Origin of the sequence: Limnobacter sp. 130 (assembly GCF_902506325.1) — a bacterium.
In the GTDB taxonomy this organism is placed as follows: domain Bacteria; phylum Pseudomonadota; class Gammaproteobacteria; order Burkholderiales; family Burkholderiaceae_B; genus Limnobacter.
Genome location: NZ_LR732328.1, coordinates 1 through 115,343, shown reverse-complemented (window position 1 = coordinate 115,343; position 115,343 = coordinate 1). Strand labels below are relative to the sequence as shown.

Sequence of the window (115,343 nt, the reverse complement as noted above, 5' to 3'; positions counted from 1 at the left end):
AGCAACTGGGTCAACGCCAGTGCTTCCTGATCAACCAGGCCAAGGTAATTCAAAGACAGGTGCTCAATTAATTGCCAGCAACTTTGCCCGCCGTACATGGCTGTTTTCGGTCGACTGGGGCCACGTAAAAATCGAATGGACTGTACCGGCAAATTTCCAGGCCAAACCAGATCAGTGGGACCTTGCCCAACCGGCATCAACAATGGCAAATCACGATTGGTGCACAAAGCCTGTACGGCGAGTTGGTCAAGGCCATGTGTTTGGACCAGTTCTCCGGTGGGCAAGGTGAGGCCCAGGTACACATCGCTGCCTGAGTAAGAGGAACGACCGCCCTCCCGTACCTGTTTCTCAGACAGCAGGGTGGGCGCACGCCGATGCATATATCGGGGTGAATCGCGGTGAGCAAGCGCGGCACTGCTCAAATTGGCGTGTAGGGGCGGCACTTCCTGCACCTTGTTGTGTCCGTACCCTTGCACACTCAATACCGAGTGCACTTCAAAGTCGTGAGGCTTGCTTCGATTGGGCTGTACATGCACTTCATGCACACGTTCGTCGAGCAGCACCCTGTCACAACTTTGCTCGAACAGATTGACCACAGGCGTGCAGTTCAAGACCAGTGAATCGACATCGACTGCCCGGTCAAGCTCGGTATTCACATTGTTAAAGCAAAAGGTCAGCTCGAAGGTTGACTGTTCGCACGTGGCCAAAAAACGGCTTAAACCCTGAACCCGAAAAAACAGGAAACGGGCTGGAAAAGCAAAAAACTCCTGCAGCAAACGCATGCCGCTGAACTGGTTTGAATCTGCAGGCAACAAGGCTTGAGACTCATCAAAGCCCATTGCTTTGATACAGGTGGCAGGCAGCCACTGCCAATTACTTTGCGCAGGCGTGCGTAGACCAACCGACACGGTTTGATAGCACAGCCTTTCAAACAAGGTGTACGCATATTCATCGCCACAACTGACATGAAAGTCGAGTTCGTCCAAAGGCAAACCGGAAAGTGCGGATTGTGTGCAATGCGTCAGGGTGACCTGTAATGCCGACCGTGTATGCACGCCGCCTGCCATTTTCGGCGCGGGCCCTTTCAAAGGGCCATGTTCAATTGCCTTGACCACCAAAGGCCACAAGGTGACCGTATGGCCAACCCTGAATTTGCAGGGTGTTTGAATGCCTTTGGCCACCTGGCTTTGCAACACCGTACCCGCTTTAAGTTCAATGCCTTTCTTCAAGGCAATATCACCGTGGTTTGGTGTGAGCTGAACCACACCCATGGCAGGCACCGGCGCGAGAAAATTGGGGCTGATGCGGTTTAACAATTGCTCGGTGAAGCGCGGGAATTCTTCGTTCAACCGAAGTTGCACTCGGGCGGTCAGGAATGCAAACCCCTCAAGCAGCCTTTCTACATACGGGTCTTGAACCTCGGTCGAATCCATCGCAAGGCGCGAGGCGATTTTTGGAAAGCGCGCAGCAAACTCAGCCCCTGTGTCGCGCACATGGGCAAGTTCCTGGGTATAAAACTGAAGTAAGCGCGGGTCCATAGTGCGTTGATACTCGCTGTTCAAAAACCGGACAGCGGCAATAACAAAACCTTGCCCGTTTCAAGGTCAACCTCGGTGCGAAGCATTAACTCAATGGGATAAGGCTGAGCCCACAACAAACCTGAAATTCGCAAACCAATGACGTTGTGCAAATGCATTAAACCTTGTTGGGTTTCTGCGGTGACTTTTAATGAATGACCGTCAATTCGAGGTTCGAATCGCCGGATGAGATTGGCCACGGTGTGTTCGAAATCTCTCACGTCGATCATGGACGCGATTTTCCCGGCAACCGGGGGCATGCCATAGGCCAGCACCGATTCATTCAATCGCGAATGGTGTGCAAGGCTTTCACTGTCGAGTACACGAGTGGCATTCAATAACTGCTCAAGATCGCGCAGCACAAGCTGGCGCAGTGCTTCTTTGGTAATGAATCGACTGTTGGCGGACTCCGTTTCACTTGTGGGTTCATCGTCCTGAAGACGATCCAGCAAAGCGGGCTGCAATGCGTCTCGGGACTTACTCATACACGTCAATGTAAGTGCAGGCACCTGCTTTTAAATTGGCTGCGGACTTGGGGGTGTACAACACCTCGATTTCCTTGAAGGCGATCGAGAATGATTCGCTGACCTGGCGACCATCGCTTGCACTGCCTGCAATTTCATAGTCGCAAATACGTGCTTTGCGCAAGGTAATGCGCAAGTAGTCAATGGTTGCAAGACCACCGGGGTCGCGACAAGTGAGCACCACTTTGCTTAGCAATTCTGCGGACTTCAAAGCGCTCATGATTGCCGTGGTGGAACTGTCAATCGACTTTTGTATGTTCAATGTTCGCACCGAGGCTTTGGATGCCAGTTGCGACGACGAATGGACTTGTTGGGACATGCCCCAAGACCAAGCTGAAATTTCTATTTCACCCACATGACCACTGACCTGGCTTTCCCCCTGGACAGCCCCTTGGCGGGAACCGTCCAGGGCCAGGAACATATCGACTTTCGACATTGTGTTTCCTGGCTTTCCGATTACTTCTCGGAGTTGGTTGCGATATTGAATGTGGCTTCAACCTTGCCTTCTGGGCCACCGTCTTTTTTCTGGGGCACATACACGTAACTGAACTCGGCAAAGTTCAGGGTCACGGTTTCTGTCAAACGGTCTTCTCCGCCAGAGCCACCTTGACTGACGTTGGAGATAATGACGTCTTTCATAGTCAAGACCACATATTCCAATGGCTTTTCACCCGCCTTGCGCACAGTCAACACCGCTTCGTCAAAGTGCTTGCCATTGCAACATGCCTTGATCAGGTTTGGCGTGGACTTGTCGATGTACTTGGTGATGCTGATGTCTTGTACGCTAACTTTGCCCGCGCCACCGCCACGACCCACATGCGTTGTACCTGATTGGGACATGCCCCAGCTCCAGGCAGCAATGTCAATTTCCTTGGCGTGCACGCTGTCTACGGATTCGCCATCTACACCCTTGATTTTCAAAAACATGTCTACTGACATTTGATTCCCTCTGTAATTGGTTGATTAATAATTCAAGTTTTTAAGACGCTTTGGCGGATGGCAACTTGCTGACCAAACGCAAAGACACGGTGAGGCCCTCTAGCTGGTAGTGCGGGCGCAAATAGAATCGGGAGGCATACATGCCGGGGTTGCCTTCGATTTCTTCAACAACCACTTCGGCTGCAGCAAGCGGGCGAGACGCTTTGACCGCCTCGGACGAATTGGCGGGATCGCCATCGACGTACTGCATGATCCAGTCTTGCAACCAGCGCTGCATGTCTGCACGTTCCTTGAACGAGCCCACCTTGTCGCGCACGATGCATTTCAGGTAGTGCGCGAAGCGACAGGTGGCAAACAGGTAGGGCAGGCGCGCAGCCAGCTTGGCATTGGCTGTTGCGTCCGGGTCTTCGTACTCGGCTGGTTTGTGCAAAGACTGCGCACCAATAAAGGCGGCCAAATCGCTGTTCTTTTTGTGAATCAGGGGCAAGAAACCGCTTTTGCTGAGTTCGGCTTCGCGGCGGTCCGAGATTGCAATTTCAGTTGGACACTTCATGTCCACACCGCCATCGTCAGTGGGGAATGTGTGTGTTGGTAGATTGGGCACTGCGCCGCCCGATTCAATGCCACGAATACGAGAGCACCAGCCATATTCCTTGAATGAACGGTTGATGTTCACTGCCATTGCATAGGCAGAGTTCGCCCAGGTGTAGCGGCTGTGATCGGCCAGGCCGGTGTCTTCCTCGAAAGCGAATTCGTCAACCGGATTGGTTTTTGCACCGTAGGGTTGACGGGCCAAAAAGCGTGGCATGCTAAGGCCCAGGTATTTTGAATCGTCGGCATCGCGCAGGCTGCGCCATGCTGCGTAGTCGGGCGTTGAGAAAATCTTGGTGAGGTCGCGCGGGTTGGCCAGTTCTTGCCAGGAGTCCATTTGCAAAGTGGCAGGCGATACCGCAGACAAAAAGGGTGCGTGTGCGGACGCGCTGATTTTTGACAACTCGCCCAACATTTCAACATCGGGTGGCGAATGGTCAAAGTAGTAGTCGCCAATCAGGCAACCGTAAGGCTCGCCGCCAAACTGACCGTATTCATGTTCGTAGATTTTCTTGAACACCGGACTTTGATCCCAAGCCACCCCCTTGTAACGTTTCAAGGTTTTGGCCAACTCGGTTTTAGACACGTTCATGAAACGGATTTTCAGAAACTCGTCGGTTTCGGTGTTGTTAACCAGGTAATTCAGGCCACGCCAGGCACTTTCCATTTGCTGAAAGTCTGCGTGATGAATGATTTCATTGATTTGAACGGAGAGCTTTTGATCAATGGCGGCAATCATTCGTTCGATGGAGTCGACCACATCGTTGCCCACCAACTCGACGCCCTCGATCGCTTGCTGCGCCAGGGTAAGTACCGCTGACTCCACTTCTGACTTGGCTTCGTCGGTTTTCGGTTTGAATTCCTTTTGCAGGAGAAACGAGAGTTCGCTGCCCTCGAGTTCGATCACATCGAGCGCACGGTTTTGCAATTGTTCAGACATGATTACTCACCTTGGGTAGGGGTTGACAGGCTTTTCAGCAAGGCCGGGTCAGCAAGCAGCTTGGCCAACAGTTCTTCAGCGCCGTTTTTGCCGTCCATGTAGGTCAGGAGATTGGACAGTTGCTGACGCGCCTCGAGCAATTTGCGAAGGGGCTCTACCTTGCGGGCAATGGCAGCTGGACTGAAGTCGTCCATGGACTCGAATGTGATGTCGACTGCCACATTGCCTTCACCGGTTAAGTGGTTGGCCGCGTGAAAGGCGACGCGCGGCTTGATGCTTTTCATGCGGGCATCGAAGTTGTCCACGTCCACTTCGAGGAAGTCGCGCTCGGCGACAGGCGCCAGTGGCACTTCGGATTTGCCGGACAGGTCGGACATGACCCCCATGACAAAGGGCAACTGGACTTTTTTTTGTGAACCGTACACTTCAACGTCATATTCGATTTGCACGCGGGGTGCACGATTGCGCCCTACAAATTTTTGTCCGCTCATTGGTTTATCTCGCAAGTAAGAAGAATGGTTAAATGCAGGGCGACTTTAAGCATCTTCCTGCTCGAGAGAATCGGGATTGACTCCCATGATTTTTGCCACCTCGGCCAGGGCTTCCGGTGCAAGGTCTTTCATCAACTGCATGAAGTTTTTATCGATCAGGCGGCGCGCCCTTTTTAAAAGGAGCTGTGCCGGGTTGGTGGGCTCGGCCTGCTCAAGGTAAGTACACACCTGATCAATGGCTGCCAAAGCCTGCGCACGGGATTGAATACCCGCCTGCGCCACCTGGCGACCCGGCTCACTTGACTCGCACAAAGCACTGAGTGGTGTGGGCTCGGAGTTTTGTTCCATTTCAGGCTCAGGCGCAGGGTCAGGCAGGCAGGACAACACATGGGTCAGCAGGCGCTTGAACTCTTGAAGTTGAGGCAAGCGGTCGGAATCCACATACAAAGCCAAAGCAGCCAGAATTTTTTTCAAGGCGGCCTGGCTGCCAAGCAACACGGCACGCAGCACCTCTGAATTACTTTCCGGTGAACGAAAAAATTGCTCGATTTGTTCTCGCGAGACAGGCACCTCAGTACCCGGTGAGTTGCCTGTCAGCGCTTCGAAATCTTTCAGGCGAACATCGCCGATTCGCGGATTTCGCACCACCACGCTGTTGCGCAACGATTGAAAGAATGAACCGCCAAACCCCAAGCTCTCGATGACATTGATTCGTGCATAGGGGTCACCTTCCTCAAGCGGCGGGTTGACTGCAAGCCATGCGCTGTCGAGCAGGTGGGCCAGTGCATTTAAACCGACAGGCAAAGTTTGCAAACCGTGGAGGTTCAAGCGCGACTCTGCCCACAACACCACCAAACGCAGATCTCGACTGCGTTCGAGCAATTGTTGTGTGCCGCTTTCTACGGCGCTCCAGTCAGGTGGCGTGGCAGGTTCAAATTGGGTTTCAGGCTTGCCACGAGCCACTTGTTGCAGTTCAAGAAAAGCATTGTCGTATTCAAGATTGGGGCCGCAATCGCCTTGTGAAAAAGGTGAGGCCCACGACGGCAGCTGCAACGCTTCTGGTTCGGTGGATGCTGTCGAGAGTGATGAGAAATGTAAAGCTGACACGTTGCGCTGAGGCCCTAATGGTAAAACCATGCGGGACTCTAGCAACGGAAGTTGAAGTTGGCGATTGGTCTAACCTGACAGCAATCACCACATCGGGTTAGAGAGGGATGGGTGTTAACCCACCTTGCGACTTAGCTCGCGCAGCAACACCCATTCTTCGGCAGAACTGGGATGAACTGCGATGGTCCGATCAAAATCGGCTTTGGTGGCACCCATGGTGTAAAGCACACCGAGCAGTTGAATCATCTCGGGCGAGTCATCGCCCAGCATGTGAATGCCGACCACACGATCGCTTGCATCGTCAACAAGCAGCTTCATGTAGGTTTTCTGTTCGCCGCCCGAGAACTTGGTTTTCATGGGCGTGAATTCAGTTTCATACACGCGGGTTGGTGCTCGCTTGGCGGCCTGTTCTTCGGTTAAACCCACGCTGCCAATGGGTGGCGAGGTGAAGGTGGCTGTGGGCACACTGGTGTGGTCAACAGTGAGATTTTTCCCGTTGAATTCATTTTCTGCCAAGGCGCGCCCCTCAGCAATTGCGACCGGTGTAAGGTTAACGCGGTTGGTGACATCGCCCACCGCATACACACCCTTGATACCGGTTTGACTGTACTTGTTGACTTCGATTTCACTGGCAGGGCCGGTGCGCAGGCCAATATTCTCAAGCCCCATACCTTGTGTGTTGGGGCTGCGGCCAGTGGCGTTCAAAACGAAATCAAACGCATGGGTATTTGCCGCAGTTTGAAGTTCGAAGGTGCTGCCTTGTTGATTCAATGATTTGAAATCGGTGTCGGGATAAAGCGCAATGCCCTGCAGTTTCATCGCTGTGACCAAACGACTGCGAATGCCTTCATCGAACCCACGCAAGGGCAAATCGCCGCGATAAAACACGGACACTTCAGAACCGAGACCACGCAAGATACAGGCGAATTCGAGCGCAATATAACCCGCACCAATTACGCCGACGCGTTTGGGTAAGGTTGAAAGATCCAGCAATTCGTTGGAGGTTGCCGCCAGTTCAAGACCCGGAAAAGCGCTGCGGTTGGGTGCTGCGCCACTGGCAATCAAAATACGTTGCGTGTTCAAAGTTCGGTCGCCCACCTGTACTTCGGTGGTGGACTTGATGACACCGTGTCCGCGAATGGTTTCCACACCACTGTTTTCAAGCATGCGGGCATAAATGCCCTCAAGCCGGTCAATTTCCTTGCCCTTGGCTTCTTGCCACTGGGCCATGGAAAATTCGGCTTGGGTGACTTGCCAACCCGGCTGCAAACCTTCGCGCAGGGTTTGTCCAAATTGCGCGGCATACATCATGAGTTTTTTAGGCACACAACCACGAATGACACACGTACCACCCAGGCGGCTGGATTCAATGAGCGCCACTTTGGCACCATAACTGGCGGCACGGCGGGCGCTGGCGACTCCGCCTGAACCACCGCCGATGACGACAAGATCGTAAGGTGTGTTGGGTGTACTCATTGAACTCTCCTTGGGTGCTGCGTTGGAGGTTTATTGTACCGCGAGGAAGTTGCCGAGGACTTAAGAGCTAAACTTGAAGGGTCACTGTTGCGGTTATTTGCCTACTCGGCGTGGGTTACTCGTGCCGCACTGAAAACCGCTTGATCCCTCTTTGAATTTATTCTTGCTCACCGAGCTCGGCAAAAGGGCGGGCCGAGTCTCGGTGTCGGCTTGAAGCCGAACGCTGCGACTAAACTCAAACGGGGCGGTTTTCTTGAAGTGCGTCCCAAGCAATCCCACTGCCGAGTTGGCTTAAACCCCCCGTGCGCGACCACTTGCAAGTTCAGCGCTAAGTCACCGCTGGGTTCAACGCCCAATCGGCGGCGGTGTTTCGATCGCCTCGCCTTCAAGAAAACCTGCCCTTGCGGTGCCGAGCAGGGCCGGTGTCGCCCGGCATGGGCGACAGAGAACGCGTCCGACCCGCTTTTTAGGAGGGTCGTTCTCAGGCATCGAAAGGCTCAGCAAGGGAGTTACAGGTTTTCAGGCGAGAGATTGAAATACGCGCCGAGTGGGCTGTTAAAGAGCAGCGCATTTTCGAAACTTAAGCTGATTGAGCCAAACAAACCAGCCGCTGAGTAAGCTTAAATTAGCCCAACCGCCACGCATGGTACTTACCCAGCCACAGCAGCACTTTCTCCGGTGCATGCGCACGCTTCCACTCGCCGGCCGCGTACTTGTTGGCTTCCGCCAGTGTGGGGTAGGTGTGTATGGTGCCCAGAATTTTGTTCAAGCCCAAACCATGTTTCATGGCCAGCACAAACTCGGCGAGCAAATCGCCAGCATGTACACCTGCAATGGTCACGCCCAGAATTTTGTCTTTGCCAGGCACGGTCAGTACCTTCACCACGCCGTGCGCTTCGCTGTCGGCAATGGCGCGGTCGAGATCATCAATGCCATAACGTGTCACCTCAAAAGCAACGCCCTGCTCTTTGGCATCCTGTTCATTCAAACCCACACGAGCTACTTCAGGATCAGTAAAAGTGGTCCATGGAATCACCGAGTAATCGGCCTTGAATTTTTTAAGGTGACCAAACAAGGCATTCACTGATGCGTACCAGGCTTGGTGCGCAGCCACATGCGTGAACTGGTAAGGACCCGCCACATCGCCTGCCGCGAAAATATTCGGGTACAAAGTTTCAAGGTATTCGTTGGTGACCACAGTGCGGTTGGTTTCAATGCCCAGTTTTTCAAGGCCATAGCCAGTCAGGCGCGCTTTGCGGCCCACGGCACAAATCACATCATCAAACTCGATTTCAACGGTGTTGCCGTTGTGTTCAGTCACCAATACTTTTTGCTCGCCACGACGCTCGAATCGAACCGCTTTGTGTTGGGTCAGAATGTTTACACCGTCGGCACGCATGCTGTTTGCGGCCATTTCAGAAATTTCAGGGTCTTCGCGCATCATGATTCGATCAGCCAGTTCAACCTGGGTAACCTGCGAGCCCAAGCGGGCAAAAGCCTGGGCCAGTTCGCTGCCAATTGGGCCACCGCCCAGTACCACCAAGCGCTTGGGTAGTTCATCGCGTTTGGCGAATTCGTCCCACAAGGTGTCGCTGGTCAGGTAACCGCTGGTTTCAATTCCGGGCAAAGGTGGCACCACGGGCTGGGCGCCTGCGGCAATCACAATGCTGCGGGCGGTCAAACGGCTGGTCTCACCGCTGTTGTGTTTGATTTCTACGGTCCAGGGATCAATCAGTGTTGCATAGCCTTGCACCACATCCACGCCCAAGCCGGTGTAGCGTTCAACGCTGTCGTGCGGTTCAATGGCTTTGATAATGTCGTGCACGCGAGCCATAACCGCCTTGAAGCTGAAGCTGGGCGTTGCTGCATGCAAACCGTATTTGTCGGCATGGCGCATTTGGTGAGCCAGTTTGGCACTTTTAATAATGGCTTTGGAAGGCACGCAACCAAAGTTCAGGCAGTCGCCGCCCATTTTGTGGGCCTCTACCAGCGTGACTTTGGCCTTCACTGCGGCGGCAATATACGAGCTGACCAAGCCAGCAGCACCTGCACCAATCACCACCATGTTGCGGTCGAACCTGGCAGGCTTTGTCCACTTGGCGTACACCTTGCGGGCCTTGATTTTGTCGGTGATCTTTTTCGCGATTAGCGGGAATATGCCCAACAACACGAATGAAAGAATGAGGCCCGGCGAAAGAATGCCTGCGAGGCTGTCAATTTTTGCAAGCTCAGTGCCTGCATTTACGTACACCACGGTACCAGCCAACATGCCAAGCTGGCTGACCCAGAAGAAGGTGAAGGCCTTCATGCTGGTCAGCCCCATGAGCAAATTGATCAGGAAAAACGGGAACACGGGCACCAGGCGCAAGGTGAAAAGATAAAACGCGCCTTCTCGCTCAACGCCCTGATTAATCGCTTTCAGGCGGTTGCCAAACTTGGCCTGCACTGAATCACGCAGCAGGTAACGCGCACCGACGAAGGCCAGCGTTGCACCAATGGTGGAGGCGAAAGAAACCAGTATCAAACCCTGCAGCAAACCAAACAAAGCGCCTGCCGCCAATGTCATGACCGCAGCACCGGGAATTGAAAAGGCGGTAACAATGACATACGCTGCGAAAAACACGCCTGCAACCAGCCAGGGCGATTCGGTCTGAAATTCGCGGAACTGTTCCAGGCGACCTTTCAGGCTGTCGAGGGTTAAGAGGCTGTGCAAGTCGAAAGCAAACACGGCCACGACAGCTGCAACGATTAGCAGCAGAACAATTTTTTTCATTTCAATTCCTTGGTTTTTCTACGCAGTGTGTTGCCAATCATGCATGGTCTGGGCAACTTGTACAGATAGTTTCGGCGAGTCGTACAAAAAAGTTACCTCGATATTGAAAGATAGTCGCGTTAATCTAGGGCAATTGCATGACAGACACATTTTGACCATGAGCCAAACCATACATTCAATTTTTATTAGTCACGGTGCCCCCAATTACGCACTGGAACCGGGCTTGCCTGGGCAAGCACTTGAAGCATTGGGCCAGCAACTGATTGCCCAGGGCACCCGTGCGCTGATTGTGCTTAGCCCACATTGGCGAAATGCCAAACTGGCAGTGACCAGCCACGAGGCGCCGGTGATTGTTCACGACTTTTACGGTTTTCCCAAAGCGTTGTATGAACTGAAACCTGAAATTTGTGGCGCACCTGAAGTGGCCGCGATGTTGGCCACCACGTTGACAGAAAAAAATCTGGTGACAGAACTACGCCCCCAACAGGGTTTTGATCACGGTGCCTGGGTGCCTTACATACACTTGTTTCCAAACGGTGGTCCACCCATGATTCAACTGAGCATGCCAGTGGACTGGACCGGCGAAACTGCCTTGAATGTAGGTGCTGTGGTGGGCGAGTTTGCGCGCGAACACAATGCCGTGGTGGTGGGCAGTGGCAGCCTGACCCACAACTTTGACGACATGGACATACACGCCGCCAAAGTGGGCGATGCTACGCAGTCGCTAAACCTGGCCTATGTGAGCGAGTTCAATGCCTGGATTCAGGGACGCCTTCAAGCAGGCGACGGCAAGGCCATTGCACGCGCAGAATTTGATGCCCCGCATTTTGCACGTGCCCACCCAGACGATGACCATTACCTGCCGCTTCCATTTGCCATGGGTGCCGCACCCAAGAACTTCAAGGTGGATGTGTTGCCCGAGGACGTGCGTTACAAAGCCTTGTCGATGCAAAGCTTTGCGTTCACCGGATAATTGACTTGGCTTGTTTTTAGGAAAGCTGCGTGACACTGCAATTGATGGTTTCAGGCAGCACGCCATCTTGAAGCGCTTTTTTCAGTGACTCCACACCGCGATCCCACAGCGGCACCTGTGCAGGCTCACCCTGCACGGTGGGCACAGTCAACGTGCCTTCTGCGGTCTGGTTCAGTGCGCGAATCAAATCAAAGTGCCGCACCCACACCCACTGACTTCGTTCAATGTCGACGCACTGGCGGGTTTGGGCAATTTCGTCGACTGATTTGAACTGCACTTGCGCGGCATATAGGTGAAACGGCACGCCGGGTGAAATTGAAGGGCCTTTGAGCTGATCGATGTCTATCTCGGTACCCGTATATGCGCAATTGGATTCTTCGGTGAATTCACGCAGGGCCGTTTGCGCAGGCGTTTCTCCCTGCTGGGCGCTGCCACCCAATGTGGCCCAACTGCGGCGCGCCGGGTGCGGATCAAACGCCATCAAATGCAGCGCCTCGCCTGCCACACAACTGTAGGCGATCAAGCCGGCTGGCGGCGCATTGGCAGGGGAACACGCAGCAATTACAAACAGTGCAGGCAAAACGAAAAGCAAACGCATTGTTGAGGTGGTCTTGATGAATATTAAGGCCTCATTATCGCTTGCCTGGATGACACCTTGCGCGGTCAGGCACCCATCCAGCCCAATGCGATTGCAGTCAGCACAGTTGATACACCTGCCGCATAAATGGTTTTAAGTTTTCCAGTCATTTTGATGCTCTCCGGAATCATTTCATTGCACACCACAAAGGCCATAGCACCCGCTGCAAAAGCCATGGAAGCGGGGGTTCCCAATGCCCAGGAATCGGCGGTAATTACACCCAAGCCAGCGCCGATTGGCTCGACCAAACCAGTGGCCAGTGCTGCAAGGGCGGCAAGCGCTTTGTGCACACCGATGCTCCACAAGGCAGTGGCCACAATCAAACCTTCAGGAATGTTCTGTAAACCAATTGAGAATGCGGTGCCCGAGGCACCATTCAAGTTGCCCGCACTGGCGCCCACTGCGAACCCTTCAGGCACATTGTGCAAAGCAATGGCAATGGTCATCAACATGGCCATGCGCAGGCGTTCGCGGCCCGCCATTTCAGGCCCCGCCACGGGGTGTTCATGTGGCAAGGTTTGATCCAGCACCGTCATAACCCCGTAGCCTGCGGCAGTGGCCACCAGCACAACCATCAGGGCACCTTCGGTTTGAATGGCCGGAATAAACAGAGACATGACTGCGGCGGCGGCCATCATGCCACCTGCGATCGCAATAAACAGGCCCAAGCCTTTATCATCAATTTTTTTCATGACCAACAAGGCCATACCGCCCAAGCCAGTGGCTGCACCAGCAATGGTCGACAATTCAACTGCCTGTAACTTGGCGGGGCTGGCCGCAATGTATTGGATGGCCGCCCACACAGCCGGGGCACCCTGGGTAAGCGTGATGTACAAGCCCAAAGCTGCGATCAAAAGGCCGACCGCACCGCGCACTGCGCGAAAAACGTCGAGTTGCTGTTGATCGGCGATGTTCAGACCCACAATTTTGGTCATTTGATGAAAACTCATGGCGGGCTCCTGTGCTTCAAAGGCTTGAATACACATTGAGTTTGCCCGACAGGGTTTTATTCGTCTAACGGATAATTTCTTTGAAGTTGATCGGATTTACCGATTAGTGGCGCAGGTGCGAAAGCCAGACAGCACGTCTTGGCGATCGGGTTGAAAGTAATTGCGGTATTTGGGGTGAACCATTTCAGCCGAAGTGGCCCAGCTGGCACCTTTCAAGACCTTTCGGTCGTGAAACCAGGGCTTGGAGTAGTCAACATAGGGATGCATTTCAAACCCGTCGAATGGCAAAAACGTGCAGGAAGTCCATTCCCACACCTGCCCCCATTGCAAATTGGGTTGGGTGTGCGCCGCGTATTCCCATTCAGCTTCCGTGGGCAACCTGCGGCCTGCCCATTGGCAGTAGGCCTGGGCATCCAGCCAACTGATGTTCTCGGCTGGCGCATTCAGGTTTAACGGCGTTTGCCGACCATAGCCAAGGTCGACCCAGCCACCTTTTTCAAGTGCAACAAAGGCTGGCACCGGGTAGTTTTCTGCTTCAACAAATGCCAGGTACTGCGCCCAGCTGACCGGGCGGGAATCGATGGTGAACGCTTGCAACTGAACGACACAGGCTGGCACCTCATTGTCGAATGCAAAACCCCCACCTTGCCAGCCAAGGGTCCACTGGCTTGCAGGCAAATTCAGTTGACCCGATTCGCCGCATTGCTGCACACCGGGGCGGCACGCGTTGTTCTGGCGCAGCGGGATGTTCAGCAACTTGGCCATGAAAACTGCTGCTTCGTTGTGCATTTGTTCATGCAACACACACAGGCGGAAAAAATACAGGTACTGATCGGCTTTGCCGGGGTTAGCCGCACACAAAGCGTCGGCTTGCTCAAGCAATTCCAAGGTGTCTTTCAAACACGCCGCCAGGTAGTTGCGTGTGCCTTGCAGATCGGGCAAACCAATTTCCCAGCGGGTGTCGTGCGCAATGGTGCTTGAATTCAGACGCGCATCGGCATTGAACAGGCGCGAATCCAGCTTGGGTGCATCGGGATTGCACTGCACACCCAAGGCCCAATCGGGGTTGCGAGCCAGCCACCAGTCCTGAAACCAGGCCACGTGGCACAACTCCCAAAGCGGTGGGTTCAATTCTGGGCGGCGGGGCACTTTGCAGTCAGAACCCAGTGCCGCCACGTAGTCTTCAAGCAAACCCAGGGTGCGTTCGCGCGTGCGCAACAAGGCATCGCGAAGAAACGCGGCATTTGCTGTTCGGGCCAACTGGGCTGGATTGGTGCGGCTGTTCACAAGGGGCACTGCGTTGATTGGGATACGATAAGTGTACGACAAATGGATACAATGAAAGCAATCGGAAATGTCGATCAGTAAGGAATGAACACTCTGAACCCACAAGCCACCGCCCTTTCATTGAAGCAGCTTGGCTATTTGCTGGCTGTTGCTGAAACCCTGAACTTTACCCGGGCGGCCGAGTTGTGTTTTGTCACGCAATCAACCTTGTCGGGCGGCATTGCCGAACTGGAACGCACGCTGGGTGTGCAATTGGTGGAACGAGACCGCCAGCGTGTGGCGCTTACACCAGTGGGTGTTGAAGTGGCACAGCGCGCGCAGAGTATTTTGTCTGCCAGCCGCGACCTGGTGACCCGTGCGCAAATGGCTGCTGACCCCGCCAGTGGCGAGTTTCGCCTGGGTGTCATTCCGACCATTGCGCCATTCATCTTGGGCGACCTGTTGGGCTGCGTTAAAAACCAGCTGCCTGACCTTGTACTGCGAGTGCGAGAAAGCCAGACCGCTGCTTTGTTGCAGGAACTGGAACAAGGGGCACTGGATGCGGCAATCATCGCCCTGCCCATTGAGCTGGGCAAACTGCAAGCCTTCACCTTGTTTGAGGAAAAACTGCGGCTGGTGGCTCACAAAAATGACCCAATGTGCAAGGGCGGACCTGTGGCACTGCGCGAGGTGGACACACGCCGAATGCTGCTTCTGGAAAAAGGACACTGCCTGCGTGACCACACCGTGTCGGCCTGTAGTGCCAGCCAACGGGACACTGAAAGCGGTGAAAACAGCCTGGTGGAAGCGAGCAGCCTGAACACCATGGTGCAATTGGTGAATTCGGGCTTGGGCTGCGCACTGTTACCCGACATGGCAATTAAGGCTGGACTGTTGAACAACACGGAGGTTCAGATAGTCGGGCTGCGCTCGCCGGTACCCAGTCGGCAAATTGCGTTGGTCACGCGCCGCAGCCACCCCAAACTGAATTTCATCGACAGGGTTCTGTGCCCAATGTTCAAAGGCGACCACGCCAACTAAACCAAGTAAATTCAACCATTTTCATGCTTCTTTTTAACTGGTATGATCAGTTGACCAGTTAAATAATTTGTTGCTTTTTGAACAGGCAAGTCATGGAAAATATTCAGAAAATCTCGATATCTGAACAGGTTTACACACAACTTCGCGATCGAATTCTTAAAAAGGTATTACCAGTTGGCGCAGAGCTTCCTTCAGAGCGGGAGCTGTCTGAAACCTTGGGCGTGAACCGGGGCGCTGTTCGGGAGGCGATTAAACGGCTGCAACAGGCACGCTTGGTTCGGGTGCGCCATGGTGGTGCCACCCAAGTTGAAAACTTCGAGGCTGAAGGTGGCCTGGAACTGCTACCCAGCCTGATGGTAAATGCCCACGGCCAGGTGAACCTGGAAGTGGCCCGCGGCATTGTCGCCTTGCGCAAGGCACTGGCACCGGTTGTGGCTGGGCAGGCTGCCTTGCAGGGCGGAAAAATACTGGCGGAACAACTGAAACCGTTGATTGCCGAAATGCAGAACACCCAAGAACTGCCAAAACTTCAGCAGCTCGCCTTTGATTTTTGGGCACGGGTGGTGCAAGGCAGCGGCAATGTGGTGTTCAAACTGGCCTTTAACTCAATGAATCAAACCTACTTGGCGGCCTGGAATACGCTAACGCTGGTGATGCAGGACGAATTTCGTGATGTAGAGACCCTTGCCCAGCTTGCGCAGGCCATTGAAACCGGGGAACACAGGCGTTGTGAAGTACTGGCGCGCCAACACGTGGAACTGGGCAGCCGCGCCCTGAATGCCGCACTGGGTCAACACTGACAAACGGAGACAAACATGTTGGGAATTCCCTTGGGCCTTTTGACCGCCAATGCTGTGGAATGGGGCATGCACAAATATGTGCTGCATGGCATGGGCAAAAAGCGTGGCACGTTCTGGGCCTTTCATTTTCATGAGCACCACAAGGAAGTGCGTGAGCACGGTTATTACGATCCGAACTACGAGCGCTTTCCGCTGGGCATGCATGCACAGGGCAAGGAAGCCTGGGCCTTGATTGCAAGCGCGGTGGCAGTGGCCCCGCTGTTTCCGGTGGCGCCATTTTTTGTAGGCACCTTGTGGTACAGCAGCCTGAATTATTACCGGGTTCACAAAAAAAGCCACATGAACCCGGCCTGGGGTGAACAACGCGTGCCTTGGCATTATGACCACCACATGGGCAACAACCCAAGCGCAAACTGGTGTGTAACCCGGCCCTGGTTTGATTACATTATGGGCACCCGTGTGTTTACAGAAGATGGCATGCGCGAGGACAACGTGCTTGGGCTGAAACGGATTCCTGCCAGGATTAACCGACTGCTGCCCAAACCCGAATCACTGGGCACTTTCGCACCAAAACAGGCAGCACGGCGCGCGGCTTAAGCCTGTGACATAATCGGTTCACTACAAAAAGGAGAACTGAATGGGCTTGTTGATATTGGTCGCTGGGTTGGTGCTTTTTCTGGCCATGCATGCGACTCGAATTCCAGATGACCAACGCAGATCAGGGATGATCGCGCGGCTTGGCAAAGGCAAATACCGGGGCATTTACACCGTGGTGTCTATTGTTGGGTTGGTGCTGATTGTGGTGGGTTACGGGCAAGCGCGCCTGGACCCAATTTTTGTATGGAACCCGCCTGCGGCCATGCGCCACATTGCGGCACTGCTGATGCTGGTTTCATTTGTGATGTTGGCGGCCTGCTACGTGCCCAGCAATCACATCAAGGCAAAGCTTCAACACCCCATGACCTTGGCGGTCAAAGTGTGGGCACTGGCCCATTTGCTGGCCAACGGCACACTGGCCGACATCATTTTGTTCGGTTCATTTTTGGTGTGGGCGGTGTTGCTGTTTAAAACAGCGCGCCGACGTGCCATTCCCATGGGTTTTGCAGGCGACGGCCCCACCAAGGTGGGGACGCTGATGACTGTGGTAGTGGGTGTGCTGGCCTGGCTGGTTTTCGCAGCCTGGCTACACGTTCATTTAATCGGCATTAGCCCGTTTAGCCGGTAACTTGGTTACAGGTACCAGAAGCAAATGGCTGCCACCGCCGTGGGCCCCAAAGCCCCGGCGAGCAAACCACCTGCTGACACCGCTTCGCCAGGAAACTGGCGCTTGAGCAGCGACAAACCGGCCGGGTTCGGTGCATTGGCAATCACGGTGAGGCCACCACCTGCAACCGCACCCGCCACCAAGGCGTAACGGAAACTTTCTGAAGTGCCCTCAATCAATGAGCCCAGATAAGTCAGCGCCGCATTGTCGGTAATGGCGGTCAGCGCCATGGCGGCCACGAATAATACGCCATCGTCGAGGTCGCTTACCGCAGGCTGCAACCACCATTGTTGCATGCCGCCCAACACCACCAAACCGGCGAGGAAGAATGCAACCAGCAGCCCCTCTTTCAGGAGAAGTCGCGACTGGAAGGTGCTGTAAGCCGCTGTAAAACCCAGGAAAAACAGGAAAATACCCATAAACACGGCTGGATGGTGCGCAAAAAACACGACTCCACCCAAAAAGGCAAGGTGAACGACCATGGCCCACCAAGGCACCGGGGCCAGTGGTTTGCCGTCTTCACCCAAGGCCTCGGGTGTTTTGACTTCAGCACCCAAATGTTTGGCTGCAAAGAAGATAAATATGGTTGCGTTGATAAACACGCCAATTGCCGCTTTCCAGCCAAAATTAACCATCATGAAGGGGGTATCCCAACCCCATGTGCCTGCCACCATCAACACAGGTGGTGCCGCAAACGAGGTAAGCACGCCACCGATCGAGATGTTCACGAACAACACGCCCAAGCCCCAATAACGAACGAAATTGGGCACGGCCTTTGAGAACAGCACGTCGCGAAGCAACAATGCGGCCAAAGTCATGGCGGCGGGCTCGGTGATGAAGCTGCCCAGCAGCGGCACCATGAACAGCCCCAGCCAAGTGAAAGCAACGCCTTTGTTCACAGGCATGAGTTTCGCCAAACCTTCCACCAGCAGTCGGGATGCATCGAGCACAGGTCGGCTGGCCGCGACCACCATGATCACGAACACAAACAGGGGCTCGGTGTAATGGCGGGTGTCGACGTATTCAACCGCCGAATCCAGATTGACGGAAAACGCCATGGCGACCACCAGGAACAAAGCCCAGATACCGAATACGGCCTCGACTTCACCCAGCAGGTGAAACAAACCGCTGTGGTGTTTGCTGTGGTGAGCCAGGCGTTCAAAGTAGCTGGCTGAAAAAGTGTGAATAAGCGCGCCGGCAAAGAGAAAGGCGGCAATCCATTGAATGGTTGTTGCTGTCATGTCGGTGGTCTTTTTGTAAGTTGGAAAGGACACTGCCCCGGCTTGCTTTGCAATCGGAATCAGTTGGCTTAATAGCAAGAGCCTATCACACCATTAAAGTTCCCCGAATTACGAATATTTCGGGAAAAGTTCCCTAGGCACTGAGCACCCTGTTTTCTACACTTTTATACAACATTAAAACAACGGCAAGAAGAAAGACATGAAAGCATTTCGATTAACAACGGTGGCCTGTTCAGTATTATTTGCTTTGGGGCACGGTGGCCAGGTTTATGCACAAAGCGATGCCTTACCAAGCGTCGAAGTGTCGGGTAATAGTATTTTGCCTTCCAATATTGAGAATTTGCCAGGCTCGTCCACCGTGGTTTCTCGTGAAGAACTGGACAAGCGCGAGCCCTTCTCCATTCTGGAGCTGGTTCGCGAGGTGCCCGGTTTGCATGTGGTGTCTGAAGATGCGGCAGGCACCCACCTGAATATTGGCTTGCGTGGCCTGAACCCTCGGCGCAGCTCGCGAACACTGCTGCTGGAAGACGGTGCACCCACCGTATTTTTTGCACCCTATGGCGACCCCTCTGCACACTACTCCACGCCCCTGGAAAGGCTTGAACGCGTGGAGGTGTTGAAGGGTTCGGGGCAAATTTTGTATGGTCCGCAAACGCTGGGCGGGATGATCAATTTTGTGACTAAACCTGTGCCTCGAGATGGATTTGCAGGATCGGCAAAACTGTCGGTGGGCAATGAAGGTTACCGCGGTGCGCATTTGAACCTAGGCACGGGTTCGGAACAGGGCGGCATCATGATCGACCTGCTAAAGCGCCAAGGCGACGGCATTCGCGCGCAACACGATTTTAATGTGCAGGATGTGACCATCAAAGGCCAGTTGAACATCAACAGCGCACACACACTGACTGCGAAGTACACCCGGTTTGAAGAAGATTCGCTCTTCAGTGAAACCGGACTTACCGCGCAGGAATATTTGCGCGACCCCTACTCGGTGCCTGGCACCGAGGGCGAACGCTATGTGATGGACCGTGACACCATTCAATTGATTCATGGCTGGCAACTGGGTGAACGCGCCCGCCTGACCACGCAGGTTTACCACACCAAAACAGACAGAACTTCCTTGCGCTCGCGAGAATTTGAGTCGGCCTTTGACCCGATGGACCCAAGCACGATTGGATTGGGCGAACTGGAAACCGAATTTGCAACAAGGCCGCGTCAATACGATGTATTTGGAATTGAACCGAAGCTTGAATTCACCCATTCTGCTTTTGGTGTGCCCAGCGAAACCATCATCGGCATGCGCTACCACACGGAAGACATTGACCGAAAGAAATTTGAATTCGACAACTTTGCAGACACGACCCCCGAGGCAGACGAGCGTCTGCTGGCCGATGTGGAGGCGACTGCATTCTTTGCGCAGAATACCTTCCTGATAGGGGACTGGACACTGACACCGGGTGTTCGGGTTGAGCAGATTGATCAAACCAAAACGCTGTTTTCCGGTGTGGCGGGTACCGCCAACTTTCAACAAGTGGACATGCTGACCACCAAGGAAACCGAGACCTTGCCTGGCATTGGTTTTACCTGGAACGGACTGAACAACACCACAGTGTTTGGTGGTGTACACCGGGGCTTTGCCCCGCCGCGCCCCGACCGGGACATTGAAAACGACATGCTTCAGCGGGTGACACCTGAGCTGGCCACAGTGACTGAACTGGGTATTCGAAGCAATGTGCGTGCGGGTGCGTATGAAGCCACGTTCTTCAATTTGGACATTGAAGACATTGTGGTGAATTCGGGCGGCTTTTTCAGAAATGAAGGTGAGGCACAACACACCGGGTTCGAGTTGGCAGGTCGATTCAATCTGGGCGAGCTGATCAATCAGCAACGAAATCCTTTTTTCGTGAGCATGGCCTACACCAATCTGTTCACGGCTGAATTTAAAAATTCGGGTGTGGTGGGTGGTGAAGGCGAAGATGGATACGGCGCTTACCAAGCCGGCAACCGTTTGCCCTATGCCCCCAAGCACACGCTGGCTTTGAACTTGTCGTATGAAACCGAGCAATGGAATGCCAGAGTGGGTGCAACACATGTGAGCAAGCAGTTTGCCAACACAGAAAACTTTGGTGGCACCGAGCCGCTGGGCTTTTGTCCCAATGGTGAAGACCCTGCAAACAACCTGTTCTGTGGCCTGTTCGGAGAAATTGAAGCGGTGACCTTGCTGAATGCATCGATCAGCTTTGCACCGGCTGGCAGCAATGTCAGCTACTTCCTGAATGCAGAGAACCTGACGGACAAGCAGTACATTTCAGCACGTACCAACGGCATTCAACCAGGCAAGCAGCGGCAGGTGGTGGCGGGGATTAATGTGAAGTTTTGACACTACAACCTATTTGCTCGGCTCGCTCAGGTGCACACCCCCTTGCGCCAGAAAACTTGAATGCCCCCTTGTTGGCGATTCGCGGTGAGTAGGCCTCCAGCGCGAGTTCAAGTTTGCAGCGCGTCACTCATTCAGCCGATTCAGATCAAGTCGCCCGGATTGACTCGCAGCGCGGGGCGGTTCCGGCGGGAACCGATGCGAAGACGCTGTGGCGTTTCGCATGCCCCAAGCCAGAATCAAAGACGGGGGATTCGACTTGATCAAGGCTGGATGAGTGACGCGCTGCAAACAAAACTTACTGTCAACGACAAAGTTGCCGCTCACCGCCCCACCGGTCGCTTCGCCAGCTTGCGCTGCAAGGTACGCCGGTGCATGTTCAAGGCACGCGCAGTGGCCGACACGTTGCCATCGTGTTCATTGAGCACACGTTGAATGTGCTCCCACTCCAGGCGAGACACCGACATGGGCTGGAAATCATTCGGATTGGCATCGTCGTCCAAGGCTCGCAACACGGCAGCACTGTCCGCGGGCTTGGCCAGATAATTGTCGGCGCCCAGCTTGATGGCTTGAACTGTGGTCGCAATGCTGGCGTAGCCAGTGAGCACCAACAAGTTGGCTTGGGCTTGAAAACTGCGAAGCTGTGCAATCAATTGCAGGCCCGACTGTTCACCCAAATTCAAATCGAGCGTAATGTCGGTGAACTGTTGCTGGCCAACCGCAGCCAACGCTTGCTCTTTGTTCAAGGCCACGCAGGCTTGAATCCCCTTGCGTTCAAATGACAAAGCCAGCGTGCTGGCAAACACGGCATCGTCATCGACAATCAGAATCGAGCGCGTCATTCGGGCAACACCGGCAAACTCAAACTGGCACACACCCCTGGGTTCAGATTTCGCAAACTGAGTTTTCCGCCCTCGCGCTCAAGCAGGTTGGCCAGCAAAAACAGGCCCATGCCCTGTCCATTGGCCTGAAACAATTGCTGCCCGATTTTTGGCAACAGTTCGGCATCGACTCCGCCCCCGGCATCATTGACAAAAAGGGTCAAACTTTCTTGATCACATTGCATGCCCACTTGAAGTGGCTCGGCCACAGACACGCGCTGCTGACTTTGGGCGGCATTGTCCAGCAAGGTGATCAAACCCAACTCGAGTAATTCTTTGCGTACTTTGAATTCGCCCGCAATGGAGGCGATGCTTGGCATCAACCGCACCTCGTGTTGCGGATTGCGGGTTCGCCAAATGGTCAGCGCCGATTGCAACCAGTCGCTTGGCCGTATGGTTTGTGCATCGGCGTTGTGGCGCGGGCTCACTTCGATTTGGGCTCGAAGCTGGCTCAATGTTTCAGTAATGGACTGAACCTGCGCACTGAGGATTGTCATTTCCCGTGCGTGCGCCTGCATGACGGGGTCACTTTTCCAGTCCGAAACAATGGTGGCAATGGTGGACACGGGCGTACCCAGCTGGTGCGCGATGGATGCGGCCTGATTGCCCAGCGCCGCCAATCGGGATTCACTGGCTAACCTTTGTTGGGCTCGACCCAGTGCCAGGTCCCGGTTGCGGATGGACGAACTCAAACGCGCTACAAAACCCACCAGAATCAACACGCTGACCAGAAAATTAAGCCACATGCCCACCAAGTGAAAGTGCACACCATCATCAGGATTGGCCAACACCAAAGGTATGTAATTACCCATCAACACCGTGTAAGCCACCACGCTGAACAAAGCCAACACTGCAACTTGCGCCCAAGGCAGCAAGGCGGCCGCCAAGCCCAGCAAGGGCAAGTAAAGCGACACAAAAGGATTGGTGACCCCGCCTGTGAAATAAAGCACGAAACTGAAAGCAGCCACGTCGGCAAACAGCTGGGCGGCCACTTCAAAACTGCCCACGGCTTGCCCCTGCCGCAATCGGACAAAGGTAATGACGTTGAGTAAAACCAGCGCGCTCAAAATAATGATCAACACAGACCAAGGCAGGCTGACCTTTAACAACAAACCGACCACGGCAAGCAGCAGCACTTGAGCGCCAAGTGCCAATGCTCGCATCCACATGACAGTGACCATTTGCTGGCGGCGCACCGAGAGATCGCTTTGATCCACCAGGCCTTCGGTCCAAAGGCGCATCAGCAGTTGAGGTTCAGATAAGGTGCTTGTTTTCATGCTCACATTCTAAGTGGCTTCTGGATTTGCTGCCGTGAAATTGTGAGGCTTGCCAGGCGGCTGCGACAATATGACGCATTCTCGCCGGCGTGGGCTTGGCGTATAAACCGGACTGACCTACCTTGCCCGGAATACCCACCATGCACATGCACACCCCGTTCACACTGCAAGCCCTTTCATTGGGTGTACTACTGCTGCTGGCCTTTGGCCTGCATCCAGAACCTGCTTTTGCAAACCCGGCACTGAGTAATGTAGAGGTGCAGGCTCAACGCGAAGCACTGAGCGCAGCCAGCGTTCGGGTGGCTGAAGAAAAACTGGGCCAAACGGCGGGCGGTACTGCAGTGATACGCGCTGAAAGTTTTGAGGCTGGCAAAGCGGTGACCATCAAGGACATGCTGGACTTCACCCCGGGTGTGTTTGCGCAAAGCCGCGTGAACGAGGAAGCCCGGCTGAGTATTCGAGGCTCGGGCTTGTCGCGCACTTTTCACATGCGCGGCATTCGTTTGTTGCAAGACGGCATACCGATTAATCTCGCCGATGGTGGCTCAGACTTTCAAGACATCGACCCCTTGGCCTTGCAACACGTTGAAGTGTACAAAGGTGCCAATGCCCTGCAGTACGGCGCAGCCAGCCTGGGGGGTGCAATCAACTTTGTAACACCCACTGGCTACACCACGCCCAACAGTGTGGTGCGCCTGGACGCGGGCAGCCATGCATTTGCACGCGCGCAATTCAAAACTGGCCATGTGGTGGGCAACTGGGATTATTTTGCATCGTTGTCGCAATTGCGATCCGACGGTTTTCGAGAGTTCAGCGGGCAGAAAAACACCCGCCTGAATGCCAACGCAGGATTAAAAATTTCGCCACAACTTGAAACCCGGTTTTATGTGATTCATGGCGACATGAATCAGGAACTGCCCGGCAACTTGAGCAAGGCGCAGTTGCAAACTGACCCCACTCAGGCCAACGCTGCTTCAGCTGGCAGCAATTCACAGCGCGATTTTTTGATTACCCGCGTGGCCAACAAAACCACCTGGATTTCACCAACCGGGGTGGAGTACAACGCGGGGGTGTATGCCGTGGACAAGAACCTGTACCACCCCTTGAGCTTTGGCTTGATCGATCAACAGACACGCGATGTGGGCACATTCGGAAACCGCAATGCACAAGGTGAATTGTGGGGTCTGCGACATGACACCACGCTGGGTTACAACCTGGTGCACGGCGTGACTGAGGCTCGAATATTCAACCATGTGCGCGGTGATCGAACCAGCCTGCGAAGCTACGAGGACCAAAAAGCCCACAACATGGAGCTGTACGGCGAGAGCCGTTTGCATTTAACCGACGGCTTGCAGTGGATCAATGGTTTGCAATGGACCCACGCCAAACGCACGGCTGACGATCAGTTTTTAAGCGATGGCGATGGCAGTTACCAACGCCGCTATGCGCAGCTCAGCCCGAAAACCGGCTTGTTGTGGCAAGCCACCAATTCCGTTCAGGTGTACGGCAATTTGAGCCGCGCGTTCGAGCCACCCACCTTTTCAGAAACAAGCCCAACACGCTCACTGCAAGCGCAGGAATCGACCACGCTTGAGTTGGGTACTCGCAGCGAGATCAATCAAATCAAGTGGGATATCAGCGCCTACACAAGCCGTTTGAACAATGAATTTGTAAGTTATCAACTGGACCCGTTGGTGCCTGGTTTGAGTGCAATATTGAATGCAGACGACACGGTACACCAAGGTGTTGAAATTGGCTTGGCCGGGCCTTTGGCGCGCAGTGTGGTGGCGACAGCAGATACCTTGCATTGGCAACTTGCCTACACCTTCGGGCGTTTCCGTTTTAACCAAGACCCAGTGTATGGCAACGCTGCAATTCCCGGCATTCCCGAACAGTATGTGCGGGCAAAACTGGATTACTCACACCCAGCGGGTTGGACCGTATCGCCCAATATTGAGTATGTGCCGCAAGGCTACTTTGTGGATTTGGCGAACACACTTTCCACAGACCCCTACCTGTTACTCGGCTTGAATGCCAGTTACAGGTTCAGTGAAACCTTGCGTGTGTTTGTAGACGCCCGCAACTTGACCGACAAAGTGTATGCCGCCACCACTGGGGTGATTGTGAATGCGAACGGGGCTGATTCTGCCCAGTTTGCGCCGGGTGAAGGGCGAGGCGTTTACGCGGGCGTGGAAGTGAAGTGGTGAGGTTTGAGCATTGCGCCAAAACATGCGTAGAATCAGTGTCTTCAATCAAACGCACCGCAGCACATGTTCAACATTACCCGCCTGGCCACCGCCACACTGATTGCACTCACGGTATCGGGCTGCGCCATTGTGAGCGTGGGTTCGGTCAGCTCGGAAGATTACTTGTCTGCCCGCCGCGGCGATGTATTGACCACGGGCAAACTTAGCGCTTCTTCACGCACGGCGCTGCAAGTGGTTGGTACGGATGAGGAAGGCTGCAACCGTGACCTTGCCAATTGTCGCAAAACGCTGATCGCCAACATTGGTTTGAGCGATGAGCAGCGACTTTCAACACTGTCGGAATTGTGGCTGCAAGAAGCCTTGCGGCATGAAGAGGCGCAGATACTTGAGCCCGCCAACGATGCCCTGAAAGCCGCCACCTTGTCGGCCTTTCTGGAAAGTGCCAAACAGGCGTATGCCTATCTGTTTTTTACCAGCCGCACACCCGACCTTCGCGCCATGGAAGATCGACAGGCCCAAGTGCGCGACTACTACAATTTTTCAACCCAGCAAGCTGTGGTGGGTTTGTTCAATCGCTACCGCGATCAGCTGGAGCGATCGGTTTCGCAAGACAAAACCTACCTGCTCGATTTTGATCCATGGCAAGTCAGTGGCAGCACGGCCGGCATTAGCCTGAGCCACAAAGGTCAACTACCCAAAGAACTGGTTGCAGCGTCCTCGCTGACTTTCAAGGGGCTTCGCAACCAGTATCGCCGCGACGGACTGGGTGCCGAACTGGTGGCGGTTTTTGCAGATAGCGTGGTGAAGCAGGAAGATGAGAACAAACCCTGGAGTGAAACACCATTTCCGTCCATCACTGTGATGCTGCGTTTTCCCGGCAACAGCATCGACACGGTGCTGGCTGGCAACCGGGTTGAACTTCAGGGTTTCGACCCCCATCGCAATGTGAGTGTTGATGTGCGCGGCATTCGTGTTCCTCTCGCGGCCAACTTCACATCGGGCTATGGGCTGTGGCTCGCCCGCTCGGGCTTTGCACAAGAAAGTTTATTGTCGCTGATTGGCCGAAGCGAGACCCTGGACAAACCCCGCATTTATTTGATGCAGCCTTTCGACCCGAATCGCCGCGTCATTCTCATGTTGCATGGCTTGGCCAGCAGCCCGGAAGCCTGGGTGAATGTGGCCAACGAGTTGTTGGGTGACGAGGAACTTCGACAGAATTATCAAATTTGGCAGGTGTATTACCCCACCAATTTGCCACTGCCTTTCAACAACCGTGAAATTCGCGAGGCAGTGAATGCCACGCTAAAAAACTTTGACCCGCAAGGCAAGCGCAGGGCATCCAACGACATGGTCTTGATTGGTCACAGCATGGGCGGTGTTCTTGCGCGATTGATGGTGTCGAATTCAGGTGACACGTTGTGGGAAGCGGTGCTGGAGCGTTACAACATTTCGCAAAAACGCGAAACAAAGCTTCGGCAGAAAATTGAGCCCTATGTGATCTTCGATGCCATGCCACAACCCACGCGTGCCATTTTCATTGCAGCACCGCACCGTGGCACACCCTATGCAGAAAACCGGTTTGCCCGTTTTGTATCAGGGCTGATCCGCTTGCCCGCCACGGTATTGAGCCGTGTGACGGAAATTGGCCAGTTGTTGGTGAATCCGGATGAGGCCTCGAATGAGCCCTTGGTCGGATCGATTAACAGCATCAAGAACCTGAGTGACCAAGACCCCTTTGTGCGGGAGTCGTCCAAGTTACCGATCTCGAGCAAAGTGACTTACCACTCGATCATGGGCAATGTGACTCCTGAAGTTATTCTGGAAGCCAGCAGTGACGGGGTGGTGCCCTACGCCAGCGCAAAACTTGAGGGATCTGCCTCGGAACTGGTTGTGAATTCCTGGCACAGCGTGCAGGAAACCCCCGAAGCCATTGTCGAGATTCGCAGAATTCTGCACGAACACTTGAGCCAATTGAGAACAGACCAACGTTAGTGGGTGGCTACCTTGACGGGTAACCAGCGCCCGTCTTGCAGCACCACTTCATAGCGCGCCCAGCGCTTGAAGGCCTCTACATTGCTCAAGCCTGTTTCGTACAAATCAGCGCCAGCCACGTTCTTGAAAATCACTTGCTGCCCTGATTCGCCTTTGTAAGGCGTGGTCAGCGACATGTCCATCAATTCCCGCACACACCAGCGGTACCCCACTTGCCCATTGCTGTAAAACGCACCCACGGTCAGTGTTTGGGGGTGGGTGCTTTGCTCGTCGGCGTGCTTGGTGGCGTATTCAAACAGTTCAGCCAACACGTCTGCACTCACATCCACATACGAATCCATGCGGGCAATGGCAGCAGCGAAATCCTCGTGCGTCAGGCTGGCCCCCGTTTCTGAAAGCGACTCAACAGGTTTTTTCTGCTTGCGCGCGAAGTGGTTGGGGTATCGTCGCCAGGAAAACAGCGCATTGAAACTGACCGCCACCACCAAAATAGCCAAGGTGTTCAGCAGCACCGGGTTGATCATGTACCAGTAACCCAGGTTTGAAATGGACTCGCCGCCCAGCACGGCGGTAAGCGCAGTGGCCCCGCCAGGTGGGTGAATACAATTGGCCCAATACATGACCCCCACAGCCACACCCACCGCCAAAGCCGCAGCCAAATAAGTGTGGGGAATATAACGTGCGCAGGTAACGCCGATCAGTGCAGATACAAAATGCCCACCCATCAAGGCCCAAGGCTGCGACAAGGTGCCATGTGGCACGGCGAACAACAACACCGCTGTGGCGCCCATCGACGCCACCACCAGAATGGCATCGGTGCCCTGCACCACGAAACTGGACACCCAACACACCAACAAAATGCCCAAAAAGGCACCCAAGCCGGAAATGGCTTTTTCGCGAGGGCTGGTTGAATTGGACTCAAAGCCAAGGATAGACCTCGACACCGACAGGGCACGCAGAGCCCGGATGGAGAGTTTCATGTTTGGAATCAACAGGTTTGTATGAAACAAGCCCATGATGATACGCCTGCCAGCCGGGAATGAGCACCAAGTTGGTGCAATTCAAGCCGATCCAATTCAAGCAGCATTTGCTGTGGGAACTCGCTTTATACTGCGCACTGACTTACTTCTGCGGCCTTACTTGTGCGCAACTCCACCATTGATCTGCTGAAAGCGCTGGCATCACAAATTATTGTGATTCACCACTTGTTGCTGTACACGCCCATGTCGCCTGTGTTGCAAGCCAAATGGCCCGACTTACTCGGATTCATCGCCGACGAGGGTCGCTATGTCGTTCAAATTTTTCTGGTGATTGGCGGGTTTTTGGCTGCACAGTCGATGTTCGGTTTACTGAGCAAGGCACGCGATGTGGCTGTGTGGCCGCTGTTTAAAAAGCGCTTTCTGCGCCTGGCCAAACCATTCTGGGTGGCCATTGCGGTGGCTGTGTTGTTGAGCTGGCTGGGCGGTCGAATTGCAATGCACGCAGAGGTGTCTGATCTACCCAGTTTTACACAACTGCTGGCCCATGCGTTTTTGTTGCACGACATTGTGGAAGTAGAAGCCTTGTCGGCTGGTGTTTGGTACGTGGCCATCGACCTACAACTGTATTTGCTGTTGGCGTTGATTACGTGGATCAGCCAGAAAACCGGCGGCTTCAAATTGCTTCAACCAACAAGTGCCCTGTTGCTGCTGGCGGTCGCGGTAACGATTGCTTCGCTGTTGGTGTGGAACAGAAATGCCGAGCACGACGAATGGGCCTGGTACTTTTTTGGCGCTTACGGCTTGGGGATTGCTGCCCATTGGGCGCAGCGCGAGAACAAAGTAGGTTTGGTCAGCTTGCTGATGGTGAGCCTGCTGGGTATTGCCCTGTGGGTTGAGTGGCGCGAACGTTTGCTACTGACGGGTTTAACTGCCTTGCTGTTGATCAACAGTACGCGTATTGAGCGCTTTGTGGCTGTGCTTATTCAAGGTCCTGTTCGCTGGCTGGGCGATATTTCCTATTCCGTTTTCCTGATTCACTACGGCATTGCGGTGTTTGCAAGTTCGGTGGTGATTGCCTTGGGCTTGAGTAGCTTTGCGGAAATTTTGGCGGCGTTTGTAATGACCTGGGTGGTAAGTGTGGCTGCGGGGTGGGTGTTGTATCGGGGGGTTGAGCAAAAGATTTAAGACACCGACCCCCTTCGAATTAACTTGGTTTCTGCGCCTTCAACATGGCCTGCCCCGCCCGCCCAGCCATTTCCGTGCTGAACTGTCCCAGAATCCAGTGAAGGGTCTGAACTGTGACAGCACTACCGCTGATCGGCGCACGCCCCAGAAAATCAAGCATTGAATTCACGATGGTGAACACATCGTCAGCCAGCAGCTTGCTGGCATTGGCGGCCTTTACCAGCACTTCTGAAAGCAGATCTGCCGCAGTAACGGCAAGACTTAAGCCGCCCTGCACTGTGACCAGGTAGGCATACCCCATTGAACGCAACACCTGTTCAGTCAGTTTGCCAACAAGGTCGAGTAGCTTGGCATTGAACATGCCACCGCCACCCAGTTTTGCAAATTCTCTCGATAAATTTGCATACTGCGACAAGCCATGCGGCATCGGTAAAAAGTCGCTCCAACTGCTGCTATGAGCCATTTTGGAATAACCACTGTGCAGCAGGTGCGCATCAACACTCACCTTCTCGCCATGCTGTATTAAAAGTTCAGAAGACCCCCGAGAGGCATGCATGTAGGGAAACAAAGGCACCATGGGAACCGGATCACAGGAGTTGGCGATGCGCCGAATTTGATTGGGTGCAATTTGCTTGGTCATGTCTTGCGCATAGCTGACGATACCCACGCGCGGCGCACCAATGGTGTACAGGCACACATTGAAACCGGCATCGCGCAACATGCACGCATTGAGGTTGGCCAAAGCACCGCCCAGGCTGTGGCCCATGCAGTGAATAGTATTTGGTCGCGTTGCACCACTTTGCGATACAAAGTTCACCAACTGGTTTTGATAGCTTTTGAAGGTTTTCAAAAACCCCCGGTGAAACACATTGCCCCGTGGGCCGATGCCATAACCGATGTTTGCGTTGGTTGCGAGATCGAATTTGTTGTGCTGGAAATTCGTGCCGCGCGTGACGAGTACCAGCTCGTTGGCGCGGGTGCCAGTACCGTGGGCGACGAAGCCGAAACCGCTGAGCAGGTCGATGTTGAAAAGGCCGGATCGGCCGGCGAGTGTACCAAATCCATCTGATTGAATTGGAAGTTTTCGAGACTTGGCCACTTGAATTAGTTCGTCTGAACTTAGGGTAGATACATGCGCTACTGACTTGCCGGGATTCGCCCCTTTTAGATTGCGAAAAACGGAATCGGCTTCGTATGCAAAACCCGAAAGTGCATGAACGTAGTTTGGTTGTAAAAGTAGATTAGTCATATTTAAGGCTTTTCCTTTCTTCGGATTCTTCTACTTCACAGTTAATAATTGGCAACCTACCGTTGAATAACTCCTTGTTTTTCAGATCGCATTTCATACGTATGTAGGGAAGTCCCGTCTCAACGTTGTCCTGATACGAGTTTTTCGATGTGGCGTAGGCCATGTAGTCTTTACCGTCGATTGGAATATAGATTCGAAGACTTATATTGGGTACGTGAAACAGCTTTGCTAAAAAACCGAACTCTGCCGCACCGCGTACTTCGGGAAATTGAAAACGACCATCCTTATCCGTAGAGGTAATTGCTGTACGTGGCTCAGACTCCATATTCCAATGAAGAATTCTTTTCACTTTCACTCCTGCCAAAGGTTTACCGTGATCTAGTAATTGACCCTCTACCGTAGAGGACAGAACGAGGTTGTCTTGCCACATGGCATGAGATCCTTGGGGGAAAGAGAGAAGAAAGGTGGCGCAGGCAGGGAACAGCCATCTACCGAGGTTTGGTCGCATAGGGTTGTGATGCGTTGTGACGGAAAGCAAACACACTATCAGACCTGTATGAGCGCTCAAAAAATCACTAATTCGGATAGCTCTAATTGATTAGACCATTCAACCTTGCAGTCGATGATCGGCAAAACGCCCTCAAACAGTAGGCGATCTTTTAGATCGCAACTCAAATTAGTTTTCTGAGAACCCGCCTCAACTGCTTGGTCATATGAATGTCTTCCACTCGAGAACAGCGAGGTTGAAGACTGCCCCTCAATCAGGTTGACATCAATCAGCACAACTGGAACGTGAAACAATTTGGCCAAAAATCCAAATTCAGCAGCGCCCCTTACTTCGGGAAACTGAAAATGACCGCGCTCACTCGTAAAGGTAATTTCAGTGCGTGGTTCGGCGTCCATATTCCAAGAGAGCACCCGAACCACTTTTGCCCCGACTACGGGCTTCCCTTGATCAAACAATTGACCACTAACCGCCGGGGACAAAATCAGGTTGTCCTGTCGAACCGTTTGAAACAGGCTCAAATCCCAAGTTGTCAGAATTAAGTAGGGAACAGAGAGAAATCCCAAAAGTAAAAAGTAACGTAAACGCATGGATGAGTTGCCTTCAAAGGGAAAGGCAACACAGTAGCAGAGCCAAATTGAGGCTCAAAAAAGCCGCTGACTCAAGTCACTCACAGGGGGTAGAGCCAATGTTTCAATCCGAAATTCACTTCTTATGCCTAAAAAAACAGGTTTTTTAACATGGAACGACTATCATGTTAAAAAAATCCAATACTCTTAACGCGTAATGAGTGTCATGTTAAAAGCAAGCTACCAAATTCCATCACTGCCTCCCACCGGTTTTAATGAGGAAGATCCCGCTATTTTGAAGGCCTTGGCTGTTGCACACAGACACTTGGCAGAGCTAAAGGGGTGCGCCAAAAGTATTCCCAATCAAGCCATATTGATCGACACGTTAACTCTTCAGGAAGCCAAGGCAAGCTCGGAAATTGAAAGTTACGTGACCACGCAAGATGAACTTTTTCAGGCTGATTTACAGCTTGCGGATTGGGTGTCGCCGGCCAGCAAAGAAGTTTCACGCTACAGGGAGGCCTTGAAATACGGGTTTTCGAAAATGCAATTCGACCAAGGGCTTCTCACCAACAGCACATTGATTGCACTGTTTCAATTATTGAAAAACAGTACCGACGGGTTTCGTCACATGCCAGGCACCGTTTTAAAAAATGACCGAACCGGTGCGACGGTTTTTGTTCCCCCACAAAGCGCCAGTGAAATTCAGCAACACATGGACAACCTGGGGCATTTTATTAATACGCCAGACGATCTTGATCCGCTGGTTAAAATGGCGCTTATTCACCATCAATTCGAGAGCATTCATCCTTTTAGCGATGGCAACGGACGCATCGGCAGAATATTGTGTGTGCTTTATCTGACTCAAACCAGCTTGCTGGATATTCCGATTCTTTACCTTTCCAGATACATCAACCAGAACAAATCCGATTACTACCGACTTCTTCAAATTGTAAGAGACCACGGTCAATGGCATGAATGGGTCTTGTTCATGCTGCAAGCTGTAGCAGTTACAGCAAGAAGTACCGTAGACCTTGTAGAAGGTATGCGCGTATTGATGGCTAGTACCAAACAAAGAATAAGAAGAGAGCTTCCAAAACTTTATTCCCAAGACTTGCTCAACAACCTTTTCAGACACCCATACACCCGAATCGAATTTGTTCAAAACGACTTGGGAGTTTCACGTCAGACAGCAGCAAAGTATTTGCGAGAACTTGTCGGCAAAGGCATTGTGCTGGAACATGCGCAAGGCAAACATATTTACTTCATTAATCAGCCGCTTGTGAATTTACTAAGCCAGGATGAAATTCTTTAGAAAGCACTGAGAACAAGCAAATACGATCGCCAAGAATGCCCGCGATCGTATCGAATCAATGCGTTTTCTCCACCCTAGACCAGTAAGGCCTTATACAGGTTGAAAAAACTCACGGCGCTGATCAAGACGCCGACCAGAATCAACAAGGTGCGTGTGTTCAATCGTTTGGTTACCATCGCAGCGAAAGGTGCGGCAAACAAGCCACCAATCACCAAACCCAACACCAGTACCCAAACACCCGTTCCTGCCAGCAACGTGAAAGAAGCTGCGCCAGCAAGCGCGAGGAAAAACTCGGCAAAGTTGACAGAACCAATCGTCGTTCGCGGATCATTGCCCGAACCAACCAGCGATGTGGTCACCACAGGCCCCCAGCCTCCGCCACCGGCGGAATCAACGAAACCACCGAACAAGGCCAGTTTTCCCACGTGCCTGGGTTCGCCCTGATTCGATTTGATGGTTCGCCATGCCTTGCTCAGAATGTAAATACCCATGATCAACAGGTAGGCTGAAATAAAGGGTTTCATGACCGTTGCGTCGATTTGAGTAACCAGTACCGCGCCCAACACTGCGCCGATCATGCCGGGTACCAGCAAGCGTAAAAACAGCTTCTTGTTGACGTTGCCCAACTTGGCATGCGAAACACCTGATACGCCCGTGGTGAAAATTTCTGCGATATGAACACTGGCGCTGGCCATGGCGGGCGTTGCCCCGGCGCTTAACAAGAAGGTGGTTGAGGTAATGCCGTAGGCCATGCCCAGTGCACCGTCGATGGCCTGCGCCAGAAAGCCGACTGCAACTGCACTCCAGAACATTTTGTCTGACAAGGTTTCTTCAATCAGGGAAAGTCCGCTGGCGTAATCGTTGGTCAGCGCAAACCGGCTTATCACGAAGACAGTTAGCGTTAGCAGTACCAAGGAGGTGAAGCCGACGGCCAGGCGAATGGCCATCGGTTGTGCAATGCCAGCAGGCTGTGCCGAGAGCGGGGGCACAACGGGTGTGCCTTTGGCGGGCAGGTTGCGATAAAGCTTCATGTTTTTTCCATTTGACACAGCGTGAGGTGCTGCCGGTGTCAAACAGTATCGAAGAAGCTAAAAATAAAAAAGTATTAATTAGTTCGTTGCTTATTACTGTTAGTCATGTAAAACAATTTAACGAATGTATCCACAACATGACTGCTGCACTCGTCGCCCCAAGGGGAGACATGAACTAGAAAATTCCCAACTTAATTCGTCTTCCAGAACCGATACTCAGCGCTGTATTTCACTTCCGCTTTTTCACCCACATTGTCGACTGTGCACTTTTTGGAAGGTGCAACACCGCCCTTGGTGTTCACACGCTGAACGTAGCTGATCGCGGTCAGCGCGCCAAGCCCGCCAGACACATCGGTCTTCACCAGTTGCAAGGGAATGTTTTTGCTGCTGTTGGGTGACACGGCCACTTGCGAGCCTGTTACAAACGATCCGTCTTTGTGGGTCCATCGCGCAGGCGGGCCAGAGTAATCGCCAATCTTTTCACCGCCTTGGTCGCTCAGGTCGGCCCGTGGACCAACCATGACCCACTTGTAGGTGGTGAGGGGGTCTTGTGCCTTGCTGCATCGGTATTCAATGGTCCCGCTGGCTTTGGTTTCCAGCACAAGGCTGTTGCCGGTGGCCACCTGGATTAGTGCTGGCAAATCTTTTTGTGATGCGCCGGTTTGCGCAAACAGCAAGCCGGGCGCAAAAGCCACAACGATACTCAACCATTTTTGGGGGATCATATAATTCACTCCGCTTTTTCATTCATGGCTTAAAGGGACTCCACCAGTTCATGAAAGTTCTAACGAATGAGCGAATGACAGGGCAGACAAAGTTTCTTAAAACACACCACGCATCATGTTCACCGCGATACCAAACACCACCACAGCAAACACTTTTCGCAGCAATGGCGCTGGCAAAACATGGGCGGCCCTGGCGCCTGAAGGTGCCAACAACACGCTGGCTACGACCGTGAACAGCAAAGCAGGTGTGTACACAAAACCAAGGCTGCCGGTGGGCAGGCCGGGTGCGGTCCAACCATTGAAAATGAAACCGATGGTTCCACCCAGGGCAATGGGAAAACCCATGGCCGATGCAGTGCCAATTGCATTTTTAATCGAAACATTGCACCACACCAAAAACGGTACGGTGAGTGCACCGCCGCCCACCGCCACCAACGAAGACGCAGTGCCAATGAATGTGGCCACGCCCATTTGCCCATTGCGCCCCGGCAACACGCGACCCGGTTTTGGCTTGTATTCAAAAAACATTTGAAAGGAGGCCAACCCCATGAACAGGGCGAAAAATACAATCAGGAAAGTGGTGGACACATGGCGCGCCAGGAATGTGCCAAACAGGGTGCCCAACAATATACCGGGAATGAAGTTTTTAACGACATCCCAACGCACCGCGCGGTGTTGGTGATGCGAGCGCACACTTGAAACCGATGTGAACAAAATGGTCGCCATGGAAGTACCCAGCGCCAAACGAAAGTTCCATTGCCCAGGCAGTGCCGCCAGCTTGAAGGCCCACACCAGTGCAGGCACCAGCACGCTGCCGCCCCCCACACCTAGCAAACCCGCCAGAAAGCCGGCAATAATTCCAATCGCAATGTAAGCCAGAACGGCCTGCACAGTAAAAATTTCAGCAAACAGTTCTGCGCCCAATTCGGCCTCGTGAGGTTAGGAAGTCTGTGAGCGCAACCAGCTCAAAGCGCCATCAAAACTTTGAAATTCGGACAATGAACGTGCTTGAACATTGGAGAATCGCTCGCGCACCATGCGAGTCAAGCTGTTGCCAGGCCCAGTTTCAAAGTACACCGTGGCCCCCATTTCCTGAGCAAGGTCCAGGGTACGTGCCCACTGCAAGGGCTCGGAAATCTGGCGTGCCAGGCAATCAATTGCGCCTGCGCTCGACTCGACCGGGCTGCCATCCAGTGCACTGAGCACGGGACAATCGAACGGCGCCCAACTTGCAGATTCCAGTGTGCGGCGATAAGCCACGGTGGCATCAATTAACCAAGGCGTGTGTGAAGGCACTTGCACATTCAAGTGCACCACATGCGCACCAAGCTCGCGTTCCATGCCCTTGCAAATCGATTTCATCACCGCAGTGGGGCCCGCCAACACGCCATGCTGTTCATCGTTCACAATGGCAACCGCCAGGCCATGTTCTTGTGCAATGGCATGTAATTTCTCAAGGCGAATTCCTTTCACCGCCATCATGCCGTGGGCGGGTGGTGCGGCCTGGTCCATACAGCGCGCACGCTTCACGGCCAAACCAACACTTTCCAATGCCTGCACACTGCCAGCCACCGCATGTGCAGTCAGTTCACCAATGCTGTAGCCCGCACTTAAATTCACATGAATGCCCTGTGCTTTTAACGCTTGCGACACGGCTGCACCCACCGCCACGATCAAAGGTTGCGCATGGGCATTGGCAAAACATTCGGCTGGATTTTGCGACACGGCCATTGCATCGAAAGGCATGGCATGAAGCAACGGTGCAAGCTGCGGCTCGATCAGGGGCTCTGCCAACAAACGCGGCAGCATGTCCAGTGTTTGGCTGCCCTGCCCGGGGCACAGGATACAAAGACTCATTGGCGGGCGGTCATGAAACGTGGCAACTCTGAATTCACCTGAACCAAGGCCTGCACAAACAGGGCCGCCGAAAGCAGGTCGGCACTGCCGCCGGGGCTTAACCACTGGGCCTCGAACTGTTCGCACAGGTGTTCCGCGCGCAGGCGCCAGCCAGGTGCAAACACACCGCCTTCAGCCAGGAACTGATCCACTTTGCCTTGTGCCCACTGCAGGCCTTTCAGGCCACCCCGATGCGCCAGGTTGGTGTCGGGCAATTTGCCAATGGTGCACACCAGGGCATGCAACTGCGCCTGCTCTTGCGAAAGCCCCTCGGACAAAGCCCAACGCAGTTGCGGCACCGTGGTCCAAAACAGCACCGGAAAACCTTCAGCTGCCTGCTCGCGGGCACCCGGCAAACCGAAAGCGTCCCTAACGCGCCGCCCGTGGGTGGGTGTGTCAGCACACAGAACCTGATCCTGTACACCTGCCAGTAGAATATTCACACCCCACTTGGCGGCCACCAAACGGCCCAAGCCAATCGGCTCGAAGCAACCGTATTCACGAAACTGCACCCCGGCAGCACCCGCCAGCAAACCCATCAGGAATATGGCGCCTTTGTGGGTGTTGACACCCGCTGTCGCCTTCAGCATGGCCTGCTCCGCAGACAAGCCCAGGCGTTGAAGTGTTCGAAACTCGGCGCCTTGAACACCCGCGGCGAAGCACTCGCCAAAGTAGCCTTGCAAAGCCTGAATGCTGCGCTTGAAGGTGCTGCAATTCATGTCGGCATGGCTGCCGTTTCGGCTGGGGCAAACCAGGCCAGGCTTGTATTCCAGCGCCACTTCCTGCAAAAGGGCATCACATGCCGCAGCATCAATTCGCGCTACGAGTTCTTTCATGCCGCACTCCCAACCGGGCAGGTGAATCCCGACCGATAATCAGTCAGTGACACCAACTTGACTTCACGACTGGTTTTGCTCAACAGCTGTGCATTGTGTTCAGGCAAGGCCCGACACAATTCGCGCCACGGCACTGCATGCCCACTGGGGCTGAGCACTTCACCGTCAACGTGAAATGCGGGGTGCCGGGTTTGCAAAGAATTCAAGTACACGCACAAATTTTCAGCATGCGACCAGGTCAACGGTTTGAACAACACATCCAGATCTGAATTCTCTGTGACACAGGGCAAACCGGTGAGGTGTTGCACAGCACTTGAGCCGTACACATGGGCAGAAATACCCTGTTCACCTAAAAAGGAATTCAGGGCAAGGGCACCCGCCTGCCAGTGCAGTGGCAATTGCGGCACCACATTGCTTAGGCCAGGCCCCTGCTGGTGTTTTTGAATGTCGCCCCTGTTCACGACAAATGACAATCGCCGCTTGCCCCAAGAGGCAGGTTCAGCCAAACCCACCCGAAGGCCAGTTGACTGAATTTCTTCCTGGCGGGCCACGATCAACGGATAACCGCCCAGCACCCAACGGTGCAACAAAGACAATGCACTGATGGGCTCCATGGGAGCAGGTCCGATGTAGTCGGCCTGCTTCACGGCATTCAGATTCAACCACACAAAATCGTGGCGATTGAACAGACTCATTGCTGACCCCTCATTGCGAGCCCAGCACACGTTCTATCACAACACCCGCCGCCTGTCGGCCACCCCGTTCTACACCACGCGCAATGCGGGAGTCTTTCGCGATCTCGCTACGCGACTTGCCCTGCAAATGTGCAATCGATTCGACCAGTTTTGCTGCGTAGTCACCTTGCCACACTGCATCCAGGTGCCCCATGCGGAAATAATTTTCTACGCCGGGCGAAAACACAGGCGACTGCTTGGCCAGTTCTTGCAAATGATCCAAAGGAATTTTCGTGATGCGCGACATGGCTGGCAGGTTCATGACTTTGATTTCTGCATCGGCCAGGGCATAGCAGGCATCGGCCATCATGCCGGTGCTGATGTAACCGCCGCTGACCGCCTCGCCGTACACCACGCTCACGATCACATGGCCACGCTGGCGTGCCAATTCAACAGCCTTGGCCAAGTGCGCCATGTAACCATTCAGGCCCATCAATTCATCGCGACGGCGAAGGCGTTGGCCTTGCGTATCGAGCAAAAACACAATGGGCTCGCCGGGGCGCTGCTTGATGGTTTCAATCACCACGCGCGCCATGGTCAGGGCCATGTCTGCACCCACCTCGGCTTTCTCGGCAGTGCCAATCACCGTCACTTCCTGGTTGCCGGCCGTTGCACGGCCATAAAAATGATCGGCCTCAAGGTACGCTGCTTTCCAGCCGTCACCGAACAAGGCATTCAAAACCTGGTCTCGATTCATCGCGCACCCCTTGCCACATTGCGGGCATTGGCCGTGGCATTTACAAATTCATCTGCAGGCATCAGGGCCAACTCCTCTGCTGTGGGCAAGCCCAAACGTTGCCAAATTTCTTTGGCATCCCTGCAATCGCCAAACTGCTGCAAGCGCTGGGTCAACATGGCGTGTTCAGCCTCCAGGTTTTCCAGATCAAAATTCACTTTGTCAGAATCGAGCGCAGTCAAGGCCGCGTTGCGAAAAGCGTCGGTGTCATCGGCCACCAAGGCTTGAATGTCGCCCATCACGTAACGGTGTTTGCCACCGCTGACCCGCCACACCAAAGCACGGTCGCGTGAGTCGAATTCTTCCACGCCATACACGGTTTCAATGACCTCCGGGCCCGACATGGCCAAGCGCCCTTCTTCCGACATGATCAGCACATCGCAGCAACGTGCAATCAAACCCGTACCGCCGAAGCAACCCGCCGAACCACCAATCAGGCCAATGAACTGCACACCCTGTGCACGCGCCGAACACACAGCCCGCATAATCTCGGACACCGCGATCAAACCGGCATTGGCCTCGTGCAGGCGCACGCCACCACTTTCGAAAATCAGCAACACGGCACGTGGTTTTTCTTGCACGGCCTTGGCGATCAGCGCAGTAATTTTTGCGCCATGCACTTCGCCAATGGCACCGCCCAAAAACTCACCTTCCTGGGCTGCCACCAGCACAGGTACGCCACCCAAAGTGGCGCGTCCAATGACCACGCCATCATCGAATGCAACAGGTTGTTCAAGCAACGCCATGTGGGGACTGCTGATGCGATCAGACGGCTTCAGGATTTCCTGAAAACTGTCCGCGTCGCACACAGCCTGCACACGGTCGCGTGCGCTGGCTTCCAGAAAACTATTGGCCATGTTTGTTCTCCCATGCCTCGATGGCTTGGTCCAGGCGCAGGCTGACCACAGCCGGTGTTGCGCCCACATCGTGAATTTCAATTTTCAAACCACCTGCGTTTTTGCGTTCAACAAAATCGGTCAACACAGCTTGCCAAATTTGGCCGAAGCCGCGTGCCGAGGTTTGAATGTCCACTGAACAATGTGCGCCATCGCTGCCTTTCTCCAGCAACACTTCGCAATTGCCGCTGGCTGTAACACCCACCAGTACCGCATCACGTTGTGCCTGTTGGGCCTTGCTGGGCAAGTTGTATTTCAGTTGTTCCATACTCATGATGAAAACCCCTTACCAGTTGCGGAAACGGCTGGGCGGGTTGTACAAACCACCTGAAGCACGCACCAAATCTTTGACGGTTTTTGCAGCCAGCAAATCGCGGGTGGCATCGCGCCGGGCAATGCCCAAATCTTCTGCACGCTTGATCACACCACGTGCGCGCAATTCTTCCACCTTTTTCTTGTCGCGGGCCATGCCCACTTCGGTGTAGCCGGCCACGCCACGAATGGCTTGCTCGCGCTCTTCTTCACCACGACACAGCAGCAAATTGGCAATGCCTTCTTCGGTCACAATGTGGGTTACATCGTCACCAAAAATCATCACCGGCGGGTTGTTCAAACCCATGCTGTCGGCCAAATCCCAGGCGTCAAGTCGCTCAACAAAAGCTGGGGCCATGTGCTCGCGGAATGTTTCTACCATTTGCACCACCAGCTTTCGGCCACGCGGCATGTGCTTGGGGTTGGCCTGCGCTTCACGCCCAGCCTTTACCCAGGCTTCGCTTTCATGCCTGCGGCCACGCGCGTCGGCACCCATATTGGGTGCACCGCCAAAGCCGGCGATTCGGCCTTTGGTGGCTGTGCTGCTGTTGCCGTAGGTGTCAATTTGCAAGGTTGAACCAATGAACAGGTCGCAGGCGTAATGCCCTGCCGCCTGGCAAAACGCGCGGTTGCTGCGCATGCTGCCGTCGTTGCCAGTGAAGAACACATCGGGCCTTGCAGCAATGTATTTTTCCATGCCCAATTCACTGCCGAAACTGTGCACACTTTGTACAAAGCCTGCTTCAATCGCGGGGATCAATGCGGGGTGTGGGTTCAGTGCCCAGTTGGTACAAATTTTTCCCTTCAAACCCAATTGCTCACCGTAAGTGGGCAACAGCAATTCAATGGCTGCGGTGTCAAAACCAATTCCGTGGTTCAAACGCTTTACGCCATACTCCGCGTAAATGCCCTTGATCACCATCATGGCCATCAACACTTGTATTTCAGAAATTTGTGCCGGGTCGCGTGTAAACAAAGGCTCAATGTAATTCGGGCGCGGTGCATGAATTACAAAATCAACCCAATCTCCGGGTACATCTACACGCGGCAGTGTGTCGCGTATTTCGTTCACCTGCACAATCACAATGCCGTTTTTGAAAGCCGCGGCTTCCACAATGGCAGGTGTGTCCTCGGTATTAGGCCCTGTGTACAAATTGCCTTGGGCATCTGCAGCCTCGGCTGCAATCAAGGCCACATTGGGCGTTAAATCCACAAAGTAGCGACCAAACAATTCCAGGTAGGTGTGAATGGCATTGATCTTGATTTTCCCGGCGCTGACCAGGTTGGCCAGGCGCGCGCCTTGTGGCCCGGAAAATGAAAAATCAATTTCCTTTGCAATGCCTTTGTCGAACAACGCGGTGTGTTCGGGCAAAGCCACCACCGACTGCAACAGGTGCAAATCATGCACTTGTTGCGGGTTCACTTTGGCCAAACATTGCGCCAAAAAGTCGGCCTGCTTTTGGTTGTTGCCTTCCAGGCAAACTCGGTCGCCGGGCTCAATCACACTTTCAAGCAAGGCCACAGTTTGATCGGCCTTCACCACCTTGCCTGAACTTCCACCGGCAAGGTGGGCAGCGCGGCCCAACCGGGCCGCCTTGGATTGTTGCCCTTGGCGCCATGCAGTGTTGGTTATGCTCATTGTATTTGTCCTGCTTAGTAGTCGTACAACATGTCGGGCAGGAACATCACGATGTCGGGGAACACAGCCAGCAAAGCGATGTAACCCGCAATAATCAGGATGAACGGAATAATGCCCTGGAAAATTTCACCGAACTTGATGTCGGGCGCAATGCCGTTGATCACGAACAGGTTCAAGCCCACAGGCGGAGTAATCAAGCCCAGTTCCATGTTGATGGTCAAAATAATGCCGAACCAGATTGGATCAAAACCAGCAGCCAGAATGGGCGGCAAAATCACCGGCGTGATCATCAGGATAATGGCCACAGGTGGCAGGAAGAAACCCAACACCAGCAACAACATGTTGACCCAGAACAGCAAAGCCCACTTCGACATTTCCAGTGCCACCAGCCATTCAGCCATACTTTGGCTAATACGCAGATAGCTCATCACGTAGGTGAACAGGAAGGACATGGCGATGATCATCATGACCATGCAGCTTTCTTTCGCTGTGCCTGTAAAAATGGCGCGAAGGTCGGTCCACTGGTAGCACTTGTACAGTGCAATCACCAAGATAAGCGCGGCAACTGCACCCACACCGGCCACTTCTGAAGGTGTACCGAAACCGCCGTACATGGCACCCATGATCAGCGCAATCAACAGCAGAAAAGGCAGCAGACGCGGCAGCGACTCCATCTTTTCTTTCCAGGTGAAGTGCTCTTTCTGGGCCACTTTGGCAATTTCTTCGGGGCTTGCAGTTCTCATCCATTCGTGGCGGTCGCGAATGTATTTAATGACCACCCACAGCGAAAACAGCACGGCCAGCAAGAAGCCGGGAACAATACCCGCGACAAACAACTTGCCGATGGACTGCTCGGCCATGACCCCATAAATAATCAAGGTAATGCTGGGTGGAATCAAAATACCCAAAGTACCGCCCGCAGCGATCAAGCCAGATGCCAAGGCACCACTGTAACCACGCTTGCGCATTTCAGGAATTCCCATGCCGCCAATGGCTGCGCAGGTTGCAGGGCTTGAACCACACAGCGCTGCGAAAATGGTACAACCCATTACGTTGGCCACACCCAGGCTGCCTGGCATGCGGTACAACCAGCGGTAGGCCGATTCATACAAATCCACCGCCGCACGGGTTTTGCCAATGGCAGCCCCCATGAGAATAAACAGCGGAATGGTCAACAAGGTGAAGTTTTCAAGTTCACCGAAAATTGTTTCTGCAATCAAATGAATATTGGTCGCAGGCATGAAAAAATACATGATGATCACGGCCGATGAACCCAGCGCAAACGCAATGGGCATGCCCGAGAACAGCAACACCAATGTCAGGGCCGTGTAAATCAGGCCAATTTCGACGACGCCCATATTAGCCCCCTTGTCCGCTTGTGGTTGCGTGCCCGTGCTTTGGCAATTCAGGGGCCTTGCCCATCAAGCCTTCCACGATTTGCACAATGAATTGCAGTGTCAGCAACAGCATGCCAAACGCCATAAAAAAGTAGGGAATCCACAACTTGGGGCCCCAGGTCGAGCTGGTCGCCCAGCCCTGATCCCAGGCCTCATGGCAATACACTGCGGACAAGTAAGCCACCAGGCCACAAAAAAGCATCGACAAAATATCGCCCAACAACAGGCGAATTCGACTTGCTCGCTTTGACATGATTTCGTCAAGAATTTCAATGCCCACATGCCCACGCTCGCGCTGTGTGTGCGCAGCGGCCAGGAAAGTGGCAGCAATCAACATGAAAATGCTGAGTTCGATGACCCAGTCATTTGAAATATTCAGGATGTATCGTGTTACGACTTCGTACACCAGTACGAGTGAACAAATCAAAATCAGAAGTGCGGACAAGTAGGCCATGGCTTGGTTGAAGCCGCGCACCGTGCCGCTGAACAGTCGCCACAATGGGTTGTTCATAGTTTTCTCCGAGTGGAACTTGAACACCAAACCCAAATCTTGTCGAAATAGGTTTGGTGCGCTTTGCTTTGCTTAACTGCTTTATTTAACGGCAGTGGCCATGTCCAACCACTTCTGGCCATCTTTCACTTCTTCAGCGAAATCTTTCCAGGCGGATTTCTCGGCAACAGCACGCCACTTGGCGAAAGTTGCATCGTCCATGGCGTAGGCTTTCTTGCCTGCTTTCTTCCACACTTCAGCAGCCATCTGGTCGTCTTTCTTGGACTCTTCGATAGAGAACTTTTCCAGACTTGCACCCACTTCCATCACCGCTTTCTGTTGAGCGGGTGTCAGGCGGTCAAAGGTTGACTTGGCCATCAAGAGGGGTTCAAACATGAACCAGAAAGAATTCTGGCTGGCGTCGGTCAAGTGGTCGCCCACTTCTTCCAGACGGAAAGAAATGATGGACGTGCTGGATGTGACAGCTGCGTCCAACACGCCGGTTTGCATGGCGCTGTAAACTTCGTTGGAAGGCACGTTGGTGATTGAACCACCAGCACCTTTCAACATCAAATCCATGTGCTTGGAAGCACCGCGAATTTTCACACCCTTCACATCATCGGGGGCCAATACTTTTTTCTTGGAAGCAATACCACCGGCTTGCCAAATCCAGGTGACCACTTTCACGCCTTTGCTTTCCAGCAATTTTTCCAGCTCATTGCCGATAGGCTGGCCTTTCCAGCGGTGGCCTTGTTCGTAGCTGGTGATCATGCCGGGCATCAAGGTGATGTTCACCTGTGGAATTTTTCCGCCTTCGTAGGCCAGTGGGTACAGGGTCATGTCCACAGAACCATTCTGCAAGGCACCAAACTGCGCAAAGGTTTTAACCAGCGAGCTGCCGGGGAAAATTTCAAACTTCAGACTACCATTGGTTTTCTCGGATACTTCACGCGCAAACTTGCGCACCAGGCGATCGCGGAAATCGCCTTTTTCTTCCGTACCGCCTGGGAACTGGTGCGATACCTTGATGGTGGTGGTTTGTGCCGACACTGTGTTGACGAAACCAAATGTGATTGCTGCTGCGGCCATACCGGCCACCAGGGGTTTGATCATGAACTTCATGAGTAAGTCTCCTTTCTGCTTCTAATAATTGGACGCTATTGAATCAGGTGAGTGATTCGCCAACGCTTTCCACATCCGAACGAAATTTCTGAGTTCGTTCAATAATTCCCGGACAACAGTGAGCCGAAGCCCGGGGCATAGGTCTTAAGACCCAATTTCTTTAACATCATGTAAGTGGTTGCAACCGAAGAAGACAATACGGGCATACCCGCGCGGTCTTCGATTTGCTGAATGGAGGCCAGCGATGGCATTTGCACACAGGCCGAGGCCACAATGGCGTCTACATTGGCTGTGTTCAGTTTTTTGGTGTGCTCAACCGGGGCCAGCGGGTTCAACAAACCCACTTCCAAATTATTGGATACTTCCAGTGAAATGCTGTCGAGCACCTCGATGCCCTCATGCTCAATGTAGTCCACCACCAACTGGGTCAGTGGTTTCATGTACGGTGTCAGAATGGCCACCTTCTTGGCACCAATCGCTTTCAAACCATCCACCAGGGCACCCGCACTGGTCACTACTGGCGCAGGGCCACCGGCCTCTACCGTACGGCCATGCAAACGCGCTTCCGATTTTTTGTGATAACCCAAACCCATGCTCATGATCGCAACCAGGCAGGCATAGCCCAGCACATCCACACGGGCATCGGCCAACTCAAGCGCACAACGGTCAGAGTCGGAGTCCATCTTGGCCAACTCTTCTTTGGTCACATGTTGCATGCGCATGCGGCTTGAATGGAAGGTGAAACGCTCGGCTTCCACGGCTTCGCGTGCACGCAGAATCGCTGGAATTTCTGTTTCCATGGTGGTGTTAGAACTTGGCACAATTTGGCCAATGCGGTAAATCTTGCTCATTGAATACTCCGTGTGTGTGGGCCTAAGTTGCCACTAAGTTGCCAATTAGCTCGCCAACTGGCGGGCCAGGTCCACAAAGTCTTGTGCTACAAAATCGAACTCCCCTGCCTCAACAGTGGGCAAAGACACATGCTCGCCAAATTCAAAGGGGCGCATCACATAGGCGGTGCGCATGCCTTGCGCTTTGGCAGCGCGCAAATCGCTGGGGTGTGAAGCACACAACATCACTTGCTCAATGGGCAAGTTCAGCAAGCCGGCCACGCCATGGTAGGTTTCCGGGTCGGGCTTGTAGTGCTTGAACAGTTCGGCCGATACAATGCAGTCCCACGGCAGGTGGGCATTTTTGGCCATGGCAGTGAGCAATGAAAAATTGCCATTTGAAAGCGTTGTGATGGTGAATTGTTTTTTCAGGGCATGCAGGCCAGCCACGGTGTCGGGCCAAGGCGCAAGGCGGTGCCATACCTTGTTCAGGTTTTCGCGTTGTTCATTGCTCAATCGAGTCAAACCAAATTGCTCAACGATGGAGTCGAGAATCATGCGGTGCAGGCTATCGATGTGCATCCAGGGCAATTCACCTTTGCGCACGCGGTCCATGGCAGGCGCGTACCCTGCGCGCCAGGCATCGGCAAACGCCAAAGCATCCACCTGAATGTTCAGGTGCTGGGCGATCAATGCGACTTCGCGTGCAACACTGCCGCGCCAGTCTACAACCGTGCCAAAAACATCAAATGCAAGCGCTTTGACAGCGCTGGCTGCGTGACTCATCCATGTCTCCTCAAGGTTCCCCCGAAACTCATTGTGTTTGGGGCTGTGCTCTCTTATGATTGTATATAGAGCATCGCATTTTGCATGCGTTATTTAATTTCTTGTATACAAGACTAATTCCGCTCGTATACATTGTCAATAACGCTGATTCATTTTTTTTATTACCCCATGAAGAAAAAACTGTCAGAAGACGTACGGGACCAAATCGAAGAGTTGATCGCTTTTGGCAAGCTGCCACCAGGCGACCATCTTGATGAAACCGAGCTGGCAGAACGCTTTGGTGTGTCTAGAACTCCCATTCGTGAAGCCCTGAACCAACTGGCCACAGCTGGTTTGGTCGAACTGCGCGCGCGCCGCGGCGCCGTGGTGGCGCAGTTCAGCGCCCAGCAACTGGTGGAAATGTTCGAGGTGATGGGCGAATTCGAAGGCATGTGCGGCCGCCTTGCGGCCCGCCGCCTGACCGACGAAGAGCAAAAAGAATTGCTGGCCGTGCACGAAGAATGCAAGGCAGCCATTACCAAGGGTGGCGACCCCGACGAGTACTACCAGCTCAATGACAAATTTCACGGTGTCATTTACCGGGGCAGCCACAACGATTTTTTGCGGGATCAGGCGTGGGGGCTTCGCCGCAGGCTGCGCCCTTACCGGCGCTTGCAGTTGCGTGTGCGCGGCAGAATTCCGACTTCATTTGATGAACACGAAGCCATTGTGAAAGCTATTTTGGCTGGCGATGGAGACATCGCCAATGAATTGCTGCGCAGCCATGTCATGGTGCAAGGCCAGCGCTTTGCAGACTTGGTGGCTTCGCTGCCTTTGCTGAAGGCCAAGTCAGCAGCTTAAGGTTGTTCTTGCTTAAACCTTCGGCCTGGCCAAGTCAAAATTGCTGCGGGTGGTGCAATAGCCATCACCCGTCAGCTTGCCCACTGCGTCCAGCAGATCGTTGGCGATTCGGCCTTCCCGCATGGCGGCTTCGCTCACTTCCACGCCCAGTACATCCAGCAGCATCATCGAGCCGCCCATGGGGCCCTCACCAACCAGCTTCACTTCGCGCAAATTGCATTCGAAGCGCACCAGTGCCTCTTCTACACCGGGTGCTGCCACAGCCTTGCTGAGCGATTTTTTCAAGCCTGCTTTTTCGAACTCATCCACTTCAGGCGGAAAATCGCCACAACTGGTGTTCATGGCGTCCACCAACACATGGCTAACTACATTCACCACGCATTCACGCGTGGTTTGTAGATTGGTGAGGGTGTCTTTCTCGGCGCGGTTACGCGGGTTGACTTGCACCACGCACAACACGGGCGGCTTGCAACTGGCCACGGTGAAAAATGAATACGGTGCCAAATTCGCGATGCCGTTTTCACTTAGGGTACTGACCCAGGCAATGGGGCGTGGCACCACAGCACCGGTGAGCAGCTGGTAGTTGTCGCGAGGGCTGATTTCTGAGGTGTTGAAGTACATAGGGTCCCTTCTTTAATCGGATGCATGCTTCAAAGTGACCGGCTGCACCGCAGCCTCTCCCAAATACACCATGCCTTCCTGAATGGTGCAGGCCAAACTCATGTTGCGCTGGGCAAGACCTGCCAGTGTTGCACCGTCTTCAACGCTCAGTTGCAGCACCTGGACTTTGTCCAGTTTGTTCAACCAGTCCTGATTTTGTCTCCACCACACTTCTGCTGAACGGGTGTAACAGTAAATCACCACGCGGTCTGAACGGCCGCAGGCTTTGCGAATTCGGCTTTCGTCGGGCTGGCCCACATCGACCCACACCTTGATTTGCCCCGTGGGGTCGACTTCCCACACCGCAGCCTCTTCTTCAGCCGACAAACCTTTGCCGAATTGAACGTCTTGCCCGGCATGCATGGCAAAGGCCAGCAACCGAACCATCATGCGCTCTTCAGTTTCAGAAGGGTGCAAGGCTAGCGTAAGGGGGTATTGGGCAAAGTGGTTGCGGTCCAGATCGGACACATCCAGTTGAACTTTGTAGACAGTGGCTCGAAGGGCCATGGGGCGACTCGCGGTTTGAAACATTCAAACCGCGATTATCGCTGATTACTGCGTGATTAACGACCCATGCGGCGCAAGGCTGCTGTCGAGAAGTCGGCAGGTGAGTACTTCTTGCCAAACTCGGCAAACTTTTCTTCGTTGGTCAAACCACCCACCAGGTAACGGCGTGACTGTAAGTCGTAGATCACCTCGCCAGATGAAACAAACGCAGGTGCATGGTAAGCCTGGGTGCCAAACACTTCACGAACACGCCACAAGCTATTGCGACTGTCGTACTGGTCAGCATGCAACACGCCCCATGAATCTTCGTCAATGTAGAACACGCGCTTGGCATAAATATGACGTTTGCCGGGCTTCAGCGTGGCCTCCACCACCCAAACACGGTGCAACTCGTAGCGCACCATTTCAGGATTGATGTGGCTTTTCTGAATAATGCTGCTGTACTTCAAGGTTTGATCGGCCAACTTGTAGTTGTTGTAAGGCACGAACATCTCTTTTTTGCCCACCAACTTCCACTCATAGCGATCGGGCGAACCGTTGAAACCGTTCAGGTCGTCGTTGGTACGCAGACCATCTGCACCAATACCTGGGGAATCGTAGGCCAGCTCTGGCGCACGAATAACGCGGCGCTGCCCGGGGTTGTACTGCCAGGCCAGGCGGGGTTCTTCAACCTGGTTAATCGGCTCGTGCACCAAGGCGACTTCACCGGCTGCGTTGGCAGGCGCGGTGATCTGGTTCATGAAGTACAAAATGCGGTTTTCTTCAGGGTTGTCCATGAAGGAAGCCAGCGACACGGTTTCAATACGCTTGCCCACGGTGAATGAGCCATCGGTTTGAACCGGGAAGTCAGCGGAATAGCGCGTAAACGAGCCGCCCAAATCACGGAAGTTGTGATTCCAGATCACTTCCACGCCGCTCTTGGGTAATGGAAACGGGATGTTGGATTTTTTGATGCCCTGCACACCGTTGCCACCGTCCACCAACTTCACATTCGGTGCTTCGGCTTTGGCGTTGTCGTACACGGACTGGCGATAACCCGCTGTGCGATGTGTTTTGTACACATTCATTTTGTAGGTGGGGTAACGCTTCATCATTTCCATTTGACCGGGCGTCAGGTTGGCCTTGTACTGGTCCATGTTGGCGGAACTAACAGTAAACAGTGGCTTTTCATCCGCAAACGGGTTGGTGTAGCCTTTTGCTGGATCAAATCCTGCTGGCGGCTTAACCAAGCCGCCGGTCCAATCAGGGATGGTGCCCGCGGCATTGCCCTTTTTCTCTGCGCCCACGGGCGTCAGGCTTTTGCCCAGTTCAGACAGGTCATTGGCCAGTGCTGCACCACTCCCCAAAACGATTGCTGCAGCCAGCAACCCGTATTTCATCTTTTGCACTGCCATCTCATTGTCTCCTTGTGGATAGTTTTATCGATTGGTGTTTTGGTCTTGCACACACAGGGCGAACACCTCGCCACTGCGGTTGCTTTGTGTAAAAACGTTTGGCTTGCAATATATGCCGACAGGCGCGAAATCTTTCATGGTCTCGCCCAAGGCATTGCCCTTTTCCACGTTCTGAATGGCTTCATCAAACGTGGAATTGTGCAGCATGTGCCGATAGAGTAACAGTTGATCAGGATATGGACCCCATGGCAACCACAAGAACCCGTTCTCGGCAGTTGCATTGGCTGGGCGGTCAGCGGGGTCAGAAATTACCACGGTGAAAAAACCCTGCTCATCCAGCGGCACTTGAAAGTCAGCGGCACAATCGGTGAAGCGCTGGGTTGCAAATTCATTGCCACACAGCGACCAGTAACGCAATTGCTCCTGGCCAAACTCAACGCCGGGCTGGCCCCGGTAAGTAGGCGCCTTGGCGCGCACCATGGCAATATTGCCGTACTGTCGGGCAAACCCGGTGCTGGTGTAAGCATTGTGTACATTGCTTAAAAAGCCGCCCGAGCCGGAATCGATTCGACCACCCACCATGCTGGTGTCTTGCCCGGTTACATTGCCCAAAATTCGAAATGCCGTGTCGCCCAAACTAAAAAACTTCAAGGTGTTGGGCGGGTTGGTGGCCGTGGGGAAAGGCAGGGTCAGTTGATTGGGGTAGTCCAGCCCCAACAACAGTTCATTCAAACCCAAAGGTGGCGCCGTGCCGCCCAAATTGGGCATCAAAGGTTCTACACAATTCGGAAGGGTTCCCAATTCACGGCTGCCGTCGGCCGTTTCAAGTGTCAGGGTGGGCAGGCCCACACCTCCATCGAAAAACTCACCTGTATTCGACACATACACCCGGTAAATGAACACGGCCAAGGCATTGGGAATATTCACAGGCCCCAAGCCAATTTCACCCGTGTAAAAAGTGTTGGGCTTGCGGACTGTGCCCGGGTTTTGTATGGGTGAAGCGCCATATTCCAGGTAAGCCGTGTAGCTGCCACCGGGCTTTGCGCCCTTGCGTGCAAAGGGGTTGCCCGCGCGACCCTTGTCAGTCGGGGCCAGCTCAAAGTCAGCCACTGCATCGGTGGGGCGAAGCGCGGCATCGTAAGCGTTGTAGGAAAAATAGCGTGCGTCGGGGTAACGCCCATCAATTCTCAAACGGGTTTGCGGAGAAACAGGCGCTGCGGCCACCCAGTATTTTGCTTCGCTGTCGGGAAACGCTATATTGGCTTTGTCAGGTTCGCTGGCTGCGATCCAGCCACAGCCCAAGCCCAGCGGCGTTTCACTGCCCATGGCTTGCACCAGCGATTCGCTGCTGAGCACATTGTTGCTGGCCGCAGGCGATGCCGAGGTGTTGGCTGAAGTGCCCAAGTCCTCTGACGAACAAGCACCCAGCAAAGCCAGCGCAGTGCCAGCAATTGCAGTCGTGAATACTTGAGAAAGTTTCACGCATGTCTCCCGAATTTTTAGTTATAGTTCATTTAATCTGTTTAGATTAATACCAAGGTATTAATCGAATCAAGTGGAAATTTACTCACAAAAACAATCACATGAATAAACCTGCCGACGCTGCACCTGTTATTGATACTCGCGAACAGCTGTTACGGATTGCGCTGATTGAATTTGCACACCATGGCATTGAGGCGGTCACGCTTAGCCGAATTCGGCAGTTATCGGGCCAGAACAACCGCTCGGCAGTGCACTACCACTTCAAAACCAAAGAAAAACTGGTAGAGGAAGTGGTTGAATTTGTGAATGCTCAGTTGGATGTGTACTGCAAACAGGCCCACGCAGAATTTGCGCTGGGCTTGCCCGAGCACCGCGAATGGACCAAGTTGAGTGAATTGATTTTTGACCCGTTTCTGAAACTGTTTGCCAGCGGGCAAACCGGGGCTGTTTGCATTCAGTTTTTGTCACGCCTTACCTGGCAAACCGGTGAACAGGGGCAACGTTTCCTGACCAGGTTTTTCAACCCGTATATGGCCGTGTACGCGCCCACCCTGCTGAACATGCTGCCGCAATACTCGGAAACCCAATTGCGATTCAAAATTCATCTGGCAGTGAATACAGCCATTCATGGCCTGGCCGACTTTTCAATGGTGATGCATGACGAAGCTTTGTTGCCCTTGGCCACACAGGCCGATGGTCCCAAAGAAATGCGTCGCTTGTTTCACGACTATGTCAGTGCCGGCCTTCGCGGAAACTTGAATTCATAACCGCGGGTTCTGACGCATGGCATGCAAACGAGCCTTGCCCAGCTTTAAAGATTCTGTGTTATCCACAATCGGCTTCGGGTAGGCGGCTGTGCCATATTCAGGCAACCAGCGCTTCACAAACTCACCCTTTGGGTCTTGCTCGGCCTGCTGTTTTAGGGGGTCGTACACCAGCATTTGAGAAAAATGACTGGTGCCCGATGCAATGCGCACCTGCCCGTAGTGAATGGCGGGCTCGAAATCCAGAAACTGCTGCGCCAAAAACAAGGCCACTGGCTGCCAGGGCAAACCCAACTGCACACAGGCAAACGACACCAGCGTGGCTCGCGCCCGCATGTTCAGCCAACCGGTTTGGTTTAAAAAGCGCTGGCAGGCATCCACATACGCAAAACCGGTATGCCCCTGCCGCCAAGCATTTAAATAGTCATGGTTAATTTCCGCAGGTTCATTGCTGTAAAAGGCATCGGTTTCCAAACCCGTGTGGTTCTCGAACTGCTGCAAGTAACCCTGCCGCCAAATCAGCCTGTCCACATAAAACCGGGCGGCGTCTTCCACTTTTGAAGTCAGCGCCGCATCGCCCTGCCCGTGCACGGTGTTCACCAGCGCATTGAGTTTTTGCAGCACCTCGCGGTCGCTGACCACGCCGTACGCCAAATAAGGCGACAGGCGCGAGCAACCATTCCACGCTTTCAAGGGGCTTGAAATTGAGAAGGGATAACTTTTCAGTTTTGCCGGGGTGAAAAATTGTGCCGCCACAGCCCGGGCCTGCACGCGGCCACCTTTCATGCGCAAGGGTTTGTCCTCGCCTGCTGCGTGCGGTACGGTGGCTCGGTTCAATTCAACAGGGGGTTGGGGTGCGAAAAATACTTTCAAATTTCGCCCAGCTGGGTTCTTGATTTCTTCTTGCGCAGCACGGTCCAGGTAGGTTTGAAAATTCACTTTTTCAGCGAACGGATTGGCCATGAAGGTGGCGCGCTGCACATTGTTCTGTGGCAACTCAGTGAACACAACGCCCACGCTTTTGCACCAAGCAACCACGGCTTTGTCGCGCTGATATTGTGCAAGCTGGGTGGTTTCCTGGTGGGCCCACAGGTGGGTGAATTTGAATTGCGCATGCAGTGCGGCCAACACGTCAACCGCTTCGCCCAGTTCCTCGTGCAGGTAACCACCCACATCGCTGAGCTGTTGCTGCAAATCATCCAGGCATTCATGCACAAACAACTGGTGCTGGCGTGCCGTGTGCGCATCTGCAATTTGGCTGGGTTCGTGAATGTACAGGGGCAGCACCAGGCCATGGTGTTTGGCGTTGCGCATGGCCTCGAACAGCGGCAGGTGGTCGCTTAAACGCAAATCCCGTTTGAACCACAACACCTGCATGCCACTTCCTTGAACAACTTTAAAGGGGTTGTAACACCCCGGCGGCCAACAGCGCCAACACCACAATACCCAGCACCACACGGTACACCACGAATAAGCCGTAGCCACGCGTGCTGACAATTTTCAGAAACCACACAATAACCGCGTAGCCCACAAAAAAGGCAATGAAGGTTGCCAGCGCCGTGTTCGCGGGGCTGACAGGCCCGGCCACGCCCCAGCTTTTGTACAGCTGGTAAAAGCCCGAGGCAAACACCGCAGGCACAGCCAGCAAAAATGAATAGCGGGCAGCAGCTTCGCGGGTGTAGCCCATCAGCAAACCAGCGGTAATGGTGCCGCCTGAACGGCTTACACCGGGGATCAGCGCCAAGGCCTGAGCAAAACCAAACACAATGCCGTCGCGCCAGGTCATCTCGCGCAACTCGGTTTGGCGTTTGCCCACCTTGTCGGCCCAACCCAGAATAAGACCAAACACAATCAGCATGATGGCGGTTAAGTACAGGTTGCGCAGGTAGGTTTCAATCATGTCTTGAAACAACAAGCCCAAGCCTGCAATGGGCAAGGTGCCTACAATGACCAGCCAGCCCAGGCGTGCATCTGGATTAAATGGCGTGTTTCGCTTGAACGACGCACACCACGCCATGAATATTCGGGCAATGTCGTGGCGGAAATACACCAGCACGGCGAGTTCAGTGCCCAGCTGGGTAATGGCCGTGAAGGCCGCACCGGGGTCCAGGCCCGAGGGCAACATGGGGCCAATAATTCGCAAGTGCGCGCTGGATGAAATAGGCAGAAACTCGGTGAGACCTTGAATAAGACCCAAAATAACGGCCTCAAGCCAACCCACACCGTTGCCGGCAACAAACATGGTGAATTCCCGGTAAATAGATCAATAAAGGCCGTTTTCAAGCCAAATTCAATGCGAACTATAGCAAGCCTGAATGGGGGAAAACATTTTTCTGAAGGGGAAAGAGGCCTGATATTTAACAAATGATCACAAGCCCTTGCCCACATAATGAAGAAAATCAAATAGAAAGGCTTGGGAATGGACGATCGGAAAATTTTTGTGACGCAGCCTGCGCTGCCGCCGCTTGCGGAGTTCATTCCCTATCTGGAACAGATTTGGGACAGCAAAACACTGACCAACAACGGGCCTTACCACCAGCAACTTGAAAAAGCGCTGTGCGAGCACTTGGGCGTTCCGTTCATTTCCCTGTTTTGCAACGGCACTATTGCCCTGATGACCGCGCTCAAAGCGCTTCGTATTCAAGGCGAAGTGATCACCACGCCCTATTCCTTCGTGTGCACCAGCCATTCCCTGTTGTGGAACGATTTGCAACCCGTGTTTGTGGACGTGGACCCAGTCACCCTGAACCTGGACCCCCGCCGCATTGAAGAAGCCATTACCCCGCAAACCAGCGCGATATTGCCAGTGCACTGCTACGGCTTGCCTGCCAACACCGGTGAAATTCAGCGCATTGCCGATGTGTACGGCCTGAAAGTAATTTACGACGCCGCCCACGCCTTTGGTGTGAAACAAAACGGCGAGAGTATTTTGAATGCGGGTGATTTGTCTGTGCTTAGCCTGCATGCCACCAAAGTGTTCAACACCTTTGAAGGCGGCGCAATTGTTTGCAAAGACGCCAAAACCAAACAGCGCATTGATTACCTGAAGAACTTCGGCTTCGCCGATGAAGTCACCGTGATGGCCCCCGGCATCAACGGCAAAATGAGCGAACTGAATGCCGCCATGGGCATGCTTCAACTGAAGTATGTGGACCAGGCCATTGAAAAACGCCACCGTATACAGGCCTTGTACCGCGAGTTGTTGGCCAATGTGCCCGGCATTGAGCACATGGCCGTGCCTGAAAACGTGGAATGGAATGGCGCGTACTTTCCAGTTTTCGTGAATGCCCATTACCCGATTTCGCGCGACGCGCTGTACGCCCGTTTGCAAGAACACGGCGTGAATGGCCGCCGCTACTTTTTCCCGTTAATTAGCAGCATGCCCATGTACCGTGGCCTGCCTTCGGCTGCGAAACGCAATTTACCCAACGCCCACAAAGCGGCGGAACAGGTGCTGTGCCTGCCCATTTACCCCGACCTTGCTTTGGAAGATGTGGCACGAATTTGCGTGATTATCGACGAGGCCAGCCGTGGCTAAGGTGCTGTTGGTTGACACCAACTTCTCATCCGGCCCCATTTTGAATTACCTGCGCAATGCCGGGCACACGGTTCTATTTGCGGGCGGCAAGCCCAGCGACTTTTTGGCCAAAGCCACGCCGGGCTATCAGCAACTGGATTATTCCGACCCCGCTGCACTGGCTGACCTGTGCACCCGGTTGGGCATTGAGTATTTGGTGCCAGGCTGCAACGACCGCTCGTACTACTCGTGTGCCGAAGTATCGGAGGCTTTGCACTTTCCCGGCATTGATCGCCTGGAGGCTACGGAGACCATCAACCACAAACAGAAATTTCGCAGCTATGCGCAACGCGAAGGTTTGTCGGTGCCGCGTGTATTCAGCAATGAAGAAACACCGTCATGCGCCGTGATCGTGAAACCAGTAGACGCCTACAGTGGCCGCGGCATTGCCGTGGTGCAAGCAGGCGAAACCACGCAGTTGCACACCGCGATTGCCACCGCCAAAGCCGAATCAAAAAGCGGTGATTGTTTGGTGGAAGAATACGTGGACGGCCAGCTATACAGCCATTCAGCATTTGTGGCGAATGGCCGCGTGGTGCAAGATTTTGTGGTGATTGAACATGGCTCAGCCAACCGGTTTGTGGTCGACACCAGCCACATGGCCATTGATTTTCCTGCTGAGGTGCACACCCGCGTTCGCCGGGAAATTGAGCACCTGGCCCAAAGCCTGCGCCTGTGTGATGGCCTGGTGCACACCCAGTTTTTGCTCAAGGGCGACAAATTCTGGCTGGTTGAAATTACCCGCCGATGCCCCGGCGACTTGTACAGCCAGCTGATTGAACTTTCAAGCGGCTTTCCCTATGTGGCCAGTTATGCCAAAGGTTTTTTGGGTCAACGTACAGCACCCGGCGCATTGAAACAGAATTTTATTTTGCGCCATACACTGACCTTGCCACACGAAGGTTTGCTGCAACACCTGCACTTTAAACACCCGGTGCACATGGAGCGCTGGGTGCCCATTGCCGCCACTGGCGACTTCATTGCGCCCAGCCCGGTGGGCCGCATGGCTTTGCTGTTTGCACGCTGCGCCAATGCCAGCGAACTTCAAACACTGGCAAGCCTTGCCACACAGCGCAGGCTTTACACCTTCAATGGTTAAAGCTGCATGCAAAGGAGATTGAACATGAACAAACCCATCAAAGTGGCCATGATTGGCGGTGGCGTCAATTCAGCCGTGGGTCGCGTGCATGAAATTGCCATGAAAATGGACAATGAATTTGAACTGGTGGCTGGCTGCTTCAGCCGCAACCCGGAATTCAATGCCGAGTCGGGTCGCCAATACAATGTGCCCGCACACAAGCTTTACCCCAGTGCAGAAGCACTGATTGACGCCGTGGCCGCCGAAGTGGATGCCGTGGTTATAGCCACACCGATCAAGTCGCATGCGCAATACATTCATTTGGCACTTGACCACAAGCTGCGCGTTATTTCCGACAAGCCTTTACTGGCCAATGTGCAGGAATGCAAAGAACTGCTGACCCGCGTGAAACCCGACAACACCCAGGTGTTTTCAATATTCAATTACACCGGCTACCCGGCTGTGCGCGAGATGAAACGCCGCGTGGAAAGTGGCGGGATTGGCCATGTGTTCAAAGTCATGGTGGAAATGCCGCAAGATTCGTACATGCGACTGACCAATCAAAACAAAACCCACGCCATTCAGGCCTGGCGGCTTGAAGACGGTGACATCAGCTGCGTGTCGCTTGACCTGTTCGTGCACCTGCACAGCCTGGTGAACTTTGTGTGCGGCAACACGCCGCTTGCCGTGAACGCCTGGCAGCGTGCCATTACCAATGTGGCCCCTGGCTTGATTGATGAAGTAGATGCCGTAATCAGCTACAGCAACAACCTGATGGTGAATGCCTGGTATGGCAAAGCCGTGCTGGGTTACCGCAATGGTTTGCGCATTCGCATATTTGGCAGCAAAGGCAGTTTGCAATGGCACCAGGAACAACCCGAATTGATTGAAGCCGCCGACGAGGCCGGCAACCGCATGCTGCTGGATCGAATATCCACGGGTAGCGATGTCACTGCACAGCCCCGTTACAACCGTTTCAAGGCAGGTCACCCCTCTGGTTTCATTGAAGCCTTTGCGAACTACTATGCCGACATTGCGCAGGCCATGCGCGATGAAAAACTGAATGCCTACACACTGTCCACGGGTGTCGCAGCCGAAGGATTGGCCTTGAGCCAAGCCATTGCGCAAGCGTCTGTTACCGGGCGCACCATTGAACTTTAAGATCGGGAAAGCTTAAACCATGACCACATCCAGTCTGGAAGAACAACTGAAACCACTGTTTGATGACATTGATGCCAAACTGCAAGCCATTGAAAGCGGTGTGTACCTGCAGCGGCAAGATGCTGAAAAAACAATCAATCAACTGGCCGTGTTGGTGAACGAATGCCAAAACAAACCCTACGCCAGTTTGATGCAACTGAACATTCAAGGCACCACGGAATTGTGCACCCGCTTTGCCGCGCTGTATGTGAACGTGTTGACTGACCTGAAACACACCCTGAGCCTGAACAGTGTGCTGGTGCTGACCAAACAAAAACGATTCATGAGTTATGTGTTTGAGGTGTCTGGCTACGGCGGCAACAGAGCCACCCTGCACATGCTGTTGCAAAAAGCACGCGATAAAAAAACCAAAAACTTAAGCGACAACACCGCCATGGTTCGTGCTGTGTTGCTGGCTGGTGTGGGCGATCTGGAGCCGGGTGACCTGGTTGAATTGACACTGGAGACTTCCGAAACAGCCGCTTTGCTGGCCATTGGCTTGTTGCTGGATCGCCTGCCATTGACACTGACGGGCGACGCTGGCCGCACCTTCCTGCTTGAGGAATACAACCCTTACGATTCACTTCGCCCACTTGATCAATACCGCGCATTGATTTCCAACATCTGGATGCTGTGCAGCTACGGCACATCGCCACGCAAACACGACATCAAAAAGCACTTGAACAACTGGTTCAAACGTGTGCACAAAGCCAAGGGCATTCAAGCCAAACCCGCTGGCAGCGTGCGGCATGCGGGCAACATCGACAACAAGCCGGTGATGGCGGTCATTGCGGAAACATTCAAATCAGTACACGCCATGTACCGCTGGTATGCGCCCATGATCAAGCGTCTGAAACGCGATTACTACATGGTCATGGTGTCGATGAAAGCCGATGTCGATGAACAATCCATTGGGCTGTTTGATGAATTCATTGAAGTGCCGGAAGAAGAAATGAACCTTCAGCCCGTACTGAACCAGTGCACGCCCGACATTGCCTGGTTCATGAGCGTGGGCATGCGCTCGTGGGGAATTTCATTGGCCAACTTGCGCTGGGCACCCCTGCAAGCCATGAGCTTTGGCCACCCGGCCAGCAGTTTCAGCAGCGAAATGGACATGGCTTTTGTCACCAGCCGTGTGTTTGGCGGCCAAGGCGTTGTGAATGAAAACATGCTGATTCTGGAAAGCGAAATAGGCAATGTGGCTGAGGCTCACAAAGACTTGAAGCTGCCCCCGCCCGCCGTGTTGAGCGACGATGTTGTGTCAATTGCAGTGCCTTGCAATGTCATGAAAATCAACTTGGGATTTATTACCGCGTTGAAAGAAATTGAACGCTTGTCAGCCCGGCCCGTGCGCTTCACTTTCTTCCCCAATGAGTATGGCGTGGGGCACCTGTCCACAGAACGCCGTTTGCAGAAATATTTTCCCACCGCCGTGGTGGCACGCCGCACAGGCTATGAGGCGTATTTGAACATGCTGAACCAAAACCACCTGGCACTAAGCCCGTTCCCGTTTGGCAACGCAACAAGCACCATTGATTGCATGGTGTTGGGTATGCCCGTTGTCAGCCTGATCGGCGCCGAGCCACATTCACGCAGCGACTACGATATTTTGGCCTCACTTGGCTTGGCCGAATACTGCGTTGCCGACTCGGTAGAAAACTACGTCAACGGCGTGGTGCGCTACATCAATGAACCGGGCTTGCTGGAGGAGTTACGAGCCATGGTGGCGTCCAAGAAATTCATGGACTTGCACCAGCAAAACGAGAATGAGTTTTCCGATGAAATGTGCAAGGCCTTGAACTGGGCGTATGCAAACCAAGAAGAAGTGCGTGGGCCAAGGGGCTTGATGATTGACGGAAAAGGCAAGTGGCTACCGTGAGGATCAGTTCTTACTGTTAAGGTGAAGTATCAATAAAAATGGGGTTGTAAAATTTTTATAATCCATTTAAAACAAACACTTATAAATTCCACAACACATCCATTTCTTGATTTACAATATTGAGTAAATATACTCAGTATTGTAAAAATGTACAGTCGACATCAAATTTCCACGCTTCGGCAACGGCTTCGGGAAACCCCGAGGTTCATGATTGCCGTAACCGGCCCACGGCAGGTGGGAAAAACCACCATGGTCAATCAGGTTCTTGATGAACAGCCTGCTGCGCACCGGTTGTTTGTATCAACAGAACAACGGGAAATCTTTTCGACCAATCTCACCAATTTCGTCTTCGACTCAAATGATACGCAAGATTACAGCCCGGCCCCAAGGTCAGAAGAATGGCTTGTTCACACATGGAACAGAGCAAGAGCGCAAGCCCTGCGGATCACCAACGGCACCCATTACATTTTAGCGATTGATGAAATACAGAAAATTCCAAACTGGTCCGAGGTAGTGAAAGGCCTGTGGGACAAAGATCGAACTGAAAAATTGCCCATGCACGTGGTGCTGCTTGGATCATCGCCCTGGCTGATGCAAAAAGGACTGACAGAAAGCCTGGCAGGTCGCTTTGAGCGCATTCATTTAAGTCACTGGTCGTTTCGTGAAATGCAAGAAGCATTCGACTTCACGCTGGATCAGTATATTTATTTTGGCGGATACCCCGGCTCAGCCAGCCTGATAGGTGACGAACAACGCTGGCGAGCTTATGTACAGCATTCACTGATTGACCCCATCATCAACAAAGACATTCTTGAACACAACCGCATTCACAAACCGGCACTACTCAAACAACTTTTTGAACTGGGTTGCGGGGCCTATTCCGGTCAAATTCTTGCACTCAGTAAAATTGTTGACGGTGGGCTTTTGCAAGAGGCTGGCAATACAACCACATTGAGCGATTACATTGGTTTGTTATCCGCCGCAGAACTGCTCAGCGGGCTGCAAAAATACGCCAATAAAGAACATCGCAAACGAGCCTCTCCACCGAAATTCAATGCACACAATACGGCGCTAATGTCTGCACTGGCGGGGTATACCTTTGCCGAGGCGAAGGCCGATCGAAGCCACTGGGGCAGACTGGCGGAAACTTGCGTGGGCGCACACCTCATGAATACTGCACAGGGCGAATGCGATGTTCACTACTGGCGCGAAAGTGGCGACGAAGTGGATTTTGTGTTGAGCAAAAATTCCAAACTGTTGGGTATTGAAGTAAAAAGTGGAAAAACGGGAATAGCGCACAAAGGACTGCAAGCCTTTAGTGAAACCCACACAGGATCAAAAACACTGTTGGTTGGCGATGCTGGAATTCCTGTTTACGAGTTTTTAAGTGCGCCTGCAAGTCACTGGCTAGGGTAGAAAAAACCCATGTTCATTCCACGCACAGTCACAGAGTATCAGTTAAGCGAAGACGCCCCACAGCCACAGCGTAAAACGACAGTCCTTGCCGAACTTCGAGAATTGAAATCTTGGGTGCTTCTGGGCGAGCCGGGATCGGGCAAAAGCACGGCATTCAACCAAGAATGCAAAAACACAGGCGGCAAGGTAATACGTGTCAGTGAATTTCTCGATGAAGAATTTGCCGACTTGGCTCAAGAACCCGTCATTTATCTGGATGCTTTGGACGAAGCGCGCAACACCACAACAAATGGTCGAAAGCTGTTGGGGCAAGTTGCAAAAAAACTGCGGCAATTGGGTAGCCCGCAATTCAGAATTTCATGCCGCGCTGCGGACTGGTACGGCGAACCGGACCATGCTGAACTAAAACGGGTTGACGAATGCATACGACTTTTCAAGCTGAATGAACTAACAGTCGATGACGAATCCGTACAACAATACATTGCAGGCGAGCTGAATTCAAAACCAGGGAACATACCAGCCCAGGAATTTTTAAATCAGGTAAAACAACAAAACCTGAAGCCGTTGCTGGCCAATCCCTTATTGATCAAGCTGCTGATTAACTCAATTCACAATCGACAGCTTCCTGAGTCGCGGCGTGAAGTGTTCGAATTTGCTGTTCAAAAGTTGGCCAAAGAACATGACCCCTACTATCAACAATATGCCCCGGATGAAAAATATTCCATTGACGACCTAGTGGATCGAGCAGGCTACTTGTGCAGCATCATGTTGTTCAGCAACCGTTTCGGATTCGCTTTAATCGATGGCAACGTACACAGCAATAGCGATTTACAATCCGACGAATTCGGTGGGCTAGACTCATTAAGCCTGCGCGCATTGCGCAGCGCACTTTTCCGCCCATCAAATTTAACTGGCACAGTTGAGCCTATTCACCGAACAGTTGCAGAATTTCTGGCTGCACAGTGGATCGCAAAACAGATTGCGAATCACGCATTGCCCATCGGACGGGTATTGCGTTTGTTTGAAGGGTTTGACAAAAAAACAGTGGCCAGTTTAAGGGGACTATTCGCCTGGGTAGCCACGCTAAGCATTTCAGCGTTTGAACAAATGATTGAAATTGACCCACTGGGAATCGCAATTTATGGCGATGCTGCATGCCTGAGCACAGCACAAAAAATGAAAGTGATTCTGGGGCTTCAAAGGGAAGCCCAGGCGTATTTCGGTTTTGGTTGGCAAGTGCCATTCAGCAGTCCTCTTCAAGGCCTTTGGGACCCAGAGTTTGAATCGTTTTTTATTGAAAATTTCAAAAGTGCATCCAGAGAAAAAACGCACCAGGCATTCATACATGAGCTACTGAATATATTGAAAGGTAATGAAACTAATGATCGATTGGCATGCGCTTTAGAAAAAATTGTTGCGGACCACAGTTTCTGGGACAGTATTCGAAGCGCTGCACTGGATGTACTGTTGCTTACGCCAGAACAGCTAATCCGGCTGTCGATATTGCTTAATCGAATTTCAAATGGAGAAATTGAAGACGCAGAAGACCAGCTATTGGGCACACTACTATTCGCACTTTACCCCTCGGCAATACCCACAGTATCGATTCTTTCCTTTCTTCATCACGCCAAGAATCCACACTTAATCGGCGACTATCTTTATTTTTGGGAACATGAATTACCAAAACGTGTTCCTGTCGATGAACTGCCCGTTTTGCTGGACCAACTAGCAAAAAGAGGTGATTTCCCATGGACTAGGACAGAGAGTCTTAACCTGCAAAGAATGTGCGGAAAATTGATAGTGCGTGCATTGTTTGAAATCGGCGAAGAAACCAACGATGAAAAGTTATTCACATGGCTTGGCATTGGCCAAGACGAATACGGCCATGTACAAAGAACTGCAGAGCACCAACACCAAATTGGTGCATGGTTCGGAGAACAGGAAAGTCGATACCTTTCACTCCTTGAAAAAGCTGTTGAGAAATCACTTTCAAAAAAGCATCCCTACCATGCCTACCACACCACGAAAGGATGGATTTGCATCAATCAATTGCCCGCCCAACTAGGCTTGTGGCATTTGAAAAAAGCTGATTCCGCAAGCACCCAAACCGCAGTGGAAATTCACTTGGGTGAAGCTATACGCCACCTTTCCTTCCAACAGGGAAATGAAGGACTTGCGCTGGAGATGATCGAAGACTTCTCTCTAAAGTACCCGGAGTACCGCGACTATATTCAAGCGCACTTGTTTCATGAACGCTCAGCTACAGAACTTGAACTGGCCAAACACCGAAACAATTCAATTCAAGTCGCCAATGAAAGAAAAACGCAAACCACAAAAACACTTTCAAACAATTTAGAAGCCATTAGAGCGGGTACCGCCAGCTTGGGAATATTTTATAACCTTGCACTTGTTTGGCTTGACTTCGCAAGCGATGTAAGCGGCAGCAATCCGCAACAGCGATTGGACAGCTTTTGCTTCAACGGTACAGAAGTTTATCAGGCAGCCCGAACAGGATTTTCAAAATTCATTCTGCTGTCTGATTTTGCAAAGCACACTGAAATTATTGAATCCTATGTGAGTAGCAAAAGGCCCTGGAATCAATTCCCTACAATTATTGGCTTGGAAATTCTTTTCGAAGAAAATCCGAATGCTTTTGCATCAATCGAGGAAAACAGACTGAAAAGTTTTGTTGCCACGCAACTGGCTTATGGTCTGGAAGAAAAGCCAAAATGGATTGCATACCTTGCCCAAATCAATCCGCAGCTAGTCTCAGAAGTTTGGGTTCAATTTGTGCTAACCAGCTTCAAGAAAGCTAAGCTTCATGGTGCGAACATTTACGGGATTTGTGATTGGCCTGAATATCGAGAAATCGGATTGATTGGTATTCCAAAAGTGCTTGCGAAATACCCAGTTCGCAGCCGCGCAGATCAACTGGGTTATGTAAGGCGCTTGCTTTACTTTGCCATACAAAACTTGTCTGAAAAGTTACAGCCAACGATAAAGAAAAAGTTGAGCAGCAAAAGCATGGATGCTGGCCAGCGCGTGTATTGGATAATGGCGGGCTTGGCAATTGATTCGCCTACGTATGAAAATCTGTTGATTACTGAATTATCCGATTCAGCAATCAAGGCCCATTATTTCCTCCAATTCATTCGACACGATTCGCGTGACGAAAATTACATTCACAGCACATCCGCTGTGTTTTTGTCAAAACTGATCGAAGTCATTACACCTCAAGCCGACCCGAGTGTTGAACACGCTGAGGGAGCCGTCAGCAGTTCTGGCGAACTGTGGTGGACGCTGCAGCGCCTGATTACTCAACTAGGCGAAAGCGACGACCCCAACACATTGCCTGAACTTCGACGACTTCAACAATTGCCTGAACTGGAAAAAATCCACTATTTACTTGAGCACACTGCATACGATGTACAAATTCGTATTCGAGAAAAATCGTTTGCATTTTTGAAACCGCAAAGCCTGATCAAAGTGCTAGGAAATCGCGAGCCTGTTGATGTAAAAGACTTGCAGCAATTGATTGTGGAACATCTTGATGACTATGCTGAATCAATCCATAGCGACAACGCTAATATTTACGCGCGCTTTTGGGACACACACAAGGAACGCCGCCCCAAAGATGAAAACGATTGTCGAAACATTATTCTCAGCGAACTAAAAATCAGGCTGTCGCCGTACGGTGTGGAGTGCGCGCCTGAAGCCCAGTATGTCAACAACAAACGGGCCGACATTAAAGCATTATTCCGTAACAAGTTTTCTGTTCCCATGGAATTTAAATGTGACTGGAACCCGGATCTTTGGACCGGCCTGCGCAACCAACTAATCAATCAATATTCAATTGAACGGAAAGCAAACGAACATGGAATTTATGTGGTGCTGTGGTTTGGCGAACATGATCGTGAACCTATTCCCAAAACCCTGGATGGCTCACCCAAACCCCAAACACCCAAGGAAATTGAAGAGTATCTTTTGAGTTTACTGAACCCGGAAGAAAAACAAAGAATACTTGTACGCGTAATCAACCTTGAATGGACCGGCAGCTGATCACGCCACCATATCAAAACTTATCAACCCTCCCGGCTGCACCACCGTGGCAGGCCAGTTTGCAGCCTGTTGAACTGGCACCACGCCGTGTTCAACGATCCACTGCACCGCGCGAATAACGCCTGCGTGGGTAAGCCAAACCTCATCGCCTTGCATACTGCGCAAAGCCTGCCCCACCCGCTGCAACACCGTTTGCGTGCTTTCAACACCACCGAAACAATGGTGATCAAAATCAGCCAGCCAGGCATCGAATGCGGCTTGCGGTATTGAATCCCAGGCTTGCATTTCCCAGCAACCGAAGTTCATTTCATTCAGGCGGGGGTCTACTGCGGCGGCAGGAAAATCGGGCCGCAACACCGCCAAATGATTTGCAAGTTGCTGCGCACGCGTTAAACCGGAAACACGCAGCACCAAACCCTGCGGCAATTGTTCAGCGGCCAACTTGGCAGCCAAAAGGCTTGCAGCATTGTCGGCGGGCACATCGCTTGCGCCATAGCAAATGCCCGAAGGCAGCAACACCGGCGCATGGCGAATCAGCCAAAGCTTCATCAGGCGTGTGCCAATGGCAGGGCCACAACAAGACCAAAATAAAACGCCACTTCACACAGTTGCTGTGTAGCACCCAGGCCGTCGCCAGTAAAACCTGCCAGCCTGCGTTTGAGCAAACGCAACATATAACCCAGTGCCACCATTGCACCCAATACACCTGCCCACCACGGCATGCCCGGTACAAGCGCATACAGCAGGGCCAATGCCAACCCAGCCCACACCGCGGCGGCCAACAGGCTGTTGTTGCCAATTTGATCGGCCAAGGGTTTGGATTTCGATTGCTGCGTGTCGCCCACATGCGGCAAGCTGCGAATAATGAATAGCGGCAAAAAGCGGGAAACCACATGCGCCCCAAACCCGGCCGCCGCGGCTGCGGGCAAGGGGACCAGTTGCAACAACATGGCCAGCAAACCGACTTTAAGCAACACGATCAGCACCAGCGCCAATGCGCCGTAGGTGCCCACACGAGAATCTTTCATGATGTCGAGTGCGCGTTCGCGATTCAGGCTGCCGCCCAGCCCATCGGCTGTGTCGGCCAAACCATCTTCATGAAACGCGCCGGTCAACATCACGCCAAACACCGTGCACAACACAGCAGCCACCCAGCTTGAAGCAGATACTTCCGGCAAAGCCCACACCAAACCCCACAACACCACGGCGCTGCTTGCGCCAACCAACCAACCCACACCGGGAAAGTGTGCCGCACTGGCACGCAGCATGGCGGGCGAGAAACCCACCCATTCCGCCAGCTTGCCAGTAACAGGTATGCGTGTAAAAAACTGCACGGCCAGCAGGTAGTGGCGGATGAATTGCAAGAATATCTGGATCATTCCAATGACGCTTTTGCTGATGTTGTAGAAGTGGACAGGTCCGCACGCGACACGCTGGCAGAATCAAAACTGGCCATGTCGCGCAGCAAGGCACAGGCCGACACCAGCAGTGGCCAGGCCAGGGCCGCGCCAGAGCCTTCGCCCAAGCGCATCCCGAGATCAAGCAAAGGCTGCGCATTCAAGTATTTGAGCATGTTGCGGTGGCCCTGCTCGCCCGATTGATGCGCAAAAATACAATACGCCAACACATTGGGGCACATTGCGTGTGCAACCAGCACTGCTGCCGTGGCAATAAAACCATCCACCACCACCACGCGGCGCTCGCTGGCCGCTTGCAAGACCGCCCCCACCATGGTGGCAATTTCGAACCCGCCCATGGCGGCAAGAATCTCCATGGGTGACTCGGCATTCTCATGGCGATGCAGCACTTCCCGCAATGTGCTTGCCTTGCGCTGAACGGCTTCAGCATTCAAACCAGTGCCTGCGCCCGTGCATTCAGCAATGTCGTGCCCGGTGAAACGGGCCATCAGCAGTGAAGCCGCCGATGTGTTGCCAATGCCCATTTCCCCCAACAGCAGCACATTGCCGGGCAGGCTGTGAAGCAAGTCCATGCCGTTCTTCATGGCTTGTCCGCATTGGGGAATTGACATGGCTGGCCCCTCAAAACTGTTGGCCGTGCCATATCCAATTTTGCGGATGTAAAGGCCATTGCGAGCGGTGAAGTCGTGCTGAACACCGCAATCCACCACACTCAAACTCAAACCATGTTGACGCGCCAGCACGCTGACTGCTGCACCACCCGCCAGAAAATTTTCCACCATTTGCCAGGTGACATCGCTGGGGTACGCGGACACGCCCTGCCGGGTCAAACCATGGTCGCCGGCAAACACGATCAGCTGCGGTTCTTCAAGCACAGGGCTTTCAGTGCCCAAGGCCACGCCAATTTGAACAGCCAACGCTTCGAGCTTACCCAATGAAGCCAGCGGTTTGGTTTTGTTGTCGATCACGGTTTGAAGCCGTGCTTGCAAAACAGTATTGCTGGGGTTGTGAACAACAGGCAAATCAAATGACATGTGTGGGATACCTGAAAATTAGGGTTCGATAAGTGCTTTCAACACGCCTGGCTCTACATGCCGTTCCAGAAAATCGGCCAAGCCATTGAACACGCTTTCCAGCGTGGGGGTTTGTGCGCCAAACAATGCGGTCAATACTGCGGGGTCTTCAAACAGGCCATGCACATACACACCCAATACGTTGCCAGCGGTATTTTGCCAGCCCAAGCCGGGCAACACCTCGTGGGCCAGTTGCCCAGCCTCGGCCAGCGCGGTGTGTTGCACTGTGCGGCCATGGTGAATTTCATAACCGTTCACCGGCTGTTGCGCCAACGCAGCCCAAGGCCCTTGCACGGCAGCAAAACGCAGGTGGGCGCGGCGCACTGTTTTGTCGGGCTCAAAACAGGTGACCAATGGCAAAAGCCCCAGCCCCGGCGCGTTTCCATCAATACCGTGCGAATCCACCAGGGCTTCGCCCAGCATTTGCAGGCCGCCACAAATACCCAGAACTGGCTTGCCTTGATCTGCGTGGCTTGCCACGGTTTGATCCAGCCCCTGTTCACGCAGCCATGCCAAATCGGCTGTTGTGTGTTTGGAACCGGGCAAGATAATCCAGTCTGCACCTGCGCAATCGGCCGGGGTGCGGGCCCACACCAAACGCACGCCGGGCATGTTTTTCAAGGGCTGGAATTCGTCCAGATTGCTGATGCGGGGAAACGCCACCACTGCAATCGTGGTGTGCACCGCGCCCGTGGCCTTGCTTCGGTCATCGAACACGCCGTCTTCTTCGGGCAAACCATGCTGAAACCACATGGGCAAAGTGGCCACCGTGGGCACGCCGGTCAACTGTTGTAACTGTTCGGGCGCGGGGGCCAACAAAGCGGCATCACCCCGAAATTTATTCAACACAAACCCACGGATCAATGCACGTTCATCAGCGGGCAACAAAGCCCAGGTGCCATACAGGTGCGCAAAGGCACCGCCACGATCAATGTCGGTAACCAGCAGGCAACGTGCCTGTGCATACACCGCCACGCGCATGTTCACAATGTCGCTGGCATGCAGGTTGATTTCAGCAGGCGAGCCTGCGCCCTCGATAACCACCACATCGTTTTCAGCGCGCAAGGTGTCGAGCGCGGCCGCAATGTGTGGCCACACCTGTGCGCTGCGTTCACGCCACGGGGTTTTGCCCAGTACCGGGTCTACTTTTCCCAGCACCACCACCTGGCTTTTGGTGTCGGCTTCGGGTTTCAACAACACCGGGTTCATGTTCACACTGGGTTCGCAACAGGCGGCCAGCGCCTGAAAATACTGGGCTGAACCAATTTCGCCTTCACTGCCATGCAAGCCCGCCACCACACGGGCGTTGTTGCTCATGTTTTGAGCCTTGAACGGGGCCACTTTCAAACCCATGCGTGCGTAATGGCGGCACAGCGCAGTGGTCACCCAGCTTTTTCCGGCACCACTGCTGGTGCCCAACACCATGACACACACTGCTTTCATACCTGCAAGGCCTTTGAAAGTGCGGCCATGGCTTGCGGCTTTTGTGCGCACAAGCGCCACCACCCCGGCAAGCCGAAGGAAGTGGCATCACGCAGCTTGATGCCGTGCGCGCGCAGGTGCACTTCATCAATTTCACGGGGTGCCTTGGCACACACAAATGAAGCAATGCTGGGCATGGTTTCCCAACCCTGCTGGTGAAGGCAATCCAGCAGATCCGTTTTCCATTGCGCCAACACGCCGCGGCTTTCGGCCAGCCAACTTTGTGTTTCCGGCAGGGTCCAGGCCTGCAACATGGCCTGACCGTGCGTACCGATCAGCCAGGAAGGTGCAAGACTGTTCAAGGCGCGCACCGCACGGCTTTCGCCCAAGGGTGCGATCGCGTAGGCGCCGCGAATACCCGTCATGCCCAATGCCTTGTTGGGTGACCACAATTGCCACAAGTGGTCTCGCTGTTGCAGGCTTGCGCGTGCCTGTTCATCAAGGCACAAAGGTTCATAGGCGCAATCCAGCACAGCAACAACGTCGGGATGATCCTCGACAAGCTTCAATATCCCGGTCGATTCAGCTTGCCCCAAGGGGCTGGACGGGTTGCACAGCCACACCAGTCCTGCCCGGCTTGCGTCATCAACCTGTTCCATGTCCCACACCTGCGCGGCGTGCGCATAATCGCCGTAGGCATGTTGCGGTACCCAGTATGAACTGCAGCCCTTGCGCCACTGGCAGGTGGTCAGGCGTTGAATGAATTCGCTGGCACTGCCCGCCACCACAATTCTGGATTCTTCCACTTGGTGAAAGTGGGCCAGCGCAGCGCGCAAAGCCGTGTAATTTGGGTCGGGGTAGCGCAGTGCGTCGGCCTGTTGAACCGCATTCAACACCGCAGGGCAAGGCCCCACCGCATTGGCATTGCTGGAAAAATCGAAGGGCACAGGCCCGTGCTCATCGGTACCGCCATGTATGCGTGTGTTCATACCACCCCCCACAAAACAGCTGCCATGCAAAAAACTGCAATGAATACCACCACTTGTGCACAGGCATGCAAGGCGGCTTCGATGTGGCCACTGCGTGGCACATCACCTTGCACATTCAAACAATACACCCCTTTTTTTTCGAGACAAATATTCATCCCCAAAGCCAATGCCCCCATGGGCCAACCACCATTTGGCGACGGTGTTTGTTGCGCAACACCGGGCAACCGGGTCAGGCCACGGCCTTTGAACAACAGGCAAATGAGAAAGGCGGTGATGCGGGCGGGCACCCAGGAAAGCACATCGTCTGCGCGCGCGGCCCACTTGCCGGCCCAGGTCCAGTCGCGCCCGGCGCGTTCACCCCGGTAGCCCCACATGGCATCGGCGGTGTTGGCAAAACGATAAACCGCAGCACCGGGCAAACCGAAAAGAACAAACCAGAACAGCGGGGCCACCACCGAATCATTTAAATTTTCCGCAAGCGTGGAAATGGCCGCTTGCCGAACCTGCGCCTCGCTCAGGCTGCTCACATCGCGGCTCACCAAACGCGCCACCTGTTGCTGGCCCTCGGGCAGCGAGCGTTGCAGGGCGTGTTCAACATCGCGCACTTCATCACGCAGCACCCGCCAGGCCAGCATGGGTTTGAGCAGCAAGCCCACAAGCACAATCTGAACCACCCAGTGTACTGTTGCCGCCCCCATTGAAACCACTGCAGCCAGAATGGATACGCCCGCAACTCCCACCCACCAAGCCAGCGCACCGGCAGTCAATTGCGACAGCACACTGCGGGCGGGCTTGCCAATTTCAGGTGCAAACAATCGCCCCGCCCAGGCCAGGTAGTTGCCCATCCACACCACGGGGTGCCAGCGTGCGGGTGGTTCGCCAAAGCAATAGTCCACCAGCAAGGCGACCAGCATAGCAGCGGCCAGAATGTTGATTGGGGTGCAAGCAAACCACATGGCTAGTGGTCCTCGTTGACAGGCGGCGAACCGGGTTGGTTCGCAAATACAGCACTGGCTTTGCCCCAAGTGTCGTCAAACACCAAACCCGACAAAGCCTCGCATTGGGCCCATTGCTGTTGCGCCAGCATGGGTTCTGCGTAATAGCCCTCGACCGGCCCCAGGCACAGCACGGCAATCGGGCTGGCTCCTTCTGGCAGGCCCAGCAATGTGGCCAGTTCAGCAGGTTCAAACAGCGACACCCAACCCATGCCCAGTCCTTCAACTCTTGCGGCCAGCCACAGGTTTTGGATCGCACATGCGGCCGACGCCAAATCCATTTCAGGCATGGTGCGCCTGCCAAAAACATGGCGCTCACGGCCATCGGCCAGCGCAACCACCAGCACCTCGGCCGCATCCAGAATGCCCTGCACTTTCAGCTGCATGAATTCGCTTTCGCGTTGCCCAAGGGCACGTGCAGTTTGAATGCGTTCGGCCTCGACCAAGGCGTGCAGGCGCACACGGGTGTCGTGGTTCTGAATGCGCATGAAACGCCAAGGCTGCATGTAACCCACGCTGGGTGCATGGTGTGCCGCAGACAGCAAACGTTGCAACACATCGGTAGGCACCTGCCCGCCACAAAAGTGGCGCATGTCGCGCCGCTCGCGAATGGCGCGGTACACTGCCGCCGATTCACTTGGTGAAAAAGGCGTGGCTGCAACCAAGGCGGGTTTAATCTTCAATGCCGCGTTGAGCAGGAATCCCTGCCTTGAATGCATGTTTGATCATGGTCATTTCGGTCACCGTGTCGGCCAGGTCGATCACCTCTTGCGGGCAGCGCCGCCCGGTGATCACCACATGCACATCCTTTGGCCTGTTGCGCAAAGTTTGCAGCACATCGTCCAAGGGTATCCAGCCGTAAATCAAACCGTAGGTCAATTCATCCAGCACCACCATGAAATGTTCGCCGCCCAGAATGGTGTCGCGGGCTTTTGCCCAGCCATCCAGGGCCAATTGCGCAGAATGTTCAATGTCTTTGCTTTTCCAGCTAAAGCCATCGCCCAGCCCTTCAATGGACAAGCCCAGTTGCTCAAGCGATCTGTGCTCACCAAAACGCGCACTGGGCACCTTCATGAACTGGTAAATTTTTACCAGCTTGCCGTGCACATGGGTGCGGCCAAAAGCACGCATGGCCAAACCAAATGCGGCGGTGCTTTTGCCTTTGCCATCGCCGGTGTTCACGATGATCAAACCACGCCGTTCGCCTTCGGGGCGGTCGTAGCGTTTTTCAGTGGGGGGCGTTTCAATTTGCATGGGTTTTCTCTCGCGGTCAGGTTGGCAACACAAGCCAACGGTTGTTCACCTGGTGAATGGAAAGTCGATGGTCGAATACGGTTTGCAAGGCGTGGTGTGCGGCCGCATCGTGGCTGGGGCCTGCATATTGCAGCTGGCCTGCTTGCATCACCAGCAGGTCGTCGGCCAGCAAAGCCAGGGAAATTTCATGCAACACAGTGACCACGGTGCGGCCCTCTGCCACCAGGCCACGCACCAGCACTATCCAGTCGGCCTGGTGTGGTGGGTCCAGGTTGGCCAAGGGTTCGTCCATCAACACCATGTCGGCTTGAACAGCCAGTAGCCGGGCCAGCAATACACGCTGGCGTTCACCACCGGAAAGGCTGCCCAGCAGGCGGTTTCGCCATTCCCAAACGCGGGTTTGTTCCATGGCCTGCTGCACGGCAGCGTGGTCGGCCGGGCCGGGCGGGCTTAACCAGGGCAAGTGGGGAAAGCGGCCCAGCATCACGATGTCGTAAGTGCTTAAATCATCGGCAGCCTGATCGGCCCCGCCTTGCGCAAGCCACGCCACTGTTTTGGCGCGTTCGCGGTGCGCGTATTCGTGCAGGGCTTTGCCGTTGACTTTCACGTGGCCTTGTTGCACGGGCACAAGCCCTGCAAGCGCACGCAAAAAAGTTGATTTGCCCGCACCATTGGGGCCCACAACGCAGGTCCATCGACCCGCTTCAATGCGTGCATTCAGTTGCTGCAACACAGGGCGCGCATGGCGGGCTGCCCCCAGCGACACACACAAATCATTCACTTCAAATGCAACAGGTTTGTTCATGTTCCCGTCACCCCGCCCTTCTGTGCATCAACCACAGCAAATAGCCACCACCCAGTGTGGCGGTCAGTACGCCCACAGGAATTTCCTGGGGCGCAATCAAGCCACGGGCCAGAATATCGGCGGCCAGCAGCAGCACGCCACCCATCAGGCTGGCCAACACCACCAACTGCGCATAAGTTGTTCGCACGGCAGCGCGCACCAAGTGCGGTGCCGCCAAACCCACAAACGCAATCAGGCCGGTGTGGGCCACTGCTGTGCCAGTGGCCAAAGCCACCACGGCAATCAGCGCCATGCGTGCCGGGCGCAGCGGCATGCCCAGGCTTTGGGCCGTGTGCTCGCCCAGCGTGAGCGCATCAAGCGTTCGGGAAAATGCCCAGGCCACACCCAGGCACAACACGCCGACAAGCAGCATGATGCCCAGCGACTGCCAACCCACAAAACCGGTAGAACCGAGAATGAATGCTTGCATGGCCTGCAAGGTTTGCGGAACCGCAATGGTGATCAGCGATGTCAGCGCACCCAACACCATGCCCACCACCACACCGGCCAACAGCAAACGCAATGTGTGCTGCACACCTTTGGCCAGGGTAAGTGTTAGCAGCACCGCACCCACCGCGCCCACAAACGCAGCACCGGTCAAGCCCAGCCGCACCACCCAGGCCTCGGCAAAGGGCGACACACCCAGTGCGGCCAGCGACACCGCCACCGCCAGGGAGGCACCGGAGGCACTGCCCAACAAAAACGGATCGGCCAAGGGGTTGCGAAACAAGCCCTGCGCCACGGCACCGGCCAGCCCAAGCAGCGCACCCGCCGCCCAGGCACCCAGTGTGCGGGGTGCGCGAATGTCCAGCACAATTTGACTGGCCACAGGGTCGGCCCACATGTGCCACACCGATTCAAGGCCCGTGCTGCCCACACCCAAACCAAGGGCACACAACAACAGGCTTAAGGCCAGCAAAAAAACACCCCACCACAGGCTTGCGCGTGTATTCATGGTGCACCTGCACTGTGTTTCAGAATGCACTGCGCCAGCAGGCGGGCACCTTCGGCCATGCGGGGGCCGGGGCGCACAATGGCGTCTTCATCGTCGCTGTTGAAAATGCAAATGCGTTGTTCGCGCACAGCCCGCAGGCGCTGCCAACCGGGGCGTTCGGTCATGCCTTGCGCATTGCGTTGCCCAACCATGATCAGGTCAGGGTTGGCACGCACCACAAACTCCGGGTTCAGTTTTGGAAATGGGCCCAGCTCAGCGGGCACCACGTTGCCTGCACCCAGGCGCTTAAGCGTTTGACCAATAAAAGAAGATTCACCGGCAGCATAAGGTGCGCGGTTCACTTCAAAGTACACACGAATGCCGCGCGCATGTTGCGGCAGGGAACTGGCTGCTGCTGACACACCCGCGTCCACGTTGCGCCACACCTGCTCGGCTTTTGTCGGCGCAAGGCCCAAGGCCTGAGCAACCTTTGCAATGACCACCTGCACCTGTTCGTGGGTTTTGGGTTCCAGCATCAGTACTTTCAGGCCCAGTGCCTGCAAACGTTCTGCTGCACGTGACGATTCTGCCATTAACACCAAGTCTGGTTTCAAGGCCACAATGGCTTCAATATTGGGATCAATGCCACCGCCCACGCGTGGCAGCTGTTGCACAGAAGCAGGCCAGTTGGAATAACGGTCCACACCCACCAAACGGCTGCACTCGCCAAGCGCACACACACTTTCTGTGAGCGAGGGCAACAGGCTGACGATGCGTTGTGGGGCAGCATGCGCAGCCCATGTACAACACGCCAACAACATGGCCAACACATTGCGCAGGCAAAGCAGCTTCATTGTGAAGTTCCTTTGACAGGCACTGCCTGCCCGGCCACCATCAAAGTGACCCGTTCGCAGGCGTCGGCCATGGCCTGGTTCAAGCGGCCCAGTTCGTCAACATAGTGGCGCACTTCTTTGCCCATGGGCACAACACCCAAACCAATTTCATTGCTAACCAGCACCACAGGCCCAGGCAGGCTGTGCAGCGTGTGAACCAGTTGCTCCACCGTGTGCTGAAAACCTTGTGCTGGTGCGGGTACGCCGGGTGGTGGCATGAGCCAATTCACGAGCCACAGGGTCAGGCAATCCACGATCAAAAGCGTGTTGCTGGTGCTGTGCAATTTCAAGGCGGCAGGCAGGTACAGGCTTTCTTCAACCGCAACCAGTCGGGGCACACGCTGCGCCCGGTCTAGCTGGTGCTGCACAATGCGTTGCTGCATTTCATCGTCGCCAACATGGGCCGTGGCCACCAGCACAGCGTGCCGCTGCGGGCTGACTGCAAGCCATTGAATGGCCAGGTTTTCAGCGCGGCGCGATTTGCCACTGCGCTGACCACCCAGTATCAACTCAGAACGAGCAAGCATGTGCATCAATCAGGTTTCACCCCTTAAAAAGACCAGTTGGCCGACACAAACAGGTTTCTGCCCGGTGTGGTAAAGCCATTGGCCAGTGAGTAGGTTTTGTCGGTGATGTTGTTCAAGCGGGCCGACACGGACAATTCCTGATTCACCTTGCGGCTTACCCCGGCGTTCAGCAAACCATAACCGCCCAGTTCAATATTGGGGTCGCTGAAACGAATCGTCCTGTCTTCACGGTTGCTGGCCAGTTTCAATTCACCATAGTACTGCCAGGGGCCAGTTTCACGACTCAAGTTTAAATTGAATACATGGCGGGCAATGCGCACAATGCGTTTGTTGTCGGGTTCGGTTTTGGGGTCGGTGTAATCGTAGGAAGCTTTCACCAATAGTGTTTCAAACTGGCGGTCTACTGCGAAGGTGGCACCACGCAAGGTTGCGCGTGCTGACTGCACTGCCGTAGACGGTGTAATGAAACCCTGCACCCTGTTTTCGTACACCACCGCACTGGCAGCCATGGCCGGGGTTGCATACTTCACACCCAGTTCTTTGGAACGGCTGCGCTGGGGTTGCAATTCCGGGTTGCCAAAACCTGGAAAGTACAACTGGTTAAACGTGGGGGCCTGAAAACTGCTGCCCGCACTGCCCACCAAACGCCATTGCGAATTCAGTTTGTAACCCGCAGAGACCGCATAGTTGTTGAAACGCCCGAACTGGGAATTGTCGTCGCTTCGCAGCACGCCCAGCGCGTCCCACTGCGCGCGATTCAATGCATACGCGGCCATGAAACCATCGATGGTGCGTGCCTTCACGTCGTAGTCGGTGGTGCTGTCCACCTCCTCGGTGCGCTGCTCGGCCAGCAAGGTCAGCACATCGCTACCAAATGAAATATCGTTTTGCCAGCTGTATTGGTCGCGCTTGGTGTCGAACCGGGCACGGCCCGCATCTGCGCCATCGGACAAACGGCGGTATTCACTCACCGATTTATCATCGGACTGCGCCAGCAACACGGTCGACTTCCAGCGCGGCGTGAATTTGGCAACCCATTGCAGGCTGGACTGGTTCAGTTCCGGTTTTGCAATCGCTTCGCTGGTTTGTGAATTCAGAGCCAGCGGGTTGGGAAACGGGTTGCCGTCGAAACCGTACTCGCCTTCGCTGTACAAGGTTTGAAATTTTAGTTGGTGATTGGTGTGCACATCGGCCACCAAACTGAAATTCAGGCTGCTGGTTTCAAACGCGTCTTCATCCGGATTCAACCCCGATGCAGCGGGTGTTTTCGCATCAATGCCAGTGCCCCGTTCATGGGAAAAACCAAGGCTGTAGCCAAACATGTCGGTTTTGCCACTGAAGTGCGCTGCACCCAACCGTTGACCATCGGTGCCCACACCCACACTAACCGACCGCCGTGGCGTGCCCGCTTGCCGCGTGATGATTTGAATGACCCCGCCCACCGCATCGGGGCCATACAACGCCGAGGCCGCACCGCGCAAAATCTCGATGCGCTCAATCGATTCAAGCGGAATGGTTTCCAGTGAAAAACCGCCGCTGGTTGCAGACCCCACCCGCACACCATCCACTAGCAAAATGGTTTGAGTGGCCGACGCACCGCGCAAAAACACATTGGTGTTGGAACGGTAACTGCCGTTGGCCGACATTTGCACGCCGGGCTGTTGGGCCAGCACTTCGCGAAGCGAGGTTTGCCCGGCACGATCAAGTGTTTCCCGGTCAATGACCGTGACGTCGGCCAACACCTCGGTGATGGGCTGTTCGGTGCGGGTGGCGGTGACCACCACGGAATCAAAAGTTGGTTTTTTTTGTGCGAATACAGGACCGGCTGCAGCAATGGCCACCGGCACGGCAAGCCAAAGCTTGCCCAAGCGAATTGAGTTCATGGTTAAATGGATTGACGAGTACCCTCACCGCCTTCCCCGACAGTGCATGGGACATAGTGCGCCAATGGCGCACCCCGTTGTTGGCCGGTATCCGGGCTGGCAGACTTACCCTCACCACCTTCTCAGGCGTTTGAAAACACCCAATGGTTTTTGATGAAAGCCAAGCTTGACGCTTGTCTGCGTACCGTTGCGGGGGCAGCGCTAAAGAGCTTCCCGTTTAACTTCAGAACAGGGACTGTTCCAAGAGCACCAACAAAGCCGATTGTACAGCAGCAGGGAGCAAAGAAAACATCGCTTGATGCCAGACTACTTCCAACCTTGAATCCACTGCCCTTCATCTTGCAAATCACGCCAGTGAATAATTTGCGTTCGGCCGGAATGCACAGCCTCCAATTCAAATTGCTCAACAGGCAATTCATCGCTTTCAGGCTTCACCACTGAACGAACCAGAAAGTGTTTTTCTTTGTTCGCTGGTTTCACGGCAGTCCACTTGCTCAGCAGCAACTTCTTGGGATTCAAACGGCGCATGGTTTAATTGGTTTGTGGTGAAAGTTCAAGCTTGTTCAAATCGAAGCCCTTGGCTTTCAGGCGTTGCAGCAGCGCCTCGTATTTGGCTGGGTTTACTTGCTGCGTACGCGACAACACCCACAAAAATTCTCGCTTGGGTTCGCTGACTGCAACCAGTTGGTATTCGGGGTCAAGATCAATCACCCAGTAATCACCCCACACCATGGGCAGCCAACTTAACCAGGCTGGCGCAAAGCGTACCTCTAGCTTCGGTGATTTCAAGCCACCGGTCTGCCTGACCTGGCCTTCGACCTCTTCCATGTCGCGGTTGGCCAACTGGCAGCGGTTCAGCACTTTCACTTTGCCGTCTTTTTGAAGTGAATATGCTGCGCTGGTATTGGCCACACACTGCTTCTGAAAACGATTGGGGTACTTGGCAACTTCAAACCAGGTGCCCATGTAACGGGGCACGTCGAGCGACTGAATGGTTTGAAGAGGTTGTGGGGATTCTGCTGCGAGTGCTGAATTGACAGCCACGCAAGACAGGGCAAACGAAGTAGCTAAAGTCAGCAGAGGTTTCATGAATTGAAGTGTGCCACATTATTCTTGATATTTGCGAAGTTTCGCCACTCAAGACAAAGCCAAAATGGATTGGCTATACTGACTTTCCTGCACAGGTGTGCGGCCGAAGTATCGTTTGAATTCTCGACTGAATTGTGACGGACTCTCGTAGCCCACCATGGCCGACACCTGGGCAGCACTGATGCCTTTCCTGATCATCATCAGTCGAGCCTGATGCAGCCGGATTGCCTTGATGTACTGGATTGGTGTATTCGATGTCACCGACTTGAAGTGTGCGTGAAAAGTCGGCACGCTCATATTGGCTTCTTGAGCCAAAGTAGCGACATCGAGTGCTCGATGGTAGTTTGAGTGAATCAGTTTCAACACTTTGGCCACCCGTGATAAATAGCTGTCGCGCGAAAAAGCAAGACGCAAGCTTCGGCCCTGCTCGCCCGTTAAAACCCGGTATGTGATTTCCTTGATGACGGAAGGACCCAGTACGCGTGACTCGGTCGGAGACTGTAATATCTCAAGTAACCTGAAGATTGAATCACCTAGCCTGGCGTCAATTCGGGATGCGAACAAAGGTGGCACAGCTTCGCCCTGATCCACGACAGATTCTTTCAAATCCAATATCAGTTCAGCAGCCAGTTCAAACTCCACACGAATGATCAAACCCAAAAGCGGCTTCTCTGCAGTGGCCTGGGTTTCAACATCAAACGGAAGGGGAACAGACACCACCAAATAATGATTTGCATCGTAGGTGTATGTGTTCCCATCGTGAAATCCATGTTTTGTACCCTGAATGACAATCACAATACTTGGCTCATAAAGAGCGGGCATTCTGGCCAATGCCCCGTTGCAGCGCATGAATGTTACGCCGTTCAACGCTGATTCAGAATACCCCTCTGTGGTCGCCAATTGCTGAATCATGGCCACCATGCGAGGGTGTCGTAACCCAAATAATTTGTCAGTCATATCAACCGCCTTCGCGAATGTACCAATTGCTTGTTAACGATATCACTCGCAGTCCTTAAGAATATTAAAAACATACTTATAGGCAATATTCCAAGAGGAATCTGCATAGTCGTAATGAAGCTCAACCCCTAACATGGAAGTTCAACTTTCTACTTAATTCAAGGGGTTCTGTGATGCAACAATCGTTGGCAAGCAAGACAATTTTAATCACTGGTGCAAGCAGCGGCATTGGTGAAGCAACAGCGAGGTTACTGAGCGAGCAAGGTCATCGACTTGTGATCGGCGCGCGACGTACCGATCGACTTAAATCCATTGCAGACAACTTGAACTGGAACGGCGGTCAGGTTGTGTATCAACAAATTGATGTGACACGGCTGACAGACCTTCAGGAGTTCGTGGATCTTGCGGTCCAGACATACGGTGGCGTCGACGTCATTATTAACAACGCGGGCGTGATGCCGCTCTCGCCAATGAATGCTCTGAAAACAGACGAATGGAATCAAATGATCGATGTCAACATCAAGGGCGTGCTGCACGGAATTGCGGCTGTCCTGCCGATCATGAATGAACAGAAGAGTGGGCAGATCATCAATATTTCTTCGATTGGTGGACTTTATGTGGTGCCGACAGGTGCGGTGTATTGCGCCACAAAGTATGCAGTCAGGGCGATTTCAGACGGCTTGCGACAAGAAAATGATCGACTTCGCGTGACTTGCGTTTATCCGGGTGTGGTTGAATCTGAGCTGGCCAATAGCATCAGTGACCAGGCTGCAGCTGCAGCCATGAAAAACTTTCGGGAAATCGCCTTAAAACCAGAAGCAATCGCTGCAGCGATCGCTCACGTTATTAATCAGCCCAATGATGTGGACACCAGTGAGATTGTCGTCCGCCCCACGGCATCACCTGCCTGAAGACGCCAATTAAGACGTTAAACCCAGCACTTCATCAGTCAGATTAATTAGCCATGATCTGGAATATCTGGCTCAACCAGCTTGGCGAGTTGTTCAAGCGATTCCTGCCAGCCCAAGTAACACATCTCGACCGGAATAACAGCGGGGATTCCTTCTTGAACAATGCGTAGTTCCGTGCCGCAAACCACTGATTTAAGCTCAACGGTCACCACCATTTCGCCGGGCAGGTTTGGATCGTCAAACTGGTCGGTGTGGCGAATGCGCTCATTGGGTACCAATTCCAGGTATTTCACTGTAAACGTGTGGCTACCGCCAGAGCTAAAGTTGTTGAACGACATGCGGTAGCCACCACCCTCGCGCACATCGATTTCATGAATGGTGCCAATGAAGCCATAAGGCGGGCTCCAGTACTCCAACGCACTTTTGTCGGTAAATGCCTTGTAAACCCGCTCTGCTGGGGCGCGCAGTACCCTGTGCAACTTCACTGTTCCTGTGCTGTTCGACATCGTAGTCTCCTTGAAAGTTGTGCCTACCTAAGTAGTCGAATGGGGTATGGTGAAATCGACAGTTGTACGGAAAATTTATTTATCGGGTATCAATTGCCCAATATGTGCTTGGCCTTCAGGGGAAGCCAGTACCAGAAACAAGGCTACGTTCAAAAACACTGTTACCCAGAAAATAAATCGAAACGGGGCCTTGTTTGATTTGTGCCTAAGCATGTGTTGAGCAATCAACGCCCCAGGCCAACCACCCAGCAAAGACAACCAGTGCAGGGTGCTCTCAGAAGTTCGCCAGCGCCCTTTCCTGGCTGCTGATTTGTCCATGGCATAGGTGACATAAGTCAAAGTGCTGGCAAGCACATAGATCAGAGCCAACAACAGTGGTGGCCTCCAGAGCAAGCTAACCACACCAAACAAAAACACAAAAGCGGGAATCGCTAAAAATGATCCGGTCTGCCACTGCGCGGGGGCATCTGTGCGTTCACGTTTGTTTCCAGAAACGGGGCGCGAGAAATGAACATTCTTGGCTCTTGGTTTTCCCTCGGGGCTTAGCTCAAGGTCGAAATAAACACGTTGGTTTACATGGGGACGAATGTGCCGAGAATTGAATGCAGTTGCATGAACAAACACCTCGACTTGACCTTCATTAGACTGAATAAAGCCAAACCCACGGTCATCATTCCAGGTTTTTATGGTGCCTTCGATATACATAAAATTTAACGAGTTGGTGATTGGTCAAAATGCCCTGCAACCCAAGTACCACCACCGGTGAACACATTAATCAACAGCGGTTGAAACCTATCCAGGGCTTTTGCAAATTGCGCATCATCGCTTTGACCTTCTTCAAACTCATGCCACAGGGCGCTGAGTTCATCGCCTTGGGCAGCCGCATGCTCTGAAAGAATGAGGGCATACATGGCCAAGTGCCATGAATGCTCCGCTGAATTTTCTTTGCGGCTTTGATCCAATAAGGGGGACTGGCGAAGCACCCTCTTTAGCTTGTCTATTTCACGCAGGAAATTGAGTTGTTGTTCCAGCTTGTTTGATTTCACTATCGTCCTTAAAGGAATACATCATATTACTTCGTCACAAAGCAGCCGTATAACGCCGATACACTGATTCAACTCTTCGCCTTCACCCGAATCTCCAAGGCCCTGGCATGGCCCTTTTTGGCATGGTAACGAACCGCATGGCGAACCACCCACTTCAATTCTTTCGACGCACCTTCTTGCAACCAACGCTCGCAAGTTGAAAACGCAATCTCGGGGTGGTCTTTTGCAATGTCGCCAAGGTGGTTGGCCACACTGCGGCGCACATACAACGATTCGTCGTTTTTCAAAAATTCCAGTATGGGCAATGCAGGCTCTGGGTTGGCAATAAACGATTGAATGCGTTTTCCCCAAGGCAGCTTGGGGCGTGTGCCTTCACTGCACAACCGCCTTACATGCGGGTTGGGGTCGCTTAGCCACTTGTTAACCTGTGCCAAGGTGCGTTCTTGCTGGTAAATGAGAAAGGGGCGAATGGCAAATTCGGCGGTGAAGCGCATGGTGAGCTCACGCAAGGCTTGCATGGACACATCAAACGGGTCTTCGCCATTGTTGTAGCTTTGGTCCAAGCCGTAATCAGCAATAAAAAAGCTGTGCGGCAGATAGAAAAACCCGGCCAACCCCAGCGAGCCCACTTCGGTTTCAGCCGGGGTGAATGAGTCGACAAGAATAGACACTGCCTGAGTGTAATTGGCAGGTAAAAATTGATGTAATGATTTAGCAATGTGCTGTGCACGCTGCATCAGCTCTAGCGGTTCAAGGTTAGCCAACGCGTGCTGGCAAAATGCTTCGGCCGGGAATGCCTTGTGAACGTAAAGAATGTTTCGCGCCAGGCATTCGATCGATTCCCGGTTCAGCAACACTTTGAGCGGTGTGCCCTTCTGAATGGCGTTGGGCGCCGTTGGAACAGCGGGAGCAAGGGGCTGCATCAGCTTTCAGATTCAAGAAGAATTTTTAATGTGTGAAGATCCGCTGCAACGGCTCGCGCGTCTTCCTCGAATTGCTGTTGCGACATACCCGGTTGCTGAAACAATGTGAAGGTGAATTCGCTGCCCTCACCATTGGGTACAACCCGCATTGGGTTGTGCACCACCACGCCCGAATCAAGCTCCACATCGTGATCGAGAACACCGAAATTATTCAGTGGTACAAACCTGATCTTCACCTTGCCGAAAGGCGCTTCGACCACCCAGGCATCTCCTTGTTTAGTGACTTCAGAGCGGGCCAGGCCAGCAGCCCACGCCGGAAGATTTTGGGGGTTTGAGGCGAAGGCATACACATCGCCCGGGGTTCGATTGATGAAGGTGGTGATGTGTTTAACTGAATCCACTTACTTTACTCCCAGCGATTTATTGGCAAACCAGGCCAAGTTAATATCATGCTTCTTACTGCTGAAGAATGGTAACAAGATACGCAACATACACACCCAGCAAGAAGACACCCCGCTTTCGTTGAATGAAGCCGTTGCGCGGAGGATAAACGAACGCCACCGCCACAAGGCCGAACACCAAGGCAATGGCCACTTCGTGCCAGGGAACGATGATGGGATGAATCATGGCCGCAACGGCGACGATAAAAATGCCATTGAAGATATTGCTGCCCAGAATGGTGCCCAAGCCAACTTCATCATGACCACGAATCTTGGCCATAACCGTTGTTGCAAGTTCCGGCACCGACGTGCCAATTGCTACGATGGTTGCACCAATGATGAACTCATCCACACCAAAAGCAACCGCGATGCCCCTTGCCCCGGCAACAATGAAATTCCCGGCTGCAACCAAGAATACAAAACCGGCAAGGCAAGAAACAACAACCAACCACCGACGTTGTTCGCCAAGAACGTTCTCTGCTGCGCTTCGTTGCTTTCTTGCTTCGACAACGGCCGCCACGATCCAGGCAATGAACATGCTGATCATCAAGAACCCATCGACTCGGGAAAGCTCACCATCAAGAAACAAAACAGCTGTAAAAACAGGGATCAGCAAAGCCACGGGGAAGTCCCGCTTTACGCTGTCTCGAGGGCTTTGAATTCCGGAAATGATCAGTGCCAGCCCAAGAATGAGAGCCACGTTCACCACGTTACTTCCAAGCGCGTCGCCCAAAGCAATTTGAGGCTTTCCCACCAAAGCGGAACTAATCGAAACCGACAGCTCCGGGCTTGATGTAGCTAACGCGGCAACGGTGACGCCGATGATGCCTGGAGAAACTCGCGCCCAGTGGGCCAATCCAACTGAGCCGCGAACGAACAACTCACCACCGAGGCCAGCGCAGACAACTCCGAGAAGTAAAGCTGTGTAGTCGTTCATGACAGTTTCAGAATTTAAATCATCAACAATTCAAAGATAAGCCATTCGATCAATTTGACATATACCTTGCTTAATCAACAAAACCCGAAAACCACAATCAGTCTAATTTTGAGCAACAAGCGGCGAAACATCACCCTGTATTTGAGGGGTACCGGCAAACTCCAATTATTCGAAGTACTTCCCAAAAGTCAGCAGGATTAAGCTCAATGGCAACATCCCCGGAATGATCACCAAGCTAAGGGCAAAAAAATGAAGAAAAAAGTCAATCACCTGCAAAGCTGCCCCCTGTCGCAAACTTACTCAAATGTCACTTTATGCAAAGTTCCTACTGCGCTAATGACTACCCAGCCAACCATTGAAACGAAAGCATCAAAAGCAGTGCAACCACTGCAGCTAGAAGTGCCACAGTGCGCGCGAGAAAGTAATTTTCATCGCCTACACTTAAGCATTGCCACCAACCTTTGCGACAATTGCAAGTATCGCCATGGTGATACAAAATAAATGCAGATAACCGAGCACGCCATATACGAAAAATCTGCAAGCAATGTTGAACCCGAATGGCACTTGCTTGTGCATGTCACCGAATCCTCGAACCCTACGAAACCAAGGTATTGAAATCGCTATTGAGAACAACAAAGTCCGAATCCAGCTGGATGGAAAATATCGATACGCAACCGATTCAAACTCGCTGAAATGAGGTGGGCGCACATATTGATCAATAACAGACCGCGGCGTTAGCCAAGTCAGAAGGACCATACTCAGAATGAGTAACACTGGAATGATCAATATGCTGAAACCCATGATCCAGACAATTACATCGACTATTGGCATAATTGACCCACCCCCGAGGCACTAACGAGATCCATTTGATTACCAAATTGGTCATAGAAAACCTTTCCTCCAGCTTTCCCAGCCTCTTGTGCAAAGTAGCCGCCCATTGCGGAAGCGACCAGTGCAACACCCCAGCCCACGGGACCACTTACGACGAACGCCCCTACAGCCAAACCAGCATAAAAGCCTCCAAGAGCACCGAAAACAATGCCAGTTCCATCCACCCACAGAACCTCATTCTTCTTCTGAACACTGCCGGCCGAAGCAATCTTTCCACACGCCCCCATCGCTCCAAACGTCGTCAATAACAACCCACCCCCTTTCGCAAATTTGCTCAACTTGGCCATTCTTTCCGCATGCTTTACAAACACCGGCGAGGGGTTCACGCCCACCGCCCTGTTTTGGTAAAGCAGGTTGAACGAGTTCTGCCCGCCGTGCATGTGCCTGCCCATCCAGCCCAGCTTTTTAAGGTAGTTATTCAGTACCTCTTGCTGGCGCAACTGGTATTGGCGCACGCTCAACCGGCCAGCCAATCGCTCGGCATTCAGCTGTTGCAAACGGCCCATCACAGCGCGGTTTTGTACGCCGCTTAAATAACCCAGCACGCCCAGGCCCAAGCCTGCAAAATCGGAGACATGCTGAGTGTCGTTGCTTGCCCGGGCCAAAAACTCATACACACCGCGCTCGGCTGGGTCGGTGGGTACAAAGTTGCGTGCCGTGTCGATCAAGGCAAACTCGCCGCCGCCATTGACCACTTGGCGAATCCGGGCCTTCGCCACCTCGGGGTTCATACACAGCAGCACATGCGGGTCGTGTGAAATAAAATCAAGCGTGCGCGGGGCCTGGCTGCCCAATGCCATACGCGGGTTTTTCACGGTGGGGTTCAGTGCCAGCAAATAATCCAGCAGCACTGAAAAAACCGGCTCTTGCCCTGGCAATATGCCGTAGCTGTGAGTAATCACATCGACCAGTGAATGTTGCGGTAGGGGTATGTAGAAAGCTGGCTGGGTTAGCGACAATTTGCCGAAGCTGGAATTGAACATGGGCTAAGCAGGGAAGTGAACAACCTGCCATTCAAGCCCGTGGCGGAAGCTGTGTCAAAAAGCGGGGATTTGAATCGCTAGATGTAGGTAGTGGCGCGGCTGGCGGGGATCGAACCTTCGGAGGCCAAGGGGAAAAGATGTATCTCATACAACTTACATTCACTCTAAACGACGTTAATTCGCGCTTTTCAAGACGATGTGCATTTCTATGCTTTGTTGCTTTCACACACAAACTGTGAGATAACACCATTTAACGTCTCGGTACTATTTCGCTATTTTTGTGGTTTTTGGAGTCTCGGCCCACTTTGCGGCACATCCGTAGGCGACTGAATTTTGTTCGTCACAGACTTTTCAAAGTCACTGCGAGACCACAATGAGCAGCAAAACCGACCAAACCACACCCAGCTTATTCAGTGACTACATCGTCTATGTCGACGAAAGTGGTGATCATGGCATGCAAAATTTGGATCCAAACTATCCAATTTTCGTCCTTGCCTTTTGCATATTTCACAAAAGGCATTACGCCAATCGCGTTGTTTCCGCACTGCACCAATTCAAGTTCCAGCACTTCGGTCATGACTTGGTTGTACTACATGAACACGACATCAGAAAAGAAAAAGGCGTATTCACCTTCAAAAGCAAGCTGCAAAAAACCAAATTCCTGGACGAACTGAGTCAACTAATCAAGACCCACAACTTTATTCTGGCTAGTTGTGTCATCGACAAATCAAAACTCAAAGGCTCGCCTGACCAAAACGAGAACCCCTATCATTTGGCACTAGGCTTTTGTTTGGAGACACTCTATGAGTTCCTGCAGGAGAAGAGCCAACACAAGCAACTCACCCACGTAGTCTTTGAATGCCGAGGTAAAAAGGAAGACGACGAATTAGAACTCGAGTTTCGTAGGATGACCGATGGCGCAAATCGCGTTGGAATCAACTTCCCTTTTGAGATTATTTTTGCGGATAAAAAGGTGGATTCCCCTGGCCTGCAACTGGCTGACCTCGTCGCTAGGCCGATTGGCCTTAACATTCTGCGCCCCAATCAACCAAACAGTGCTTTTGAAATCTTGAAGGAGAAGTTTTATTGCTCTGGAGGTCGAAAAAACGTCGGGCAAGGATATGAGAATTGGGGCTTAAAAGTTTATCCACCCCAAAAAAGCGAAAAGCCCCGATGAAACCCACCGAGGCTATAGCGCCGACCGGGAGCCCCCAATCCACTTGCTTGAAGTGTAAGCGATATAGCTTGTTCAAATCAAGTCTTCTCGGTGCAATCGTAACGATATTTGCAACGAAGTTGTCAAGCTGGGACACCTCCATATGAAAAATATCCCCAACTGGAATCCAAATCTAATCCAAGACTGTGGTCAGTTTGAGGATGCGCTTTCAGCGGTAACCGACAAAATAGACCTTCCCGCTCACTTTGTAACCAATTTAAGACGAAGTTGGGCAATCGGGGAAGATCTACGTCTTCATAACGGGCTGCGTAATCATAAGGTTGAATCGGAAATTACTATCCCATTTGCGGGAGGGGGCTTTCTCCACCACTGCCTTGGCTGGCTATGTACTTCGCGATACAGGGAAACTTTACAAGCATGGTCGCACACGGACGATTTTTACAGAAACCTCCACCATCTGGTGCATATAATCCGACGCTATGATGCTTTCGAGGCATGTGATCGGCAATTTCAAACTATCAACACGAAACGGCCAATTTTCAGGGCTCAGCCAATTTCACGCGGTGAATACCCAATTGTTGAGCTGCTTTTTCAAAGTTGGCAGCAGCATCCCAATTTCGGCTATACACAAACCGCTTTGCTAATATTAAAGAAGTTGTTTGAAGGCTATTGCTTCAGCCATGGGAGAGTGATATTTCGCATGCCCCATCTTAAATTTCTCAATGAGCTCCGGCAAACGTTTGCGCCAGTAAACGAAAATCACAACCGTGATTTTCTAATCCATCTATTCCAACGCTTCGACAAGCCATCGAAAAGTGAAAAAGCATTCAAAGAAAAGTTGGAAACTGAACTTCGCCTATCAAGATCAACAACTGTTCTTCCAAACGATAACGAAACGAAATATCAGAGAAATATTCAGAAGATCTACTTGAATTTCTTTTCTCCTTCTGCAAAACCTGTTCTTTATTTTGGTCCAGACTCTCCTTCAGGGATCCAGTCCCTGAATTTGAATAGGTACAGGATAAACGATGACGATGGCAAAGAAGTCCGGAAATTAAAAGCGCTTTTTAAACAGAACTTCAATAATGCGCAACCGAACGATCAATCTGGTTCGAATATTGAAAGCCATACCAAGGGACAAAAAAACAACAAACAAGATGCCCCTGAACTAGAAGCAAAAGCCATTGGGCAGGTACTGCTAGATTTCAACCTTTCGACCTATTTCCCGACCAACCCACACTTGCCGCTTCAGGCTGAACATATCGCGGCCTACTCAACCCTGGAGACCGGGCGCACCAACGAAATCACCAATGACACTTTAGCCGACCTGTTAATTTGGATCGGATTTCAAATCGGTGCCAACCCTGAAGGTGCGTTAGCACTTAGAGTCCATCATCTGCCAGAACCGGAGTTTGGACTCATGGACGATCTATCGGCGATCTGGAGATTGCGTCCATCACTACAGCATATCGGCAAAAAGACTTTTCTTCATTCATCGCTTTTGCCGTCCGATAAGATCGAACGAAGATCTCTACCCACCAAACTCCAACACTTTCTAAAGGAGCAATGGAATATTCAAACCCATGAGAGCCTCTACGATCTGGCGATTGAGAAAAAGTTCGATCCTGAGAAAATTGATCGGGTAAAAGTTCACTTCGGGTTTGAATCGAATGCCTGGCTGCAAAGCAGCCGACGATTAATGCTCCTTGCACAAGGGCATCCAGAATCAGCAGCAATTTTGATACAAAAAAACGCTCGATCAGAGCTCCCTTCGAAATGTGCTTACTATTCAGTAATCCACGGAGAGAAAAACGTCGCTGGCTCCCCTTACGCTTTTGATCTTGAGAAATTTAGAGCCGATATAGCTATCATGGTTAGCCAATTAGAGCATGCCATAAACAGCAAATCACTTTGCATGTCTTGGAATGCTTGGGTTACCTACTTGATCTTCCGGATCTATCTAACAACGGGCGGGCGACCAGTTAAAGATGCATATTGCGATCTTGATTTATTCACAGACACTTTTGATCTCACGATTGTAGATGACAAAGATGTTTTACTAAGGGAGCCAAGACGTGTGGTACCACTTTGTGAATCGCTCGCTGATGAAATTGGCATCACCTATCGAAATGCTCTTAAACGCCTCGCCAATCTACTTCGAACCAACACGCCTAAGCTTGCGAGACAAATCGAATCGCTTCTCGTCACGCCAAGCCTTTCAAACACTCAAGGTATCCCATTTTTCTTTTTCCTGAGAGAAAACGGTATTCAAGGTATTTCTGCGGATATAACACTCCTTGAAAATTTCGATACCTTACAGGCCAATTTCTTGCGTCACTTTGTCAGTAACCACTGCGAAATCACCGATAGAGACATTGTGGATGGACTATTGGGCCATGAAAACGACAAGATTCCAGTTTACGGCGCATCAAGCCTCAGAACAATGAATAAGGATCACCAACGAGTTCGTGACTTTGCAGATAGGATCTTAAAGTTCCTAAATATTAGTAATTCCATTGATTTTGAATTCAGTAGCAAAGACGTTGATGTGTGGGGGCAGTCGATACCCAAACGCTTTGGCTTGCAATTGCGAAGGACAGAACATAAATCATTACATAAGGCAATTGCAGAAAGGGCCTACCAAGATGCGCTATCGATCATTGAAGGCTTGCGTCCTGAAGAGAAGACACAAGATCGAATTGATAAAGCGCTCACACAAGCCCAATTGGAGTTGAGCAACCGGATTCACTTTGACATTTATTTTTACAAGTTAACCCGGTTTCTTCGAAAGATGGTACCAGGCCTGGACATGAAATCCTTCTCGCATGCTGGTCGTACCGTCAACGAGAGAGTACCGATCGACTTTTGTAGAAAATATTCGGAATATCGAGCGTCTCACCCTGGCGTCATGGAGATCCTTCAATCCAACATACAGGCAAAACAAAAGGTCAATCTTGAATTTCTATTCGCACTCTCTCTAATCAAGCTAAATGGCATTACCTGCAAAATAGCAATTCAGCAGGTTCTAAAAGGAAATTACCTGCTGGGAACAGTATCCGATAAAACATTTATCGATATTCATTTTGTCGATACGCAGCCCCATCCGCTCGCTTCGGTCAGACGGCACGAGCTTCATCGCCTGTCCATTCACTATTATGAACGGCTGGTCAATCAACTAAGCTTTCGCCAGAGCAGCAATAATTTAGAAAAACTAGGGCGTGACCTGCAGGCTAAGATAAATCGCCTCGGAGTCAGTAGATCATCGCTTAACACCAAAAAAGACCTACTTTATTATTTCGCTGAAATTGAGCAATCCTATCAACTATACGAATTACCCGGTTGTCTGGCTGCGATTGCCTCAGGCGACACCAAGCATCGCAGCTCAAATTATCTAAGCTTTCAACAACTCTCTGATCCTGACACAGATCACGTGGCAAGTAACGTTCAACTAGCGCGCGCATCTGAGTATCTCTCGCATGAAGTTATGGCGACCGATGCGATTGCATATCTCAATACCGGTAACCAAGCCCCTCTTCCTTTGCAAGCGACTTCGACAAGCTCATTTGTCACCTGTACAGAACTAGAAATTAAGAAAAATTTTTCCGGGGACAAGAATGACCCAGACATCGAGGAGAGTTACACCTCGGATACTCCCACTGACTTCCATGGACCAGAGCTATTGTACAAGTCTGTCGCAGGCCATATTGAAGCAATCATGGATGACACCCTTGGCGCGATACTAAGACTAAGTACAGAAGTCGCCACAAGACCCTCTTTGTGTAAATCGGCACTTTTAAGCTATGCCAAGGATATCGAAAGTAGAAGGCCCTCTGGACGAAAAAGTTTGGCCAAAAACACTAAGCTCAATTATTACGGAAGAATAAGGAATCTTTTTAAAGAGACCAACCTCGAGCACGAAATCGATGAAGAACAACTCGATGAGGCAATTGAAACCGTAAACGGCTACCTACTGGACAGACAACAGATCCTGCAATCCGCTCATGACGACCTGCGTCAAATTAGAGACTTTTTCTCCAAACTAGCAGAACTGAATCCTTTGATGTCCGTGAAGTTCGACAGTATTGGTACGGTTTATAACCCAGCCACACATCTCTTTTCTCAGAAAGAACTAAATCTGATCTTTAAAAAAATTCAAGAAACCCAGCCCGAAGCGGTTCAAGCAATTTTTGTTCTTCTTCGTCGTTTTGGTCTGAGGAAAACTGAGTCTCTCTTTCTAAAGCCCGTCAATTTGCAGCTTCTAGATACTACCCCGCTGCTCAGGGTGGTGGGCGATTCTGTATTTAGGCCCAAATTTCCTGCTTCCAATCGCTATGTGTTCTCTCAAACTAAAATTACAAGTGAGGAGAAAGGGATCCTTCAAAGAATAAAGCACCGAGCAATCACAGCGAAAGCAAGTTACCTTGGCGATTTGATTCAGTCCTCTGCGCGCGAGATTAGTTTGCGTCTAAACCAAATCATTCGAAATGTTACTTTCAGAGGGAGTATTCACACCCTGCGACATACCTTTGCTGACGAACTGACATATGGACTTTTTGAGAGTGCAATTTGCTGCAATCCTGACAATCCGTTAACCGGCGAGAGATTGATTCATACAACACCCGATAACGTGAATCGCAAAACACTATTTGTCGCGAGCAGAATTCTCGGGCATGCAGGAACAACCACGCTACTAGAAACCTATTCACATCGCGGGTTTGAGGTTATCGACTCCTTTTACAACAGTCAATTTTGTGAAGGCGCGCTCGGGAACACTGAAATTCAAAGCGAAAGTTTCGCCTTCTCATTGGCTTCAAGATACGGCCTTAAAGGTTCAGCTCATCAACTCGATGAGCCAATAAATCTGCGTACTTTTAACGTCAAAGACTACCTTCTCGGATCACTTGATTACCTCAACCAATCTAGCGATACGATAAATCCTTGTTCCACTGCCAACCTGAAAATCGCAAGCCGGCTCTATCATCTTAAAAATATCTTTAGATCATTTCCGCCTAACCTACGCCCTGCCCGCTTCGCTCACGCGAAAACGAACGGCATTTTCCTGAGCCGAGCCTTCTACGAACGCCTTGAAAAACAATTACCCGATAATGCAGATACTGCTGACTTGATTCACCGAGTTCAGGCGACGCCTGCAAACACATCGGACATATTGGCCCTTAAACAAATTCCATTTGAGCTCAACTCCAACTTTGACCCACTCGGTAACTTCACAGAAGATGCTCATTATGTGATCCGCGAGTCGATGAAAGAAAAAGATCTTGTGAATCTCATTCACATTTTAGACCTACTTCAATTCCTTGGATTCGACTCCAAAGATCTATTTTTTTGGTCAAATTCTCACAGTCAAAAATGCAATATTCGGAACGTCTTGACAGATCTTGGACTTACCACTCGATTCAGGTTACCAGTTGGCCCAGTTCGTCAAACAGTCAAGTTCAATATTGAACTAGAGACAGTGTGGGTCGTTGGTGTCAAACGTCAAAAGAAAGACGTTCCTTTTTCGAATACTGAGTTTTTCTGGATTGGATTGATCGTACATCTGTTGGCAGGAGGCTACTAAATGACTTTCTATGTCGTTCACAAACTTAGGGTGAAAAATCCTCAATCGCTGACGGAGGGACAGGCGTCTGAAAGCACCAAATTATTCAAAACAATGAAGGCTTTACTTTTCCACAGAATTGCCGCGACGTACAGAGATCAAATTGACAGGTCAATTGAAGTCGGCAACTTGCTCAGCGACTCAGAAAGTGACCTCCGCCATTGGCAACTTGTCTTTCACATCTCATCGACAAAGGAAAATGAGGAAGCGATTTTCGAACGGCTGGATTGGATTGATGATCACATTGTCAATATCGTATCGAGCCTGCCGGGCGTTGTGTTCGAACCAAAGCTCAATAGCATTCACCGTATAGTTAAAGATGACCGTACTACACTTGATCATTCAGCCAAAGAAATAATCACCCAGCAGGTTCACGAATTTATTTTTGAACATCTAGTCGAACACAACCAAATCAAGCTAAATAAATTTTCTGGCCTGGACACAAACACCGAACTTACGATTCATCTCGCAGAACAGGTAAGCGGGCCCGAGGACACGACTCGCATTTTTAAATTTAAAGGACGAGTCACAAGTTATGATTTAAGCCAAAAAACAATCAAGGCATTACGTAATGAACCTTCCGATTATCAGTCTAAAGAAAATGAACAGCCACCAGATATCAAATTTAACGAAGATGTTGGCCCTGATGATTCATCAGGTGAGATGATGGAGACAACACGTTCTGGACCCAACTTAAAAGTGATACGAAAACAGCGCGAAGAAACTTTTTACATCAATCCGAGTGACTTCGTGAGTATCGATCATCAGGCAAAATACATGCCCTGGGAAAGAAGATTTAACATGGAAATCGAGTTCCACTATCAGGTGTTGGACACTCGTAAACAAGTTTGCCTGAGAATGGACACTACGTATGTTTGCAAATAATTTTCTGATCAGGCACACCTGGCTGATCTATTGGGAACAGTCCAGATACAGATCTTGTGAGCAACATGCTCGACGCAGCCATTGAAACCGTGGATGATGAAAAAATACCATTATTCATTCAGTCGGGGTGGTCATTATCGATGGTCTGGTTCGCTGTCTAGATTCTCAACAGCCAAAGTTAGCGTTAATACTCGGAGCATTAAAGGGAAGTTTGATTCTTCTATAAAATATGAAGCAAACGAAACCTGACAATTCAGTTGCGTTTACTCGCAGGGTTATAGCAGATATTCTGCGTTGAATTTCTATTGTCATCCCGCATCTTCAACCTAGGAGTCAGGTTAGTTGCGTCACCAGAATCTACGTACTCAAGATTTTCCATCTTTCAAATAACATTTTCACGGCTCAGTCTCTGACAAAATGAGTTGCAGACGAACGCCGATGCAAGGCACTTTAGTCTCTTTCACGATCGTGATCCTCAAGAATCATGGTTGCAGCCTTTTCTCCAATCATAGTGGCAGCGGCATTTGTGTTACCACCGACCAAGGTCGGCATAATTGAACAGTCCACAACCCGCAATTTGGCAATGCCGTGCACGCGTAAACGATGGTCAACAACAGCCATGTCATCTACGCCCATTTTACAAGTGCCCACTGGGTGATAAGCCGTTTCCGCTGTCTCTCTGACCCATTTTTGCAACTCTTCATCCGTCTGTAGATGCTGCCCGGGTGAAATTTCTTCTCGGTTCATTCCTCTTAATGCCGGCTGCGAGACAATGTTTCTTACGATTCGAATTCCCTTAACCAGTCGATCGATATCTCTTTGATGTTCCCCGTAATTTGGATCAACAACTGGCAAATCAAGTGGGTTTGAGCTTGCCAACTTAACCCTACCTTTGGATAGAGGGCGAAGATCATAAACCATGATGGAATACGCATAACTTTTCAATAGTGGCCACAAATTCAGGCCATGTCGAATGGCCGGAAGCGGAACAAAATGCAGTTGCAAGTCTTCTATTGGTTCTTCCTCGGAAGACTTCACGAAGCCACCTGACTCGGCAAGGTTACTGCTCAGCTCACCACTCTTGAATATTAAATATTTGACCAGCTCGCTGATACATCGCAACCAAGACAAAGGGTGTAAAGAGATGGGCAAACGATTGCGTGTCCGCATCACCAGAAAAACATCCAGGTGGTCTTGCAGATTCTGCCCCACACCAGGTAACTCATGTACAAACTGGATGTTGTGTTTAATCAGATCCCGCCATGGACCAATTCCCGACAACATCAATAAATGCGGCGAATTAAATGCACCTCCACTTAAAATAACTTCCTTCTTGGCCACTACCTTGCAGAGTTGTCCTTCATGAAAATACTCAACGCCAGAGGCGCTTCGACTGTCGATGCAAACCCGGGCTACTCGTGCACTAGTGATAACGGTCAGGTTGGTTCGGGACATAGCGGACCAAAGATACCCTCTAGAGTTACTCCAGCGTTGACCATCTTTGTGATAAGCGTAATACGAGCCGACTCCAGCTTGACTGACCCCGTTGAAATCGAGGTTTTCGGGATATCCCGCCTGTACGCCTGCCTCTATGAAGGCTTTTGAAAGTTTATTTTTATGGCTCGGCGAGACTATATTTAACGGGCCTTCTGAACCATGATATTTTTCCAACTCCTCTTGAGTCAAACCAGTGGTAATCGCCTCAGGTTGAAACTTTTCTGATTTCTTAAAATAAGGTAGAACTTCTTCGTACGCCCATCCTTCGCAACCTAGATACGCCCAGTGATCAAAGTCGCTCGAATGACCTCGAATATAGACACATGCATTAATCGAGCTTGACCCACCAAGCGTTTTTCCGCGTGGCTGAAACATGACCCGGTTATTCAGATGTACTTGTGGTGAGGTCCAAAATCGCCAATTGTATTTATGGCTGTGCATAAGACTAGCCATACCCGCTGGCATGTGTATGAACATGTTGGTTTTATCGCTAGGCCCTGCCTCCAATACCAATACCGTGAACTTGCCATTTTCGCTCAACCTATTGGCCAAAACACTTCCGGAGGAGCCAGCTCCCACGACTATAAAATCATATTGAGCTTGCCTGTCCACTAATTTGCTCCTCACAACTGCAATTTGATAAATTTCTGAATTAGTTCTGGCCGTATTTTGGCAACATGATTTTAAGCATCGCATCACGAACTAGCTCAGTTTGTTCCATAGGCAAAAAATGCGTAGTTCCAGCCAGAACCCTCACTTCGGCTGAGGGCAATATCTTTCCAAGACGCCTTTGCGCTAATGATGAGAAAGTTGAAGCGCGCTCCGCAGCTATTGCAACAACAGGACACTTCAACTGACGAATGCCTGGCCACGGGTTATGCTCGGTTTGAGCGAATGTGGAGCTCTCCCACAACGGTGAGCATGCAAGACGAAGACGATCTCCATCCTGTATAAAGGCATGTTGAACATAAGCCTCTAACCAAGACTCGGGCCAAGTCTTGAAGCCACCTCGACCACGATAGTTTTCCAGAGCAGAGACATAAGAATCGAACACATTCCGTCTGCGTGCGGCGCCAGCGGCCAGCGACAACCGGTGTGATCGACGCAACAGCTTGGACAACCACAACATTCGGCTTTGCCAAGAATCCATTATCACCGGCTCTAAAAGTATCAATCCCAACACTTTGTCTGGCTGGCGAGCAGCTGCCATGATGCTTGATGTAGCACCGATTGAATGACCTCCAAGCCAAACGGGTTCATCCAACTTTGCCAACAACGCGGTCAGATCTTGATAGTAGGTCTCCCAACCGCGAAATGTAGAAGCATCGGCTGCATCGGCACTTGCTCCATGTCCACGCATATCCCAAGCTATGATGTTGCACTCAACGGACAGCTCATCAAGAAGTGGCTTATAAAGACGACCATGGAAACCAGTCGCGTGTGCCCAGTGAAGCATGGGGCGTCCGTCAGACTGAGGCCATCGCCACAAGGTAATCTCTCGACCATCAGCGGCGAGAAATCCGTCTCGTTCGACCAAACATGATTTATTTGTCACCAATACCATCTTGATTCTTCTCGGAAGTAGAGAACAGCAACTGAACAACTCCGTTTGCTATCGGTGCAGTCGTGTCACCCTGCCAGCAGCTCACCCTCACCAAACTGGTACGCCGACCTTGACGCACAATCTCCGCGTTCGCGAAAGTAATTTGCGCCGTGGCTGAGCGAAGGTAGTGGATGTTGCTTCCCAGAATACGGGGGCTGCGTAGTTGCGTATCTTCTCTTTGGGCAGCGATACGCGCTGTAATCTCTATCAAGGCTCCTATTACACCGCCGTGTAGTGCTGGCAACATGAAATTGCCAATAAAAGCATCACGGTAAGGCAGTTGAACAAGTGTCGCCTCATTATGTTGTTGAACCTTAAGTCCTAAATGCCGGGAGTAGGGAATACTATCAAGTAAGGTCTGCCAAGCGGCATACTCGCTCTTTCCGTCAAATGGGGTGGGGCGAGGATGGGCAGGATCGACATTACGACTCATGCTCTTCCCCTTGAAGCCTCAGCCACTTGGAAGCGTTGGCCTTGGGTATTTCTTATAAATGTGGCACTACCTGTTGCTAGCGGAACATCATCACCTTCACAAAAGATTTCACAATAGATGAAGGCAACGTCGTCAATAAGATTGCGGCAAGTGGCCACCGCCAACAATGAATGACTATCAACAGCGGGTCTTAGGTAATCCATATGCAAACTCAACGTGGCTATAGGAGTTAGCTCCTGTGCCTCAGCGAATACCGCAAGACCGCTGGCCGAGTCAGCTAGTGAATACAAAATACTCGTGCTTACTTCCCTTTTTTCGGCATCGGCGAACATCCATGCCTGTGGGGCTAGACGCATACACACCTTGCTGCCATCCACAGAGACTACCTGCATACCCAGATCGCTATTGTGAGGGACCTGCTCGGTAAAACGCCGTGCAGTGTCTACGGCACCATTTTGTTGAACTTTGTTTGGCTCAGTCATCGGATTTGAACGCTCAGTAACATTTGAAATTGGCACAAAAATGACCGAAAGCAATTATTGTCATTGATAGTAATCGCCAAGAAATTTACACACATCTTAATTTTGGTTGGTCAACCAACTAAAGTCAAGAATATGTTCAAGCTGAAGGGCAACGACTTACTCAATGGAATATTATTTGTGTGTAGGGTCAGTCCATTTTGACGGTGATGAGAAATACAATGGCCCCACTTAGGAGATGTACAAACTATGGTTCAAAAACCGCCTATGCCCGATAATAAATTGGACGATCAGAGCAATGTTTTGTCAAATGCAGCACGACTTTTTCGCGAAAAGGGATTTGAGAAAACCTCACTTAAGGAAATCGCTGAAGCTTGTAATATGCTGCCAGGCAGCCTTTATTATCGATACAACACCAAGGAGGCACTTCTTGTTGAACTGATGCGCCGTGGAATTTACCTGGTAACAGAAGAGGTCGAATTGGCCTATGCCAGTTCGAATGACCCAGTCGAGAAGTTGCGTCTTTGCATAAATGCACATCTTCGAGCTCTGCTGGGTGATTCCGACATGGTCTATGTGCTGCTGTTTGAATGGCGAGCCTTGAGTCCAGAGGCACGGAAGGAAATCATAAAGCTGCGTGACCAGTACGAGTCTCTTTGGATAGATATTCTCGAAACAATGATCAGCCAGAGCGTTATTCAGAAAGGCGTGGATAGTCGTCTTCTTCGACTGATTGGCCTTGGTGCCCTCAACTGGGTTGCAACATGGTTTGATCCAAACGGCTCCCATACACCGGACGACATTGGCAATTTCGTCTGGCAAGCTATTATCAAAGGCTTGATCAATCAAGATGCTCAAGGCGAACACTTGCACCAGTTAAAGCAGCTCAATCAACCGTTGATTTAGATCATAAATCAACTAAGATGCATAGCCTGAGGTTTGGTATTTAGCCTGAACGTCTCTGGCGGTTGGTCAAACCAGCGCTTAAAAGCGCGCCTGAAGTTGGCACTATCATGATAGTTCATCAACACAGCGATATTCTCAATGGATAACCTGCTGTCACACAGGTAGCTTGCAGCCTGTTGAGACATAATCTCGTCGCGGATTTGCCGGAATCCGGTGTTTTCCTCTTTGAGTTTACGTGCCATGGTGCGCTTGCTCATGAATAGAGAAGCTGCCGCTTCATCTTCATTAAGAGTTCCGGGCGGACGGGACAACATCATCTTTTTAATTCTCGTCTGATAGCTAGGTTTGTGAGTCTGAAGTTGCGCGAGCATGGATTCACACTGCTGCAAAGCAAAGCGATAGCTTTCATGATTGGCAGAGGCGTTCGGCTCCAGACACAACGCCATCGGCAATCTGAGTTTTAAATGATCGCAACCAAAGAGAATCTGCCCCGATAAATAGTCGGAGTACAGCGCATGGTACGTGGGTGCCGGATGGGGGAAAAATATTTCAGCCTCATTTAGGGGTCGACCAATAATGAATTCACCAAACTCCAGAAGAACTTTAATTATCGTATCTGCCAGGCAACGCTGTATGTCAGCATCAAGCGACATCCGAAAATGCAGTGTGCATTCGAGGTGAGTTTCAACTTGCTGCAAACGTAATTCAATGACGCTTACCCGCGTTGGCAGGAATATATGTATAGCCTGTAGCGCACTGAGTAAATTTGGGCTGCTTGAAGCGGCAAACCCCATAGCACCATGCGTCGCCGGCGTGAGGCGCTTGCCCAACATTAAACCAAATTCGGGTTGGCCAGACAACACCAACGCATTTCGCAAAATCAGAACTTGTTGAGTTGCCGAGAGCAAGCCATCCTCCCTCAGAAACTGTCTGACTCCGAGTCCCGTTCCACGTAACAGAACTGGTAGCTGTCTAGCGCTCAGATCCAGCTCACGGGCAATAAGTCGTGAGTAATTTGATGGGATATCGGCTGTAAGGTTTTGGGAAATATTCGCTTGCCGCGTCATCAGCGCCGCCTATCAAGGAAAGAAAATAACTGCATTGTCTTGAAATGACCCGGTGCCGTCAAGAAATGACCTCGCCGTTGTGTTGACGGCGATCTACTATCTTATCGATTGAAGTTACTAGTAGGAGAAACGCGGTGGGCAAAATCATTTTTATTGAGCATAACAATACAACTCACGTTATCGAATTCAAAGCTGGATCATCATTGATGCAAATCGCTGTCGATAACGCCATTCCAGGAATCGATGGGGACTGTGGCGGGGAATGCGCCTGTGGCACTTGTCACGTCATAGTCGCAGATGAATGGTTCGAAAAGATCGGTTCATTCGGTGATGGGGAAGAGCAGATGCTATCGATGACGCCAGAGCGGGCAAAAACCTCACGTTTGGGCTGCCAAGTTAAAACCACTGAAGCGATGGACGGCATGACCGTTCGACTCCCAGAATTTCAGATGTAAATATCGGAGAGCCCCATGTCAACACAATCCAAAACATTTGACCAAATTCAGACCAGAGTGATTAATGCCACCGCCAAGGTGATACCAATGCATTTGCAAATTCAGGGTCTGAAATTTTTGATGCGTGCCAAAAAGAAAACAATTGGCGCGCGCAGGCCCACACCAAGCTTTGTTGAATACCCGCTGCCAGACGTAGGTACACTACGAATTGATGACATTGACGTGAGCAATCCGTTTTTGTACAGGCAAGGGCAATGGCGCGCCTATTTCAAGAGGCTGCGTGATGAAGCCCCGGTGCACTTCCAGGAAAACAGTCCATTCGGTCCGTTCTGGTCGGTGACTCGTTATGAGGACATCTTGTTCGTCGATAAACATCATGACCTGTTTTCCGCCGAGCCGGTCATCATCCTTGGCGATCCCCCTGAAGGCCTCTCGGTGGAAATGTTCATCGCCATGGATCCACCAAAACACGATGCACAGCGAAGCTCCGTGCAAGGCGTAGTGGCTCCTCAGAACCTGAAAGAAATGGAGAGCCTAATCCGCTCGCGCACAGGGGATGTACTCGACAGTCTTCCCACGGGCCAGCCCTTTGACTGGGTACCAACAGTATCAAAGGAGCTAACTGGACGCATGCTGGCTACCCTTTTGGATTTCCCTTACGACGAACGTGACAAACTAATCTACTGGTCAGACCTTTTAGCTGGCGCCGCATCAGCCACCGGTGGCGAGTTCACCGACGAGGAGGCCATGTTCGACGCTGCAGCCGACATGGCCCGCGATTTTTCAAGACTTTGGCGAGATAAGCAGGCGCGCCGCGCCTCTGGTGAAGCGCATGGTTTTGATTTGATCAGCCTGTTACAAGGCAGTGAAGATACGCGCGATTTGATCAACCGGCCGATGGAGTTTATTGGCAATTTGGCACTGCTCATCGTCGGTGGTAATGACACTACCCGCAACTCCATGAGTGGAGGCTTACTAGCCATGAACCAGTTTCCGAAAGAGTTCAAGAAGCTCAAAGCAAACCCTACGCTAATTCCAAACATGGTGTCGGAAATCATCCGCTGGCAAACACCTTTGGCCTATATGCGCCGAATCGCCAAGCAAGACGTTGAGCTTGGGGGACGGACTATCAAAAAAGGTGATCGAGTAGTGATGTGGTATGCATCGGGAAATCGGGACGAGCGCAAGTTTACGGATCCGGATCAATTCATCATCGACCGTTCTGGCGCACGTAACCACCTGTCGTTCGGCTATGGCGTTCACCGATGCATGGGCAACCGTCTGGCCGAATTACAACTGCGTATCCTGTGGGAGGAATTACTCAAGCGCTTTGAAAACATAGAAGTTGTTGGTGAGCCCGAACGAGTGCAGTCGAACTTCGTGCGTGGGTATTCGGAGATGATGGTTAAACTGACCCCACTGCGACAATCTCTTTGACGCAGAAAACGAGTTAATTCCTTTACAAGCGAACAGAGACGCCCGCCCGCTGCTAGGGGGGTGCAACCATAACATTGACCAACTGGATAATCCGGTCTCAATAACATGTTGAAGAGGAGGCTCATGACAACAAAAGAAAAAGAGACGACAGTTGTCGTTGGAGGTGGGCATGCAGCAGGTGCGCTACTGACCACATTAATTCAAAAAAAATACCCGCATAATTTGATACTGGTAGGCGATGAGCCCTACCCCCCATACCAACGCCCACCTCTGTCGAAGAATTACTTAGCGGGTAGTGTTGACAGAGAGTCGCTGTATTTGAAACCGTCGTTGGTGTACGAAAGCGCGGGCCACCAGCTCCGACTCGGCATACGTGTTGAGCAGATAAACCGGAATAACAAAACCATTCGCTTGTCTGATCAGAGCACTTTGAAATACGATCGTCTTGTCCTGGCCACTGGGTCAAGAGTGCGACGTCTGAAAATACCCGGCGCGGACTTGAAGGGAATTCATTATCTGCATGATATCGCCGATACTGATGTCTTGCGTGATCAACTAAATCCGGGTAAACGGCTGGTGATCGTTGGTGGCGGCTACATCGGCCTAGAAGTGGCAGCAATTGCCATCAAGGTAGGCCTAGACGTCACTGTGCTCGAATCCTCAGAACGCCTATTGCAACGTGTCACAGGACCAGAGATCTCAGAGTTCTTTTATTCAAAGCACCGCAGCGCGGGAGTGGATGTGCGGTTGACCACCACTGCTACTGAATTCGCAACTGACGATCTCGGTCATGTGACTGGCGTAGTAGTGGCGGACGGGAGTACCTTGCCAGCCGATATTGTGCTTGTCTCTGTAGGAGTAGTACCAGAAACCAAACTGGCAGAGTCCGCTGGACTGGCTTGTGATGACGGTATTTTAGTGGATGAACATACCCGCAGCAATGATCCCTCCATCCTGGCTATCGGCGACTGTACCCGTCACCGAAATCTTTTTTTCAAACAAATGCAACGAGTCGAATCGGTCGCCAACGCTGTCGAACAAGCCCGTACAGCGGCGGCTACCCTGATGGGAGAGGACAAGCCATACGATAATGTCCCATGGTTCTGGTCGAACCAGTATGACGTTCGCCTGCAGATGGTAGGTTTGTCACAGAATCATGATCAACGTGTCGTTCGTGGCGACCCCGCAGATAAAGGATTTGCGGTGTTCTATCTCAGTGAAGGTCGACTTATTGCTGTTGACGCGGTCAACATGCCAATGGCTTTTATAGTCGGCAAGCAGCTCGTTTATGAAGGCAAGAACGTCAATGCCGAGAAGTTGAGCGATCTGGATATCGAACTAAAATCTTTAATCTGAAGCATGTCAGGACTGAGTTATCCGTCAAGGTAATTTGAATGGGGCTGCCGCACTAGATTGGCAGAAAATAACCCCTTTTTGTCCGATGCACCTCTTTGCAGAAAATGACCCCCTACGCATAATAATCCTCATTGGTCTATTGCCATTTTTCATATTATAACAATCACTTGAAGGCGGACATGTTTCAATTTCTAAACAAAGGCTTAACCCACAAAGCCAATGTAAACGGCAAACTCATTCATGTTGAAGCCGACGAAACGCTACTTTTAGCTGCTTTGCGTCAAAACATCGAAATTCCCAATATTTGCAGAGTTGGAGGATGTGGTTCCTGCAAATGCAAGCTCAAGGACGGCAAGGTTCAGGAGTTGACTGAGAGCGCGTACCTGCTTTCTGAGGAAGAGATTGCTGAAGGCTACATTTTGGCTTGTCAAAGTCGCTTGAAGTCGGACATTGATGTGGAAATGGACGAGAGCGCCGCGATCACTTCTTCACCAATAGCGGGACGCATTGTGAAGCGCGAGTTCTTGACACATGACATAGCGAGAATTGACGTGCAACTTGATCAACCAATCAATTACAAGGCTGGCCAATTCGCCGAGTTGACGCTGGATTCTGTCAAAAACGCACCGCGTAGTTATTCATTTTCAAATGCACCAGACAAACAAGGTCTGGCCAGCTTCACCATTCGCAGAGTGCCTGGTGGTCGGTTTTCAACTTATGTATTCGATAAGCTGGTCGAAGGGGAAATACTAACCGTGCGAGGTCCAGGTGGAGACTTTTGGCTACGTGAAGGCGAAGAAAAGGTTGTATTTATCGCCGGTGGTAGTGGCCTGGCTCCAATACTTGGAATGCTTGAGGAGATGGAGCGCAAGGGCGATCGGCGCCCCGTCACGCTGTTGTTCGGTGCACGCACCGAACAAGATCTCTACGAATTACATCGTCTTGACGCTTACACAAAGAATTGGCCTGGATTTCGGTTTGTTCCCATTCTTAGTGAAGATCATTCCAATCACGACTGGAATGGCTTGCGTGGCTTGGTCACGGACCATATTCGTAGGGAAGCAGCGGGTGCGACCCAAGCCTACTTATGTGGCCCGCCTCAAATGATTGATGCTGCAATTAAGGAATTAAAAGAGAACAAGCTTGCTGCACAAGGTATTCATGCCGATCGCTTCGTAGTTCGAGAGGTTATGAACACTGGCTTTTATGGAGCGGTTGGTTTGCCCTCGATTGAGAGAACTCCGGCGACCATTGGTGATTATCTGAAGTTCATGATGTTTCATTTGATGGGAGTAATCGCAGTCGTCGCATATTTGGCGGGTGGCGCCTGGATCTCTGCAGGTTTTGCGAGTTTGTTGGGCTTCTATGTTCTAGGTGACATATTGACGGGCGACGACACAGTGACGCCCGAGTACCGCAAGCCCTGGATTTTGACCGTTCAATTGTGGTTAGCTTTGCCACTCCTTTTGTTGATTGGTTTTTGCTTTATGTGGACGATATCGACAGGAGATCCATTTGGCCTAGGTGAATTTGTCATGGGTCTTACCGGTTACGACGTCTTTGCGGCACGAGAAGCGACCTCGTCTGTAGATCGCTATTTTTCAGGAATTATTTACTACGGCTTTCTAATTGGATTCATGGGCACTGTGGTTGGTCACGAACTGACACATCGGACTTGGGACCCCATTTCATTGTGGGTTGGTCGTTGGCTACTGGCGTTTAGTTACGACGTAGGCTTTGCCATTGAGCATGTCTACGGTCATCATCGTTATGTGTCAACTGAGCATGATCCAGCGACAGCGCCACGAGGACGCAATGTATACCTTCATGTGGTTCTCTCGACTATCAAGGGAAATATCAGTGCTGCGAAGATTGAGGCTGAACGCTTGAACAAAAAGGGATTACCAATTCTGTCTTATCACAATGCTTACATGCGAGGCCTGCTCATGAGCGTGGTGTTGAATATAGCCGCGTTTTCGGTAGCTGGCTGGACAGGCGCACTGTGCTTCACCTTGGCGGCTTTATTTGGTAAATCCTTACTTGAAATCGTGAACTACATGGAGCACTACGGCATGGTGCGCTTACCTGAGCAGCCTGTTCAGCCACGTCACTCCTGGAATACAAACCGTCGAATGACATCGTGGGGCATGTTCAACCTGAGTCGCCATTCTCACCACCATGCGCAAGGCGAGGTGCCCTACCAGAACTTGATGCCACTGCCTGATGCGCCTGTGATGATCGGCGGATACCTGACCACAATTTTCTTGACGCTTTGCCCCCCCCTTTGGCACAAGCTCATGACATCAAAACTAGTTGAGTGGGACCGACACTTTGCTTCCCAGGAGGAACGAATCTTGGCTCTTCGTGCCAATCAGCGAAGTGGAATTAAAGAGTTGGTCGACTATGACCCCCGCCAATGGTCTCTTGATTCGATAGCGTCTTCGACTTGATAGAAGCAACTAATTCTTAGCTTGGAGATTATGATGGAATTCGATTTTGTAATCGTGGGTGGTGGATCATCTGGAGCAGCACTGGCAGCGCGCTTGAGCGAAGATGTGTCAGTAACTGTGTGTCTGCTTGAAGCTGGTGGTCGTGGAGAAAGTTCCTTGATTCGAACGCCTGCTGGAATGGTTGCGATGGTCCCCGGATATGGAAAACTGAATAACTGGGCTTTTAATACCGTCCCTCAACCCGGCTTGAATGGGCGTATCGGCTACCAACCCCGTGGCAAAACACTTGGTGGCTCTTCAGCAATTAATGCCATGCTGTACATCCGAGGTCAAAGACAAGACTATGATGGCTGGGCAAATTTGGGTTGTGATGGCTGGGACTGGGACAATGTATTGCCTTACTTTAAAGACGCCGAAAACAACGAACGAGGTACTGATCCGTTTCACGGAGCCAATGGACCACTTCATGTGTCGGATCAGAACAGCCCGAGACCGGTGACACGCGCGTTTATTGAAGCAGCAAAAGCCTGGGGACTACCAGAGCAGCAAGACTTCAATACCGGTGACAATGAAGGGACCGGGCTGTATCAGGTAACACAATTTCATGACATGAATAAGCACGGTGAGCGTTGCTCAGCGGCGGCCGCTTACCTTCATCCCATAATGGCCGAGCGTTTAAACCTAACGGTGCTTACAAACGCTCACGCCTGTCGCATTCTTTTGGAGAACCAGCGCGCAAAGGGCGTTTTTTATCGGCATAGTGGCAAGGAATTTCTGGTTAAAGCCCGTCGCGAGGTGATCATCTCTGCAGGCGCATTTGGCTCCCCCCAACTCTTGCAGTTATCGGGCGTGGGTAGATCACAAGACATCACGCCCTATGGCATTGGCATGGTGCACGAGTTAGCAGGTGTCGGGCAGAACATGCAGGATCACCTGGATTTCACACTGGCGTTCAAGTCACTCGATACTGACAACTTTGGATTGGGTTTGGCAGGCGCGCTGGGATTTTTCAAGCACCTCACTTTGTGGTGTCGAAATGGCACGGGTATGCTGTCCTCGCCTTTTGCGGAAGGAGCTGCATTTCTAAAATCATCGAAGTCAATTGATCGTGCAGATTTACAATTGCATTTTGTAATTTCTGTAGTTGAAGACCACGCGCGTAAACTACATGCAGGCTACGGCTTTTCTTGCCATGTGTGCGCGCTTCGTCCCTACTCTCGCGGGGAGGTTTTCTTGCAATCGGCCGATCCTTTAGATGATCCGGGGATTGATCCAAAGTTCCTATCGGATCACAGGGATCTTGAAACTTTGATCAATGGAGCAAAAATCACACGTGAAATTTTGATGCAAAAACCATTAGAGAACTACCGGCATGAAGAGCTTTTCGGCGTGCATGAAGGCATGAGTGATTCTCAGTGGGAATCAAAAATTCGCGCCAAAGCCGACACCATCTATCATCCTGTAGGAACCTGTAAAATGGGAACTGACTCAATGTCGGTTGTTGATGCACAGCTACGTGTGCATGGACTAGAGGGACTGAGAGTGGTAGACGCGAGCGTTATGCCCACCTTGGTTTCTGGCAATACGAATGCACCCTCAATCATGATCGCGGAAAAAGCGGCTGACATGATCCTTGGTAAGAAACGAATCGCAAAAACAAACGCAAGCCCCCGGATAAATGAGAAGGAGGTGAGCCATGTCTGACTCGTTAGACAATTTATCGATAGGGCAGATATCCGTTCAGAACTTAACCTCTGGGGAGAAAACTGCGTCTGAAGAGATTCAACGCTGTAACGACGCTTTGTTGGTTCTTGATGAGAACAAGCATGAGTGGGCTCGTACCGATTGCGCTGTTCGCATTCTCATTCTTCAAGAAATTAAGACTGCGCTTCTTCAACAATCTGAGGGCTGGGCTGGAATTGCAGCACGTCGTAAGCGTTTACCAGCAAGCTCTACATTGACAGGGGAAGAATGGTTTGCAGGTCCGTTGGCAGTAATGGCCACTTGCAATGGCCTTATTGAAACACTCTCCAAAATAGAGAACAGGGCATTTCTAGCGCAACTACCCTATCGCCGTGTCGCGAAAGGTCAACTTGCATTGAAAGTATTTCCGCATACCCTTTGGGACAAACTGCTTTTATCAGGTGTAAAGGCAGAGGTGTGGATGCAGCGCGGCGTAAATGAAGTTTCGATTAAAGCTGCTTCAGCCTACGATCTACCTGCCAGTGAAAGATCTGGAAAACTGGCCTTGGTGTTAGGAGCAGGCAATGTGGCAGCGATCAGTCCATTGGACTCACTCCACAAACTCTTCGTTGAAAACGAGGTCGTGTTGCTTAAACTCAACCCGATCAATGATTATCTTTTTGATTATTTACACGCTGCGTTCAAACCATTAATTGATCGCAATGCTCTTCGGATTGTGCGCGGCGGAAACCAACTGGGGGCGTATTTGGTCGAACATCCCTTGGTGGAGAGCATTCACATTACGGGCGCTGCCGCCACGCATGACCTGATCGTATGGGGTGAGGGGACGGAAGCAAACACCAACAGAAAAAACGGTAAACCACGTAATACCCGTCGTATTACTTCCGAGTTAGGTGCAGTCTGCCCGACCATTGTCGTGCCTGGTCTATGGACAAAAGCAGATATTCGCTTTCAGGCTGAGCAGATTGCAACACAAAAAATGCAGAATTCCGGCTACAACTGCGTAGCCATGCAAACGCTCATAGTGCCAGAGGGGTGGGAAGGAACAGAGGTACTACTTCGTGAGCTAAAGTCCATCATGACATCCCATGGTGGGCGTGAGCGATATTATCCTGGCAGTCAACAGCGCTGCGCTGATTTTCGAGCACATGGTGGCATAGAGTCTTTTGATCAATCTGGAAGGCTGACCTTTTTGGTGGCCGACTTTGATCAGGGCGAATCTGAATGGCTAGCCAACAATGAGGTGTTTGCTCCTGCCTTCACGATCAAATATTTGTCAGGTGAATGCCCAAAAGCCTACTTGGCCTCAGCCATTGATTTCGCGAATGAAAAATTAAACGGTACTTTGGGGGCAAACATCGTAATTCACCCTGCGACCATTAAAAAAATTGGGCGTGACAAATTCGAATCGCTTCTGGGCCAACTTCGCTATGGCACCATCGCGATTAATACGTGGACTGGATTAGCCTTTCTTCTCAACGCCTGCCCTTGGGGTGCCTTTCCCGGGGCCAGTTTGAAAGAACCAGGATCAGGCATTGGCACGGTGCACAACACCTGGATGCTCGAGCGTACTGAAAAAACGGTTGTTCAAGCCCCCTGGCGCCCTTTTCCGAGGAATTTATTGTCTTTGAATTTTAGTCTATTACCTCGACCGCCGTGGTTCATCACAAACCGTAAACAACACGCTCTTGGACGGTTGTTAACTTATTTTTATTACCGCCCTTCGATTTGGAAAATACCGGGAATTTTCATCAATGCGCTCAAAGGATAACTCCTACCCTACCCCAACTAATTTAGGAAACACAGTAATTCATTACATTCCACAGATCGCCGAGCAACTTAAAAATAAAGGGCTTGACGTATTCGGTTGGCTTGCAGGTGTTGGGCTTGATGTAACTTGCTTGACCAAACCCGGTTACAAAGTATCTATTTCAACCTATAGTGCATTGCTGAAACAGGCCATTGAGCTAACAGGAGACGGTGCACTAGGCTTAAGGTTGGGCTGTAACCTCCTGCCAAGCGCGCATGGTAATGTTGGTTTAGCTGCAGTGTCAGCGAATACGATACAACAATCTATGCAAGTTGTGGAGCGGTATGTACCGCTGCGAACATCCTTGTTAACCATACGATCAGAAACAGTAAATGATGAATTTCGGGTAGTGTTTGAGCCAATACTAGGCCTAGGAGATATTGGTAATGTCGTTGCTGAAATTGCATTGGGCACCGTCAAAAATGTGATTGATGCAACAGAGCCAAACAATAGTCCATGTAAAAAAATTTTATTTTCGATGTCTGAACCTGCTCATGCAGGCATAGCTCTTGAATTACTTGGTTGCGAAGTGCTTTACGGGCAATCGTGGACAGGCATTGCTCTCAATTATTCGGAAGTTTTGAGCCCTCTGATTCATCGCGATGCGCTAGTTATGTCCGAAGCGCTGTCGATTTGTCAGCGCGACTTGGAGCGCCTTGACGCCAATCAGTCGATTGCGAGCCGTCTTGAAAGGTTGTTGTTGGAAAGCAAACAAGGAGAGTTTCCCAATCAAAATATGTGTGCAAAGTTGTTGAATTTGACACCTCGCACATTTCACCGCAGGCTAAGGGAAGATAAAACCTCGTATCGAAATATTTTGAACAACGTTCGGTGCCGCCTTGCTCATGAGTACCTGAAGATGATGCATTTGGGTGTAAAAGAAACAGCCTATCTATTGGGTTATGGAGATATCGCAAATTTTAGGAGGGCGTTTACCCGCTGGTATGGTTTTCCACCATCCAAATTGTAAAATCTGAGACTACAAAACTGACATTACCAATAAACCTTACATCAAATAAGCTGCAGTATTTAAGAGCTTTCATTTAAGCAAATCGTCCAAATCGATACCTTGGACAGCAGGTTGTGATTCATCCCAGTAATCCCCAATCGAAGCAATCGGTGTACGTGTGCCGATGTTTGCTGACCAATATCGATCTGATAGATTGGTCATCGTAAGTGTTGATATATCTTCTACCAAGCGATATGGCTTGCTAGGTTTGAAATTTTGCGATCTAGCCCAACGCTTTGTCGCGTCCCTAAAGCGTTGTTCATCCCCCGCCGCCTGTGCCGATATTGCGTACATTACATGCGCCAATCGAACACCACTTCTCTCACCGATCAACATTGAACGGTTAAAGCTACCCCAAACGTCTTTACCTTCAGCCCCACCAGGCAAAATATTCCATACAACAGCTCTTGCTGCCAAGGGAACGCCCCACCACTTTGTATTAGAAACACATTTCAAGGCGCGCTCAGACAAAGGGGCAATATCAGTCGGCACGCCGACCATTTGCTGCGCCGCAATATCATTTATCACCGCCTGCAATCCAGCTACTGTTCCTAAAATGTAGGTAAGCTCATCATAGTCCCGCTCGAACTCAGGGCAGGTTTCGCCACCATATTGGAAATCATATTTTCTCTCTAGGTGGTTGCGCATAACTTTAAATGCTGAGAACTGTCGTCTAGCGGTAATCTCAAGGAGTCGCTTTTGTGCGATTCGCGCGTCTTGTGCATCTGAAATTTGATTAGCACGTGTGGCTCGCAGATATCGAAGCTCCTCATCTACAGAGCGCTTTTCAGAACACACTGCAGATGTGGTGTACAACAATGATTCTAATAATGCTGGATCGCCGTAAAACGCTCTCGTGGCACTTGAAATTAACGGGAAGTCACTTGTGGCAAACTCACAACCCATATCGACATCATTCAGCTCAAGAATAGGTGGCACAACTCGATCTTCCACGATACCAATAGCAAAGTTTGTGATTCCACCTTGAATACTAGAACAGCCTGTCAGTATTGCTGCGCTTCCAATGGCTAAGAGTTTGTTTTTCAGTTCTTGTATCCTAATCATCTTAATGATTGTCCTTTAGAATCGTTCTGTGACGCTTACACCAAAAAAGTCGATATCAAGTTTTGTTGTACCTTGAAAGTCACCCCCTCTAACCTCAGCAGGGTTGACCTGCCCATTCGCGCCAGTGGAACCAGGCTCTAGGTCTAGTTTCATATATGAGACATTCAGTGTGGTATCTCTTCGCAACTCGAATTGTGCTCCCAAGCCAAAGTATTGTCTGTCTGAGTCAGGTAAAAGCGTAATTCGAGTTTCATCATCAATTACGCTATTCTCAACTGCGTAGCCAGCTTTTAATGTGAGACGTTTGAAGGCCTTGTAATTCAACCCCAGCCTGTAACTGTTTGCGACTACAAAGTTTTGTTGAATGTCTTGCAATACACGTCCGTTCGACTCTCGTATAAATTCAAGCTTGGTCACCGAAAAGTCCTGACGTGTATAGCTGGCCATAAGATCAATTTTGGGGCTCGCATGATGGAAAACGCTGAAGCGAAGTTCGTCGGGCAAAGTGATATCTTGCTTGATTCGTTGCTCAGGAAGCAGGTCTCCCGCAGCTTGAGGTCCATTCACATTAAGGATAGGACCTGTCGCACCAATCAGTCCTCCGTTTAGGAATTCCCTAAATTCAGCTCCCTCAGCAGTTTCTTGTATCTTAAGTTTTCCGCGCATACCGGTGAAATTGGTCTTTGGGCGGTAAGAAATACCAACTCGCGTATTTTCGGTGGGCTCCCAAAGCACACCTGCCTGTGCGTTGAAGGCCCAGCCGAACATCCGCAGACTTAAATCTGCTTCTTCAGGAATCGGCGGCGCAAGCCCAAGCCCATTAAGCCCATCCAGCAATGTGGACCCATTGTCCAATAAACCGTCAACGGCATCCCGGTAATTCAGCTTTAGTTTGAGGGATTGAAAATATCTCTCATAGGAACCGTTGGCCCCAACTGATAGGCTTGGAGTGAGCTTATAACCAAACCCGACATTGGCCCGGCTAACTTTAAAGTCAATGTCACGGCCTTGATTGCGTCCTGGAAAGTTTTCATCGTAGCGAACAATTAGCGCATGAGAGGCCCCCCCGCCAAAGCCAACAACTAATTTTTCGGTAATTGGAATTGCCACGTACAGATTAGGCGCAAGTGCTGTCGAGTCATATCCTTTTTTCCTGTTGAATTCTTGTCCTACGCTACCGCTTGTGCCACTGTTCGTAGGAGATCCATCAGGCGTTTGGCCGGATATGTAAGACGTATTGATCCCCACAAACGCTGCGCCTAGTACGACTTCAGCTCTTTTAAGTCGAGTCAATGCCGCAGGGTTCGCAAATAGAACAGATGCGTCGCCCGCTTCGGCGGCCATCCCCGCATTTGCGCTTCCCATCGAACTGATGGAAGTAGCATCAAATGCGGTACCTCCTGCATAGGCTTTGTTACAGATTAAAAGATAAATTTGCATTGCCGCTAACGCACCGACAGTCAGCGGCTTCAAGGCTGCACTACACAGCATTCTATTGCTCATTTTGTATATGCCATTTGATGTAGCCGATTTGAATCTCGGAGATGTTCTAGAGCCGCTAAACTTTCGTGAGAAGTTAAAAGCCAAAAGATCTCGGCTATTTTTTAGCGGCTGGTCCGTGAAGGTCGGGAAATCAAAAATTAGAACGACTTGCTGTCAGGAGTGCATTCGGAATCCGCACGATTCACACTACATCGGATTTTTTTCATGATGACCAAGCCCTGCTTATCGTAGATACCTTGCTCTACGATTGACCCTCGACTTTCTCTCAACATGATCGTGTATTTAATCATGTTTTCAGGAGTAAGGTCACTCCATGTTTTCTCGGGAATTGTTTGCTCTGCCCGAACAATCAATTTCAAGGCACGCTCAAATTGCCCGAGCCAATACTTTCTCGACTCAAGTCCAAAGCCAGCAGGAAATTTGCTGGTGTTAATGACCATTTGATAACTTAATATAACAATTGGAAAGCGATTTATAGCCCCTTTGTTACCAATACCTCTATAGAGTTCTAGTGGCTTGTATGCAGCTGCAGGCGCTGCAATCATGTCAACGATACCGTTATTGAATTTGCTTGCAAAGTTTGTAATATCCGCGGAAACAGGCTGAGCTCCAATCCTTTGAATCATGACCGCCTGAGCCTTGTCGTAATCAAAAGCAGCGATCTTTTTTCCAGCAAGATCCTCGACTGTCTGGATTTTTCTGTCATTAAGTACCGGATAAGCTGTACCGAAGGGAATGATTCCAGCGATCTCGAATTTTCCATTGGTCGCAATTTTTGTGGAGTTGGGCGACGAGAATACTTGAATTGCACGACGTACAACTTCATAACTGGCATTCATGTCCACCTTGCCGTCTTTTACGATTGAGGATGCTCCTAGAGAATCAATTGCCGCCGTCGTAGAATTGAATTGGCGAGTGCGGAAACCTGTTGCAAATACTGCGTCACACTCACCAGCAATGAAGTCTTGGGTCGCAATTCGCTCGTCCGTGTAGGCATGAATTTTGACATTTCCACCCCACGCTTTGGACGCAACCTCGTAATCTTTAGCCATGGCAAAAATATCTCCTGCCGCTCCTAGAAGATCGTATACGCACAACTTTTGACTATCCTGTTGCGCGTTAACTGAAGCGCTGATTGAGCTCGCAAGCAAAATCATCCAAAATTTCTTGTCATTGATTTGAGTAATGAATTTCATCGAAGTTGTCTCCATATGATTTTTTTTAATATTTATTTTGATTATTACATTGGTAAAAACATATACTCTTGACTATAAGAGACTATTTTTTGACCTTTGGAGACAAATGCGACTTTTGCTTAGATCGACTGCCATGTTGGGATTTCTCGAGGTATTAAACAGCGGTGGTAGTGATGCTCGCGAAATTGCCTCGAAGTTTGGACTCAACTTGGACTTTGCGAATCAGGACAACGAGTTCATCTCGATGGATGACTTTGCCAAAATGCTCGAATACGCTGCTAGAGCAAAGAATCTTCCTTGCCTCGGATTGAACATGTCGCCGTATCACGATATAAGTATTCTAGGCCCGCTTTCGTTGGTAATCAGCAATTTGCCCACAGTACGTCAAGCGGTAGAGTACGCAGCGAAACATATTGACGTTATGAGTCCGGCAATTGCGATTGACAGCTTTCCAGAGCCCTCAATGACCCAAAGATCTTCATCAGGTACTTGGATAAGCATTTCGATTAATCTGGAAAAACCAACGCTTCACGCACAAACCCTAGACATTTGCCTGAGCAATCTTCATCGTTTTATAAAAATTCTAGCAGGTGAAAATTATCAATTGATCAAAGCAATATTGCCACATAGCCCAAGAAATCACCATGAAGTTTACAATCGATTCTTTGGTGCTCCTGTTGAGTTTGATCATGACAGAGCAGCATTACTCTTAAGTGATTCGACTCTGGAAACTCGGCTCGATAAGCCCAATATTGAGCTTAGTCACATCGTAGACCTACACATTCAAACCAATTTCCGAAGCCTCCGTGGAACTTATTCAGCGAGGACAGCCCAAGTAATCAAAAAAATACTTGGGAAAACAGTGTGCAACAAATCTGCCGTTGCTAACCTGTTGGCGATTCACCCAAGAACTTTGCAACGGCATTTGTCTGATGAAGGCACCTCTTTCGATCAAATAAAAACACAGATCATTTGTCAAGAAGCGCTCCGATATCTCACCGAGACGGAAATTCCTATGACTCACCTGTCCTCGATGGTAGGATTTTCCGAACAGGCCACTTTAGTCAGATTCTGCAAGCGTCACTTTGGGCGCTCTCCTCTAGCTCTTCGCAAAAATACTATTTGAGTAGGTAGGTTCAACTAAATTTACAAGAATCGTTAGTTATCCTAGAATAATAAGATGAATAGAGATGTCCTCACTTAGAGCAAACTTTCAAACCTCTGGATGTTGGTAGTACAGTAAGCCCCCAGCAAACCCATCTTGAAATGACTGGTTCTGAACGGCGACCATAGTGTCCACTCCATTTCTTGGTGGACACCATGAGTGCACTTCAAACTACCCCGAAACGTCCCGTTCGTGTGTATC

At 51.8% G+C, this 115,343-nt stretch carries 103 protein-coding genes, 1 pseudogene and 1 riboswitch (1 of these 105 running past the window's edge); of the genes and pseudogenes, 33 read left to right on the top strand and 71 right to left on the bottom strand.

Features of this window, described 5'->3' with window-relative positions:
* The 9 genes from tssF to FRIGORI9N_RS00475 all read right to left on the bottom strand — a co-directional run.
* On the bottom strand, nt 1-1,538 hold the 5' portion of the coding sequence (gene tssF, locus FRIGORI9N_RS00515) for a type VI secretion system baseplate subunit TssF (RefSeq protein WP_159567967.1). Its footprint begins 316 nt before the window's first position; only the first 1,538 of its 1,854 coding nucleotides appear in the window; it begins with the start codon at nt 1,536-1,538; the stop codon falls past the left edge of the window.
* Nucleotides 1,539-1,558: 20 nt separating this feature from the next.
* Nucleotides 1,559-2,062, bottom strand: a complete 504-nt coding sequence (gene tssE / locus FRIGORI9N_RS00510; RefSeq protein WP_201301380.1) for a type VI secretion system baseplate subunit TssE — start codon at nt 2,060-2,062, stop codon at nt 1,559-1,561.
* Nucleotides 2,055-2,537, bottom strand: coding sequence for a type VI secretion system tube protein Hcp (locus FRIGORI9N_RS00505; RefSeq protein WP_159567966.1), 483 nt, complete (start codon nt 2,535-2,537; stop codon nt 2,055-2,057). The genes tssE and FRIGORI9N_RS00505 overlap by 8 nt, the downstream gene beginning before the upstream one ends.
* Nucleotides 2,538-2,557: 20 nt before the next feature.
* Nucleotides 2,558-3,040 (bottom strand): type VI secretion system tube protein Hcp, encoded by a 483-nt coding sequence (locus FRIGORI9N_RS00500; RefSeq protein WP_159567965.1) that lies wholly within the window; start codon nt 3,038-3,040, stop codon nt 2,558-2,560.
* Between the two features lie 40 nt (nt 3,041-3,080).
* A complete protein-coding gene (tssC, locus tag FRIGORI9N_RS00495; protein WP_159567964.1) occupies nt 3,081-4,571 on the bottom strand; it encodes a type VI secretion system contractile sheath large subunit in 1,491 nt (496 codons plus the stop codon).
* Between the two features lie 2 nt (nt 4,572-4,573).
* The gene (gene tssB, locus FRIGORI9N_RS00490; RefSeq protein ID WP_159567963.1) at nt 4,574-5,062 is read right to left on the bottom strand and encodes a type VI secretion system contractile sheath small subunit; all 489 of its coding nucleotides are present in this window, start codon (nt 5,060-5,062) and stop codon (nt 4,574-4,576) included.
* 45 nt (nt 5,063-5,107) lie between these two features.
* Entirely contained in the window at nt 5,108-6,199 is a 1,092-nt protein-coding gene (locus tag FRIGORI9N_RS00485) for an ImpA family type VI secretion system protein (protein WP_159567962.1), read from the bottom strand.
* 84 nt (nt 6,200-6,283) lie between these two features.
* Nucleotides 6,284-7,645, bottom strand: coding sequence for a glutathione-disulfide reductase (gene gorA, locus FRIGORI9N_RS00480; protein WP_159567961.1), 1,362 nt, complete (start codon nt 7,643-7,645; stop codon nt 6,284-6,286).
* A gap of 625 nt (nt 7,646-8,270) precedes the next feature.
* A complete protein-coding gene (locus FRIGORI9N_RS00475) occupies nt 8,271-10,418 on the bottom strand; it encodes an FAD-dependent oxidoreductase (RefSeq protein WP_159567960.1) in 2,148 nt (715 codons plus the stop codon).
* A 157-nt stretch (nt 10,419-10,575) separates the two neighbouring features.
* Between FRIGORI9N_RS00475 and FRIGORI9N_RS00470 the strand changes: the two genes are divergently transcribed.
* Nucleotides 10,576-11,391: a class III extradiol ring-cleavage dioxygenase gene (locus FRIGORI9N_RS00470; RefSeq protein WP_159567959.1), complete on the top strand. Its 816-nt coding sequence runs from the start codon at nt 10,576-10,578 to the stop codon at nt 11,389-11,391.
* Nucleotides 11,392-11,407: 16 nt separating this feature from the next.
* Here FRIGORI9N_RS00470 and FRIGORI9N_RS00465 read toward each other — a convergent pair whose 3' ends face one another.
* The 3 genes from FRIGORI9N_RS00465 to senA form a co-directional block, all read right to left on the bottom strand.
* Nucleotides 11,408-11,989, bottom strand: a complete 582-nt coding sequence (locus FRIGORI9N_RS00465) for an NUDIX domain-containing protein (protein ID WP_159567958.1) — start codon at nt 11,987-11,989, stop codon at nt 11,408-11,410.
* Between the two features lie 65 nt (nt 11,990-12,054).
* Entirely contained in the window at nt 12,055-12,978 is a 924-nt protein-coding gene (locus FRIGORI9N_RS00460) for a ZIP family metal transporter (protein ID WP_159567957.1), read from the bottom strand.
* A gap of 96 nt (nt 12,979-13,074) precedes the next feature.
* Complete coding sequence (gene senA / locus FRIGORI9N_RS00455; RefSeq protein ID WP_236550765.1) at nt 13,075-14,265, bottom strand: selenoneine synthase SenA; 1,191 nt, start codon at nt 14,263-14,265, stop codon at nt 13,075-13,077.
* An 84-nt stretch (nt 14,266-14,349) separates the two neighbouring features.
* Here senA and FRIGORI9N_RS00450 point away from each other — a divergent pair, with 84 nt between their 5' ends.
* The 4 genes from FRIGORI9N_RS00450 to FRIGORI9N_RS00435 all read left to right on the top strand — a co-directional run bounded on the left by FRIGORI9N_RS00450 (nt 14,350) and on the right by FRIGORI9N_RS00435 (nt 17,310).
* On the top strand, nt 14,350-15,285 hold the full coding sequence (locus tag FRIGORI9N_RS00450) for a hydrogen peroxide-inducible genes activator (RefSeq protein ID WP_159567956.1): 936 nt from the start codon (nt 14,350-14,352) through the stop codon (nt 15,283-15,285).
* 92 nt (nt 15,286-15,377) lie between these two features.
* Nucleotides 15,378-16,085 (top strand): FadR/GntR family transcriptional regulator, encoded by a 708-nt coding sequence (locus tag FRIGORI9N_RS00445; protein ID WP_159567955.1) that lies wholly within the window; start codon nt 15,378-15,380, stop codon nt 16,083-16,085.
* A 15-nt stretch (nt 16,086-16,100) separates the two neighbouring features.
* Nucleotides 16,101-16,682 (top strand): hypothetical protein, encoded by a 582-nt coding sequence (locus FRIGORI9N_RS00440; RefSeq protein ID WP_159567954.1) that lies wholly within the window; start codon nt 16,101-16,103, stop codon nt 16,680-16,682.
* Between the two features lie 40 nt (nt 16,683-16,722).
* Nucleotides 16,723-17,310, top strand: coding sequence for an NnrU family protein (locus tag FRIGORI9N_RS00435; protein WP_159567953.1), 588 nt, complete (start codon nt 16,723-16,725; stop codon nt 17,308-17,310).
* 5 nt (nt 17,311-17,315) lie between these two features.
* Here the strand turns inward: FRIGORI9N_RS00435 and FRIGORI9N_RS00430 are convergent, their stop codons facing one another.
* Nucleotides 17,316-18,590 carry a putative Na+/H+ antiporter gene (locus FRIGORI9N_RS00430; protein WP_159567952.1) on the bottom strand — a complete coding sequence of 425 codons (1,275 nt, stop codon included), beginning with the start codon at nt 18,588-18,590 and terminating at the stop codon, nt 17,316-17,318.
* A gap of 199 nt (nt 18,591-18,789) precedes the next feature.
* On the opposite strand from FRIGORI9N_RS00430, the gene FRIGORI9N_RS00425 reads away from it, so the two are divergent.
* Nucleotides 18,790-20,970, top strand: a complete 2,181-nt coding sequence (locus tag FRIGORI9N_RS00425; RefSeq protein WP_159567951.1) for a TonB-dependent receptor domain-containing protein — start codon at nt 18,790-18,792, stop codon at nt 20,968-20,970.
* 320 nt (nt 20,971-21,290) lie between these two features.
* Here FRIGORI9N_RS00425 and FRIGORI9N_RS00420 read toward each other — a convergent pair whose 3' ends face one another.
* Together FRIGORI9N_RS00420 and FRIGORI9N_RS00415 are read right to left on the bottom strand one after the other, a co-directional pair.
* Entirely contained in the window at nt 21,291-21,809 is a 519-nt protein-coding gene (locus tag FRIGORI9N_RS00420) for a response regulator transcription factor (protein WP_159567950.1), read from the bottom strand.
* Entirely contained in the window at nt 21,806-23,125 is a 1,320-nt protein-coding gene (locus tag FRIGORI9N_RS00415) for an ATP-binding protein (protein ID WP_159567949.1), read from the bottom strand. The genes FRIGORI9N_RS00420 and FRIGORI9N_RS00415 overlap by 4 nt, the downstream gene beginning before the upstream one ends.
* 140 nt (nt 23,126-23,265) lie before the next feature.
* Here FRIGORI9N_RS00415 and FRIGORI9N_RS00410 point away from each other — a divergent pair, with 140 nt between their 5' ends.
* Nucleotides 23,266-25,332 carry a TonB-dependent receptor gene (locus FRIGORI9N_RS00410; protein WP_159567948.1) on the top strand — a complete coding sequence of 689 codons (2,067 nt, stop codon included), beginning with the start codon at nt 23,266-23,268 and terminating at the stop codon, nt 25,330-25,332.
* A gap of 63 nt (nt 25,333-25,395) precedes the next feature.
* Nucleotides 25,396-27,324, top strand: coding sequence for a triacylglycerol lipase (locus FRIGORI9N_RS00405; RefSeq protein ID WP_159567947.1), 1,929 nt, complete (start codon nt 25,396-25,398; stop codon nt 27,322-27,324).
* Here the strand turns inward: FRIGORI9N_RS00405 and FRIGORI9N_RS00400 are convergent.
* A complete protein-coding gene (locus tag FRIGORI9N_RS00400; RefSeq protein ID WP_159567946.1) occupies nt 27,321-28,340 on the bottom strand; it encodes an HPP family protein in 1,020 nt (339 codons plus the stop codon). The genes FRIGORI9N_RS00405 and FRIGORI9N_RS00400 overlap by 4 nt on opposite strands.
* Nucleotides 28,341-28,466: 126 nt before the next feature.
* Here FRIGORI9N_RS00400 and FRIGORI9N_RS00395 point away from each other — a divergent pair, with 126 nt between their 5' ends.
* Entirely contained in the window at nt 28,467-29,489 is a 1,023-nt protein-coding gene (locus FRIGORI9N_RS00395) for an acyltransferase (RefSeq protein ID WP_159567945.1), read from the top strand.
* Nucleotides 29,490-29,508: 19 nt separating this feature from the next.
* Here FRIGORI9N_RS00395 and FRIGORI9N_RS00390 read toward each other — a convergent pair whose 3' ends face one another.
* The 3 genes from FRIGORI9N_RS00390 to FRIGORI9N_RS00380 form a co-directional block, all read right to left on the bottom strand.
* Nucleotides 29,509-30,738: a lipase family protein gene (locus FRIGORI9N_RS00390; RefSeq protein ID WP_159567944.1), complete on the bottom strand. Its 1,230-nt coding sequence runs from the start codon at nt 30,736-30,738 to the stop codon at nt 29,509-29,511.
* The gene (locus FRIGORI9N_RS00385) at nt 30,731-31,168 is read right to left on the bottom strand and encodes a DUF6795 domain-containing protein (protein WP_159567943.1); all 438 of its coding nucleotides are present in this window, start codon (nt 31,166-31,168) and stop codon (nt 30,731-30,733) included. The genes FRIGORI9N_RS00390 and FRIGORI9N_RS00385 overlap by 8 nt, the downstream gene beginning before the upstream one ends.
* A 134-nt stretch (nt 31,169-31,302) precedes the next feature.
* Complete coding sequence (locus FRIGORI9N_RS00380; RefSeq protein ID WP_159567942.1) at nt 31,303-31,833, bottom strand: DUF6795 domain-containing protein; 531 nt, start codon at nt 31,831-31,833, stop codon at nt 31,303-31,305.
* A gap of 205 nt (nt 31,834-32,038) precedes the next feature.
* On the opposite strand from FRIGORI9N_RS00380, the gene FRIGORI9N_RS00375 reads away from it, so the two are divergent.
* Complete coding sequence (locus FRIGORI9N_RS00375; RefSeq protein ID WP_159567941.1) at nt 32,039-33,127, top strand: Fic family protein; 1,089 nt, start codon at nt 32,039-32,041, stop codon at nt 33,125-33,127.
* 74 nt (nt 33,128-33,201) lie between these two features.
* Here FRIGORI9N_RS00375 and FRIGORI9N_RS00370 read toward each other — a convergent pair whose 3' ends face one another.
* The 15 genes from FRIGORI9N_RS00370 to FRIGORI9N_RS00300 form a co-directional block, all read right to left on the bottom strand.
* Entirely contained in the window at nt 33,202-34,158 is a 957-nt protein-coding gene (locus FRIGORI9N_RS00370) for a sulfite exporter TauE/SafE family protein (protein WP_159567940.1), read from the bottom strand.
* 191 nt (nt 34,159-34,349) lie between these two features.
* On the bottom strand, nt 34,350-34,883 hold the full coding sequence (locus FRIGORI9N_RS00365; RefSeq protein ID WP_159567939.1) for a DUF3455 domain-containing protein: 534 nt from the start codon (nt 34,881-34,883) through the stop codon (nt 34,350-34,352).
* 96 nt (nt 34,884-34,979) lie between these two features.
* Nucleotides 34,980-35,807: a sulfite exporter TauE/SafE family protein gene (locus tag FRIGORI9N_RS00360; RefSeq protein WP_236550764.1), complete on the bottom strand. Its 828-nt coding sequence runs from the start codon at nt 35,805-35,807 to the stop codon at nt 34,980-34,982.
* Between the two features lie 15 nt (nt 35,808-35,822).
* Complete coding sequence (locus FRIGORI9N_RS00355; protein ID WP_159567938.1) at nt 35,823-36,740, bottom strand: acyltransferase domain-containing protein; 918 nt, start codon at nt 36,738-36,740, stop codon at nt 35,823-35,825.
* Complete coding sequence (locus FRIGORI9N_RS00350) at nt 36,737-37,615, bottom strand: triphosphoribosyl-dephospho-CoA synthase (protein ID WP_159567937.1); 879 nt, start codon at nt 37,613-37,615, stop codon at nt 36,737-36,739. Before FRIGORI9N_RS00350 ends, FRIGORI9N_RS00355 begins: the two co-directional genes overlap by 4 nt.
* A complete protein-coding gene (gene mdcG / locus FRIGORI9N_RS00345) occupies nt 37,612-38,310 on the bottom strand; it encodes a malonate decarboxylase holo-[acyl-carrier-protein] synthase (RefSeq protein ID WP_159567936.1) in 699 nt (232 codons plus the stop codon). Before mdcG ends, FRIGORI9N_RS00350 begins: the two co-directional genes overlap by 4 nt.
* A 10-nt stretch (nt 38,311-38,320) precedes the next feature.
* Nucleotides 38,321-39,046: a biotin-independent malonate decarboxylase subunit gamma gene (gene mdcE, locus FRIGORI9N_RS00340; protein ID WP_159567935.1), complete on the bottom strand. Its 726-nt coding sequence runs from the start codon at nt 39,044-39,046 to the stop codon at nt 38,321-38,323.
* Entirely contained in the window at nt 39,043-39,942 is a 900-nt protein-coding gene (locus FRIGORI9N_RS00335; protein WP_159567934.1) for a biotin-independent malonate decarboxylase subunit beta, read from the bottom strand. The genes mdcE and FRIGORI9N_RS00335 overlap by 4 nt, the downstream gene beginning before the upstream one ends.
* A complete protein-coding gene (gene mdcC, locus FRIGORI9N_RS00330; RefSeq protein ID WP_371717122.1) occupies nt 39,932-40,255 on the bottom strand; it encodes a malonate decarboxylase acyl carrier protein in 324 nt (107 codons plus the stop codon). Before mdcC ends, FRIGORI9N_RS00335 begins: the two co-directional genes overlap by 11 nt.
* Before the next feature lie 12 nt (nt 40,256-40,267).
* Nucleotides 40,268-41,932 (bottom strand): malonate decarboxylase subunit alpha, encoded by a 1,665-nt coding sequence (gene mdcA, locus FRIGORI9N_RS00325; protein ID WP_159567933.1) that lies wholly within the window; start codon nt 41,930-41,932, stop codon nt 40,268-40,270.
* 14 nt (nt 41,933-41,946) lie between these two features.
* Complete coding sequence (locus FRIGORI9N_RS00320; RefSeq protein WP_159567932.1) at nt 41,947-43,290, bottom strand: TRAP transporter large permease; 1,344 nt, start codon at nt 43,288-43,290, stop codon at nt 41,947-41,949.
* Between the two features lies 1 nt (nt 43,291).
* Nucleotides 43,292-43,840 (bottom strand): TRAP transporter small permease, encoded by a 549-nt coding sequence (locus FRIGORI9N_RS00315; protein ID WP_159567931.1) that lies wholly within the window; start codon nt 43,838-43,840, stop codon nt 43,292-43,294.
* An 81-nt stretch (nt 43,841-43,921) separates the two neighbouring features.
* Nucleotides 43,922-44,941, bottom strand: a complete 1,020-nt coding sequence (dctP, locus tag FRIGORI9N_RS00310) for a TRAP transporter substrate-binding protein DctP (RefSeq protein WP_159567930.1) — start codon at nt 44,939-44,941, stop codon at nt 43,922-43,924.
* Between the two features lie 98 nt (nt 44,942-45,039).
* Complete coding sequence (locus tag FRIGORI9N_RS00305) at nt 45,040-45,792, bottom strand: Asp/Glu racemase (protein WP_159567929.1); 753 nt, start codon at nt 45,790-45,792, stop codon at nt 45,040-45,042.
* 45 nt (nt 45,793-45,837) lie between these two features.
* A complete protein-coding gene (locus tag FRIGORI9N_RS00300) occupies nt 45,838-46,557 on the bottom strand; it encodes a haloacid dehalogenase type II (protein ID WP_159567928.1) in 720 nt (239 codons plus the stop codon).
* Nucleotides 46,558-46,725: 168 nt separating this feature from the next.
* Here FRIGORI9N_RS00300 and FRIGORI9N_RS00295 point away from each other — a divergent pair, with 168 nt between their 5' ends.
* Nucleotides 46,726-47,397, top strand: a complete 672-nt coding sequence (locus FRIGORI9N_RS00295) for a GntR family transcriptional regulator (protein WP_159567927.1) — start codon at nt 46,726-46,728, stop codon at nt 47,395-47,397.
* A gap of 12 nt (nt 47,398-47,409) precedes the next feature.
* On the opposite strand, the gene FRIGORI9N_RS00290 is transcribed toward FRIGORI9N_RS00295, so the two are convergent.
* The 4 genes from FRIGORI9N_RS00290 to FRIGORI9N_RS00275 are packed head-to-tail and all read right to left on the bottom strand — an operon-like array spanning nt 47,410 to nt 51,440.
* A complete protein-coding gene (locus FRIGORI9N_RS00290; RefSeq protein WP_159567926.1) occupies nt 47,410-48,018 on the bottom strand; it encodes a flavin reductase family protein in 609 nt (202 codons plus the stop codon).
* 12 nt (nt 48,019-48,030) lie between these two features.
* Entirely contained in the window at nt 48,031-48,588 is a 558-nt protein-coding gene (locus FRIGORI9N_RS00285; RefSeq protein ID WP_236550763.1) for a YaeQ family protein, read from the bottom strand.
* 32 nt (nt 48,589-48,620) lie between these two features.
* Nucleotides 48,621-49,958 carry a DUF1329 domain-containing protein gene (locus tag FRIGORI9N_RS00280; RefSeq protein ID WP_159567925.1) on the bottom strand — a complete coding sequence of 446 codons (1,338 nt, stop codon included), beginning with the start codon at nt 49,956-49,958 and terminating at the stop codon, nt 48,621-48,623.
* A 24-nt stretch (nt 49,959-49,982) separates the two neighbouring features.
* Nucleotides 49,983-51,440: a hypothetical protein gene (locus FRIGORI9N_RS00275; protein WP_159567924.1), complete on the bottom strand. Its 1,458-nt coding sequence runs from the start codon at nt 51,438-51,440 to the stop codon at nt 49,983-49,985.
* A gap of 101 nt (nt 51,441-51,541) precedes the next feature.
* Here FRIGORI9N_RS00275 and FRIGORI9N_RS00270 point away from each other — a divergent pair, with 101 nt between their 5' ends.
* The gene (locus FRIGORI9N_RS00270; RefSeq protein WP_159567923.1) at nt 51,542-52,207 is read left to right on the top strand and encodes a TetR/AcrR family transcriptional regulator; all 666 of its coding nucleotides are present in this window, start codon (nt 51,542-51,544) and stop codon (nt 52,205-52,207) included.
* Here FRIGORI9N_RS00270 and FRIGORI9N_RS00265 read toward each other — a convergent pair.
* Nucleotides 52,202-53,581: an FAD-binding domain-containing protein gene (locus FRIGORI9N_RS00265; protein ID WP_159567922.1), complete on the bottom strand. Its 1,380-nt coding sequence runs from the start codon at nt 53,579-53,581 to the stop codon at nt 52,202-52,204. The two genes, FRIGORI9N_RS00270 and FRIGORI9N_RS00265, sit on opposite strands and share 6 nt — an antisense overlap.
* A gap of 19 nt (nt 53,582-53,600) precedes the next feature.
* Nucleotides 53,601-54,446, bottom strand: a complete 846-nt coding sequence (locus FRIGORI9N_RS00260; RefSeq protein WP_159567921.1) for an undecaprenyl-diphosphate phosphatase — start codon at nt 54,444-54,446, stop codon at nt 53,601-53,603.
* 177 nt (nt 54,447-54,623) lie between these two features.
* On the opposite strand from FRIGORI9N_RS00260, the gene FRIGORI9N_RS00255 reads away from it, so the two are divergent.
* From FRIGORI9N_RS00255 to FRIGORI9N_RS00225, 7 genes are all read left to right on the top strand, one after another.
* Complete coding sequence (locus tag FRIGORI9N_RS00255) at nt 54,624-55,742, top strand: DegT/DnrJ/EryC1/StrS aminotransferase family protein (protein ID WP_159567920.1); 1,119 nt, start codon at nt 54,624-54,626, stop codon at nt 55,740-55,742.
* The gene (locus tag FRIGORI9N_RS00250) at nt 55,735-56,880 is read left to right on the top strand and encodes an ATP-grasp domain-containing protein (RefSeq protein ID WP_159567919.1); all 1,146 of its coding nucleotides are present in this window, start codon (nt 55,735-55,737) and stop codon (nt 56,878-56,880) included. Before FRIGORI9N_RS00255 ends, FRIGORI9N_RS00250 begins: the two co-directional genes overlap by 8 nt.
* 24 nt (nt 56,881-56,904) lie before the next feature.
* Entirely contained in the window at nt 56,905-58,020 is a 1,116-nt protein-coding gene (locus FRIGORI9N_RS00245; protein WP_159567918.1) for a Gfo/Idh/MocA family protein, read from the top strand.
* A gap of 19 nt (nt 58,021-58,039) precedes the next feature.
* A complete protein-coding gene (locus tag FRIGORI9N_RS00240; RefSeq protein WP_159567917.1) occupies nt 58,040-59,938 on the top strand; it encodes a hypothetical protein in 1,899 nt (632 codons plus the stop codon).
* 207 nt (nt 59,939-60,145) lie between these two features.
* The gene (locus tag FRIGORI9N_RS00235) at nt 60,146-61,354 is read left to right on the top strand and encodes an ATP-binding protein (protein ID WP_159567916.1); all 1,209 of its coding nucleotides are present in this window, start codon (nt 60,146-60,148) and stop codon (nt 61,352-61,354) included.
* Between the two features lie 199 nt (nt 61,355-61,553).
* Complete coding sequence (locus FRIGORI9N_RS00230; RefSeq protein WP_159567915.1) at nt 61,554-61,760, top strand: hypothetical protein; 207 nt, start codon at nt 61,554-61,556, stop codon at nt 61,758-61,760.
* A 176-nt stretch (nt 61,761-61,936) separates the two neighbouring features.
* Nucleotides 61,937-65,413: a hypothetical protein gene (locus FRIGORI9N_RS00225; RefSeq protein WP_159567914.1), complete on the top strand. Its 3,477-nt coding sequence runs from the start codon at nt 61,937-61,939 to the stop codon at nt 65,411-65,413.
* Here FRIGORI9N_RS00225 and FRIGORI9N_RS00220 read toward each other — a convergent pair whose 3' ends face one another.
* The 16 genes from FRIGORI9N_RS00220 to FRIGORI9N_RS00145 form a co-directional block, all read right to left on the bottom strand.
* Entirely contained in the window at nt 65,414-65,962 is a 549-nt protein-coding gene (locus tag FRIGORI9N_RS00220) for a histidine phosphatase family protein (protein ID WP_159567913.1), read from the bottom strand.
* A complete protein-coding gene (locus FRIGORI9N_RS00215) occupies nt 65,962-66,792 on the bottom strand; it encodes an adenosylcobinamide-GDP ribazoletransferase (protein ID WP_236550762.1) in 831 nt (276 codons plus the stop codon). The genes FRIGORI9N_RS00220 and FRIGORI9N_RS00215 overlap by 1 nt, the downstream gene beginning before the upstream one ends.
* On the bottom strand, nt 66,789-67,865 hold the full coding sequence (gene cobT, locus FRIGORI9N_RS00210; protein WP_159567912.1) for a nicotinate-nucleotide--dimethylbenzimidazole phosphoribosyltransferase: 1,077 nt from the start codon (nt 67,863-67,865) through the stop codon (nt 66,789-66,791). The genes FRIGORI9N_RS00215 and cobT overlap by 4 nt, the downstream gene beginning before the upstream one ends.
* Before the next feature lie 18 nt (nt 67,866-67,883).
* The gene (locus FRIGORI9N_RS00205) at nt 67,884-69,347 is read right to left on the bottom strand and encodes a cobyric acid synthase (protein ID WP_159569503.1); all 1,464 of its coding nucleotides are present in this window, start codon (nt 69,345-69,347) and stop codon (nt 67,884-67,886) included.
* Nucleotides 69,344-70,315, bottom strand: coding sequence for an aminotransferase class I/II-fold pyridoxal phosphate-dependent enzyme (locus tag FRIGORI9N_RS00200; protein WP_159567911.1), 972 nt, complete (start codon nt 70,313-70,315; stop codon nt 69,344-69,346). Before FRIGORI9N_RS00200 ends, FRIGORI9N_RS00205 begins: the two co-directional genes overlap by 4 nt.
* A complete protein-coding gene (gene cbiB / locus FRIGORI9N_RS00195) occupies nt 70,312-71,271 on the bottom strand; it encodes an adenosylcobinamide-phosphate synthase CbiB (protein ID WP_159567910.1) in 960 nt (319 codons plus the stop codon). Before cbiB ends, FRIGORI9N_RS00200 begins: the two co-directional genes overlap by 4 nt.
* Nucleotides 71,272-71,273: 2 nt before the next feature.
* A complete protein-coding gene (gene bluB / locus FRIGORI9N_RS00190; RefSeq protein ID WP_159567909.1) occupies nt 71,274-72,029 on the bottom strand; it encodes a 5,6-dimethylbenzimidazole synthase in 756 nt (251 codons plus the stop codon).
* Entirely contained in the window at nt 71,983-72,564 is a 582-nt protein-coding gene (gene cobO / locus FRIGORI9N_RS00185; RefSeq protein WP_159567908.1) for a cob(I)yrinic acid a,c-diamide adenosyltransferase, read from the bottom strand. Before cobO ends, bluB begins: the two co-directional genes overlap by 47 nt.
* A gap of 16 nt (nt 72,565-72,580) precedes the next feature.
* Nucleotides 72,581-73,369 (bottom strand): ABC transporter ATP-binding protein, encoded by a 789-nt coding sequence (locus tag FRIGORI9N_RS00180; RefSeq protein WP_159567907.1) that lies wholly within the window; start codon nt 73,367-73,369, stop codon nt 72,581-72,583.
* Between the two features lie 7 nt (nt 73,370-73,376).
* Nucleotides 73,377-74,363, bottom strand: a complete 987-nt coding sequence (locus FRIGORI9N_RS00175; protein WP_159567906.1) for an iron ABC transporter permease — start codon at nt 74,361-74,363, stop codon at nt 73,377-73,379.
* Nucleotides 74,360-75,163, bottom strand: a complete 804-nt coding sequence (locus tag FRIGORI9N_RS00170) for an ABC transporter substrate-binding protein (RefSeq protein ID WP_236550830.1) — start codon at nt 75,161-75,163, stop codon at nt 74,360-74,362. Before FRIGORI9N_RS00170 ends, FRIGORI9N_RS00175 begins: the two co-directional genes overlap by 4 nt.
* Before the next feature lie 29 nt (nt 75,164-75,192).
* On the bottom strand, nt 75,193-75,762 hold the full coding sequence (locus FRIGORI9N_RS00165; RefSeq protein WP_371717120.1) for a bifunctional adenosylcobinamide kinase/adenosylcobinamide-phosphate guanylyltransferase: 570 nt from the start codon (nt 75,760-75,762) through the stop codon (nt 75,193-75,195).
* A gap of 23 nt (nt 75,763-75,785) precedes the next feature.
* Nucleotides 75,786-77,645, bottom strand: coding sequence for a TonB-dependent receptor domain-containing protein (locus FRIGORI9N_RS00160; RefSeq protein WP_159567903.1), 1,860 nt, complete (start codon nt 77,643-77,645; stop codon nt 75,786-75,788).
* Between the two features lie 64 nt (nt 77,646-77,709).
* Nucleotides 77,710-77,914: riboswitch (cobalamin riboswitch) on the bottom strand.
* 37 nt (nt 77,915-77,951) lie between these two features.
* The gene (locus FRIGORI9N_RS00155) at nt 77,952-78,173 is read right to left on the bottom strand and encodes a TIGR02450 family Trp-rich protein (RefSeq protein ID WP_159567902.1); all 222 of its coding nucleotides are present in this window, start codon (nt 78,171-78,173) and stop codon (nt 77,952-77,954) included.
* Between the two features lie 3 nt (nt 78,174-78,176).
* Nucleotides 78,177-78,734, bottom strand: a complete 558-nt coding sequence (locus FRIGORI9N_RS00150) for a lipocalin family protein (protein WP_159567901.1) — start codon at nt 78,732-78,734, stop codon at nt 78,177-78,179.
* Nucleotides 78,735-78,782: 48 nt separating this feature from the next.
* The gene (locus tag FRIGORI9N_RS00145) at nt 78,783-79,691 is read right to left on the bottom strand and encodes an AraC family transcriptional regulator (protein WP_236550761.1); all 909 of its coding nucleotides are present in this window, start codon (nt 79,689-79,691) and stop codon (nt 78,783-78,785) included.
* A gap of 173 nt (nt 79,692-79,864) precedes the next feature.
* Here FRIGORI9N_RS00145 and FRIGORI9N_RS00140 point away from each other — a divergent pair, with 173 nt between their 5' ends.
* Complete coding sequence (locus FRIGORI9N_RS00140; protein WP_159567900.1) at nt 79,865-80,602, top strand: SDR family oxidoreductase; 738 nt, start codon at nt 79,865-79,867, stop codon at nt 80,600-80,602.
* A 47-nt stretch (nt 80,603-80,649) separates the two neighbouring features.
* Here the strand turns inward: FRIGORI9N_RS00140 and FRIGORI9N_RS00135 are convergent, their stop codons facing one another.
* The 7 genes from FRIGORI9N_RS00135 to FRIGORI9N_RS00105 form a co-directional block, all read right to left on the bottom strand.
* A complete protein-coding gene (locus tag FRIGORI9N_RS00135; RefSeq protein WP_159567899.1) occupies nt 80,650-81,108 on the bottom strand; it encodes an SRPBCC family protein in 459 nt (152 codons plus the stop codon).
* A gap of 75 nt (nt 81,109-81,183) precedes the next feature.
* A complete protein-coding gene (locus tag FRIGORI9N_RS00130; protein WP_159567898.1) occupies nt 81,184-81,813 on the bottom strand; it encodes a cold shock and DUF1294 domain-containing protein in 630 nt (209 codons plus the stop codon).
* A 5-nt stretch (nt 81,814-81,818) separates the two neighbouring features.
* On the bottom strand, nt 81,819-82,154 hold the full coding sequence (locus FRIGORI9N_RS00125) for an HD family hydrolase (RefSeq protein WP_159567897.1): 336 nt from the start codon (nt 82,152-82,154) through the stop codon (nt 81,819-81,821).
* Nucleotides 82,155-82,222: 68 nt separating this feature from the next.
* Nucleotides 82,223-83,077: a DNA alkylation repair protein gene (locus tag FRIGORI9N_RS00120; protein WP_159567896.1), complete on the bottom strand. Its 855-nt coding sequence runs from the start codon at nt 83,075-83,077 to the stop codon at nt 82,223-82,225.
* The gene (locus tag FRIGORI9N_RS00115) at nt 83,077-83,478 is read right to left on the bottom strand and encodes an SRPBCC family protein (RefSeq protein WP_159567895.1); all 402 of its coding nucleotides are present in this window, start codon (nt 83,476-83,478) and stop codon (nt 83,077-83,079) included. Before FRIGORI9N_RS00115 ends, FRIGORI9N_RS00120 begins: the two co-directional genes overlap by 1 nt.
* A gap of 55 nt (nt 83,479-83,533) precedes the next feature.
* Nucleotides 83,534-84,454 (bottom strand): calcium/sodium antiporter, encoded by a 921-nt coding sequence (locus FRIGORI9N_RS00110; protein WP_159567894.1) that lies wholly within the window; start codon nt 84,452-84,454, stop codon nt 83,534-83,536.
* 821 nt (nt 84,455-85,275) lie between these two features.
* Nucleotides 85,276-86,328, bottom strand: coding sequence for a hypothetical protein (locus FRIGORI9N_RS00105; RefSeq protein WP_159567893.1), 1,053 nt, complete (start codon nt 86,326-86,328; stop codon nt 85,276-85,278).
* A 373-nt stretch (nt 86,329-86,701) separates the two neighbouring features.
* On the opposite strand from FRIGORI9N_RS00105, the gene FRIGORI9N_RS00100 reads away from it, so the two are divergent.
* The 4 genes and pseudogenes from FRIGORI9N_RS00100 to FRIGORI9N_RS15415 form a co-directional block, all read left to right on the top strand.
* Nucleotides 86,702-87,505 carry a DUF3800 domain-containing protein gene (locus tag FRIGORI9N_RS00100; RefSeq protein WP_159567892.1) on the top strand — a complete coding sequence of 268 codons (804 nt, stop codon included), beginning with the start codon at nt 86,702-86,704 and terminating at the stop codon, nt 87,503-87,505.
* Between the two features lie 142 nt (nt 87,506-87,647).
* Nucleotides 87,648-93,083: a hypothetical protein gene (locus tag FRIGORI9N_RS00095; RefSeq protein WP_159567891.1), complete on the top strand. Its 5,436-nt coding sequence runs from the start codon at nt 87,648-87,650 to the stop codon at nt 93,081-93,083.
* Nucleotides 93,084-94,007, top strand: coding sequence for a hypothetical protein (locus FRIGORI9N_RS00090; protein WP_159567890.1), 924 nt, complete (start codon nt 93,084-93,086; stop codon nt 94,005-94,007).
* Between the two features lie 26 nt (nt 94,008-94,033).
* Nucleotides 94,034-94,187: pseudogene (locus tag FRIGORI9N_RS15415) on the top strand (IS3 family transposase); the annotation flags it as partial.
* A gap of 270 nt (nt 94,188-94,457) precedes the next feature.
* On the opposite strand, the gene FRIGORI9N_RS00085 reads toward FRIGORI9N_RS15415, so the two are convergent.
* From FRIGORI9N_RS00085 to FRIGORI9N_RS00070, 4 genes are all read right to left on the bottom strand, one after another.
* Nucleotides 94,458-96,116 carry a GMC family oxidoreductase gene (locus FRIGORI9N_RS00085; RefSeq protein WP_236550760.1) on the bottom strand — a complete coding sequence of 553 codons (1,659 nt, stop codon included), beginning with the start codon at nt 96,114-96,116 and terminating at the stop codon, nt 94,458-94,460.
* A gap of 40 nt (nt 96,117-96,156) precedes the next feature.
* On the bottom strand, nt 96,157-96,960 hold the full coding sequence (locus tag FRIGORI9N_RS00080) for an alpha/beta fold hydrolase (RefSeq protein WP_201301379.1): 804 nt from the start codon (nt 96,958-96,960) through the stop codon (nt 96,157-96,159).
* 88 nt (nt 96,961-97,048) lie between these two features.
* Entirely contained in the window at nt 97,049-97,540 is a 492-nt protein-coding gene (locus tag FRIGORI9N_RS00075; RefSeq protein WP_159567888.1) for a PaaI family thioesterase, read from the bottom strand.
* Nucleotides 97,537-98,076: a PaaI family thioesterase gene (locus tag FRIGORI9N_RS00070; protein ID WP_236550759.1), complete on the bottom strand. Its 540-nt coding sequence runs from the start codon at nt 98,074-98,076 to the stop codon at nt 97,537-97,539. The genes FRIGORI9N_RS00075 and FRIGORI9N_RS00070 overlap by 4 nt, the downstream gene beginning before the upstream one ends.
* Nucleotides 98,077-98,268: 192 nt before the next feature.
* On the opposite strand from FRIGORI9N_RS00070, the gene FRIGORI9N_RS00065 reads away from it, so the two are divergent.
* Nucleotides 98,269-98,925 carry a TetR/AcrR family transcriptional regulator gene (locus FRIGORI9N_RS00065; RefSeq protein WP_159567887.1) on the top strand — a complete coding sequence of 219 codons (657 nt, stop codon included), beginning with the start codon at nt 98,269-98,271 and terminating at the stop codon, nt 98,923-98,925.
* 8 nt (nt 98,926-98,933) lie between these two features.
* Here FRIGORI9N_RS00065 and FRIGORI9N_RS00060 read toward each other — a convergent pair whose 3' ends face one another.
* Complete coding sequence (locus tag FRIGORI9N_RS00060; protein WP_159567886.1) at nt 98,934-99,992, bottom strand: AraC family transcriptional regulator ligand-binding domain-containing protein; 1,059 nt, start codon at nt 99,990-99,992, stop codon at nt 98,934-98,936.
* A 134-nt stretch (nt 99,993-100,126) separates the two neighbouring features.
* On the opposite strand from FRIGORI9N_RS00060, the gene FRIGORI9N_RS00055 reads away from it, so the two are divergent.
* From FRIGORI9N_RS00055 to FRIGORI9N_RS00025, 7 genes are all read left to right on the top strand, one after another.
* Nucleotides 100,127-100,447, top strand: coding sequence for a 2Fe-2S iron-sulfur cluster-binding protein (locus tag FRIGORI9N_RS00055; RefSeq protein ID WP_159567885.1), 321 nt, complete (start codon nt 100,127-100,129; stop codon nt 100,445-100,447).
* A gap of 15 nt (nt 100,448-100,462) precedes the next feature.
* Nucleotides 100,463-101,884, top strand: a complete 1,422-nt coding sequence (locus FRIGORI9N_RS00050; protein WP_159567884.1) for a cytochrome P450 — start codon at nt 100,463-100,465, stop codon at nt 101,882-101,884.
* 123 nt (nt 101,885-102,007) lie between these two features.
* Nucleotides 102,008-103,240 carry an NAD(P)/FAD-dependent oxidoreductase gene (locus FRIGORI9N_RS00045; RefSeq protein ID WP_159567883.1) on the top strand — a complete coding sequence of 411 codons (1,233 nt, stop codon included), beginning with the start codon at nt 102,008-102,010 and terminating at the stop codon, nt 103,238-103,240.
* 179 nt (nt 103,241-103,419) lie between these two features.
* Nucleotides 103,420-105,690 (top strand): fatty acid desaturase, encoded by a 2,271-nt coding sequence (locus FRIGORI9N_RS00040; RefSeq protein ID WP_159567882.1) that lies wholly within the window; start codon nt 103,420-103,422, stop codon nt 105,688-105,690.
* Nucleotides 105,691-105,723: 33 nt separating this feature from the next.
* Entirely contained in the window at nt 105,724-107,394 is a 1,671-nt protein-coding gene (locus FRIGORI9N_RS00035) for a GMC family oxidoreductase (protein WP_159567881.1), read from the top strand.
* Nucleotides 107,387-109,165: an aldehyde dehydrogenase family protein gene (locus FRIGORI9N_RS00030; RefSeq protein WP_236550758.1), complete on the top strand. Its 1,779-nt coding sequence runs from the start codon at nt 107,387-107,389 to the stop codon at nt 109,163-109,165. The genes FRIGORI9N_RS00035 and FRIGORI9N_RS00030 overlap by 8 nt, the downstream gene beginning before the upstream one ends.
* Nucleotides 109,149-110,174 (top strand): AraC family transcriptional regulator, encoded by a 1,026-nt coding sequence (locus FRIGORI9N_RS00025; protein ID WP_159567880.1) that lies wholly within the window; start codon nt 109,149-109,151, stop codon nt 110,172-110,174. The genes FRIGORI9N_RS00030 and FRIGORI9N_RS00025 overlap by 17 nt, the downstream gene beginning before the upstream one ends.
* A gap of 69 nt (nt 110,175-110,243) precedes the next feature.
* On the opposite strand, the gene FRIGORI9N_RS00020 is transcribed toward FRIGORI9N_RS00025, so the two are convergent.
* The 3 genes from FRIGORI9N_RS00020 to FRIGORI9N_RS00010 all read right to left on the bottom strand — a co-directional run bounded on the left by FRIGORI9N_RS00020 (nt 110,244) and on the right by FRIGORI9N_RS00010 (nt 113,977).
* On the bottom strand, nt 110,244-111,278 hold the full coding sequence (locus FRIGORI9N_RS00020; protein ID WP_159567879.1) for a hypothetical protein: 1,035 nt from the start codon (nt 111,276-111,278) through the stop codon (nt 110,244-110,246).
* Nucleotides 111,279-111,293: 15 nt separating this feature from the next.
* Entirely contained in the window at nt 111,294-112,781 is a 1,488-nt protein-coding gene (locus FRIGORI9N_RS00015; protein ID WP_236550757.1) for an OmpP1/FadL family transporter, read from the bottom strand.
* Nucleotides 112,782-112,918: 137 nt separating this feature from the next.
* A complete protein-coding gene (locus FRIGORI9N_RS00010; RefSeq protein WP_159567878.1) occupies nt 112,919-113,977 on the bottom strand; it encodes a putative solute-binding protein in 1,059 nt (352 codons plus the stop codon).
* A gap of 106 nt (nt 113,978-114,083) precedes the next feature.
* Here FRIGORI9N_RS00010 and FRIGORI9N_RS00005 point away from each other — a divergent pair, with 106 nt between their 5' ends.
* Nucleotides 114,084-115,103: an AraC family transcriptional regulator gene (locus FRIGORI9N_RS00005; protein ID WP_236550756.1), complete on the top strand. Its 1,020-nt coding sequence runs from the start codon at nt 114,084-114,086 to the stop codon at nt 115,101-115,103.
* Nucleotides 115,104-115,343 lie beyond the last annotated feature (240 nt).

Coding starts and splice junctions, on each gene's coding strand:
- tssE (WP_201301380.1), bottom strand. CDS start 2,062: ATGAGTAAGTCCCGAGACGCATTGCAGCCCGCTTTGCTGGATCGTCTT.
- FRIGORI9N_RS00505 (WP_159567966.1), bottom strand. CDS start 2,537: ATGTCGAAAGTCGATATGTTCCTGGCCCTGGACGGTTCCCGCCAAGGG.
- FRIGORI9N_RS00500 (WP_159567965.1), bottom strand. CDS start 3,040: ATGTCAGTAGACATGTTTTTGAAAATCAAGGGTGTAGATGGCGAATCC.
- tssC (WP_159567964.1), bottom strand. CDS start 4,571: ATGTCTGAACAATTGCAAAACCGTGCGCTCGATGTGATCGAACTCGAG.
- tssB (WP_159567963.1), bottom strand. CDS start 5,062: ATGAGCGGACAAAAATTTGTAGGGCGCAATCGTGCACCCCGCGTGCAA.
- FRIGORI9N_RS00485 (WP_159567962.1), bottom strand. CDS start 6,199: ATGGTTTTACCATTAGGGCCTCAGCGCAACGTGTCAGCTTTACATTTC.
- gorA (WP_159567961.1), bottom strand. CDS start 7,645: ATGAGTACACCCAACACACCTTACGATCTTGTCGTCATCGGCGGTGGT.
- FRIGORI9N_RS00475 (WP_159567960.1), bottom strand. CDS start 10,418: ATGAAAAAAATTGTTCTGCTGCTAATCGTTGCAGCTGTCGTGGCCGTG.
- FRIGORI9N_RS00470 (WP_159567959.1), top strand. CDS start 10,576: ATGAGCCAAACCATACATTCAATTTTTATTAGTCACGGTGCCCCCAAT.
- FRIGORI9N_RS00465 (WP_159567958.1), bottom strand. CDS start 11,989: ATGCGTTTGCTTTTCGTTTTGCCTGCACTGTTTGTAATTGCTGCGTGT.
- FRIGORI9N_RS00460 (WP_159567957.1), bottom strand. CDS start 12,978: ATGAGTTTTCATCAAATGACCAAAATTGTGGGTCTGAACATCGCCGAT.
- FRIGORI9N_RS00450 (WP_159567956.1), top strand. CDS start 14,350: ATGAACACTCTGAACCCACAAGCCACCGCCCTTTCATTGAAGCAGCTT.
- FRIGORI9N_RS00445 (WP_159567955.1), top strand. CDS start 15,378: ATGGAAAATATTCAGAAAATCTCGATATCTGAACAGGTTTACACACAA.
- FRIGORI9N_RS00440 (WP_159567954.1), top strand. CDS start 16,101: ATGTTGGGAATTCCCTTGGGCCTTTTGACCGCCAATGCTGTGGAATGG.
- FRIGORI9N_RS00435 (WP_159567953.1), top strand. CDS start 16,723: ATGGGCTTGTTGATATTGGTCGCTGGGTTGGTGCTTTTTCTGGCCATG.
- FRIGORI9N_RS00430 (WP_159567952.1), bottom strand. CDS start 18,590: ATGACAGCAACAACCATTCAATGGATTGCCGCCTTTCTCTTTGCCGGC.
- FRIGORI9N_RS00425 (WP_159567951.1), top strand. CDS start 18,790: ATGAAAGCATTTCGATTAACAACGGTGGCCTGTTCAGTATTATTTGCT.
- FRIGORI9N_RS00420 (WP_159567950.1), bottom strand. CDS start 21,809: ATGACGCGCTCGATTCTGATTGTCGATGACGATGCCGTGTTTGCCAGC.
- FRIGORI9N_RS00415 (WP_159567949.1), bottom strand. CDS start 23,125: ATGAAAACAAGCACCTTATCTGAACCTCAACTGCTGATGCGCCTTTGG.
- FRIGORI9N_RS00410 (WP_159567948.1), top strand. CDS start 23,266: ATGCACATGCACACCCCGTTCACACTGCAAGCCCTTTCATTGGGTGTA.
- FRIGORI9N_RS00405 (WP_159567947.1), top strand. CDS start 25,396: ATGTTCAACATTACCCGCCTGGCCACCGCCACACTGATTGCACTCACG.
- FRIGORI9N_RS00400 (WP_159567946.1), bottom strand. CDS start 28,340: ATGGGCTTGTTTCATACAAACCTGTTGATTCCAAACATGAAACTCTCC.
- FRIGORI9N_RS00390 (WP_159567944.1), bottom strand. CDS start 30,738: ATGACTAATCTACTTTTACAACCAAACTACGTTCATGCACTTTCGGGT.
- FRIGORI9N_RS00385 (WP_159567943.1), bottom strand. CDS start 31,168: ATGTGGCAAGACAACCTCGTTCTGTCCTCTACGGTAGAGGGTCAATTA.
- FRIGORI9N_RS00380 (WP_159567942.1), bottom strand. CDS start 31,833: ATGCGTTTACGTTACTTTTTACTTTTGGGATTTCTCTCTGTTCCCTAC.
- FRIGORI9N_RS00375 (WP_159567941.1), top strand. CDS start 32,039: ATGTTAAAAGCAAGCTACCAAATTCCATCACTGCCTCCCACCGGTTTT.
- FRIGORI9N_RS00370 (WP_159567940.1), bottom strand. CDS start 34,158: ATGAAGCTTTATCGCAACCTGCCCGCCAAAGGCACACCCGTTGTGCCC.
- FRIGORI9N_RS00365 (WP_159567939.1), bottom strand. CDS start 34,883: ATGATCCCCCAAAAATGGTTGAGTATCGTTGTGGCTTTTGCGCCCGGC.
- FRIGORI9N_RS00355 (WP_159567938.1), bottom strand. CDS start 36,740: ATGAGTCTTTGTATCCTGTGCCCCGGGCAGGGCAGCCAAACACTGGAC.
- FRIGORI9N_RS00350 (WP_159567937.1), bottom strand. CDS start 37,615: ATGAAAGAACTCGTAGCGCGAATTGATGCTGCGGCATGTGATGCCCTT.
- mdcG (WP_159567936.1), bottom strand. CDS start 38,310: ATGAGTCTGTTCAATCGCCACGATTTTGTGTGGTTGAATCTGAATGCC.
- mdcE (WP_159567935.1), bottom strand. CDS start 39,046: ATGAATCGAGACCAGGTTTTGAATGCCTTGTTCGGTGACGGCTGGAAA.
- FRIGORI9N_RS00335 (WP_159567934.1), bottom strand. CDS start 39,942: ATGGCCAATAGTTTTCTGGAAGCCAGCGCACGCGACCGTGTGCAGGCT.
- mdcC (WP_371717122.1), bottom strand. CDS start 40,255: ATGAGTATGGAACAACTGAAATACAACTTGCCCAGCAAGGCCCAACAG.
- mdcA (WP_159567933.1), bottom strand. CDS start 41,932: ATGAGCATAACCAACACTGCATGGCGCCAAGGGCAACAATCCAAGGCG.
- FRIGORI9N_RS00320 (WP_159567932.1), bottom strand. CDS start 43,290: ATGGGCGTCGTCGAAATTGGCCTGATTTACACGGCCCTGACATTGGTG.
- FRIGORI9N_RS00315 (WP_159567931.1), bottom strand. CDS start 43,840: ATGAACAACCCATTGTGGCGACTGTTCAGCGGCACGGTGCGCGGCTTC.
- dctP (WP_159567930.1), bottom strand. CDS start 44,941: ATGAAGTTCATGATCAAACCCCTGGTGGCCGGTATGGCCGCAGCAGCA.
- FRIGORI9N_RS00305 (WP_159567929.1), bottom strand. CDS start 45,792: ATGAGCAAGATTTACCGCATTGGCCAAATTGTGCCAAGTTCTAACACC.
- FRIGORI9N_RS00300 (WP_159567928.1), bottom strand. CDS start 46,557: ATGAGTCACGCAGCCAGCGCTGTCAAAGCGCTTGCATTTGATGTTTTT.
- FRIGORI9N_RS00295 (WP_159567927.1), top strand. CDS start 46,726: ATGAAGAAAAAACTGTCAGAAGACGTACGGGACCAAATCGAAGAGTTG.
- FRIGORI9N_RS00290 (WP_159567926.1), bottom strand. CDS start 48,018: ATGTACTTCAACACCTCAGAAATCAGCCCTCGCGACAACTACCAGCTG.
- FRIGORI9N_RS00285 (WP_236550763.1), bottom strand. CDS start 48,588: ATGTTTCAAACCGCGAGTCGCCCCATGGCCCTTCGAGCCACTGTCTAC.
- FRIGORI9N_RS00280 (WP_159567925.1), bottom strand. CDS start 49,958: ATGGCAGTGCAAAAGATGAAATACGGGTTGCTGGCTGCAGCAATCGTT.
- FRIGORI9N_RS00270 (WP_159567923.1), top strand. CDS start 51,542: ATGAATAAACCTGCCGACGCTGCACCTGTTATTGATACTCGCGAACAG.
- FRIGORI9N_RS00265 (WP_159567922.1), bottom strand. CDS start 53,581: ATGCAGGTGTTGTGGTTCAAACGGGATTTGCGTTTAAGCGACCACCTG.
- FRIGORI9N_RS00260 (WP_159567921.1), bottom strand. CDS start 54,446: ATGTTTGTTGCCGGCAACGGTGTGGGTTGGCTTGAGGCCGTTATTTTG.
- FRIGORI9N_RS00255 (WP_159567920.1), top strand. CDS start 54,624: ATGGACGATCGGAAAATTTTTGTGACGCAGCCTGCGCTGCCGCCGCTT.
- FRIGORI9N_RS00245 (WP_159567918.1), top strand. CDS start 56,905: ATGAACAAACCCATCAAAGTGGCCATGATTGGCGGTGGCGTCAATTCA.
- FRIGORI9N_RS00240 (WP_159567917.1), top strand. CDS start 58,040: ATGACCACATCCAGTCTGGAAGAACAACTGAAACCACTGTTTGATGAC.
- FRIGORI9N_RS00235 (WP_159567916.1), top strand. CDS start 60,146: ATGATTGCCGTAACCGGCCCACGGCAGGTGGGAAAAACCACCATGGTC.
- FRIGORI9N_RS00220 (WP_159567913.1), bottom strand. CDS start 65,962: ATGAAGCTTTGGCTGATTCGCCATGCGCCGGTGTTGCTGCCTTCGGGC.
- FRIGORI9N_RS00215 (WP_236550762.1), bottom strand. CDS start 66,792: ATGATCCAGATATTCTTGCAATTCATCCGCCACTACCTGCTGGCCGTG.
- cobT (WP_159567912.1), bottom strand. CDS start 67,865: ATGTCATTTGATTTGCCTGTTGTTCACAACCCCAGCAATACTGTTTTG.
- FRIGORI9N_RS00205 (WP_159569503.1), bottom strand. CDS start 69,347: ATGAAAGCAGTGTGTGTCATGGTGTTGGGCACCAGCAGTGGTGCCGGA.
- FRIGORI9N_RS00200 (WP_159567911.1), bottom strand. CDS start 70,315: ATGAACACACGCATACATGGCGGTACCGATGAGCACGGGCCTGTGCCC.
- cbiB (WP_159567910.1), bottom strand. CDS start 71,271: ATGTGGTTTGCTTGCACCCCAATCAACATTCTGGCCGCTGCTATGCTG.
- bluB (WP_159567909.1), bottom strand. CDS start 72,029: ATGCATTCAAGGCAGGGATTCCTGCTCAACGCGGCATTGAAGATTAAA.
- cobO (WP_159567908.1), bottom strand. CDS start 72,564: ATGCAAATTGAAACGCCCCCCACTGAAAAACGCTACGACCGCCCCGAA.
- FRIGORI9N_RS00180 (WP_159567907.1), bottom strand. CDS start 73,369: ATGAACAAACCTGTTGCATTTGAAGTGAATGATTTGTGTGTGTCGCTG.
- FRIGORI9N_RS00175 (WP_159567906.1), bottom strand. CDS start 74,363: ATGAATACACGCGCAAGCCTGTGGTGGGGTGTTTTTTTGCTGGCCTTA.
- FRIGORI9N_RS00170 (WP_236550830.1), bottom strand. CDS start 75,163: ATGTTGTTGGCGTGTTGTACATGGGCTGCGCATGCTGCCCCACAACGC.
- FRIGORI9N_RS00165 (WP_371717120.1), bottom strand. CDS start 75,762: ATGCTTGCTCGTTCTGAGTTGATACTGGGTGGTCAGCGCAGTGGCAAA.
- FRIGORI9N_RS00160 (WP_159567903.1), bottom strand. CDS start 77,645: ATGAACTCAATTCGCTTGGGCAAGCTTTGGCTTGCCGTGCCGGTGGCC.
- FRIGORI9N_RS00155 (WP_159567902.1), bottom strand. CDS start 78,173: ATGCGCCGTTTGAATCCCAAGAAGTTGCTGCTGAGCAAGTGGACTGCC.
- FRIGORI9N_RS00150 (WP_159567901.1), bottom strand. CDS start 78,734: ATGAAACCTCTGCTGACTTTAGCTACTTCGTTTGCCCTGTCTTGCGTG.
- FRIGORI9N_RS00145 (WP_236550761.1), bottom strand. CDS start 79,691: ATGACTGACAAATTATTTGGGTTACGACACCCTCGCATGGTGGCCATG.
- FRIGORI9N_RS00140 (WP_159567900.1), top strand. CDS start 79,865: ATGCAACAATCGTTGGCAAGCAAGACAATTTTAATCACTGGTGCAAGC.
- FRIGORI9N_RS00135 (WP_159567899.1), bottom strand. CDS start 81,108: ATGTCGAACAGCACAGGAACAGTGAAGTTGCACAGGGTACTGCGCGCC.
- FRIGORI9N_RS00130 (WP_159567898.1), bottom strand. CDS start 81,813: ATGTATATCGAAGGCACCATAAAAACCTGGAATGATGACCGTGGGTTT.
- FRIGORI9N_RS00120 (WP_159567896.1), bottom strand. CDS start 83,077: ATGCAGCCCCTTGCTCCCGCTGTTCCAACGGCGCCCAACGCCATTCAG.
- FRIGORI9N_RS00110 (WP_159567894.1), bottom strand. CDS start 84,454: ATGAACGACTACACAGCTTTACTTCTCGGAGTTGTCTGCGCTGGCCTC.
- FRIGORI9N_RS00105 (WP_159567893.1), bottom strand. CDS start 86,328: ATGTTCAATTCCAGCTTCGGCAAATTGTCGCTAACCCAGCCAGCTTTC.
- FRIGORI9N_RS00100 (WP_159567892.1), top strand. CDS start 86,702: ATGAGCAGCAAAACCGACCAAACCACACCCAGCTTATTCAGTGACTAC.
- FRIGORI9N_RS00095 (WP_159567891.1), top strand. CDS start 87,648: ATGAAAAATATCCCCAACTGGAATCCAAATCTAATCCAAGACTGTGGT.
- FRIGORI9N_RS00090 (WP_159567890.1), top strand. CDS start 93,084: ATGACTTTCTATGTCGTTCACAAACTTAGGGTGAAAAATCCTCAATCG.
- FRIGORI9N_RS00080 (WP_201301379.1), bottom strand. CDS start 96,960: ATGCTTCACTGGGCACACGCGACTGGTTTCCATGGTCGTCTTTATAAG.
- FRIGORI9N_RS00075 (WP_159567888.1), bottom strand. CDS start 97,540: ATGAGTCGTAATGTCGATCCTGCCCATCCTCGCCCCACCCCATTTGAC.
- FRIGORI9N_RS00065 (WP_159567887.1), top strand. CDS start 98,269: ATGGTTCAAAAACCGCCTATGCCCGATAATAAATTGGACGATCAGAGC.
- FRIGORI9N_RS00060 (WP_159567886.1), bottom strand. CDS start 99,992: ATGACGCGGCAAGCGAATATTTCCCAAAACCTTACAGCCGATATCCCA.
- FRIGORI9N_RS00050 (WP_159567884.1), top strand. CDS start 100,463: ATGTCAACACAATCCAAAACATTTGACCAAATTCAGACCAGAGTGATT.
- FRIGORI9N_RS00045 (WP_159567883.1), top strand. CDS start 102,008: ATGACAACAAAAGAAAAAGAGACGACAGTTGTCGTTGGAGGTGGGCAT.
- FRIGORI9N_RS00040 (WP_159567882.1), top strand. CDS start 103,420: ATGTTTCAATTTCTAAACAAAGGCTTAACCCACAAAGCCAATGTAAAC.
- FRIGORI9N_RS00035 (WP_159567881.1), top strand. CDS start 105,724: ATGGAATTCGATTTTGTAATCGTGGGTGGTGGATCATCTGGAGCAGCA.
- FRIGORI9N_RS00030 (WP_236550758.1), top strand. CDS start 107,387: ATGTCTGACTCGTTAGACAATTTATCGATAGGGCAGATATCCGTTCAG.
- FRIGORI9N_RS00025 (WP_159567880.1), top strand. CDS start 109,149: ATGCGCTCAAAGGATAACTCCTACCCTACCCCAACTAATTTAGGAAAC.
- FRIGORI9N_RS00020 (WP_159567879.1), bottom strand. CDS start 111,278: ATGATTAGGATACAAGAACTGAAAAACAAACTCTTAGCCATTGGAAGC.
- FRIGORI9N_RS00015 (WP_236550757.1), bottom strand. CDS start 112,781: ATGAGCAATAGAATGCTGTGTAGTGCAGCCTTGAAGCCGCTGACTGTC.
- FRIGORI9N_RS00010 (WP_159567878.1), bottom strand. CDS start 113,977: ATGAAATTCATTACTCAAATCAATGACAAGAAATTTTGGATGATTTTG.
- FRIGORI9N_RS00005 (WP_236550756.1), top strand. CDS start 114,084: ATGCGACTTTTGCTTAGATCGACTGCCATGTTGGGATTTCTCGAGGTA.